Origin of the sequence: Ureibacillus xyleni (assembly GCF_900217795.1) — a bacterium.
Classification (GTDB): domain Bacteria; phylum Bacillota; class Bacilli; order Bacillales_A; family Planococcaceae; genus Ureibacillus; species Ureibacillus xyleni.
In genome coordinates this window covers 1-115,343 of sequence record NZ_OBMQ01000013.1, presented here as the reverse complement: position 1 = coordinate 115,343, position 115,343 = coordinate 1, and the positions used below count along the sequence as shown (strand labels likewise).

Sequence of the window (115,343 nt, the reverse complement as noted above, 5' to 3'; positions counted from 1 at the left end):
TGATTCTACGAGTTGTAACCATAAAGCAGCATGTTCAGCATCATGCATCTCAATTGTTTCTTTACGAAGTTCAGCAGTTCCTCGTAATTCACCTTTATTATCAACAATTTCTGATATATATGTACCGTCATCTTGTGCCATAAATTTCTTCCCTTGTGAAAGTGTATTTCGCATGAACATAAAATCGGAGTTCATCGTTGTAAAAATACGTTCACTTTCGACGGCTTCTTCCACTATGTCAAAAGATAATTGTTCATTTTCAATTAAAGTGGGAGCAGTGGTCGAGTTTGCTTCTAGTTCTTCTTTTTGAAGATATGGTTCAACCTCGTATACGATTGAATCAATATAGTCCACAAATGCTTCACGTAGAAGAGCTTTTGTTGCTGGTCTACCTTGTAGCAACGTGTCATATACGCACTGATACAAGGCTTGGAAACTATCACTAGGTATATAGCTTAAGTCATTTGCCATCCTTTCAGCTTCCTGCTCCCATTTACTCGCAGCATCATATTGTGCAAACGTTGGTATAGCCTCTTGATAAAGTGCAATAGGTAACAATTCTTTCTTAATTACCATACGATTTGGTAGACGTTCGAGGCTCAAAATGTCCACCTCCTATACATGATTTTATTTTTATTATAACAAAACGGTTCGAAAAGTCATTATAAACGAACCGTTTCGGTAGTATTTGGTTTTGCGATCCACTTTATTAGAGATACTGTGGATTTTTCGCATGATTATGGCTGAGAAAGAGCTTTAATAGACCATTGTGGTTCGTTTTCGGTATAATTCCGTCCGGTAGCTATACAAAGTGGTTCGTTTATGTCGATATTTGTAACATTATGGATATGTGTGGTTTAACAATGGTTTAATTCCGTCCAACAGCTATACAAAGTGGTCGAGTTTCTTAATAAGAACGTCTATAGTCCATACAATTTGAAATTTTGGTGGTTCGTTTTTCCGTCCAATAGCTATACAAAAAAAATTTTCCCGTCCAATAGCCATACAATAAATGTTGATATTACGCGATTTTTTAAAAAAGGTATGATGATTGGACGTAAAATTGGTCTGTTTTGAGGTTATTTTCCGTCCAGTAGTTATACAAAAAAACGATAATTTTGTATTTCCCCCCGTCCAGTAGTTTTACTAATGGATTACTTTAGAACATTAATAAAGCTTGTAATATCAAGGTTCCACATGATTATATGAATAGTTTAAGGGTGGTTCGTTTTCGTGAAAAGTGGTTCGTTTTCTCGTCCAACGTTCATAGTATTTAAATTTTGGTAATTTCCCCAATCCCTTGTGGTTCTAAGGCTGAGAGTGGTTCGAAAAGTGGTTCGTTTTTCTCTTAGAGAAGCCCATTTTTGCCAAATTGCGTTTTGTATACTTGTTCTTAATAGAAATGGGTAGAGCAAGAGGTGAAATACGATGCAGCAATCAGTCTTTGTGAAGAATAATATAAACATAGATTTAGAGAACGTATACGATGTATTACTACATAATGGTTTGACAAAGTACAAAACAAAAAATTCAAAGACTTCATTACCAGCACAAGTTGAGGCAGCAAAACAAGACAAGCTCTCTAAAAAAGGGGCTATTTTTGTGGTGCGCTCTAAAAGTGATTTCTTAGCAACAGGTGTGAAAGGGTATATTATCACATCAAAAGAGACGCTTTTAGAAGATGCAGCTGGATTAACACATTTCACACCAAATATTTATCGAAAATTCGGCTACTCGGATGAAAACCGTCGTATGATTCGAGGGTTTGAAGAGAAAAATCTACTACAAATCAATACATTTGTCGTAGATATTGATACAAAGGCCTATTCAGTTCAAGAGATTTTAATGGCGTGTATGGATGATTCTATTGGTCTACCAACAATGCTCGTAGCTTCAGATCGTGGGTACCAAGTGTATTTTGTATTGGAGAACCCATTATTCATTTCAAATAGACGTGAATTTCGTGGGTTAACAGTAGCTAAACGCATATCCGATAATCTAAAAAGAAGTTTAAAAGCTGTTGAAGCAGATCCGTTCTGCAATGATTTTGGCTTTTTCCGTCTTCCTAAAGCAGATAATATTGTTTGGATGCAACTAGAGAATACATACGATATGGCGACATTGATTAATTGGTCTACTCGATTTGATGATGATTTAGAGCGGCCTTTATTTGTTGTGCCATCAAAATTAAAAGCAACTTCAGTTATGGATTCAGAGTGGTTCCAGGCTTTAATTCATGCAGTTGATATAAAAGGAGAAAAGGGGCAAATTGGGCGTAATAACACGATGTTTACGCTTGCTTTAGTGTGCTTTAGTGAAGGTTGGGATAAAGCTCGTACATTTGATTTCATTGATGAATATAATACTCGTTTACGATATTCATTAAAAGGAGCTGATTTACGAAGCATTGTTGAATCAGCTTATTCTGGTAAGTATAAAGGGGCATGTAAAGAATATATCGAAGCATTATTAGCCATCCATGTACATAAAGGTCAGTCTATTAAAGTAAACTTTGGAAAACATGTGTGGTACAAATTTAAGAAAGAGCGTGAGGACCGTACAAGAAGCCATTATGAAGAATGGGAACAAGATCTCATTCAATATATCACGGCAGAAAATAACCTTTCTGAACCGTTTATTTGGCGTACACAAAAAGAAATCTGTGAAGCAATTGGTATTCCTCAAAGTACATTGAATCAAATAATTAAAGTATCTAAAAAAATAGTAAAAACGGTAACAGGAAAAGGGCGTAATGCAAAAACAGGATGGTCGACAGTCAGCCTGTTTATTCAGCATGCACTGAATCTATTAAAAGATAAAAAAGCTAGATATAGAGAGCAACTAATTCAGGTTGTTAAAGAATGGACAGATATATTAGAGCCAGTAGCAGGGTACGATCAATTGATGACATACTTAAATCAATTAATTTTTAATCCAGATCGACAAGAGCATTTGAATCTATCATTTAATAAGTTTGGTTAATAGAATACTCCACTCTGCCATTACATATTTCTATTTACGTTTTCTTTCTGCTAGCTTTTTAGAATTATAAAGTACTTTATGAGATGTTTTGATGGGGGAATCTATGTAGTTGTAGAGTGATGAGTTTAAGTATTTATTATATGGTAATTTAATTGACTTATAGATTTAGGGAATTATAGACTAATATTTTTTTAGAAATATAAAAAATAGTGAAAGCTATGGGGGGCCTTCACTATTTAAAGTGCTTAGGATTAAAAGTTTATAAAAAAATAAATGCTGCTTATTTGGTCTTTTTAGTTGGTTCTTTAATAATTTCTTTGAAGAGTGGATGATCGTAGAATTCACCAAGCTCTAAACCAAGTGCAGATGATAATTTATAGATGGATAAAACAGAAGGATTTTTAACGCGTCCTTTTACTATTTCATTAACGGTTGATTGTGTAACATTGGCTTTTTCAGCTAGTTGTGAGATTGTTAGATTTTGTTCTGACATTAAGTCTGTAATTCTTTGACGTATTGCTTCTTGCATTGTAATCATGCAATGTCCCTCCAAGGTTTTTAAGTGTTCTAAAGAGAACGAATAGATTTTTAGTCATTGATTATAGGTTTTTAGATATAGTGTTCAGTAGGGGTTTATTACTGGGGGTTATCTATATCTTTGAAATATCATTTTAACGGAATATCGTTATTAGATTCAAGTGGGTGGAAGTGTATATTTGTGATAGGAAAATGAAAAAAGGAATGGTAGCTTTTAATCTACACATTCCTTTTTGCTAAAAACATCATTGAAAACGAGTAATACAAATGGTTGTATTATGGTGTTCAAATCAATCTACTCTACTGAAGAAAATCATAACATACTTCCTTTTTAGAAACAACTATGCTAGAATGTGCTTGCAGTATATTAACGATAAATCGTTATATTTTTTAATTATAATTAACGATATTACGTTAAATGGAGGGCGTGGCATGGCACAAACGAATAACCCAATTATTATTGGAGGAAATGATCCATTCACACATTTTCTTATTACAGGTCCAACACGCTGTGGTAAAACATCAACAATTTTGTTACCAATGATTTTTCAATTGTTAGAACAAAAAAAGCGTGGTAAGAATTTAGGTCTTTCACTTGTTGAGCCTAAAGGTGACTTGATTTGGGAAGTAGAAGAGTTTTGTAAGGAGATGGAGATTCCATATGTTTTATTAGATCCATCTAATCCGAATACAGACTTTTTTAATGTAATGGAGGGTGATATTGATGTTGTGATAGAGGCAACCGTCGCTGTACTTCAATCTTTATTTGGGAAGCAGGAGGCATTCTTCCAAACACTTGCTGAGCTTTCTACTCGGAATGTGACGAAGCTTTTAAAATTGCTTAAGGGTGATGATTTAACACTTTTAGATTTATTAGCGACTTTGCGAGATGAAAAGTTATTACGCCAATATGTTGAAGATTTAAGGGATAAAATTGGTGCTTCAGATTTACTTTCATTTTTTGATAATGAAATGTTTGGTTCGTTATCAGATCAATATCGTAAGTTAATCATTGGTTTACGGGCGCAATTAGAGAATATGACAGGGAATGAAAAACTGCGTCATATAATTTCAAATAAAAGCAGTATTAATTTAGATGAACATTTGGATAAGGGTGGTGTACTGCTTGTAAATACGGATTTGGGGCGTTTAAAGAAGGCAGGGGATGCGTTTGGAATGTTTGTGACGATGCATATTCAATCAGCTGCGTTACGTCGTCCAGGAACTGAAAAAACGCGAACACCACATTTCATGATTGTTGATGAGTATGCTCGTTATATCAATCCTGATGTTGAGTTGTTTTTATCCGTAGCAGCAAGTTCACGAGTAGCTGGTATTTTTGCCATTCAATCACTTGGCCAATTAGAAATTGAATCAGGTCGTATTGGGGCAAAGGCAATGAAACAGGCAATTTTAACGAATTGCAGAAACAAAATTGCTTTCTGTGGTTTATCTTCAGCAGATGCGAATGAATTTGCTGAGGAATTTGGGAAAGATGTTGTCATTATGCGACAGTCTACATATAAAAATAAGATTCTCTTGCCTAAATTTTTCCCAGAGAGCTATCGAGATACAGAAACAGAAGAATATCGCTACCGTCCAACGTATTTACAAGACCAAATGAAGCGATTCCATTTTATTTGTAAGATTTTAAATGATGGTACACCTCAGAAGCCAATAGAAGGCGTAGGAGCGTTTGTACCTCGAAATTGGAGAGAAATGAGGAGTTGGGAGCACTTGTCGGGAAAACCTGCTGAAAAGGGTTCTAGAGGCTTTCTAGAGCGATGTTTTAAACATGCAGGTATTCAACTCCAAACATCAACTAAGGCACCGAAAATCAGTGCTATTTTTGCTGTAAATCCTGATGAGGAAGGCAGCAAGGAGTTTGTCGAGGAAAATGCGATTTTGCTTGGGAAGTTGCAGTCCAAACAAGTTGAGCCAGAAGACGAACTATTAAAAGCTCCTTCAAATGATGAACAGGAAATTGTTAAGACTGATCGAGAAGAACAAGTTATACAACAACCAGTTGAGCAGTCAATGGAACGTGAGAAAGTCGTGACAGTCCCTGTTCAATCTACACAGGAAACGCCATTACAAGTTGATGATGCTCCTGTACAAAAGCCTACGCATTTTGTTGTATCAGAAGACGAGGCTTACGAGAATGGTGACACATTCTTTTAACTTAAAATCCCCCCATAGAATGAATTTAGTCAGATGTTTTTGGTACATTTGACAGTTATTAAAAATGAAAGAGGTTTTTACAATATGAGTGGTCTAAATGATATTTTAATCGAAGGGTATAATCCTGATAAAGTTGCAGAGCTAGAACGTGAACGTCAATATGATGTATGGAATGATATAGCGAAGGCACAGCAAACTGAGCGTATTGTTGGCGAACAGCTTATAGGGTTTGAAACACATCGTATTAACGACCGGAAAACATTATGCGGTGTTGTACGGATTGGTAAAGTAAAGGGTCTTATTCCAATTGATGAATCAGGAATCAATCCAAATGATCCGTATGCATTAAATAAGTTTCGAGCTTTAGCTAACATGCAAATTCAATTCATCATTTTACGTTACAGTATGGAAGCCGATATGTTTGTTGCTTCTCGTAAAAAAGCACGTGATTTAACAGCACAAATTACATTAAGCAAAATTAAAGAAGGCTACAATATTTACTGTGTTGTTCGTGAAGTAGAAAAAGGACATTTAATCGGTGATATTGGTGGTATTGATGTACATGTGCCAGCTTTTGAACTTTCATATGGCTGGGTTGATGATTTACGTGCAATGTATAAGCATGGTGACCATATTCGAGTTCAAGTAACGGAAATTACAGATGAAAAGATTAAAGTATCAAGAAAGCCATTGATGGAGAATCCATTTCCAGAATGCTTATCTCGATACGTCCCGAATGGAGAATATGTTGGTACTGTTTCAGGTGTGCAAGCTTATGGTATTTTCGTGGCTCTTGAAGAAGGAGTAGACTGCCTTGCTCAACATTTAAAGTTCCAGAGCGTAGAGAAGGGGAGTAAGGTACTTGTACGTATTTTGCGTGTTGAAACAAAAGGTGGTAATAAAATTCATGCGAAAATTGTACGTGTGATGGTGTAGAAAAAAGGATAAGTAAAATAATACTTTTATAGAAAAATATTATTAGAGAAAAAGGGAAATTTATATTTTTATTTTTTCACTTGGAGGACTTCAAGGGTTTGGTCTATTATAATAGTGATGACGATAGGATTTACTTGATTTTACATCACTCCTTTTACAATGGATAAAAAAGGGGGATAATATATAAATCCCTTTTTAGATATTTAGAAATATAGAATTTTCTATTTTTCTAATAAGAGAGCATATTTACCCCTATTAATTCGAATGTAATCATTAAATGTTTCAGCATGGTGATTAGGAGCGTTTATACAACACTTTGAAGTAATGTGAGTTCGAATAGTTGATTCTTTAAAATGGGAGCCATGTTGATTTAAATAATCCAAAACTTCTACGATAGTGAATTCATTTTTACCTTTTGCATGGATAATTACTTTAGTGGCAGATAATAGTTGTTCACGACAAGTTTGCGAATGGAAAGACATGAAATACCTCCTTAGTTTTTGTTGAAATTACTATAACAAAATCAAAAGCTTACTGGATAGTAACTGGGAATTGTGATGAGGGGTTGTGATTAAAGGAGGAATAAGGGGAAATATAAATTTCTAAAAATAGAAAAATATATTTAGATATAAATAGAAAAAATAAAATTAGAAAGGGGCTGACGAAATGGAGAAAAAGCCATTTATCAGTCCTTTTTCTCTGCGTCGACATGAATGGAAGGTCGAGTGGCGTGTGCAAAGCGAACGTCCAGTGAACCGAGAAATGCAACGATTTACAGGGAAAGAGGAACGTGTCATGCAGGATCTTGCTGTACTGCAAATCATCACACATAAACATTTAAAGAAACATTATAAAATGCATGAAAAGCAGATTCAAAATATGTTAGCTAAACGATTATTGGTGCAGCATAGACTGATTAAAAATAAAGAAACATGGTTTATTTATACACGCGAAGCAATAGAGGGTTATAAAAAAACATTTGTAGTAAAGAATTACTGGCTTGGATACGGGAAAGAGGAGATTTTACAGAGATTAGTGTTAGTGGATTTCTATTTTGAATTACAACGTAAAATGAACACTGATATTACATTAAAAGCAGTTGCAATACCATTTCAAGCAATCTTTATTATGAATGATAAAGCGTACGAAGTTTACATTAATAGGGGTGACCCTCATGATTTATTAGTTGCTTTAAACCAATCTATCACTAAGGAACGTCGTTTATTTATCGTAACTGAGCAACTAATTCATCTAAATGTACTAGCCACCGTACTTGAAAGACCTAAAATACTTTATCGAGTAATTACTGACGAAGATATTTACAGGAAAGATAAACATGAGTTTTTTCACACCTTACCTTCATAATTAAATAATAAATAAAGCTAAATTCCTGTAGTTAATTGGATTTAGCTTTATTATTTAAGGAGACTACTTTGGAAGGCGAAATTTAAGCTCCCGCAAGTTAATTTATTTCCTTGATATATTTTGTAACGTTTCCTAAACAACAGCTCCCTTGAGGATTGTTTACCTCACAGCCACATCGGTTTTCTTTTATGTTTTCGCGAATATGTTCTAATGGATGTGGAAGAAGTCCTTGTTCGAAATAGCTTTTTATCTTTTCTTTAGTCCAATGAAAGCAATAACAAATAGGTGTAGTATCTAAAATATCTTTCTGATGGACTGCTACTTTTATGTCCGTTACAAGGTACTTTTTATTATTGGTATCAAAGTAAACAATTTCACAGTCCTTGGTTGAACAAAAATAATGATTTTCATTAGCATTTATTATTTCTAATGCAGATGGTTTAAGGAGTGACTTTAAAGTGATTAGCTTTACGATTTTAGCTTTATTATTACAAGAAGGGCAAGTCCCATTTTTTACCTCTATTTTCAGACTATTATTACAACAATCCCCCATTATTCTTCCTCCTTTACGTATCATTTCCGACTACTAAAGTTTCAATAATTGGACATTCATACATAAACTTTTCATTTGGACATTTCTCTTTTAGATTAATGAGCATTTGTTCAATCCTCTTTAAATCTCTAATTTTCAATTGTACTTCTTCAACTTTATTAACAACAAAATTATACATATCTTCACATCGTTGATTGTCTTTATCAACGATTCCAAGTAACTTGGAAATTTCAGCTAAAGTAAATCCTAAATCTTGCATCCTCTTAATAAACTTTATTCGCTTGACACTATCTTCTGAAAACATTCTATAACCAGAATCCGTTCGTGTAGGTGGTCGGAGTAAACCTACTTTTTCATAATATCTAATGGTTTCTTTATTAACATTACATTTATTTGCCAGTTCACTAATAAGATACTTCAAAAAATTCACCTCATATAAATTATAAACCCTGTACCACAGTACAGGGTAAAGGTATTTTGAAATCTTTATTATGCTCCATATCATAAAAAAAAGTTAATGCCTAGATCGGTACAATTTTCTGTCATTTAACGTCAAGGAATAATAATAGTTGTCATTTTAACGACATATCGTTAAAATGGAATCATACCTTTTTTTATTCATTACTACATCCACATTATCCATAGAGATAATTCCATCTTTTAGATGTTAACGTGTAGCTAATGGCTAGATCTAATGTTTTTCATTATGAATGTATCTAGCGTAAAACCCTTTGTTTCGCCATTTAGAAAGCTCTTTTGGAGTAGAGTGGTAGGCAACTTTGTTTGCAAAAATTCTTTATTAAATCGATATGCTTATTTGAGTATGTCTTTTTATATATTGCGTAAAACAGCGACTTTATCATGTGTAGATACATGAAGAGTCGTTTTTTTATTGCTAAAAAATCATTTTAAAGGAGAGTGTCTTATGACTACAAATCAATCTTTACCTACTACTACTGCACCAACGACGCTTTTACGGAAATTAGTAGAAGTTCGCAAAGCGGTGCCTTACTTGAAGAAATCTTCAACAGGTCATCAGTATAATTTCGTTGGCTCATCTAATGTATTAGCAGCAGTACGTGACAAACTTGATGAAACGGGCTTAGTTCTTTTTCCGAAAGTTATGTCACGAGAGGTAACGCAGACAGTTACTGAAAACAAAGACAAGTACGGTAACTTGAAAAAAACAGTGACGTATTTTACGGAGTTATTCCTAGAATTCACATGGTTCGATTCCGAAACAGGCGAATCTTACGTTGTACCGTTTTACGCTCAAGGTATTGATACGAGTAATGAGAAAGGGGTAGGGAAGGCGCTCACATATGCAGAGAAATATTTTCTTCTAAAGAGCTTTAATATTCCTACAGATCAAGATGATCCTGATACATTTCAGCAAAAAGCTGGTCAATTGTCAATTAGTTATATTGCTGAAAATCAGGTAAGCGAGCTTGAAGCGTTATTAAATCAATTAGCAAATGTGTGCCAGACTGATTTTTCAGCAGTTTTTGAGCGATTTGCTCTTGAATTCAATGTGAAGGCGCTTGATAAGGTAACAACAGAGCATTTTGGTATGGCAAAGCGTGCAATAAAGGATTGGCTAAAAAAAGCCACAGCCTCACAGCAACCACAGCCAAAACAAGCTTCTAATCAACAACAAAATGTGCAACCGGTGCAGGTAGCTTCACAAGTTATTCAGCAACCACAATACGAGCAGGTGAAAGAAGCTTATAAAGTACTTTCAACAACATCTCGTTTAGCTGCTGATAACTCAAGCTATATGGAAATGCAGGTTCAAAATACAGTGGGTCAAACATTGACGGTATTAGCACGAGGGGAAAGTTACAAAAAAGCCTGTGATTTAGTCATCGGTTCAAATTACAATCTTGCAATTATTGAAGAAAACAATATGTTCTTCTTAGCGTAAGGAAAGGTGATATGAATGAGTAGAGCGAAACCTATCGCTACTTTTGTGACACGAAACAATGAATTAGTGGGTGTCTATCCAGGCTTTTTGGGTGGCAATACGTTAATTAAAGCTAAGTCCATTGGTAATGGTGCGATAGAGCTCACTCATAAATGTATGTGCTGTAATGTGTACTATCATCAGTGTCCAATTATTCAATCGATTATTTGGTATTATTCAGTTTATTTAAAACAAGGAATATCAGGATTTAACTGGGTTCAAAAGAAAGTTGTTTTAAATTTGGAGTGGGAGCAAATACCGATACCAGCACTAGATGAAGGGGCTGTGTAAATGAGTATTCTCCCAAATATTGTTGAAATAGCTCAGAGTTATAACGTGGAAATTGATTCACGTACATTAGGAAAAAGAGAGATTTTATGCAAATGTCCATTTTGTAACAACGGTCAAAACAAGCGTAGTCGCCGGCATTACCTGTCATTAAATGAAAGCAAAAACCTTTTTCAATGTTGGTGGTGCAAGGAAAGAGGTGGCGTGATCCGGTTCATTTCCTTGTTATCAGGGGAATCAGAGAGCGACATTTTAGAACGTATTCGTCGAGAGAAAAGTCATTCTTCTTATCAAAAACATCCTGCAGAAAAGCTTTCAACGCATCAGTTACAGCTTTTAGGCTACGGACGTATTAATTGGGTGGCGAATCGACATTTCGATTATGATGAATATTTAGCGTTTCGAGAGAAAGTTTGGTCTGAATGGCAGGATTATATAAATGAACAAGTAAAGAGAGCCTATCAAATGGTTTGGCTATACATGCTAAAAGGTGAAATCACGATGGGTTATCAGCTTGTTTCAAAGATAGAAAACGACATTGGCTTTCCCTTAATGGAGAAGGTTTTACGGTATTTTTCATCAGAAGGGCATGAATGTGCAGAGGATCGATGGTCTTCAGAAGAATTAGTCTGTGAAATTTTGCAGATTCGTCATCCAGTGGAATCATTAACGTATTTACAGAAAGAAGAACTTTAAAATCATATAGAAAGTAGGAAAGAGAAATGAATCATTCAATTTTAACAGGTCGCTTAGTAAAGGAAGTGGAACTGAGCTATTTACCAGATGGAAAGCCAAAAGCAACATTTACGATTGCTGTAAATCGTCCATTTGTAAATACTCAGGGAGAACGAGAAGCTGATTTTATCCGTTGTGTAGCATGGTCAAAAACAGCAGAAAACTTAGCAAACTTTACGACAAAGGGCTCGAAAATTGGTATTCAAGGACGCATTCAAACAGGGTCATATCAAAATCAACAAGGTCAAAAAGTATTTACGACTGATATTGTTGTCAATGAGATAGAGTTTTTAGATCCTAAAAATGCCAACGTTCAAAATGGGCAGCAGTCGGTGAAAGTACAGCAGGGGCATCAGCAATCTGTTCAGCAAAATCAGCAAGGAGTTTACCAACAACATGCTCCTATGCAACAAGGGTATCAACAACAGCAAGGTCCAATGGCTCAATCATCTGCTAATGTGCAGTATGCAGTGGATCAGAACTTGCCGTTTTAGTTGAATAAAAATCACTGAGAAGTACAGCTAGCCTTAAGCTATGTTGTGCTTCTTTTGCATTAAGAGAGGTGAGAAAGGTGGATACTTTTTCATTCAGTCGGTTGTCACTTTATGATGACTGTCCGAGGCGTTTCTATTATCGATATATTTTAGCATTGGAAGAAAAAGAAGGCGTTCCGTTATGGCTAGGTCGAGCAATTCATAAAGCAATCGAACGTAAAATTGTAGGCGATTCCTTTGATTCGGCACTTATTCAAGGGATGGCAGCAATTAATTTTAATCAGACAGTGCCGTTTAATGATTTGAAATTCCTTTTGAATAACCTACCAGCCAATGTGCAGGGGAATACCGAGCAATATTTTAAACTTGCGTTAAATGAGGAAGGAACACTCTTTTTACAGGGTTATATCGATTTACAAAACGGCCCTGAAATTACTGATTGGAAGTCGAATCGCAAAATATATAGCGTGAATGATACTGCTCAAATCGGATTGTACTCTTGGGCAATTCATCAGCTTTATGGCTATGAACAAGTAAAGGGTCGGTTATATTTTCTTCGGTTTCGTAAAGAAAGTGCTTTTGTTTATGACCGTTCTACAATGGAATTAGCAAGACAATGGGCGTTGCAGCTAGCACAAGAAATTCTGATAAAACTACAACAAGTACAGTCAGGAGGTAATTGGTGTGGGCTTTTTCCCTCAGTCCGTTCCTCCAAATGTTCACATTGTCCGTTTGCCATAGCATGTTATCGAAGTCAATCGAACCCTATTATAAAAACATTTTTAGAAAGCGAGTAATGAAGATGACTATTGAAAATCTAGAACAAGCGCAACAAGTAGCAAATGAAATTGCTCAACTTGAAGCAACAATCAAACTAATGAAAGACAGCTTAAAGTCATTTGTCGACGTATATGGTGTCGTACAAGCAGGTGGTGTGGAATGGGGCTATAAAGAATCAGTGTCATGGAAAATTGAGCCTGATCACATGAAGGAATTCATGCAATGGGTCGCGCTAGAGGGATTGAATCCATTTGAAATGATGACCGTTTCAGCAACGTCATTAAAAAAACTTGCATGGCCTGAAGATACATTAACTCGCATTGCAAGTAAGAAAGCGACAAAAAGCTTCCGTAGCACAAAAATTTAACATCAAGGAGAAGACAGATGACGAAAGTAAACACAATATTAGCGAAAGAAACAAGTTTTGTAGCCATGTCCTATGTGCCACAGTTAAATATGGTGCATGTAGAGGTTTTACCCGAAGAAAGTGCCATGAATAAGGTGGCTAAAGGTATGCCTTTATATAAGGTTTTTGCTGAACTAATCCAAGCAGATACGATTGACATTATCGATTTAACTGATGATTTATGTGTAATTGTAGATGATGAGGGGCTGTTAAAGTCAGGCAATCTCGTATATGAGCTTGAATTACAAGGTACAAAGGTGCAAATTGCAGGTCGATTTGCATTTGGTCGCAATTACTTTTGTGAAAATCATGGCCTGAAGACCATTCCGTTAACGCCTTTTGATTATGTGATATTAAAAGATTTAGATGTCGAAATCATTGGCCAAGTTCGTTAAAACCATTGAAGAGCTTTTGTAGCACTGCTACAAGGCTCTTTTTACTTTAGATAGAGGAGTCGTGATAATGAGTCACTTATTAAAAACGAATATTCGTGAGTTAGCAAAACGTCAATACAAAGTCTATATGGGGGAGTTTGTAATCTTCTCATCCGCAATGGAGCTATTAATCTGGTTATCTTCAGAAATGACACATTTTGAACTTGAAAATTTAGCATATCAGCTAGGGAATACAACAGCAGAAGAATTAGTGAAATCTGGCTGTGATACACCAGCTGAAGCATATGTTTTCGAGCATGATTATGTATTTGTCTTACAGGATCAACAGGGAAAACTCTTTGTGTATTCATGCGATTTTGTAGATATGGATGAAGAATTTTCGCCGATTGGAGAACAACCATGCGAATAACAGGACTTAAAACAATTTTAGATGTAGCAATTCAGGAACAAATTGCCTCAGCTAATTGCCAGTTAGTGCAACGTAACTATGCCAAGTGTAGCTGTACAGAAGAAGGTAAGGTCAATGTAACAACAATTGATATTGTAAAAGTTGATGTCTATTATTTTGTTTCAATTATGACCTATGAAAAACTATTGGACTTTTCTGTTTCATGTGAGAGGAATTTAAAAATAATCGAAGCTCGTGAAGGATTTGAATTTGGTCGTATCTATTGCCAAGCAGCAAGTCTTACGCAAGCAAAACAAATCGTAAATGAATTATGCCAATCGACAGCGACAATTCAAGATATAAAACAATACTTCTACTTCATTTATCGTATTGCCAATGGAGATATTTCACTGATCCAACGAGTAACGGATGTTACAAAAAAGAAGAAAGAGCAAGCTTATGAAAACATTTGAAGTCGTTATAACAGAAACATTAATGGCTATTCGTACTGTCCAAGCGCATTCTGAGGAAGAAGCGATTGCAATGGTGAAAGCCAGTTATGAAAACTGTGAGGTTGAACTAGATTTCCATGATTTTTTTAAAGCAGACTAAGAGATTCGAGATTAATAAAAACATTATCAGAAAGATAGTAATGAGGAGAGAAAAATGAATACTCCACAAGCAATGAAAACCACATCAGATTTCGATATTTACGCTATGCAAGAATTCCAATCAGAAGTGGATCACAGTTTATATCTCTACACATTTTCTATAGAACCCTTACGTGATAAGGCATTTCTGCGTATCTATGATTGGAATAATGACCTTTATTTTACCACTAGTGTGGAAGGGAAGGTATTACGAAAAACAGCTTTAGGGCAAGCACGATTTGTGCGAAAAGAATTTAGTAAAATCATTCAAAGTTTACGAGATGCGTTCAGGCATGAAGTAGACGAGGAAGCCATATTTACAAGGGATACATCTCGCCTGTTAGAACATAGTGATGAAGCATTTTATGATGAAAATTCATGCTATTGGTTCGATGATTGGAAAGAGATGGTTCGTGTCTTAATGAAGGAGCATGGTTGGGAGAAATCTGAATTACGCTATGCAATGGATATATATAACGATATAGATTGTACTATATATTTTACGGAGTTTTATCCGGTATAAAGAGCTTTGAAAGGATTAAGTAGATGGAAAAACATAAAGAAATTACAGCTCGCAAGCGTATTTTTCAAAAAGGTGAGCGAGTCATTATTATTACAACAATTCAAGATTCATTTACGCCATTACCAAAAGGCTTGCAAGGAACAGTTTCTCATGTTGATGATATTGGCACAGTGCATGTACATTGGGATAATGGTTCAAACTTAGGAGCACTACTTGAAGATCAGATAGCGTTAATTTAAAATCAAATCTAGAGGAACCTCTTAGATAAATTCTAAGGGGTTTTTCTTTTTATCTAATTTTATATTTATATAAAAAGGGAAAATTATTACTTATAAATTGATTAATCCCAAATTATGTCGCAGAGTGATATAATGATAAATGTACTTTGTTATCCTTTGTAAAGAGCACAAGAAGAATAACAATCGGAGCAGCTGTAGAATCTAGCTGCTCTTTTTTATATTAACTAAAGACCAGTTATATACATAAGGGCTTTATTCAATCGGGCCATTTAATGGAGCAACACTTTTAAATGGACTCGGATATTAAAGTGTTGAAGAAAATAATATATAAAGATATTCAATAAACTCCCTTTAATAACCATTTGCTTTATTTTCTGAATAATATATAATATTGCTAATTAATTTAATTTAATTTAAATTCTATGAAGAGAAAGAGTACGTTATTGTTTCTGTTCCAAAGAGAGCTGGTGTTTTGCTGAAAACCAGTGTCCAGATAATAACCGAAAATCATCTCTGAGGAGTAAAGCTGAATGTTTAGTAAGCTTTATCGGATTCCTACGTTACAAGGGACAACGTATGATTGTACGTTTGTAAAGGGGAGTAAAGTGTTATTTAGACATTTTATTAAACAAGAGTGGTATCGCGAGTTTCAATCTCGTCTCTTACTGAGACGGGATTTTTTGTTTTTTAAGATGTTTTTACAATAAAAATTTAAGAAAAGCAGGTGAAGGCGTAATGAAGACGCTACTATTTGTAACAGATTTATATTATGAAGCAAAAGGAAGAAACTATTATGAAGAGGATTTATTTCTAACTTCTAAACTTAGAGAAGCCTTTAATTTGGTCATTTGTCATCCTGAAGATATTGAAGCATTCGAAGATAATTCTGATTTAATTGTTTTCCGAAATGCAGGTCCAGTGGCAAATTTTAAAGACAAATATGAAGCATTCCGTAACCGAATTGTTTCTAAACATTTAAACACATATAATTCGTTTAATGGAAAGGCTGATATGAACGGAAAAGAATATTTAATTGAACTAACAAATGCTCATTTCCCTGTTATTCCAACGATTGATACCCTTGATTCCCTAAATAAACTCCCTAATGTAGACACATATATCGTAAAGCCGAAAGATGGAGCAGATTCTATCGGGATGGAATTTGTTACAAAAGATGAATTGAGTGAAAAAGTTGATTCAGAATCGAAAAATACATTGGTACAACCATTTATCAATTTTGAATATGAAGTCTCATTTTATTTTATCGACAAAGAATTTCAGTATGCTCTTTATGCACCTGATAAAGATAAAAGATGGGAATTGAAAGAGTATGTACCTACGGAAGAAGATCTAGCTTTTGCTGAAAGTTTCATCGACTGGAATAATCTTGACTGGGGGATTCAACGAGTTGATGCTTGTCGAAGCGAACAAGGGGAGCTTTTATTAGTCGAATTAGAAGATTTAAATCCCTACCTTTCCTTATTAGAATTATCTGAAGAGACACGTCAGAGCTTTGTTGAAGCCATGAAAAAATCATTAGAAAAAGCTCTTCAGGTTTAAGTTTTTTCTGTTTTTATAGAACTATGCAGGCTAATTAAGCATCTTAGTTATGCCATTATAGGGCGCGATTGTAGAGCAACCTAGGTAGAAAATGATCACTCCTTTTTATATACGTTAAATGCTGGTGTGAAGTATTAATCAACCGTGTCTTTTATTTTTAGGCTTTTTGCTGAAAATATTTCTAATAAATGGTTATAATAAATATATGATTCAACAAAACATCCGCACATTTTAAAAATATGCGGATGTTTTATTAAGTGAGGTGAGATGTTTGCAGCCAGTTCGTGCCCGACTATATGAAATATTCGAACAAGAAAATGGTATAACCCATACAAAGACACTTAAGCAGGCGGGGATTTCACAATATTATATAAAGCAATTTGAGGAATCTGGTTTGATTGAACGCATAAAAAGAGGGATTTATCGTTATTTAGGAGAAGAGATTCCAATAGTAGATGAATTAGTAGAGGTTATGTCGATTGTTCCAAAAGGGGTAATTTGCTTACTATCAGCAGCATCGTTTCATGAACTATCAACGATTAACCCCTATACGTATCATGTAGCCATAGAACGCAATCAGATGAAGCCTGTTTTGCCAGATTACCCTCCAATTACCATCTACTACTTCAAGGCATCCTTTTATGAAGAAGGAGTAGATGAAGTGATAATAAATAATTCAAAGGTGAATGTGTATAACATGGAGAAAACCATTTGTGATTTGGTCCGTTACCGAAAAAAAATCGGAAATGATATTATGCTTGAGTGCATCAAAAATTACATGGCACGTTCGGACCGTAATATTAACAAGCTTATGCAATGTGCAGAAAAACTTAAGGTACAAAAACTAGTGAAACAGTATATTGAGGTATTAGTATAATGACAAACCAAAGAAATGTACCAGCTTCAATTGCGGCAAGGCTAAAAAATGTAGCCATCCAAAATAAAAAGAATTACGATTCAATTTTCCTGCTTTACTGTCAAGAACGCTTACTCTACCGTCTATCGATTTCAGATTACAAAAGTAAATTCCTTTTAAAAGGCGGATTGTTTTTATTTTCCTTAACTAAGTTTTCTGCCCGTCCTACCTTAGATATTGATTTTTTAGCGAACTATATTTCGAATGAAATCGAAAATATTCAAAAAGCGTTTATTGATATTTGTTCAATTGAAGTGCCAGAAGACGGTTTAGTATTTGATATAGACGACATTACCGCAACACGTATTAAAGAAGATGCTGATTATGAGGGAGTCCGAATTAAAATACCTGTTAGCTTAGGACGCTCACGCAAACAGCTTCAATTGGATATAGGCTTTGGAGATATTATTGTGCCAAAACCAGCGGAGATTGAATTTCCCATTTTATTAGATATGAAAAATCCAAAAATTTTGGCGTATTCGATTGAATCGGTGATTGCAGAGAAATTTGAAGCCATGGTTAGCCTTTCAACAGTGAATAGTAGGATGAAAGATTTCTATGATATTTATATTTTGTCCGAAACGCGTAACTTTGATGGGCGCGTGTTGCAAGAAGCAATTTTTGAAACATTTACAAGAAGAGGAACGAGTTTTGAAAAGCATCACCCTGTTTTTACTAAAGATTTTTATACAGATACAGAGCGAAACCAACAATGGCAGGCGTTTTTAAAACGGCTAGGAATTGAAAAAAGCATTTCGTTTGAAAGTGTCATGTTACGTTTGAATACGTTGCTAATCCCTATTTATGAGATCAATGCAAATGAAAATGAATTTTTTAAACAATGGAATAGTCAGTCGAAACAGTGGCGTTAGTATTACCATAATTAAATTGGTCCTATCAGAATGGAAAGGTTTCAAGATTTCCTGAAAACCCTGTAAGAGAAGAATAGAATAATTAAATAAAGAAAAAACGTGCTACAAGGATTTAGATCATTGTTCCGTGTGGCACTTTATTATTTTTTAGGCTGCATTCTATTCAATCCTATATTAAACTTTTCTATTCTTTCTTATTTTTCCTTATTTTATAGAATTATACGGACTTCAAATCTATTCTTTGGTAGTCCTATGGTTTATTAATAATTAGATATTGTGAGATTGAAGTGATTGAAATTGTTGCAATTGATCGTAGAGAAGATGAAAAAATATTCAAGACTACTGAAAAACGTTGGCAGAAAAGAATGCAAGCGTGCTAAAAGGAATTGGAGTAGATCCATTTCTTGTAGCACGTTTTTATTATTTGTCTTTAGGTTGTCTAGCTGCTTTTAATTTTGCCTTATAACTAGCACAAATACGTTCATTTTCAGCATGAAGTTCAGCTAGTTTGTCGTTGTATTTATCGATTTGTGCTTGGAATTTTGCTTGGTATTCACGTCTACCTCTACTAAAACCTTTTCACGTTCAAGTTCTTTACGCTCTTGCATGATTTTAAGTTCGCGTTCATAATTTGATTTTGCATTTTCAAGTGCTGTCTCAAGCTGCTGGACTTGTTCATTAGCTTGTTGTAGCAAATTGGACTTTTCTTGTTCAAAACAGCTTTTTAATTCTTCATTCCCCTCAGCGTACCCTTTATACTGTGTTAAAAGATCGTTTAGCGTATCATTTTCTTCATTGTATTCATTTATAAGTAGATTTCCGTTATCAATATTAGATTAGCAGGATTTCATATAATTTAGATATTATTCTCCATAGTATCGTTCAAGCTCTGACTGTAAGCTGTTATATAAATGTTCCTGTATATAAGTTGACACAAATTGTTCTTTTTCCATTTCTATTTGCGAAGAACGAAAAAATTTTGCGAAGAATCCTGATTTTTTTTCGTTTTCAAATTGCTCAAATGCCTCTTTACGTAATGTATTGATTACCTTATTTTCGATTTGACGTTCTCTAATTTTTTGAACAATATCTGTTTTGGATCGTTCTTGTATAACCTCTAATTGTTTTTTTAATGTTTGGTTTTCTTCTTGAATCTTTTCTGTACTTTTCTGTATTTCTGTAAGCTGTTCCGTTGTTTCGGAAGTTAATGTTTTTATATTTTGCGAGAGAATGTCTTGATTCAGAGTGATTTGAGTAGATCCGCTTTCAATATTTTCTTGTAACTCAAATAATCCAGTTTGTAAGATTTGCTGCATCACATTACTTAATACATCTACTTTATTTGCTAATTCGTCTGGTTTATCTATTTCTGTTGAAACTTTTCGTTGTTTGACAACATAACCATTTTCATCGATGTCGAGTAATCGTTTTAGTCCTTTTACTCTGTACTCGTCTTTTAACAATAAAATCATTCGAAGTCTTAAAATTGCTGGGAAGTTCAATCGAATAACGGTTGGAGTAGTTGGGTTATCTGCTTCATCATCAAAAATATAACTTTCAAATGGTTTAATATAATAGCGTAGTTGAGCATCGGTAATCTCAAACCAACTTGCTACTTCGGGTGTGGAATAGTACTTTTTATCAATGATATCTGTTAAATACACATCATTATAAAGCACTTCTTCTAATGGGGTTTCACGTATAACGGAAAATAAGGGGTCATCTTGAATAAGTTCTAATATTTTAGCTTTAACTACATTTGTATCTACCATAGTTTTCACACTCCGTCCTATTCATTTCTACTCTAAACTTTTCTATTCTTTTATATGCATCTCTATTTTATTTGTATTCTATTCTATGGAGTTCTATGCTAATTTTTTAGATTTTATGCAAGATATTTTGGAGTTTTGATGGAATGCGAAGTATAGAGTATGTATTTTTCCCTTTTTCCCAATTTATGAGGTTTTCTATTCTAAAAATTTGAGCAAGGACAGTACTATAGTTGGCTGATACTCTTATGTCATAAATAACGATATAATTTCCGAAATATAAAACATAAATTTATAACTTTTGAGTAACGAAATTAATAGAAGAAAAAAATGAATAGCTACGTAAAAAGTAGCCATTCATCTTTAGTGTAGGTATTGATATTAACAATATTTGAGGGTTAGTCCAAATACATTTGTTTATATAGCATTTACCACTATTTCAAATAATTCACAACGTTTAGATTTTATAATAACATTTTCAAGTATTTTTCGAAGTTAACTCCTTCTATGTCAGGAATTAGTTCAATGTAGGTATCATGAATGGATGCTGTTAGAAATGCCTCTGCAAGCTCTATGGTTTTTTCCAAGTTATCTCCACGCATCATGCCCCCCATGATCACAGATGCAAATAAATCACCCGTACCTGAATAGCTTTTACCGTTATACGCCATTGCACTATAATAAGCTTTACTTCCATCTAAATACATATTACCAATTAACCTTCTATTTAGATCTCTTGATGGCGGGTTTACTCCAGTGATAATAACCTGAGCATGCGTTTCTTGTTGCAATGTATTTCCGGCTTCTTCTACAGCTTTTATAAAATCTTTTTCATTTGTATAGCTATGTAACTTCTCATAGGATAATCCGGTTAACAAACAGCACTCTGTAACATTGGGTGTTATCACATTTGCACACTTTACAAGTTCTTTCATTCGTACTAGCAATTCATCGGTAAAAAGTTTATAGACTTCTCCCGTGTCCCCCATTACAGGATCAACAAGTAAAAGTGTTTCCTTTGTAAGAAATTTATCTAAAAAAAGAAAAATGTTATGAATTTGCTCTTGGCCAGTAACAAAGCCAGTATAGATTCCGTCAAAATTTCTATTAAGCTTGCTCCATTCCTCTATGAAGTAGTTCATTTTAGATGTGAAATCCTCACAAAAGAAACTTGGATAACCAGTTTGTGCAGTTAATATAGCAGTTGGTAAAGGACATGCCTGCACGCCCATCACTGAAAGAACCGGAATCGCAGCTGTTAACGAACATTTTCCAAAAGAGGATAAATCCTGTATTACAGCGACTTTTTTCATAATAACCTCCAATAAATCTATCTACCTCATACTTTACCACAAATAAAATATGGGGAAAATCACCGATAGTTGAGGTAGGTTATGTGAGTGCGCTTTTAAAATCATTTAGAAAACATATGAGAGATTATTGTAAATTTATAGAACACGTTTTTGCAGTTTTCAAAGCTCCTTTTTAAGACTTGTATTTTCTATATTAAATACCAACTGACACCTAAGTTTTTTAAGAAATTGGCACTTTTATAGATATCACTAATTTGCTAAAGTAATCGGTAAATTCTAATAATTAGAAAGGGTTAAAAATATGCAAAATACACAAAGTTATTCTGAGTCACGTCAAAAGACCTTTGAATTGATTATTACGGCAATGTTAGTTGCACTTGTTTTCGTTTCTACAGTCTTTTTGAATATCAAATTACCAATAACTGCAAATGGAGGTTTGGTTCATTTAGGGACAGCCATGCTTTTTATTGCATCAATTTTATTTGGTCCTAAAAAAGGGGCTCTTGCAGGTGCGTTAGGGATGGGGTTATTTGATGTAGTCGGAGGTTGGATGTTGTGGGCACCTATCACCATTGTAGCACGTGGTTTACAAGGATACATAGTTGGTAAAATAGCTTGGTCAAATGATCGCAAAGGTAATAGCATTGCTTTAAACGTAACTGCAACAATTATATCTATTCCATTTATGGTAGCTGTTTATTACATTGGTGAAGGGATTCTATATGGTAATTGGATTGCACCTTTAGCTTCTATTCCTGGAGACCTCGTTCAAAATGTTTTAGGTATTATTATTGCCATACCAGTTTGTATTGTCTTGAAAAAAGTATCCTATTTTAAGTAGTAGCTATAAGCAAAAAATATATTTCTACGATAATCTATTCTATTCTTTTCTAGGTTAAAGTTTTCTATTCTATAATTCTCCGTCCTGTAAGAATAAGTATAGGGGAATTTTTCAATCAGCAATAAAGTATCAAGTCATGAATACGAGAAAAGAGGTTGGATTTTTAGCGATGTAATTATTTTCAATGACAATGTGAAAAAGGTATAAAAAAATAAATCAAAAATAACACCGATTTTTCTCTATAGAAAAGTCGGTGTTATTTTATTTTCATCCGTGTGTAAACATGCTTTTAAGTTAAAAGTATCTTTCAAAGAGTTCTAAGTGTCTGCATATTTTCTCCACATTTATTGTTTATACTAACTTCGTATAACTATCTATTTTTTACGATAGTCACTAGTACAAAACAATGAGCAAGTTGTAGAAAGGATTAGTGAAATTATTTGTTTGAACAATTAAATTTCTTTCTTGCATTTGGAGCGGGGTTCTTGTCTTTTATATCACCGTGTTCACTACCGCTTTACCCAGCGTTTCTTTCTTATGTAACTGGAATATCCTTTAGCGAACTGAAAGAAGAAAAAGGAATATTTAATCGAAAAGCGTTAGTTCATACATTACTGTTCTTATTTGGATTTTCTATAATCTTTATGGCTTTAGGATTTTCAACTTCATTTATTGGTACACTTTTTATTCAGTATCAAGATTTACTTAGACAAGTCGGTGCAATTATTATTGTCATTTTTGGCTTAGTCATTTTAGGCTTCTTAAAATTTGATTTTCTACAATCAGAAAAGAGATTTCAGTTTAAGAGAAGACCAAAGGGATATCTTGGTTCTGTCATTATTGGTATGGGATTTGCTGCAGGTTGGACCCCTTGTACAGGACCAATTCTAGCTGGAGTTATTGCTTTAGGTATTTCGGACCCAAGTAGAGGCATGTGGTATATGCTATTTTATGTACTTGGTTTCTCTATACCATTTTTAATTATGTCCTTATTTATAGGGAAAATGAAGTTTCTTCAAAAACGAAGTGGTTTTTTTATGAAAATAGGTGGCGTTATTATGATCGTGATGGGAATCCTATTGTATTTTGATATGATGACAAAAATTATTGCATTTTTAACTCTACTTTTTGGGGGTTTCACAGGATTTTAAGGGGAAATGAGGCAGAGATACTACAGAATATATATATGTTCTTCATAAGACTTCTTTTGATGTGAGAGGAGCAATAGGAAAATGAATAAAATCTCTACAAAATTAGCAATATGCTTTTTTATAGTGGTACTAATAATGGAATCCTCTCTTATGTATTACCTTCATCAAAGTATCATCCATACTAGAGCGGAGGAAGAGTTTTCTTTGTTACTAGCAAATGGTGCGAATCACCGAGATGTGTTAATCGAAAATTATTCAGATTCGACGATAAAACATATCATTCTAATGGAGAAAAATGAAAACCGAGAAGTGATGATTACAAACTCGACAGGTGACATTATTAGTAGCTCGGATAAATCTTATATGTTGCAAGAAGAGTATCAACTTTTAATAAGCGACCTTAATAATGAAAAGGATAAAATATTAGTTTCAGATTGGAGAAATTCATCGTATATTGTGAGCGCTCACCCATACAAAGCAAATGATCAATCTGGCTATGTCCTTATGTTTCAAAGTACAACCTCAATAAATCAAATGGTTAATAACATGAATAAGCATTTTATTATATCGGGCATTGCAAGTTTTATTGTTTTATTTATTGTGTATGCGTTACTTTCAAAAATTCTTACAAGACCTTTAATCCGTATGAAAGAAGCAACTGAGAAATTAAGCAAGGGTGATTTTAACGTAAGTTTACCTTATTTAGGAAAAGATGAATTAGGTGATTTGTCAGGTTCCATTTATAAATTAGCGAATGATTTAGAACGCTTAAAGGATGAGAGAAATGAATTTCTAGCATCCATTGCTCATGAGTTAAGTACCCCATTAACTTATTTGATTGGTTATTCAAAAATTGCTATGAGAAAAGGGTTGAGTGAAGAGGAACGTGAACATTATCTTGAAATTATTGGTGAAGAGTCGGATCGAATGAAAGATCTAGTAAAAAATTTATTAGATTTGGCTAGGATGGATGAAACCTCATTTACCGTTTCGAAGGAATACTTTTGGGCCAATTCATTTTTAGAAAATATCTGTAAATTGGTTGTTCCTTCATATGAAGTAAAAAAAATAAGACTCAACCTTGTTTGTGAAAGTGACTTCCAAATATATGCGGATTCTATCCGGTTAGAACAAATCATCCTAAATCTACTAGATAATTCTTTAAAATATTCAAATGAAAATTCGGAAGTTACCTTAAAAGCCTATAAAAAAGATGAAAAAACAATTATTTCAGTAATTGATACGGGAATTGGGATTCCAGCAGATGAAATTGAGTTTATTTTTGAGAAGTTATATCGAGTAGAGAAATCACGTTCACGAGCATACGGTGGTTCAGGAATTGGACTTGCTGTTGTGAAAGAATTAGTCGAGGCACATGGGGGTACAATCGAGGTTAAAAGTAAACTAGGAGAAGGTAGTACTTTTAAGATTACAATATAAGAGGAGGTTTAATGGTTAAATGCAAACAGTTCTTTTAGTAGATGACGAACCAAGGATGTTAGATTTAGTTGAATTATTTCTCATGCCACAAGGGATTAAGTGCATTAAGGAAACAAGTGGAAAAAGGGCAATAGAAATTCTTAAGAGAGAGAAAATAAATCTTGTTCTTTTAGATGTAATGATGCCTGAAATAGATGGATGGGAAGTATGTAAAGAGATACGTGAATTTTCAAAGGTTCCAATTATTATGCTTACCGCAAGATCAGATAAATTAGATTTGGTAAAGGGGTTAAACATTGGGGCTGATGATTATATTGCTAAGCCTTTTGATGAAAGGGAATTGATTGCACGAGTAAGTGCCCTATTACGTCGTTTTTCGGAAGTTGAAAAAGACAATAATCTAAATATAAGTCACAATGAATATCTATTAGATACAGAAAATTATTCCTTACAGTATCGGGATTTAACGACCCAACTCACGTTAAAGGAATTTTATATATTGAAAGCGTTAATTTCCCGACCATCTAAAACTTATACGCGTGAAGAATTGCTGAATGCTGCTTGGGAATATGAAACAGATACAGATATAAGAACAGTAGATTCTCATATTCGAAATTTGAGGGATAAACTTAAAAGAGCTGGTTTTCCAACAAACGAATTTTTAAAGACTGCCTGGGGAATAGGATATAAGTGGAACTAACTTTTAAATGAAAAAGAGGCGAAACAAAATGAAAGCTAAAGTCAAAGTATTTGCAATTACTTTATTTGGAATAATTTTTTTAGTAGCTTGTAATGGAGAAAATGAAAAAAGAGAAAATACTGCGGAAAAAGTTGAAACAGAAGATATTAAGGAATTAGTCTATGATTATAGCGTACGTAATGTTACAGCTAAGTCTGCTTCTATTACTTCGGAACAACTGCTTGTAACAGATAATGATGGAAATGAAAAAGCTTATGAATTACCAGAAGACGAGTTTTTTGTCTCAATTGCCCCTTACGTTAATGAAACACATCCTTGTGAAAACCATAGTCTAACAGGTTGCCAAGGTGAATTAGTAAATGAACAATTTCATGTGTACATTGAAGATACAGAAGGAAATGTCATAGTTGATAAAACATTGGAATCACAAGCAAACGGATTTATTAACTTGTGGTTACCACGTGAACAAACATATCAAATTAAAATTGAGCAAGGCGGGAAAATTGTAGAGTCGGAATTTAGTACATTTGACAATGACGGAACTTGTATTACAACGATGCAATTGATTTAGAACAAAATCAATAAGTACATTCTTAATTATGGAGCATACTCATTAAATCTAAAGATAGGGTGTAAAAAACTCATATAAGTTAAAGGAGAAAAGTTGTGAAAAAATTTAAACTTTTGGTTGGTATACTATCTGCGGTTGTGGTTTTATCAGCTTGTAATTCAAAAGAAGAATATTCGTTCGAAGCAGTAAAAAATAATCAAATAGATCATGCACATGGCTTAGGATACATAAATGGAGAAAATGAATTTATTGTTGCTACCCATTATGGTTTATATCAATATGGTGAAGAAGGTTGGAAAGAGTCCAATAGTCAAAAACATGATTATATGGGGTTCTCAGCCGTAAAAGAGGGATTCTTTTCAAGTGGACATCCTGAAGAAGGCTCGGACCTTAAAAATCCTTTAGGACTTGTTAAAAGTACGGATAGAGGAGCAAGTTTTGAACAGCTAGCTTTTTATGGTGAAATTGATTTCCATTACTTAACTGCAGGATACGATTCAAATGCCGTATATGTACTCAATGAAACACCTACTGAAAATCTTAAGAGTGGATTAAATTATTCAACGGATGAGGGAAAGACTTGGACTGAAGCAACAATGAAAGGTTTTAATTCAAGCTACATTTCAAACTTAGCTGCACATCCTTCAAAAGAAGAGCAACTTATAATTGGAACTAAAGATGGGATTTTTAATTCAGAGGATTATGGGCAAAACTTTTCAATGTTAAACCCAGCTCAAATGGTTACATACGTAACATTAACTGAAACTGGTGGTTATTATGCAAATTTTGACTCAAATCAAGTATATTTAAAGTCTTTCACACTAGATAGCAGTGTAGAGGACAATATTGAATTACCAAAAGACGTAATGAAAGATCCAATTATCTACATCGCAGTAAATCCGAATAATCAAAAAGAGATTGCCATAGTTACGAATGATTTAAATATTTTCCAAACTAAAGATCAGGGACAATCTTGGGACAAGCTTGCTTCTAAAGGAAAATTAACTTCGAATTAATAAGTATAGAAGGTGACAATAAATGTATAGTTTTTTGTCTCAAATAAGTCAAATAATAAGCGAGCCAGTGTCTGTTTTTTTAAATTCATATAGTCATTCTCCAATTATTATAGCGCTTTTACTGGGATTAATCGGGGCTGCCGCACCATGCCAGCTAACTGGAAATATCAGTGCTATTACTCTATATGGAAACCGAACAATTCAAATGAATAACAATTGGGGGGCAATTGCCTCTTTTATTACTGGAAAAGTAGTAGTTTATAGTGTGATTGGTTTGTTAGCATGGTTTTTCGGACAATCGTTTGAATCAAAAATTACAGAATACTTTCCAATATTTCGTAAGGCAATCGGTCCATTATTAATTATTACAGGATTTGTACTGCTAGGATTTTTAAAATTTAAATTTTTAGACCGTTTAACTATTCATATACCAATGAGTTTAAAAAAGGGAAAATTAGGCTCATTTCTTTTAGGAGCCAGTTTTGCCATTGCATTCTGTCCAACAATGTTTGTACTTTTCTTTGTTTGGTTAATGCCTACAGTCGTATCAACTTCCTATGGGTTAGTACTGCCTGCAATATTCGGTGTGGCGACATCTATTCCACTTATCATTATCTTAGGACTTATTTGGTACTTTGATGTAAAAGGTTTAATTATGAAAAAGAGTATGAAGGTTGGAAGCGTAATACAAAGGGTTGCTGGAGTTATGCTGATTATCATTGGTATTTTGGATACTATTACTTATTGGGGAATATAACGGGTTCGGTTTTGAGGTGCAAAATGCAATTTAACAAAACACAATTAGTAAGAAATTAATCGAGTAGGAGAGAGTGATTAACTCCCTGCCCCCTCCCATCACAGTACGTACAGATCCGTCTATGGAGATTCAATTAAGATGAATAACGCAAAGTTTCATAACGAACTTGCAGACTTTTCAGCCCTTGGCTTTCCCAATACGGATTGCCGAGGGTTCTGTGTAATATGGGGATTTTAGAAATGCGCTAGTACCCTTTCCAGGTATTCCCTACTCGTATGTTTTTCCATAATAACCTTTAAGTGGGTAAAGTTTCTGACTCTTGTTCGAGATTTCTTCCATAGGCACATTCTCAATCTTCTTTTAATCCAACTATCTAACAACTTGAAGATACTAGGTGTATCTGCTAGCGCAAAATAACCACACATCCAATAAGATATTGGTTTATTTTCTCGATCTTATATGTTCACTTTTCACGTAAATGTTGCAGTCATCTGCGTAACGAACGAATTAACAAACCATCTTGTATACTCTCTAAGAAATAGAATTATTGAAGGATAATATGGAGATACTTTAAGAAAGTTAGGTGAAATTTGTTATTAAATATCCCAAGGGGCATTTGATAACAGATTTTAGTATAACTACATTCTATTTCAAGGAGTGAATGGAAGATGAATCAAGACAGTCTACAGGAGCAGAATAATGAACATATGCAACATGGAGGGAGCCATAATAGCCAGCATGGGAAAAGTGTTACTGAAAAAGTAAATGTAGATTGGAAAGTAAACCCCTTGGTGATATCGCAGGGTGAAGAAGTAGAAATTGTAATAACAGTAAAAAATAAAAACGGAGCTCCGACTACAGCCTTTGCTATAGTCCATGAAAAACAAATGCATTTATTGGCAATCAGTAAAGACCTAAGTAGTTTTCAACACCTTCACCCGGAATATAAAAGAGAGGGAGAATTTAAAGTTTCAACGCATTTTCCCCATTCAGATACCTATAAGTTATTTGCAGATTTTATGCCTGAGGGTGGTGCACAACAGCTGAAGTCATTTGAAATCCAAGTTGGAAATGAAAAATCTATTTCACAAATTAAGCTAGATGAAGATTTGAACAAAACGATAAAGGACCTTGCCTTTGAATTAAAGTTCGATAGCTTGGTAGCAAATCATGATATTAATATGACTTTCACTATAACAAAAAAAGACGGTAAAGAACCAATTACACAACTTGAACCTTATCTTGGATCCGCAGGTCATGTGGTTATAGTAAGTGAAGATTTAAAAAAATTCCTGCATGTCCATCCAACTGATGAGAAGATAACTGGGCCTATTGTATCCTATATGACTTCCTTCCCTGAACCAGGTATATATAAAATTTGGGGACAATTCAAATACAAAGGAGCAGTGTATACGGTTCCCTTTGTTATTCAGGTACCAAGTAACTAATAAAGTACTCTTTTCCATTTACTTTTCGTCATAGAACGCCAAGCTTAAAGGAGAGGTAATATGTGAAGGAACATCAAGAGGCTAACAATGGTATAGCACCAAATACTAACAAAGCCAGATTAAAGCTTATTATAATTCTTGCTATACCAGCAGTTATAGAAAATTTCTTTCAGACTGTACTGGGTTTTGTAGATACTTATTTTGTTTCGAAAATAAGCTTGTCTGCTGTTTCAGCAGTTGGAGTAACGAATGCAATTTTAGCAATTTATTTTGCTTTGTTCATGGCTATAGGGGTAGCCTCAAATGTAAGGATTGCTAATTTCCTTGGGGCCAATCTTCCGGAAAAAGCTCGGCATATATCTCAGCAATCTATTGTAATAGCTATTCTCTTTGGGCTCTTTACAGGTGTTCTAACACTTATCTTTGCAGAGCCTTTACTCAAATTGATGGGAATTAAAAGTGACGTTTTGGAACTAGGAGCATTATATTTTAGAATCGTTGGTATCCCCTCGATTTTTATGTCACTGATGTTCGTTTTAAGCGCAATTTTAAGAGGAGCTGGGGATACAAAGTCTCCAATGTATGTCAGCATCATCATTAATATCCTAAATGCCATTCTAGATTATGTACTAATTTTTGGATTATTGTTTATTCCTGAAATGGGTATTATTGGTGTTGGATTAGCAACCGTAATTTCAAGGTTGATTGGAAGTTTGTTACTTCTTTATTTTATAAATAAATCAAAGGTTCTTGCTTTTAGAAGAGATTATTGGAAACCGGATAAGGTCCACTTATTAGAATTAACTACACTCGGAGCACCAGCAGCTGGTGAAAGGCTCCTAATGCGAGCAGGACAAATTGTTTACTTTGGGTTTATTGTCGCTCTAGGAACCAATGCTTTCGCTGCACACCAAATTGCAAGTAATGTGGAGGTCTTTTCCTATATGACTGGATACGGTTTTGCCACAGCTGCAACTATTCTTGTAGGACAACAGATTGGTGCTGGTAGATATGATGAGGCAAAACGCTATGCAAAGCTATCTACTTTTCTTGGCTTGGGCTTAATGACTTTACTTGGTGTAATGCTTTTCTTTCTGGGAGATTGGGCAGGAAGTTTCTTTACTCAGGATGATGCTGTTATCAAAGATATTGGTACTGCATTAAAAATTTCAGGAGTATTCCAACCCTTCCTAGCGATTCTTTTAATTCTTACAGGAGCATTTCAAGGAGCAAATAATACGAAATTCCCTATGTACCTAACAGCTATCGGTATGTGGGCAATCCGTACAGTTCTGGTTTATGTACTTGCTATCACACTAGAATGGGGGCTAGCAGGTGTTTGGATTGCCATAGGTATTGACATAGTTTTTAGATCTATTGTCTTAGTAGTTAGATTTCAAAGAAATAAATGGATGGCACTTGAAAAGGGGCCAGAACCAGAAGCCTACTGTCATCCACAGACTACTAAAGAAAATATGTCAGCATGTGCAAATAACTACTAATAAATATTTTCCGAAGATTCTAGCATTACTGTGACTGTGAACGAGTTAGAAACTTCAGATATTAAATTGGCGAATCGTTTGGCAACCCAGATTGATTTATATTATGAAAAAAGAAGAATGCGATAATATAAAAGACTCGGATAAAAAATAGGGATTATCGATCTGCATATATCTAATATCTCAGTATTTTTTAACCTAAATTGTGAATAACCCATAGTAGAAAAGTAAATAATGAACCTGATTCCATAATTGAAAGGAGGAGTTCTTGTTATGGGTATTTTATCAATGTCGCCATCTAATATGGACCACTGCATTGAGTTATGTATTAAGTGTGCAAGAGCTTGCGAAGAATGTACTACAGCTTGCTTACAAGAGCCGGATGTACAAGCTAGAATCCATTGTATTCAAATGCTGAATGATTGTGCAGAAATTTGTTTTCAAGCAGTAGCTTTAATGTCACGAAATAGCGCTATGTCTAAGCAATTCTGTAAACTATGTGCAGAAATTTGTGAATCATGTGCTTCTCATTGTGAAAAATTTCAAGATGCTCATTGCCAAGAATGCGCAAAAATCTGCCGTGAGTGTGCAGAAGCTTGTAGAAGTATGGCATAATTTAAAATCCCTCATCTTTAGAGGGATTTTTTGTTTGAATTAAAAGTCTAGATATGAAAATGATTATGAACCAATTAATGTTAGTGTACCACTTGTATTAACTTTTTGAGGGGAAGTAAAAAATAGGACATCATTAACCTAGTTGAGATGTCCTATTTTATGTTTTATTTAGTTAAACGATCTAAGAAGACATTTAAATGTTTTAATGTTACCTTGTCGTTTACACCAAATGTTCCGTCTCCTTTACCATTAGTAATCTTATTTGAAGATAAAATTGAAATATAATCCTTAGCCCAATGAGATGTTGAAACATCAGAGAAAACTTCTGCATTCCCTTGTTGTTTTAGATCGAAAGCTTCAACTAATACTTTTGAAAGCTGTCCACGTGTAATTGGTGAACTTGGATTAAATTTACCGTTTCCATCTCCATTAAATATATCAAGCTTTTCCAATGCGGTAGCTGCACCTGCATATTGAGAAGTTGGTTTTACATCTCCAAATGGTGAGTTCGTATCTGAAGTATCCAATCCTAATGCTTCTGCAAGTTTAAGTGCTACTTCTCCGCGAGAAGCATAGTAAGAAAAGTCAATTGCGGAACTTTTAACTTCTCCTCTAACATCTTCTTTAGCTACCACCTTAACATCTTCCTTAGTATCTGTTGTAAATTGAGCTACACGTTTAGCACCAACATAACGTGAGCCCCAATAATATGGATCATTGATTTTATCTATTCTTACTCCAGAGCTTGGAGTTGCTGATATAAAATTACCACTTCCTATGTATATTCCAACATGAGAAATACCTGAACCTGAAGTATTAAAGAATACCAAGTCACCCGCCTCTAATTCATTTTTTGAAACAGAAGTTCCTTGTTGATATTGTGCTCTTGAAGTTCGATCCAAAGAGATATCTAATTTTGAAAATACGAATTGTGTATATGCTGAACAATCAACACCCGTACTAATATTTGTTCCTCCAAATTTATAGGGGGCGCCGATATAATCTTTAGCTGTATTTGTTAAGTCAGCTACTGTTGCTGCTTCTGCATTATTTGCACCTACACCCGTGAAAAGCATAAAGGATGCAAATACTGGTAGTAACCATCTTTTCTTCATCTATTATCTTACTCCTTTCATAAACTATTGCTTTATATGAATAAAGTAAGATTAGCATAGAGAAGTAGTATTTAATTTTTCGTTTTTGTAACAAAATTATGCAGAATAAGACAATATATAGTTTAAGTTCCTTTAATTTCGCTATAAATCTTGTAGTTGTTTAGTTTCTTGTTGTAATAATAAGAATCTTTAATTAAATCAAAAGCTCATACATACCATATAAGGGTATGAAATTACAAAAAGTTAGAAAGGTTGGATTGATGGGATTTTATCAAATATTCATTTTAGCCTCACTGATAGTACTAACAATTTTGGTATTGCTAATATCTAGAAATGCAAAAAATCAAATTAATTCGATGCAATGTATGATGATAACAATGTTTTTTAGTATGAACACTGGTTTAACAGTAGGGATACTCTTCGGTGCTTCATTGCAAGGTGACTTATTTTTTTCAACAATATTAGCTTGCATAATAGGTTCTGTTGCAGGGGTATTAATTGGTAGTAACTTTGGTGTGTTATCTGCATTAGAGGGTGTAATGACTGGATTAATGAGTGGTATGATGGGTGCGATGTTAGGAGAAATGATAAATGAAAATCAATCAATTACCTTAGTAAGAATTTTCTTGTTCTTATCAATTTCAACAATCTTTTTATTTGCTATTCTTCCTAGAAAAAATGGGAAAGAGAACTTACAAAGCAAATGGGCAACTTTAAAGCCTTTATTATTAGGATTATTTATTGCATCTTATTTTTTGGGGGGAGTAACATTTGCAGAGAAACAGGTCAAAATCAAAGAGCCATCAATACATAACAACCATTCACATCCCATAGCAGAGGACAAGCAGGCTATAGATTCGAAAGATATTACAATTCAGACTATTAATATGAAATATACACCAAAGGAAATTGTTTTAAAAAAGGATCAACAAGTAAATCTAACATTAAACAATCAGGATAATATGGAACATGATATTGAAGTAATAATACCTAATCTTAATGAGGGCACTCAATCAGAGCATGAACATAGTTCGAAAGAAAATATGATTCATTTACACGCAAAATCTAAGGAAACACAAAGTATAAAGTTTACACCAACAACCACTGGTTCATTTGAATTTGTTTGTACAGTTCCAGGACATAAGGAATTGGGTATGGTTGGAAGTATAATTGTTAGGTAAGAATGGGTAACCCCCATTCCTTTTTTATGAGATTGTATCATGTATGTAAAATGGATTTAAATCTCGATAAATTTTGCATATTTTTCAGGTACACTATACTTTGGTAAGTATTACTACTAGAGGAATTTATTGTAGGTTAACAAACTTAAATTCATATACCTATATATGGTATGTTGCAGTGTTGTAAATACTAAGTAGTGTAAAGCAAAATTTAACTGTTAAACTTTCAAATTATTAATTGAAAAGGAGTAAGGGCGATGGAATCAAAAGGAAAATATGGTAATAACCATAATCAAAAGCATTCCGAACATCATTCTCAGCATAAACATGGGGAACATGAACATCATGGTCAAAATGTAAATGCAAGGCACAATCATCATGAGAAAGAGCATAGAAATCACATTCAACCTGAACATAATCATCATTCGCATAATGAATCTGAGCATCGTAGCCATAACCATCATGATCACCATGAAGGAGGGCACGATAAACATCATGGTCACTCGATTGGTGATTTCAAAAAGCGGTTTTGGGTATCGTTAGTTCTAACAATTCCAATATCATATTTATCGATGATGATTCAAATGTTATTTGGGTATCATGTGGATTTTCCAGGTGATACATTCCTATTATTCTTATTATCTACAATTGTTTTCTTCTATGGGGGAAAAACGTTCCTACTTGGTGCATGGAGTGAAATAAAAGAAAAAGCACCGGGTATGATGTTATTAATTACGTTAGCAATTGTTACTGCTTATGTTTATAGTACATTGACAGCCTTCTTTATTGAAGGAAGTGACTTCTATTTCGAATTAGCTACTTTAATCGTTATTATGCTTTTAGGTCACTGGATTGAAATGAAGTCTATCATGGGCGCTTCAAAAGCATTAGAAGAGTTAATTAAATTAATGCCAAAAGAAGCTCATAAAATCGATGCATCTGGAAATATTCTAGATGTTTCAGTTGAAGATTTAAAACCGGGTGATCATATTTTAGTAAAGCCAGGTGAAAAAATCCCCTTAGATGGAATTATTTTTGAAGGACATTCTACAGTAGACGAATCGATGTTAACGGGAGAATCCGTTCCTGTAGAAAAAATAACGGGAATGAATGCAATTGGTGGGGCCATTAATGGGGAAGGTATCCTTAAAATAAAAGTTAGTAAAACGGGTAGCGATACTTATCTTGCTCAAGTTATCCAATTAGTCAGTGATGCAGAAAAAACGAAATCAAAAGCTCAAGGATTTGCAGATACCGCTGCGAAATGGTTATTTTATGTTGCTATAGTTGCAGGTATTATTACACTAGCGTATTGGTGGGTTACAGGTGATTTTGACTTTGCATTAGAGAGAATGGTTACTGTATTAATTATTGCTTGTCCACATGCACTAGGTTTAGCTACGCCACTTGTTACATCCAGATCGACTTCGATTGCAGCAAAAAATGGCTTATTAATACGTAACCGTACTTCATTTGAAAGTGCTTTTCGAATTAATCGAATAGTTTTTGATAAAACTGGTACTTTAACAGAAGGAAATTTCGGTGTAACAGATATTCATCCGAATGATGGTGTTAGTGAGGAAGAATTATTAAAACTTGCATATTCTGTGGAAACACAGTCAGAACACCCAATAGCTAAGGGAATTGTTAAAGAAGGCAAGAAACGAAATTTAGATATTTATGAAGTTACAGACTATCAAAATTTAACTGGTAAAGGACTTGTAGCAAAAGTAAGCGGTTCTGAAATTGCAATCGTTAGTCCAGGTGTGTTACGAGAAAATAATATTTCATTTGATGAAAAAACGTATGAAAAACTCGCGCAAGAAGGTAAAACGGTTATCTTTGTATTAAAAGATAATTTATTACAAGGAATGATTGCATTAGCTGATATTATTCGGGAGTCTTCTTATAAAGTTATAAAAGAATTAAATAATTTAGGAATTGAAACTGTCATGATGACAGGTGATAACAAGCGAGTAGCAAATTATGTTGGTAAAAAGCTTGGAATGACACAAGTGATTGCCGAGGTACTACCACATGAAAAATCAAATAATGTAAGAGCTTTAAAAGAAGGTGGAAAGAAAGTAGCAATGGTTGGGGATGGTGTGAATGATGCACCAGCGTTAGCTGAAGCAGACTTAGGTATTGCCATTGGTGCTGGGACAGACGTTGCAATTGAAACTGCAGATGTTGTCTTGGTTAATAGTAATCCAGTTGATATCTTAAGTACATTAAAACTTTCCAAAGCCAGTCACCGAAAAATGGTTCAAAACTTAGGCTGGGCTGCAGGCTATAATATCCTTGCAATTCCACTTGCAGCAGGTGTTCTCTATGGGGCTGGTATTGTCATAACACCCGCAATTGGAGCGGCAGTAATGTCATTGAGTACAATTATATGTGCAATTAACGCTCAACTTTTGAAGATTAATAATAAGTAAGTATAATAAAAATTGCCCGATGTTTTTTGGGGCGATTTTTTTATTTATGTATAATTTCCTTGTTTACATGTATTAATGGAGGAATTTTAAAGGAGGAAGAATAAAATATAATGTTAATGTTTTTCTAATTAAATATAAAGAGAGTTGAGAAAAATGTGTATTTCTAGTAATTTTATTGAACTACAGGCTTATAAAATATGTGAAGAAATAAGAAAACAATCTGTATATAAATTGGTTAGGTTAGAGGCTTCAGAAGGTCGTATTATTGAACTACAAAATATTCAAAATTACTGGGATGGTAAAGCATTAATAACGAAAGCAGTTTTAGAAGATATAAATGGAAAATTATATCTAGTAAATCCAGATGATAATGGTTTAAAGTTTGCAAAAGGAGAAATAACTTATAAAGAATACAGAAGGATAGATAAAAGTGAAAACCTAAAGGCAATAATTTTTTTCTCATTGTTAATTGGATTAACAATGGCTACGATGTTCATGTTAGCAAAGTTTTTAACTTAAATTTGGATAGATAATCAAAAATAAAATTTAATAGGTTGAATAGGGTACTGGGGTATGCTATATTAAGTGTAAGGAGTGATTGGTATGGAACCTGAATTAAAAGAAAATAGCTACACAGACGAAACATGTTGCTCTGGTGAGCGAAAAAGTCATCATTCTGAGAAATCTAAAAAAAACCTAGTTTCTCGGTTAAATCGAATTGAAGGTCAAGTTCGAGGAATTAAAGGTTTAATTGAAAGAGATACTTATTGTGATGATGTGATTACTCAAATTTCTGCAACCCAAGCAGCATTAAATAGTGTTGCCAGAATCCTCCTTGAAGCTCATATGAAAGAGTGTGTAGTTGATCGTATTCAAGAAGGCGATTTAGAAGTTCTTGATGAAGTACTTGTGACAATTCAAAAATTAATGAAAAAGTAAAGGAGAGATTAACTATGGAAAACGTAACATTAAATGTAAAAGGTATGTCCTGCGGTCATTGTGTAAAATCGGTTGAAGGTGCTGTAGGTGCTTTAGAAGGTGTAGACCAAGTAAAAGTAAACTTAGAAGCTGGTCAAGTAAACGTAGCCTTCAATAATGAAACAGTAACTTTAGATAAAATTAAAGAAGCAATTGACGATCAAGGATACGATGTTGAATAAGAAGGGAAGGAGTGCTATGAACAGCACTCCCTTTCTTACAAAAAAATATACCCTATTAAGGTATGGTATATCGAGGTGATAGCAATATGAGTACTGAAAATAAAGAAATTAGTCTTCAAATCACAGGGATGACTTGTGCAGCCTGTGCCACAAGGATAGAAAAAGGGTTAAACAAAATAGATGGAGTAGAAGAAGCAAATGTTAATTTAGCTCTTGAAAAGTCGATTATTAAATTTGATCCTAAAAAAGTAGGGGAACAGGATTTTGAAAAGAAAATTCAGGATCTTGGGTATGGTGTAGCAAAAGAAAAAAAGGAATTCACTATAACTGGAATGACCTGTGCTGCTTGCGCAACAAGAATTGAAAAGGGATTAAATAAAATCGAAGGCGTATCGATAGCTAATGTAAACCTAGCACTAGAAAATGCAACTGTAGAATTTAATCCTTCTCAAGTTTCAGTTTTGGATATTATAGGTCGTGTAGAGAAACTAGGATATGGAGCACATCTCAAGGAAAACGAAAAAGATTCTGTAGATTATCGTGAACAAGCAATCCAAAAACAAAAAAGAAAATTCATTATCGCTGCAATTCTATCGTTACCACTTCTATGGACAATGATTGGTCACTTTTCGTTTACCTCCTTTATCTACATGCCAGACTTTTTGATGAATCCTTGGGTTCAAATGGCATTAGCAACACCCGTGCAATTTATTATTGGATGGCAGTTTTATGTTAGTGCTTATAAAGCTTTACGAAATAAGAGTGCCAATATGGATGTGCTAGTTGTACTTGGAACATCCGCTGCTTATTTTTATAGTGTTTACCAAGCCATCATAACGATTGGTGCACATCATAATGCACAATTATATTTTGAAACGAGCTCCGTGCTTATTACTTTAATTATTTTAGGAAAGTTATTTGAAGCAAGAGCAAAAGGACGTTCTTCAGAAGCTATTAAAAAACTAATGGGATTACAAGCGAAAACGGCATTAGTTGTTCGAGATGGTGTTGAAAAAGTAATCTCATTAGAAGAAGTAGTCATTGGGGATTTAATTTTAGTGAAACCAGGAGAAAAAATTCCTGTTGATGGTGAGGTAATCGAAGGCGATACAGCTGTTGATGAATCTATGTTAACAGGGGAAAGTATCCCCGTTGATAAAAAGATTGGAGACTCCTTATTCGGTTCTACAATTAACAAAAATGGTTTTATAAAAATGAAAGCAACGAAAATTGGTCGTGATACCGCATTATCTCAAATTATTAAAGTGGTAGAAGATGCACAAGGATCGAAAGCTCCAATACAACGACAAGCAGATCGAATTTCCGGTATCTTTGTTCCAATTGTTATTGTAATAGCGATTATTACGTTTATTATTTGGTTTGCACTTGTAACACCTGGGGAATTCGTTCCCGCTTTAGAAGCTTTAATTGCAGTACTTGTTATTGCATGTCCTTGTGCACTCGGACTTGCAACACCAACCTCAATTATGGCTGGTTCTGGTCGTGCTGCTGAATTTGGTATTCTGTTTAAAGGTGGTGAACACCTTGAACAAACACACCATATCAATACAGTTGTTGTTGATAAGACAGGTACTGTAACACATGGTAAACCTGTATTAACGGATGTTTATGTAGCAAATGATCAAGATGAAGAGGGATTCCTATCATTGATTGGAGCTGCTGAAAAACAATCAGAACACCCATTAGCAGAAGCAATCGTTCAAGGTATTCTAGATAAAGGAATCGAACTTGGGAATGTCCAATTCTTTGAGGCAATTCCAGGTTATGGTGTGCAGGCAACGGTTTCCGGTCAAAGTGTTGTTATTGGTACACGTAAATTGATGCAACAATACAGTATCGATATCCAATCAGTCCTTCCAACGATGGAGAAACTAGAAAGTGATGGAAAAACAGCTATGTTAGCTGCAATTAATGGACAATATGCAGGTCTAGTAGCCGTGGCAGATACAGTTAAAGAAACATCCAAAGATGCTGTACGTCGTCTACAAGACATGGGCATTAAAGTCATTATGATGACAGGCGATAACAAGCGTACTGCACAAGCAATTGGTAAAGAAGTAGGCGTTGACGCCGTTATTGCGGAAGTACTTCCTGAAGGTAAAGCAGAAGAAGTAAAAAAATTACAAGCTGCTGGCAAAAAGGTGGCAATGGTTGGGGATGGTATTAATGATGCCCCTGCACTTGCAGTAGCAGATATCGGAATGGCTATTGGTACTGGTACAGATGTAGCAATGGAAGCAGCCGATATCACATTAATTCGTGGTGATTTAAATAGTATTGCGGATGCAATCATCATGAGCCATAAAACAATGAGAAATATTAAACAAAATCTCTTCTGGGCATTCGCCTATAATACTTTAGGTATTCCAATTGCAGCAGCAGGTTTCCTTGCTCCGTGGGTAGCAGGGGCTGCAATGGCATTCAGCTCGGTATCAGTAGTTTTAAACGCATTACGATTACAGAGAGTCAAATTGGAAAAATAGTATTAAAATGACCTACTTTGCTAGGTCATTTTTTATGGAATTGAAAAATGTATATTTAACGAAATTTAATAAATTCTATTTAGTAATAAAAATGTTTTCTGCATAAATTTTGCATAATTATTATTTATAATTTAACGGTTGCAATATCAATTAATTCAAATTAAAGGAAGTTATGGGGGGATTAAAATGATGAATAAACTAATGATCGGGATTATTTCAGTTACAGCGGCTCTAACTCTTTCTGCCTGTTCAGGGGATAATAATGAAGAAGCAAAACAAAATGAAACGAATGTATCAGAAGAACAAACAAATGATATGGCAGGACATGACATGGGAAACATGGATGATACTGAAAATATGGAAGTTATGGATCATTCTAACATGAACCACTCCGGTTCAGGTGAAGTTCCAGAAGGCTTGCATGAAGCTCAAAATCCTAAATTTTCAGTGGGAGACACAGCAATCATTCAGGCTAACCATATGGCAGGAATGAATGGTGTTGAAGCTACAATTGTAGGTGCTTATGATACAACAGTTTATACAGTATCGTACACTCCTACGAACGGGGGAGACCCTGTAACAAACCATAAATGGGTGATTCACGAAGAGTTAGAAGGTGCTAGTGACCAACCTTTAGAGCCAGGTGCAGAAGCAAAAATTAGTGCAGAGCACATGGAAGGTATGGAAGGTGCAACGGCAACAATTGATACTGCAGAGGAAACTACAGTTTATATGGTAGATTACACTTCGACTACGGGTGAAAAAGTAACGAATCATAAATGGGTAACTGAAAGTGAATTAGCTGCAAAGTAATTGTAATAATGCGATGTCCAATCGTCACTTTGACATGGACATCTTTTTTGTTTTAGCCGCAAAAATATAATGTTAATCCATAACTTTTTCATATTTATTTGTTAAATTTTAATTGTGAATTAAAAGGAGGAGTATATAAAATAAAAAAATACGTACTTTTTTGTGTAATTGTGATACTAATTCTCCTTTTAGGTGCATGTTCATTTGAAAAAGGATTAGGTGTAGAGGATACTAATAAACTTACTGTACTGACAGTTGAATATTCAAGTGGTGCACCATTGAGTGAATTGTACGTGGTGTTACTTAATGATGATGAACGAATTATTGATGAAACAATGAGCGATACGGATGGTAAAGCTACTTTTTATAACTTGCAAGTAAATAAAACTTATAAGGTACAAGTGGGTAAATATGAAAACTTCCAAACGAAAAGTTTTATAACAGAAAAGGAATTTAACTTTAAGCCTTCTAACCCCAATTTACTAGTACAGACCTATGCTGCTGATCATAATCAGGGATTAGCCATTCCAGTGCATTTACAGGAACCGGAATTACCAAATGGATGTGAGATAACTGCACTTACTGCAGTCCTAAACTACTATGGAGCTAAAACAGATAAATTAGAAATGACTCAAAAATATTTACCTAAAAAGCCGTTTGAATATCGAGGAAATCAAAATTATGGACCTGATCCAAATATAGAATATGGAGGTAACCCAACTGAATTAACAGGTACCTATGTTTTTGCTGAGCCAATAGTAAAAGCTGCTAATAGCTTTATAAGTGAGGAAAAGCTAGATATACAAGCAAAGAATATTAGTGGGAGCACAATTGAAGAAATAACAGAGTATGTGAGACAAGGGATTCCAGTTATTACTTGGGTAACATTAGATCTTTCAAAACCAAGGATAAAAGGTGGTTGGCGTATTACAGGATCGGGAGAGTACCACCAAATGTTTCAAAACTTACATACAATGGTGTTAGTTGCAGTTAGAAATGATACAGTAGAAGTGATGGATCCATTAAAAGGAATTAAAAATTTAGATAAATCCACTTTTTTCAAAAGTTATAAAGAATCAGGCGAACAAGCAGTTATAGTCTATTAATGTAGATTTATAGTTAAAACTAATTAAAAGAATGAGTTGAACTATGACAAATACTTTTCTTCAGTTATTTGAACATGCAGGTATACTTGCAATATTAATTAGTGTATTTCTTAATATATTTATAAGTATTATGGGTGTATTACCTAGTGTATTTATTACAGCAGCTAATCTTTTATTTTTTGGTCTATATAACGGGTTAATAGTTTCAATCATTGGTGAGGGCCTTGGTGCAATATTTAGTTTTGTTTTATATCGGAAAGGATTAAAGAAATGGCAATTTAAAGATTTTCAACATCCAGTAATATTAAAACTAAAAAATCTCGAAGGATACAAAGCGTTTTGGAGTATTCTTAGTTTAAGAATACTTCCATTTGTTCCATCAGGTGTAATAACGTTAGGGAGTGCGTTTTCCAAAGTCTCTCTAAGTTTGTTTGTAATCGGAAGTACTTTAGGGAAAATTCCTTCACTAATTATGGAAGCTGGTACAGTTTACGGATTTTTACAGGTGGAGCTAAAGTGGAAAATTTTAATTATCATATCTATGGTTCTTTTTCTAATATGGAGGATAAAAAAATAAAAGAATTCACAAAGTCGATAATTTTGCAAGAATAATGAGTAAGGATGAAAGTGTACCTTTATTTACAGGGATACACTTTTTTCCACTTAATGGAATAATATTGTGATTAATTCAAGTTTGTCACTAGATAAGAATTTTTAAGAAAAGATTATTGCAAAACAACTGAAATAGCTTTAGAAAGTACTGATATTGTACGATTAATCTCATCTTGCGTATTTTCAATTCCCCCAAGTTCAATTAATACCATGTTTTTAGATAAATCTTGATTATAAATACTGTCTACATGATCGCCCTTTTTTCCAATAACACCACGGGATATTCCAGGTATCAATTCGTTCAATTTAGTTGAGATATTATTAGCCAAAGTTTTATTTGAGGAATAATTTGGATTATCTTCTCCTACTACAAAATAGAGTTTACCATATGTTTCATTATTGTATTTAAGTGTGGATATATCTCTTTTTGCAGAATCTCGGTGTAAATCAATTACTAAATCATAGTTATTATTTTTAAGTTGACTAATGAGATATGGACGAATGGAGTTAAGTTCAAAATAATTTTTAATACTATTTTCAAATTCCATAATGTTTGAACTTGAATGATAAACTGGTGTTTTACCACTACCATTATTAACCATAGGAATAAAAGTTTCGTGTGAGTGAGTTCGCTACAATCATAGGTAGTACAAATAATAATAGAATATAGCCCAAGAGAATTTGTATTCTATATTTCATGTTTTTTCACCTCGAATAACTATATGCTAGAGGTAAATCTATAATTAAAATTTTTAAAATAGAGTCCATAACTCCATAATTTCTCCATATTTTTTTGTTACAGTTTAATTGGAATGAGACATAAGGAGGAAACATAATGAAATCTAAATTATTAATTACTACCCTACTAGTTGGTACTGTTATTATTGGTGGTTGTAGTGCAAGTAGTTCAGAATCCGATAAAAATGAAACCATGGATCATTCGAACATGACAGATGAAGAAATGGCAAATATGGAGGGAATGGACCATTCCAACATGACGGAAGAAGAAATGGCAAATATGGATAACGGGCATGCAAGCCATACAAATCCATTACCTTTAAATAATTCAACTGGAGAAAACGAACTTGCACTTCCACCCTTACTTGAACCAAAAGATGGAATAGTTGATATTATAGCTCAACAAGGTTCTACTGAAATTTTCAAAGGTATTCAAACTAAAACATACGGATATAACGGATCATTCTTAGGACCAGTTATAAAAATAACTGAAGGTGAAAAAGTAACATTTAGAACAAAAAATGATTTATCCGAACCAACAACATTTCATTGGCACGGCGTAGAGATTCCAGGTGAAGGTGATGGTGGTCCACATCAAATACTAAAACCAGGTGAATCAGAAGATGTGAAGTTTACAGTAAGTCAAGGTGCGTCTACATTATGGTTCCATCCACATCCAGTAGGTGCTACAGCTGAACAAGTATATAAAGGCTTAGCTGGTTTTATTTATGTGGAAGATGAAAATTCTAAAAAACTGGGATTACCTAGTCAATATGGTGAAAATGATTTTCCTATAGTATTCCAAGATAGACAATTTACTGAGGAAAAGCAATTTGATTATCAAGCAGCTCTAAATGAAGATGGTACAATTGGAGATACCTTATTAGTTAATGGAACTTTAAATCCGAAACTTACAGTGGGAAAAGAAAAAGTAAGACTTCGTTTATTAAACGGAGCGAATGCACGTAATTATACATTTAAATTAAATAAGGGAGATACGTTTCAACAAATTGCTACGGATGGTGGATTCTTAAATAAACCAACTACTTTGAGGGAAATTACATTAACACCAGGTGAAAGAGCAGAAATTATCGTTGATTTTTCAAAATTTGATTCAAAAAGTAATATCGCATTAGTAAATGAAGTGGATACAATTTTATTACCATTTGAAATTGATGAGCAAAAAGCAAATTCAACTAAAATTTCAAAAAGTTTAAATGATTTTGCTGTTACTGATGAAGAGAGAAACTTACCTGTAACGAAAAAATTGGAACTCTTTGGAATGGGAAAAATTGTAACAATAAATGGTAAACAATTTGATATGAACCGAATTGATTTCACCCAAAAACAAGGTGAGACTGAAATTTGGGAAATTTACAACAAACCAGATATGATGGGTGGTATGACACATCCATTCCATATTCATGGAACACAATTTAAAGTCGTTTCAATTGATGGTGAAGAACCACCTGCAAGTTTACAGGGCTGGAAGGATACAGTATCCATTGAACCAGATCAAACTGTAAAATTAGCTGTAAAATTTCCGAATAAAGGAATTTACATGTTCCACTGTCACATCCTTGAACACGAAGAAAATGGCATGATGGGACAAGTAGAGGCTATTTAAATTAATAGCACTTCTTAATAACAATCATACTTTTAATAAAGGCCTTCCACTCAATTTCGGAAGGCCTTTAAAAATGATATATCGTTTTGTAATCATGTTAAGCTGGCATTTCTGTTGGTGTTGGTGGAGCATAACCATCTTTGTATTTTGTATCAATTGTTTCACGTATTTCTTTTACAGTTTTTCCATCTTGATGTAGCTGAACCGACTCGATTGCAATTTCTAGGCAAACACCACAACGTGTACCGTGGTCATCCCAAACAATTGAACCATCTTCATGAGTTTCAGCAATAAAACAGTTTAAGTTGCTACGGTGTCCTGCTGACTCGCCACAACCACAATAACAAGGGATCCACTGTAATATATCGCTTGCTTGTCCTGCTGCTGCATAAACAAGACGAATTTCTTCAGATTGCGAATCTAAAAATTTTGGTGGTTCATTGGCAGAAGTAGTCAATTCCTGAAGGTCTCCAGATAGAGGATTTTGTGATATGTTTTTTAATCCCTCAGTTCCTTGATTTTGAACTTGTTCCCCACGTCCTTGTGAATCTTCTGTTGCACTACAAGCTGTTAGTGTGAGCAAAATAGCACCTAAAAGGGGTAATAATAATTTTTTCATTTTAAACCTCCATATATTGTAATGTTATATTCGAAGTTATTATAGAAAAGAGTTATGGAGAAAATATGCAGAAATATATTAATTCATTTTTTATTAAACTTGTAAAACGTAATCTTTTAATTCTCCATAAAAATTGCATATTTTAAGTTTATACTTATTTCGGTTAAAACCTTAGTAAAGCTATTTAAAGAAAGTAGAAAGGCAAATACTTCTTCTTTAAAAAATCTGTATAACGCCATATTAATTAGGCTACTCAGCCCAAAAGAAATTTGATGCCAAGTAGCCAAGCTAATCCTCGTTTGAAACGTATGTAGAAATTGGGGAATTCGACTCAGAATTATTTATCTAATCTCTCTTTAATCAATGTCTTCATGTCAATTGCAATTGTCTCGTAAGGAACTTCCTGAGTATCTTGTGATAAACCAGAGTAGTTTTTTACGGCAATCCCTTTTTCATCTACTAAGTAGAAAGAAGTACCATGCATGACTTGATCGCCTTCCTGAGGCTTTTTAACAAGTGCCTTAAAATTATTTAATGCAAATTGCTCAATATAAGATTGATCATAGCCTGTTACTAAATTCCATTTTGTTTCATCTGGGATTTCAAAAAAACTTAAGTATTCAGATAGTTTTTCTGGTGTATCAATTGCAGGATCAACTGAAAATGCCACTATATTATAGTCTTCTACGTCTCGTTCAATTAGTTCCTTTTGAATTTCAGACATATTGAATGTCATGGGCTGACAAACTGTCGTACAACTAGTAAAAATGAACATCGCTAGCCAAGGTTTGCCTTTTAAACTTTCAAGTGTAACTGTCTCACCACGGTGACTAATCGTTTCAAAATCCTCAATTTCATATTCCGTTGTTGCTTCGAATTTATAATTGCTACAAGCACCAAGAATAGTTGCGACAACCAGAATAGTCACAAGGCCAATAAGCTTTCTCTTCAACCGTATCAACTCCTTATAGTTCTGCAAATTATCTTACTGAAATAAGCATAATTGCACAATAAAAGTCACAATATTGTCAATCTTATATTCAAATAAGTGTTTGATTGATTTATTTAATTTGTTACAATTTCGATTAAAATGAAAGGAGTGTGCAAAAAATCACCTTTATATATTAAATAACCCTCTTAAACACTTAATACAATTTACATGAAATAAACAAAAAGGAGTTTTTTGTTTTGAAAAATTCAACTATGAAATTTACAGTAATTCTTACGTTAGCTGCAGTTGTCTTACTTGCGGCCATTGTAATAATTAGTAATAACCAAGCACCAGAAGAATCAGAAGTTGTTAGAGAAGAAGTAGATTTAACAGGACAACCAATACTAGGTGACGAGAGTGCTCCAGTAACGGTTGTAGAATTTGGTGATTTTAAATGTCCGTCATGTAAGGCGTGGGGAGAGACAATTTATCCTCAACTTGTAGAAGAGTATGTTTTATCAGGTGATGTTAAATTTTCTTATGTAAACGTTTTATTCCATGGTAATGAGTCTGTTGTGGCTGCATTAGGAGCAGAATCCGTGTACAAACAAGATCCAAACGTTTATTGGGATTTTCAGAAAAAAGTATTTGCGGCTCAACCAGAAGTAACTAGTCATGATGATGTATGGGTGACTTCAGATAAATTACTTGAGCTTGCAAGTGAATTTCCTTCTATTAGCCAAGAACAATTAAAACAAGATGTTGAACAAGAATTAACAATGGATCTAGTAAATATTGATAAAGATTTATTTACGAAACATAATGTTTCTCAAACACCTACCATTAAAATCAATGGAGTTACAATGGAGGACCCATTTGATTATGAGGCAATAAAGGAAGTAATCGAAAGTGAATTAGAGGCTGATAATAATGGGTGAAACTCGTACTCAACGTACTCAAAGTGATAAAAAGGTATGGATATTATATTTTGCTTGGTTTGTATCTCTTGTCGCTACTTCAGGAAGTCTTTATTTTAGCGAAATAAAAGGATTTATTCCCTGTGATTTATGTTGGATTCAACGAATTTTTATGTACCCATTGGTTTTGATTTTAGGTATTGGAACTTTCCAGAGTGATCTATCTGTTAAAAAATTTGTTTTACCTCTATCAGTTATTGGTGGAGTTATTTCATTTTTCCATTATCTTGAGCAGAAAGTACCGGGCTTTGGAGGAATTAAACCATGTGTAAGTGGAGTTCCATGTAGTGCCCAATACATCAATTGGTTTGGTTTTATAACAATCCCTTTTTTAGCCTTAGTAGCCTTTACTTTAATAAGCATCTGCATGTTTTTGTTATTCAAGAAATCGAAGTAATTGAACCTAAATTGCAGATATGGTTGTAAGAAAGGAGAAGTGAAATGATTTGTTAGAACTAAGTTTATTCCTAGCGTTCGGGGCCGGCTTACTGTCGTTTATTTCACCATGTTCATTACCGTTATACCCAGCGTTTCTTTCTTATGTAACGGGGATCTCTTTAAATGAGCTAAAAGAGGATAAGGGAGTATTCAATCGAAAAGCATTGGTACATACTTTACTGTTTTTACTTGGGTTCTCTATTATTTTTATGGCCTTAGGATTCTCTACTTCATTTATTGGTACCCTATTTATTCAAAATCAGGATTTATTAAGACAAATTGGAGCAATTATTATGGTCTTTTTTGGTTTAGTAATACTAGGTGTTTTTAAGTTTGACTTTTTACTTTCTGAAAAAAGGGTTCAGTTTAAGAAAAGACCTGAAGGTGCCATAGGATCTGTGGTTATCGGTATGGGCTTTGCTGCAGGTTGGACTCCTTGTACAGGTCCAATATTAGCTAGTGTTATTGCTTTAGGTATGTCTGATCCCGGTAAAGGCATATTTTATATGTTATTTTACGTACTAGGGTTCGCTATTCCATTCCTAATCATGTCGTTATTTATTGGAAAAATGAAGTTCCTTCAAAAGAGAAGTAGTTTGTTTATGAAATTTGGTGGGGGATTAATGATAATAATGGGGATCTTATTGTACTTCGATATGATGACAAAAATTATTGCATTTTTAACACCACTTTTCGGAGGATTTACAGGATTTTAGAACAAAATTTTCACTTAGATGTAAGAGAGGGTATGTTCTACTATGGATAAAAAAAGAAGAAGATTATTTATGCGCCTAATTATTTTGATCATAATGTGTGGAGCAATAGTCTTTACTATTTACAATAGTCTTACGAAAGAAAAAAGAGAAGTAATACAAGTTGGAGATACTGCTCCAGATTTTGAACTTGTTGATATGAATGGGAAAACCCACAAATTATCAGAATACAAAGGACAAGGAGTCTTTTTGAATTTTTGGGGAACTTGGTGTAAACCCTGTGAAAGGGAATTTCCAATAATTGATAAATATTATCAAGAATATCAAGATGAGGGGATTCAAGTATTAGCAGTAAATATTGCAGAAACTGATTTTACAGTAAATAATTATGTAGAACGGAAAGGGTTGACTTTTCCAGTTTTAATAGATAAGTCTAAAAGCGTGATGAGTGCTTATAATATTAAACCCCTACCAACAACTGTTTTAGTAAACCCAGAAGGAAAAATAGAAAAAATAATCACCGGCGAAATGACAGACGAAAGTATTTTGAATTATATGAAGCAGATAATGCCAGAATAATTTCTTTAAGTTAATATATTTTCGTTTGCCTCGAGTTTAAGTTAGTACAAAATAAAAATGGTAGTGTAAGTGGAGTTGGATAATGGAAAATAAAACTACAAAGTTATATGAATTTCGAGTGATGGTGGAAGAAGATCTTGCAGCACAATTACCATATCAAGTATACGTAAATTTTTTAGGTGAATCTGAATTTTACGAACGACTTGTTGCTGTCGCAAAAAGGGATCGAGTTTTGTTAACGGGTCGCCCTGCACCATTTATGATGAAATTGTTATTTAAAACAAAGTATTTGTTTTATTTAGAGCAACAAACGAATCAAAAGTTGAAATTCCTTCATTGGAGTTTAGAAGGCATTTTAGGAAAGAAGAAAGATATGTTACTTTTTAAAGACAGAGAATTTGTTATTGAATTTCGAGAGGCTCTTTTAATATATTTAAATCAATTTGCTAAAGAAGTAGAACAAGGTAAACTCTAAGGTTCTGAAATAAATTACGTATTGAGAAAAGAAGTTGAAGCGTTGAAATTCTAACAACACACAAACATGTTGTATTAGATGAGAAGGTGAAATAATGTTAAGGTCTAAATGGTTTTGGTTTGTAATTTTATTTGGATTTATTATTGCTTGGAGTATGTTCGATTTGTTTGTTATTGTTCCAAATCTAGATTCATAGTAAATGCTCAAAAAGGCAATCTCCAAATGTAGTATAACTTCTAACAAACTTGTTGTGTGATGTACATTCATATCAAGTGTTAGAAGTTTTTTCATGACAAAAGGAATATTGTTTCGATAAAAATATTTGATAAACCTGTTTTGTTTGAAATTATTTTATGTAGTTTTTGTAAAAGTGAGTTAGAGAATCTTATTGCGTATGATGCGTAGTTAAGGAGAAATAAAATTGGATTATTTTATTGATTTTCTATTATTAGCACTGATATATAATATTTTCTTTTACAAAAAGTGGAAGAGAGAATTAAAATGGGCATTAACAATCAAAACATTAATGTATCTTTATGTTGTATTGGTTTTATTTGTAACGCTTATGCCGTTTACTATGCCATTTAGCGGAATGAACAAAGGATTTATGGAGACGGCTAATTTTATCCCATTCAGAGATTTAAGATTAAAATATGATGGCGCAATTCGAGAAATTGTATTAAACATCCTCATGATGGTGCCTTTTGGTTTCTTATATCCGAGTATTACGAAAAAAGGCATGCTAAAAACAGTTGTTACAACTTTATTTTTTAGTTTAGCCATTGAAAGTTATCAGTTACTTAGTGTGTGGTGGAATGGTATAGAAACTAGAATTTTTGATGTTACGGACTTGATCACAAACACATCGGGAGGTTTAATTGGATATCTTACATTTGTTATACTAAGAGCAGTAGTTATCAAATAACAAGGCGTAATAAAGTTTCCATATTCATAAATTCCTTTGAATAACCATACCACTAATTATACTCATTGAAAGGTGATAATGTGGAATGTGGTTATTGGGTTTTTTATGTACTTCTTCAGGTATATTAATAGGTGGAACGATTGCCTGGCTTTTTAAGGGATTACAACAGAAGGTAGATATCATTTATGGACTCTGTGCAGGTATAATCCTAGGCTTAATTAGTTTTGAAATTTTCCCTGAAGCAATCGAATTAGGCGGTTGGTTAAGTACCTTTGTTGGATTTACTATAGGGATGATCCTATTCGAAGTTTTACATAATGGGTTGCACTATTACCAAGGTATAAAAAGTACTTCAAAGAAAAAATTGTATATTCGTACAGGCTTAATATTAATGTTTAGTTTCTCAGTTCACAATGTACCTATGGGAATCACTTTAGGAGCAAGTCAAGAATCTGATTTTACAATGACATTATTGCAAACACTCTTATTCCATAGTATCCCCGAAGGAATTATTTTGTTTACTCCTTTAATTTTAGCGGGTATAAATATCTTTATTGGATTTTTAATTACCTTTATTGTATCGATTCCAATTCCTTTAGGTGTCTTTATTGGTGGTTTTTTAGGATTTGATCACCCGACAACAAACACAACCTTAATTAGTTTTACTATAGGAATAATCTTTATGGTTACAGTATCAGAAATTTTATACCCAGCATTACTCAAATCTTCAACATTTAAGGTTTTAATTTTTACTCTAATAGGACTAGCAATAATAGGAGCCTATCTGAAATTGTTATAATTAAATGCCTGTTCTGTTAGGATTGACATTTTTTTGTTCAATCCTTTTTTGTGTGAAAAAGTGCATAACTTCTCCTTAATTTTGAAATCAAACTGTAAAATTAGCTATTAATTTAGAATGGTATAATGAAATTTGTTGAAACAGGTAGATAAAGAGTATATACAATAGCTATTTGTCAGTTTAAATCGGTTTATAGCATTAGGAGGATTTATTAATTGAAAAGGAAATTAAGTAGCTATGCTTTGACCGGAACTTCTGTGTTGTTAATTTCAACGCTTTTATTCGGTTCACCAGCCACTGCAAATAATTTAAATAATTTAAAAGGTAAGCAATCTGAAATTGAACAAAAAAAGACAGAATTAAATAGTGAAATTAAAGAAAAAGAAAATGATATCCAAGCAAATCAGACCGAACAAAAAAAGTTATTAGAACAAATATTGAAGCTTAATAAGGAAATTACTACAACGGAGGATAGTATCACTAAATTAGAAACGGATATTAACCTAACAAATGTAGAAATTGGAGATTTGCAAAGCGAAATAAAAGAGTTAGAAGAAAAAATTGCTAATCGAGATGAACTATTAAAAGAACGTGTACGTGCAGTGCAGGTAAATGGAGGTTCAATTAGCTATATAGATGTATTGCTAGGGGCAAATAGTTTTATTGACTTTATTGATCGACTCTCTGCAGTTAATACGTTAATGGAAGCAGATCGCAGTATCATGGCTGAGCAAGCAAATGATAAAGAAGCGTTAGAGAAAAAGAAAATAGAATTAGAAGACAAGCTTGCATCACTAGAAAAGAGCCACGGCGAATTAATAACTCTAAAAGCAACGTTAGATAGCCAAAAAGCAGACAAAACAACTTTAATTGATCAGTTAGAAGCAGAACAAGAAAAACTTAAAGATTCAAAGGAACTTTTGGAAGCAGAATACCAGGAAGTTCATGAAATCAGTAAAGATTTAGAAGCTAAAATTATTGCTGAACAACAACGTATGGCCGAGTTGGCACGTCAGGCAGAACAAAAACGAAACGCTGCTGCACAGAGTAATGGGAGTAGCAGTACAGGTTCAACAAATTTACCTGCAACATCAAGTGGTACTTGGACAACCCCTGCAAATGGTACATTCACATCTGGTTATGGTTGGAGAAATTTCCGTGGGAAAGAGTTCCATTATGGTGTAGATGTTGCGAATTCAATAGGCACACCTATAGTTGCTGCAGCTGATGGAGTTGTTTCATATGCAGCACCACTGAGCACATACGGAAATGTTGTAATAATTACACATTCAATTAATGGTGAAATTTTTACATCCGTGAATGCTCATATGAATTCAATTGGTGTTATAGCTGGTCAAACCATTTCAAAAGGACAAGAGATTGGAAAGATGGGTATGACTGGTCGTGTAACTGGTCCACATTTACATTTTGAATTACATACTGGTACTTGGGCTGGACAAAAAGTCGGTCATGTTAATCCCTTACGATATGTTCCTTTTTAGTTATTAATAGGATATAAAAGTTTAAAAATCCTCAAATTAGTTTGGTAAATAGCCAGAACTAATTTGAGGATTTTTTGAATTTAAAGTTGAATTTTACAAGTGGCAATTATAGTGAAGTAATTTACAATTAATGTTAATATAATTAAAATATAACCATACATGAACATATGTGCATATATCAGTATTGTTGTTGTTTATAATGTTTAGTACTAATTATAGAGTGAGGGGGTATCGTATGTCAGAAGAATATGAAGAGGCTTTAGGAAAAAATGAAAATGATTTAGACGAAGAAACATTATTTATCGTATCTCAAACATTCAAAGCATTAGGGGATCCTACAAGAATTCGAATTCTTAATTTGCTTTTTAATAACGAGTATTCCGTAAATGATATTGCAGATATTTTAGATCTTAGACAATCTACAGTTTCTCATCAATTAAGTTTTTTAAAGAATTTACGCTTAGTTAAACATCGCAGAGAAGGAACATTTTTATATTACTCACACGATGATGAACACGTAATGAACATGTTAAAACAGACAATTGAACATGCTAATCACAGTTAGTATACCGATGATGTTAACAAGTGAAATTTAGGAGGAAATATGAATGGGACACGACCATGACCATACACACGGAGGAAATAAAAAAACTCTTCTAATTGCATTTATTATTATTACAGGTTATATGATTGTTGAGGCTATAGGTGGGATTATAACAAATAGTCTAGCCCTTTTATCTGATGCAGGCCATATGCTCAGTGATTCAATCTCATTATTAATAGCATTAATAGCTTTTGCTTTAGGTGAGAAGGTAGCCAATAATAAAAAGACTTTTGGCTATAAACGTTTTGAAGTACTGGCGGCAGCTTTGAATGGTGTCACATTAATACTTATTGCACTATTTATTTTTTATGAGGCAATTCAGCGTTTCATGTATCCACCTCAAGTAGTCTCTAATGGGATGTTAATGATAGCAGTTGTTGGGTTAATAATAAATATTCTTGTTGCATGGATAATGATGCGTGGTGGGGATACGAAAGAAAACTTGAACTTAAGAGCTGCTTTCCTACATGTAATCAGTGATATGCTTGGTTCGGTTGCAGCGATTGTAGCAGCATTATTAATTATGTTTTTCAATTGGGGTTGGGCTGATCCAGTTGCAAGTGTCATTGTTGCAATCCTTGTTCTTATAAGCGGGTTGCGAGTTACAAATTCTGCAATTCATATTTTAATGGAAGGTACCCCATCCAATGTGGATCTAAGTGAAATTATTAAAGTGATAGAGAATGTACAAGGAATAAAAAGTATCCATGATCTACATGTATGGACAATAACTAGTGGGCAAAATGCGCTCTCGTGTCATGCAGTAGTAGACGGTACATTATCCATAAAGGATTCTGAAAAAGTTTTACTACTCATTGAACATGAATTGGAACATAAAGGAATTGGACATATGACAATTCAAATGGAAAGTGAAGAAAACCCACATAATGATTCGATTCTTTGCAAAACTGAATATGACACTCATTCCCATAATCATGAACATTAGGAGTGAAAAAATGAATAATCCATGGAATAAATTTATATATAAAATTGGTTCACCTATTTATAAATTGGAGGAGAATGAGTTTATTTAAAAAGTTCCGAATTCTGTCAACTAATGCACTTCTGTAATTAGTAAACCTTGTTATTATTAAAATGACACTGTTTTGATTATATATTTAAATGATCAATAATTAAGGAAGTGATATACATGGAGAAACGACGTTTGAAATTTGTAATTCCAACAATGGTTATTGTAGCTATAGTAGGAATTTATATGTTAAATAATTATTATCAAGATGTTCCAACTGATCATAGACCGTTGATTATTATTAGTACTACTTTATTATCTGGAATCCTTGCTTATAAATTGTTTCCACATGATGATGAAAGTCCAATAGACCCGAAGCCAGCTATTATGAATCGGAAAACATCTAAATAACTTGCCACGATTAGCCCTTTTATTTAAAGAGGGCTTTTTTCTTTATTTTTATTGTCTAATCAAAAATTGCAAATACTATAAAGGCTTTTTTATATAGTGGAATTTCAATTTTTTTATTCATACAATACATAAATTTAAATCAAATGTACATTTGACTATTTGAATGATGAAGCATAAAATAATATATAAACAGTCAAACGTTTATTTGAATATTGAGAGGTGGAAAATTTGATGAAAGAAAAAGATGTATGTGAAATCACTTGTATAAACGAAGGAAATGTAACATCAATTCAAAATAAACTATCTAAGGAAAATCCATTTGAAGTAGCTAAAATTTTTAAAGCATTGTCAGATGATACAAGGATTAAAATTGCTTATGCGTTATCACAAGAAGAGCTATGCGTATGTGATGTTGCAAATATTGTTGGAGCAACAACTGCTACGGCATCTCATCATTTAAGATTGTTAAAAAACTTAGGAATAGCTAAATATCGTAAAGAAGGAAAATTAGTCTACTATTCGTTAGATGATGATCATGTTAAGCAACTTATTGAAGTTGCTTTTGCTCACCAAAGAGAAGGTGTTCGAGTTGAGTAATGCAGCAGAAGAGCTAAAGGACAAAAAGGTCTTTAGAGTTGAGGGTTTCTCTTGTGCAAACTGTGCAGGGAAATTTGAAAGAAATGTAAAAGAAATACCTGGAGTCCAAGATGCTAAAGTAAACTTTGGTGCTTCTAAAATCAGCGTATATGGTGACGCATCCGTAGAAGAATTAGAAAAGGCTGGTGCCTTTGAAAATTTAAAAGTTACACCAGAAAAGCCAAAACGACAAGCAACCCCTCAACCAGTTGCACCTCAAGCATTTGAGGAAGCAAAAAGTGTCTTTCGAGTAGAAGGCTTCTCCTGTGCCAACTGTGCAGGAAAGTTTGAGCGAAACGTAAAAGAAATCCCAGGAGTACAAGATGCAAAAGTAAATTTTGGAGCTTCTAAAATTAGTGTTGTAGGAGAAGCTACTATTGAAGAATTAGAAAAAGCAGGTGCATTCGAGAATCTTAAGGTGCTACCCGATAAACCAGTTCGACAAAGTGGGGAAATAAAGCAAGAGAATAATGAGGTTAAAGAAGCAAAAGTACCGTTTTACAAAAAGCACAGTACTTTACTATACGCTGGTTTATTCATTGTCTTCGGTTATCTCTCACAATTCGTAAATGGGGAAGAAAACCTTATTACTTCGTTACTGTTTATCGCATCGATTGTAATTGGGGGATTCTCTCTCTTTAAAGTCGGTTTACAAAATCTGCGACGACTTGATTTTGACATGAAAACACTTATGACAGTGGCAGTAATAGGTGCAGCGTTCATTGGAGAATGGGCAGAAGCATCAGTCGTAGTCATTCTATTTGCAATTAGTGAAGCACTTGAACGATTCTCAATGGATCGAGCAAGACAATCCATTCGTTCGTTAATGGATATTGCACCAAAAGAAGCACTCGTTCGACGAAACGGTCAGGAATTATTGATCCATGTAGATGAGATTGCAGTTGGTGACATCATGATTGTAAAACCTGGTCAGAAAATCGCGATGGATGGTGTTGTTGTTAAAGGTTATTCCTCTGTAAACCAAGCAGCAATCACAGGTGAGTCCGTTCCAGTTAGCAAAACTGTAGATGAAGAAGTGTTTGCAGGGACGTTAAATGAAGAGGGCCTGCTTGAAGTGAAAATAACAAAATTAGTTGAAGATACAACAATTTCAAAAATTATTGAACTTGTAGAAGAAGCACAAGCTGAACGAGCACCATCTCAGGCGTTTGTTGATAAATTTGCGAAGTACTATACACCAATTATTATGGTGATTGCTGGATTAGTAGCGGTGGTGCCACCTCTATTCTTTGATGGCAGTTGGGGAACTTGGGTTTACCAAGGATTATCCGTCCTAGTTGTTGGTTGTCCTTGTGCACTCGTAATTTCCACACCGATTTCTATTGTTTCGGCAATCGGAAATGCAGCGAAAAAAGGTATCCTTATCAAAGGTGGAGTTTATTTAGAAGAAATGGGTGCTTTAAAAGCAATTGCATTTGATAAAACAGGTACTTTAACAAAAGGTGTTCCAGTTGTAACGGATTATAAAGTGTTTGGAGAAAACGTAAACGAAAAAGACTTACTTGCAGTGATTACGGCTTTAGAAACTCGTTCACAACATCCACTCGCTACAGCAATTATTAAAAAAGCAGAAAATAATTCTATCTCCTATTCTGATGTCGTAGTAGAAGACTTCACTTCCATCACAGGTAAGGGAATAATGGGTACTGTTGGAGGAACAACTTATTATATTGGAAGTCCGAAACTATTTAAGGATATGGCATCTACAAACTTTAATAATAATATTGAAAGAGATGTAGCGGAACTTCAAAATCAAGGTAAAACTGCAATGGTCATTGGAACCGAGCATGAAATATTAGGTGTTATTGCGGTAGCTGATGAAGTCCGTGAATCAAGTAAAGAAGTAATTAATAAGTTGCACCAACTTGGCATTCAAAAAACAATTATGCTAACGGGTGATAACAAAGGTACTGCGAAAGCGATCGGTAGCCATGTTGGGGTAACAGAAATACGAGCAGAATTAATGCCCGAGGATAAATTAAGTTTTATTAAACAATTAAGATCTCAATATGGAAACGTAGCAATGGTAGGAGACGGTGTAAATGATGCTCCAGCATTAGCCGCTTCTACAGTGGGTATTGCAATGGGTGGCGCTGGTACAGATACTGCGTTAGAAACTGCAGACGTTGCGTTAATGGGAGATGATTTAAGGAAACTTCCATTCACTGTGAAATTGAGCCGTAAAGCCTTAAATATAATCAAAGTTAATATTGCCTTTGCAATCGGTATTAAATTGCTTGCTTTACTTTTAGTTATCCCAGGTTGGTTAACGCTTTGGATTGCTATTCTTTCAGATATGGGGGCAACACTTTTAGTATCATTAAATAGCTTAAGACTTATGCGAGTAAAGGAATAAAGAAAAAGGGCTTTCAAAAATTTTGAAAGCCCTTTTTAATGGATTTATTTGTAAGGGTAATATGGAGTCTTAATATTGTTGTTCTCTTTTTTTCGCTTGAAATTCTTTTAGTGCATTTTCAGTTATTTGTTCTTCATTCACATGTTCATCTCGCCACCATTGGCGGAACACAATGACTAATAAAGTTCCTAAGATAATTTCCTGCATAATCTTCATCAATACCCCACCCATTTGTTGATCACTAATCGGTGATAAATTTGTAAATAATTCAGGTCCAGATATAGTAATGGAAATGTTTGATAAAGTGCTAACTGGAACACAAAGTGCCATCGCCTTTAACCACATTTCACCATCAGTATATGTAGAATACAAAGGTTCTTTTGAGAAAACTATGATTGCACATGCAGGTGTAATAGCTATAGCAGTTGCAATGATGTATCCAATTTTATAAAGCCCTTTCATTTGAGGTTGCCCAGGAACGGTATTAACTAATGGCCAATACATAAAGAACGCTGAGAGGAACAGCACTAATGTGACTAAACCATGGAATGTTGAATCGGTTTTAATCGTATCAAACACAGATGGTATATGATATATAGAAAACGTAAAAGTGAACACTAAAACAGAAACTACTGGCAAGGTACAGTATTTAAAAATCTTTCCTACAACAGGTGCTTCTATAATTAATTTCCAAATCCACCATGGTATACCCATAATAATGAAAATTGGCAATACGAATAGTAGAAATACCATTTGAACCATGTGCATTGTAAACAAGATTAGTGAAGTTACATCCACTGGAGATCCCTTAATGATATAAAAAGTAATCATACCGATTAGAAAATAGATAACCTCACTCTTTTTTAGAGATTCACTAACTTTGAAGTGTTTCCTCCAAACAACAGTAACCAAAAAATAAACGATAATTAAACAAACAATAATTCCTATTAAATACGGACTCCATAATGCCTGAAAACCGAATATACTTAACGGCATAACCTCACTCCCTTTAACTCCTAAATATAATCTTTACTATTATAAGTAATGAACTATTATATAAAATCCTACTGTGTAATAAAGAAATCTTGGTGCTCATTGTCCTTTTTTAGTAGTAAATTTTCTAATTAGTATAATCGAAAAATATGCAATAATTATGAAGAATAGGAAATTTTAACTCCATAGAGGTCAAAAGAATAAATTTCTGCATAAAAAATTCATATTTAATTGCTATAATAAATGCTGAATTTGAATAGGGAAATGGTAGGGTAAACGCTATAATAGGATTTATTTTATAAATTACACCTTTTACACTTTCAGGACGTTCAATTCAAGAAGAAGCAACTATGAAAAAAAGTGTAGACAAAATCAAAAATCGGAGGTAATACAGAGGGAGGACTACTCGAAAATGAAATATTAGGAACAAATCAAGTTCCTATATATTCATAGTAATTTTAATTCATTACCCTAATTAAAAAACAGCAGTATTATCTTTTTATATGTTTAATTATGATAGCTAGTTGAGAGAGGAAAATAATTTTGAGATTAAAGAAATGGATTTGTTTATCAGCAGCCTCTATGTTACTCGCTGCTTCGTTTACAGCAACACCCATCGCAAATGCAGAAGAAACAAAAACAATTGCAGATGAAAGTATATATGATTTATTAGTAGACCGTTATTTCAATGCTACAGGTGAAAATGATTACAATATAGATCCAACAGAATCCTCGCAATTTGCGGGTGGTGACTTTAAAGGAATTACTGATAAAATTTCAGTAATTTCAGATATGGGTTTTACAATCGTTTCACTTGGCTCTATCTTTAAAACCGAGGAATATGACGGTTCAATGGTAACAAGTTATACAGAATTTGAACCTCGATTTGGAACAACAGAGGAATTTACACAATTAATTGATAAGTTTAACGATTATAAGATTTCTGTAATGGTAGACTTTCCACTTACGAATGTTAGTGAAAAACACGAATGGGCACAAGATTCATCTAAAGAACAATGGGTATTGGGAACTTCAAATAGTAAAGTTCGTTGGGATTTAAATAATCGGGAAGTACAAAAAGCATTGATTGATGAGGTTGTGCAATTTGTTTCTACATATAAAGTAAGAGGTATTCGTTTAACGAACCTAGATATTGCATCAAATGCTTTTTTAAACGATATAATTAAGGCTATTAAAGCTGTTGACGAAAACATTTACGTAATTTCAAATGAAGAAAGCGATGCTAACTTTGATGCAAAATATTATAATGATACAAATGAAATTTTCCGTAACATTTATAAAAATGTAGATATAGATTCATCAGAACAAATGAAATATATTGCTCCTGGCTTGAATAACGGAGATGTCCCTGTACAATTAATGATTGATAGCGTTAATACAAATCGATTTGTATATGATGTAGAATTGTTCCCACCAACGAGAATTAAATTAGCGATGGCATCAACATTGCTTTTACCGGGTGTTCCAGTTATGCAATATGGAACAGAAATTGCGATGAACGGTGAAGTTGGACCAGAGTCACATCAAGTATATAATTTCCGTACGGATGAAGAATTAATTAAATTCATTGGGAATATTCAAACCCTGCGAAATGAATCTGATACACTTAGAGCAGGAGAATTTAAATTAATAAAAAATGAAAATGGTTTATTAGCTTTTCAACGGTCTTCTGATACTGAAAAATGGATTGTAGTCATTAACAATACAGGAAAAACGACAAGAGTAGATATAAGTGAGGAAGATATTGGGTCAGGTAAAGAAATTATGGGGATGATAGAAACCAATGTTATCCGTGCGAATGATGATGGGGTTTATCCAATTGTAATAGACCGCGAAGTAGTAGAAATCTATCAAGTGATTGAAAAACGTGGAATAAATATAGGTTACCTAATTCTACTAGTATTGGCCTATACTTTTTTCATCGGATTTATTCTTGTCTTAAGAAGACGGACAAAACGAGCAGAAGAAAAATAAATAGAAATAAATGTCGACAAAATCGGGGGATTCGGTTTTGTCTTTTTTGAAAAATAAAATAAAGTGAAATAAAATGCTGATAAAATAAAAAGTTTCTCCAGCATTTTATTCTTCTAAATACTTATAAAGTAATTCCTATATAATGACCAATAATAAGTCTTTTAATTCCCTCCTTTTTATTCTAAAAACTTTCCATATATTAAAGTAATTAAAATAATTAACATACAATCAAATATTCAAATGAATGTTTGAATTTAGATGTGTTTTGGGTTATTATATAATTGTAACTTTATGGAAGTAAGAGTTAAACTGGATTATTCATAAATATAGGGGGATGAAGGGTTTGTATGACACGATTGTAATAGGTGCAGGACAGGCAGGGCTAGCTGCTGGATATTATTTGAAACAATTTAATCAAAACTTTTTGATTTTAGATAAAGGGCGAGAAGTAGCAGAGAGTTGGATAAACCGATATGATTCGTTAGTTTTATTTACACCTAGAATGTATGATGCTTTACCTGGTTTGCAATTTGAAGGGGAATCACATGGGTTTCCAACAAAAAATGAAATGGTCCGTTACTTAAAGCAATATGCTGATAAATTTAATCTTCCTATCAAGTTTCAAACAGAAGTGGTAAATGTACAGAATAGGAAAAAAACATTTTACATAGAAACAAATCAAGGAGTTTTTGAGTCAAAAAACCTTGTTATTGCGACTGGAGCATTCCAAACACCTAGAGTACCCTCATTTTCGAAAAAAATGTTAAAAGATATTAATCAGCTTCATTCCTCTGAATATAAAAATCCAAGTCAGCTAATAGAAGGAAATGTGCTTATCGTTGGTGGTGGTAACAGTGGGGCTCAAATAGCAGTTGAATTATCAAAGGAAAAAGAAACTTATTTGGCGATAAGTCAAAAATTATCGTATTTACCTTTAGTTTTAAATAGGAAAAGTATCTTTTGGTGGTTCGATAAGTTAGGAATATTGAAAGCAAGTTCCAATTCTCTTATTGGTAAAGCCATTCAAAAAAAGGGAGACCCTATATTTGGATATGAATTGAAAGAAGCAGTTAAGAGAATGGAAGTTTCATTAAAACCTAAAGTAATTGATGGCAAGCAAAATGAAATAACTTTTAAAGATTTAACCACATTAAAGGTTGATAATATTATTTGGGCTACGGGTTTTCATTCTGTATATCCTTGGCTTGAGATAAAAGAAGTATTTAATACAGAAGGGAAACTAGTTCATCATCGAGGTACTACAAGTGTAAAGGGGCTCTATTTTATTGGATTGCCTTGGCAGTATCGCAGAGGATCTGCGCTATTGCAGGGAGTAGGATTCGATGCGAGATATATTGTTGAACATCTAAAAAGTCTTTCTAATTAGCGAATGCTTTTTAAGAATTTTTTCAACTAAAGAAGGGCGAATGCTTAGTCAAGCAGTTGCTCTTTTTAATATGTCTGGTTAGTGGTTAGTTTAATGATAAGTGGGGTTAAATGTGGAGCATTTTAATAGTAAATATCGTCAAATATCTTAGAACATTTAATTGGATGATGAATGAATAGTAGTATTATGAATATTAATTAGCATCAGCGCAAAGAGGAGGAACATTGAACGGGTGTTTAGGAAGTTTTTAATTTTAACTATCTCTGTCTTTTTTATTTTATCTGGTTGTGAGATATTAACCAAAGATTCTTATGATTTCTATGATGAAGTTAATACTACTGACTTAAGTAATGAGAGCATAAATAATATTAAAATTGGTTCATCTAAAAATGAGATAATAAAAGTATTAGGAACACCAGAACAAGTAGAGCAATCCGACGACATATATAAAAATATTGTCTATGAAAAACAAGGTCTGAATTTTTTATTAGAAAATAATAAACTGGTAGAGTACAGAGTTAGCGTAAAAAAATATCCCTCTAGCAAGCAAGTAAAAGTTGGAGATAAAAAACAGGATGTTATTGATAAGTATGGAGAGGATTACTATATAAAGAAAGATGGGGACGGTACTGTTGCATCAATTGGATATTTTGATAAAACAAACTATTTACACATGGAGTTTGGTTTATTAGATGATAAGGTAATATTTATTATTGTTGTTGATATAAGTTAAGTGACATGAAAAACAATGTGAAATATTACACTAAAGTAAAAGAAGGCTTATGTTGAAGAAGAAAGGACATTACTCATCTATGATCTTAAAAAATTTGTAATGTCTTTTTATTTATGCAATTTTGGCCTTATCACGGTAATAATGGGTTAATCTAAAAAGCTGGTATATCAACAGTTAACCGGTTAACTTTTTGAATATCACTAATAATCTTTTTGGTAATTCTAATAATCGAAGTCGTTTAGATAATGGAATTCTTTACGCAAACAAACATCATGATGGGTGAGAGTTTACCTTTTAAAGCGAATCGATATTTCAGCATCTGCCATAACCTGTATGTTTAACGTACAGCCCCAAAGGTTATAAGCTCGCATCTCTAAAGACTTTAGTAATTCTTTGATGCGAGTAGGTAGTAAAGTATGCACTTTAATCAACGTTCAAACATTCATTTACCACGAGTTTCTTCTATTATATAGTGTTATTATTGATAGCACGAAAAGATGTCCGCCCCTGTTAAATATGTTCTCTAATAATTCCTGTTTATCCACTCAATCCTTTTTGCAACAAACTTTTCCGACAGTTGTTCTGCAAAGTCGTTTGGTAATTTATGAATCGGTTTAACCATTATACCACCTAATTTTACTGTTGCTTTATCTTACTTTGTAGAACGTCAAAAAATACTTTGGAAATGGTCATTTGACGTTGCTTGGATAGTTTCACTTTTCTAGGTGAAGACATCATAAAAATCCCATTTCTTAGATATGTATTTTAATTACAAAATTATAATAGAAATTAGAAATTTATTTTTAAATAAAATAATAGGATATTTAAATTTAGAAATTGGAATTATTGTAGAAATGGTTCGTCCTTCAAAGACGAAATATAATCCTTTTCAGATTGTGGATATTTATTTCATCAACCTAAAAAAACCTTGCTTGTTTAAGGTTGAGAATGCTAGAATAAAAGAAACGTTTGTTCTTATACGGAAAGTTGTTTATTTGAAAATTCAGATAATAATTTTTTGTTGGAAAAGATAAAAAGTTCAGAAAAGAAGGGAATAGAAAAAATGAAAAAGCTTTTCTATTTTTATAAACTGGTCTAACTTGGAAGTGGTAGAAAAGGGAGTGTGTAGAAGTGGAAAATAATGTGTACTCAATCCAACGATTTAAAATAAGTTCTGAAACTGAGTATTCCATTCGAAAAGTGAAAAATCGAAAAGGGAAAATGTATGAACCTGATTTTAAATTGTTTGCAAAGTTTTGCGAAGAAAATCAATTGCCCATCGATTTTGATTCGATGGAATACTATTTGCACCAGTCGATCACAGTCCATCAAGTCCGACTTTCTACATTTAACCGAAGAGCTGCAGGTGTAAAATATTGGTTGGCGAATAAACTTCAATTAAGTCAAACATCTGAACAAGAAGAAAGAATTCGTATTTTACGTCAAATGTATAATGAGGAAGAGTATCTTCGCTTGAAACCGATGCGTGGTATTCGAGCTGAAAGCCAAAGAGACGTTTTACGATTAATTGAGAAGTACGATACAAATAAGAAATCCGATATACGAAAAAGAGCGATTTGTCTAGTCAATTTAATTACTGCTAATCGTCCATCCGAAATGGTTCGTTTAAAAATAAGTGATTTTGATTTACCCAATCGTTCTGTTTGGGTCATGTTAAAAAAACAAGGGGATATGAAAGAAAAACGATTGACACTCGAATGTATACAAGCGATTCAAAAATATATAACTGTATGTGGATTGCAGCAAGATGATTATTTTGTGGGTGCAGCTGATAAGTGGGGGAACTACACTAGCCGGCAGATTTCAGAAGTGAGTTATAATCAATCAATCCACGCTTGGTTAGGTTTTGCACCGTATACTTTCCGTAAAACACAAATCACAACGATGTATAATAATGGTGCAGATATTCCTACCATTGCAAAACAGTCTGGTCATAAATCACACCAGACGATTATGGAACATTACATCAATTTGAAAACAAGTGATGTTGATGAATTTTTATAATTTTAAATATAAAAACAGTCCTGCAAAGTAAAGTATTTATACTTTACTTTGAGGCAAAAAAATCCTTTTGTCAAGTATAAAGTAGTTGGAAAAGGGAAAAATATTTAAAAATAGGCATTTCTCAATATGATAGGGACCTTATCCTCTTGACAAACAATCTAATTTTGTGTAATAAAGTATATATACTTTATTACAAGAATGGAGAATTGAAAAAATGGGCAGGCCAAACAAATTTCAAATTATGGAGTTATTTAAGTCTGACATTGTAGAAATGCTCCAGAGTACAGAAAAGACGATATTCACTGAAGGGGATTTAGCTGATATTTTAGCTGATAATCGAAGTGATTGGAAATTGCCGTTTTCAGCTTCTGTTGAAGATTTCATTTATTTTCTTACAAATGCAACGCTTCTGGATTTAGTTGAATTGGATTTTCCAACAATAGTAATTAAACGATATATTTTTGGAAAGAATGAGCCATCTGTATATGAAATAGCTTGTTCTTTCCATGAAAAAGTATATCTTTCCCATTATACAGCAGCATTTTATCATGGCTTGACAGATAATATTGTAAAGGCTGTTTATATTAATCAAGAGCAGTCGCCCAAGAATGATAATGATTGGGTACCGACTCAGGAAGCTATTCATACTGCTTTTTCAAAACCAATGCGTACTACAAATCGAAAAACTATCTATAAAGGGCAAAAAATACACTGGCTAACAGGAAAAAATACAGGGCAATTAGGTGTAATAGAAGAAGAACGTATTCGATTAACAAATATTGAACGGACCTTAATTGATATAGCTGTCCGACCAGAGTATGGTGGGGGGGTTCATGAAATATTGACGATGTATCAAAATGCAAAGGATCAAGTTTCGGTTAATAAAATATACTCCTATTTAAAAAAGTTAAACCACGTCTATCCATACCATCAAAGTATTGGCTTTTATTTAGAAAAGGCTGGATATAAAGAAAGTTCATTGCGTCTGTTAGAACGTTTTCCGATTGAAATGGACTTTTACCTTGATTATGAGCTAAAAGATAAACATTATTCGGAACGTTGGAAACTTTATTATCCAGCCTATCTAGATTAACTAAATTTTATCGTAAAGTGGAGAAACTAAATTAACAACATATTCATAGTAAAAGGCAAAGGGCTGTAATGCTTCTTTGTCTTTTACTGTGTCTTCAACTGTTGAAAAAGCTGAAGCATGGAAATCTTCCACAGTCGGATCCTGAATTTTTTTGATTAATTCAAAAGGAACTTTTTTTATTTCAAAGAAGTTACGAAGCATTTCAATATTGTCTTCAGAAGATATATGTATTCCTGAATCGAGTTGAGTAATAATCATATAAATATCATAGAAGTCTCTCGGACGGGGACTACTACTGGAATGCATAATTTTTTTATACTCAGGCATTTGCTGACAAATGGCTCTAATTTTTTCGAATACAATCATACGCGGTGTATAGACTTTAATCACATAATCTTCAAACTCTGTTTCTTCACTTGGTTCGACAAATTCGTATTTGCTAATATCTACTTTTAAGGTTTTTTTCGTTCCAGCGACTGCAATAGATGTCTTCCTCATCTTTTCAAGGTCCATATCCAATTCTTTTGCTTTTGCTAATGAAATAACCTTGAATTCTACTGCGTATCCTCCCCAACGCTCATCAATGTCCTGTAATCTTTGATTTGGACGATGACTCATTTTAAAATCAAATACATGGTATTTTTCGTCCTTAAATGTACGGGTCATACTTTCTTGAATTTTGGTAGCAACTTCTTCAACTGACCAGCCCAACTTCTCAAAATCTTGAGCTAAAGATACATCAATATCCATTGATGCGCGTGAATGTAGTTTATAGGCTAATTCCAGAGCGTTCCCGCCTTTTAAAACGAATATATTCATTAAATCATCATCAGCGAATAGACCTATGATTGTGAGTTTACGTAATTTTTCTAATTCCTCATTTAATTGACTCATTATTTTCATCCTTTACTGTCCAATCTATATTTTATTATCCCATATAATAGTATGAAATCCTATAAAAGTAAGTTCCGTCTTAACTAAACACAGCATAAGGATACTTATATTAATGAGAATTTCATATTATTAATTTTTGCAAAAGTACTTTTATAAATGTTTAAGGTTTTTGTGGATGAGTAACACTTATTTAGACAATTTTTATAGAGGGTAAGGAGCAGTTCCAAGACCCTTCAACGAAGAAGAGCTTTATATGGAGCAATGGGCATGATAGCCTTGTTTGGCTAAGCCAGCCTTCTTTAGCTGGCTTCTTGGCGCAACGAATCATGCCTATAGAGGCTCCATGTTAAGCAACTTGTATGCCTCTTATGCTTTAAGAGAGCCACCTAACCATCTTAAAAAAGTTATCCAAATCTGTTGCCATTCCAGTTTTGACAAAATAAATTGTAGTAGATAAATCTTAAGAATAAGCAAAGAGAATCGGACTCGTTCGGTTCTCTTTAATTTTAGTTCTTTATTTGTAGCGTTATTGTAGAATTCTAGTTAGTAAATCCTATTCAATTGCGGTTTGATAAGAAATTAAATAAATACCACAGAATGAAGGGAAATTAAATTGACGGGTGAATAAATTAAATAACAGCAGGACGTGATTATCATAATGAATAGTATAAGTTGTTCTACATACAATAAGGTAAATTCGATTGTAGACGTCTACAAAAATGTTATAATATATGTAGACATAAGGAGTGGTAATTATGAAGACAAATGAAATTGTCATTGGTAAGGTCAAAGATTGGTTACAACAGGAAAATAAATCTTATCAATGGTTAGCGGATCAACTTGGGATTAGTAAAGCACTTGTCGGCTTTATGCTATCAGGTGAACGTACTCTTCTTCCTAAACGTATTGAACAAATTGCAGATGTTATGGGTATTTCGACAAAAGACTTACTGCATTATGAGGAACTAAAACAAGGTCCATTAACTGTGCAACTAAGAGGAAATGCGTCAAATCGTCGCTCAAAAAGAGAGTTAGAAGCATTACTTTTTGCAATTGAAGATTATGTTGGTTTAAATGAGCAGGTGAAATAATGGATCGTAGGCAACAAGCAGAAACAATAGCAGAAGCATTCGCATCGAGTTTTTTAGAGGATGAAATTGGCCATGATTTATTTATAGGTCCACATATTGAACGTCTCTTAGCTGATAAAGTTCATATTATCTATCAATTTGTTGAAGATGAAGCCTATTTTGGAGCAGCTATTACACATCAAAATGGGGAACAGTTTGTTGCTTTAAATACATTTCATTCATTGCGCATGCGCTATTTTACAGCGGCGCATGAATTATGGCATTTATCAGAAGGAAGTCAAATTCAAGAGACTGAATTTGACCATGAACGTGCAGCTGACCGTTTTGCAGCGGCGATTATGCTTCCTAAATCATTGACAAGAGAGCTATGGGAAAAGTTTAAAAAACGTTATGGTGAGGAAGAAGCTGTGTTTTATATCGCGGATCTTGCAGCTGTACCGTATGTAGCAGTTGTTAGAAGATTGAATGAGTTAGGTGAAAAAGTACCTGGTTTAAAGAGCCAAGAAATTGATTGGTTAAACAAACGTAGTGATTTGGGTTTGACAGATTCTATTTTAGATCAGGCGAATCCAGATATACGATTTACTGCTTATAAAAATGTAGTGAAGGCAAACGTTGAACATAACGGATTAGATAGACTAAAAGCTGCAAATAAATTGGCGAAATTTGCACCAAAACAAGCAGAAAAATATCAGCAAGATGCGCTTGTCATGAAGGAGCCTAAAGATGAAGCGTAAGGGAAAGGTATTTATCGATGCGAATGTACTCATTCATGCTACAAGCTATCGATCTGCTGATATTTTTCAGTGGATCGATTTATTATACGAAGAAGTTTACATCCACCAGATGGTATTAGAGGAATTAAAAATAACTGATGTTCGAAAAAAAGTAGAGGATTATATTCAGCAAGGAAAATGGCACTTATTTGATCCTGATGATGAGAAAACATTATCAGATAATTTATTCGATATTTACGAAGGGTATGTGCGTGATATTCGTTATGCTTTTGCTGATTTGAATCAGAAAAAGATAAATGAAGGTCGCCCATTAAAAAATGCAAGTGATTTGGGTGAAATGCATAGTCTTGCTGCAACGATGTTACTTGGCGCTTCGATTATTTGTAGTAACGATTACGACATTCGTGAAGTAATAGAAGACACGCCCATTCTTGTAACTTTGGATGAAGAGAAGGAAAGTGTATTAGTAGAGCAAGATACACTTGTTGATTTCTGTTTCTTTGTGATTACATACGATATTGCAAATCAAAGTGTGGCACGTAAATTTTTAAAGGCGATTCAGCCTAATAAAATTATTGAATTAGACAATCGTTTATCATCCAATGATTAATCATCTAAAATACACCTAATAAAAGTAAGGATTTCTACTTTTGTTAGGTGTATTTTTATTAAAATAATAGTTTTATATTTTTTCTATTCAAAACTTTCCTTTTCTACACAATTGTATTCTTTTAATTGGAATTATACCTTTAGGGAAAAAGGGAAATATCTATAAATATACTTATCTAATAAAAGAATTTTATATAAAGTGAAATGGACTGTGAAAGTAGGGAAGAGAATTGGAAAAAACAATATGTTTTATTCTTAAACTTATTATATACAAAAGTAAGAAAGTGTTAATTGCCTGTTTCGGCTTAAGCTTTGCTCTGTAATAGACAGTCACTTGTACACGGTATGGCACTAGTAGACGACAACAATTTCTTTATTCCCAAAATGGATTAATTTCAGCTTCTAAAAAAATGTATAATAAAGCTACAATAGGAGGTCAATCATGTCTAAATTAACACTTCAACAATTAGAGTCTCATTTATGGAAATCTGCGGATATTCTTCGTGGATCTGTTAGTTCCGTTTCATATAAAAACTATATTTTCGGCTTACTTTTCTTAAAGCGCACAAGTGATGTGTTTGAAGAACAACGCCAAGAAGTTTTCTCAAGTTATGGAGATGAGGTGGGGGCACAGCTTGCTGAAATGCCCTCACAATATCAGTTTTATGTACCAGAAGTAGCACGTTGGGAGAATGTCCGTAAACATGCAACGGATATTGGAGCAGCGATTAACATTGCCTTTGAAGCACTTGAAAATGAAAATGCGACATTACTTAACGTATTAACGCCAATCGATTTTAATAATAAAGAAGTTTTAACAGACGAAACATTGCAACGTTTATTACAGCACTTTTCGGAGCTTGATCTACGTAACGAAAACTTAAGTGAACCAGATATGCTTGGTCGTGCATACGAGTATTTAATTAAAATGTTCGCCGATGATGCAGGACAAAAGGGAGGAGAGTTCTACACCCCTTCAAAAGTGGTTGAACTGATTGTAAAACTGATTAAGCCAGAAGAAGGTATGCGCGTATACGACCCAACGTGTGGATCAGGCGGGATGTTGATTCAATCCGTGGACTATGTAAAAGAAAAAGGCGGCAATCCTCAATCGCTTTCCCTATTTGGCCAAGAACGTAATTTAGAAACATGGGCAATCGCGAAGATGAACCTACTTCTACACGGTTTACCAGATCACCAAATTGTAAAAGGCGATACATTACGCAAACCTGGACTAATTGAAGATGGCGAATTAATGCTATTTGACCGTGTAATTGCCAACCCGCCATTTTCCTTAAAAGAATGGGGACGTGAAGAAGCGCAAGCCGATGAATACGGTCGCTTCCAGTACGGTATTCCCCCGAAATCATACGGAGATTATGCCTTTGTACAGCACATGATTTCTTCTTTAAATAGCAAGGGGGTTGCAGGTGTGGTTATGCCACATGGTGTACTATTTCGTGGTTCTGCAGAAGGGAAGATTCGCCAAGCATTGTTAGAACAAGATTTAGTAGAAGCAATTATTGGCCTACCATCAAACTTGTTCTATGGCACAGGTATTCCAGCTTGTATTATGGTATTCAATCGTCAAAAGCCGGAAGAACGTAAAGGAAAAGTATTAATCATTGCCGCAGAAGATGAGTACCAAGAAGGCAAAAATCAAAACAGCTTACGTGATCAAGACATCACTAAAATCGTATCAGCTTTTGATAGCTATGAAGATATAGAAAAATACGCACGTCTCGTGAGTTCAGATGAAATTAAAGCCAATGACTATAACTTAAATATCACTCGCTATATTGATAAGTCCGAAGAAGAAGAATTAGTGGATATAGCCACTGTACTAAAGGATATTGCAATGATTCAAAAAGAACGTGAAGTGAATACAGCAAAATTGAATGGATATTTACAAGAGCTAGGGTTAGGTGAGAATCATGGCTGAAGTAAGAGACGGGTATAAAATTACAGAGCTTGGGGAAATCCCTTTGGAATGGGATGTAGTTCAACAAGGTGATATTTCTGTTTTTTACAATGGACGAGCATATAAGCAGACCGAGTTTAAAAATAGTGGTACACCTATAATACGCATACAAAATTTAACAGGGATAAAAGAGCCTGTATATTCTGATTTGATTTTAGAGGAGCAAAAGTATGCTAATCCTGGCGATTTACTTTATGCATGGTCAGCAACTTTTGGACCATATATTTGGAATGGACCAAGGAGTATTTTCCATTATCATATTTGGCGGATTGAAATTAATGAAAAGATATTAGATAAACTGTTTTATTATTATAGATTAGACTTTGTTTCAAGAGAGTTACAAGGGAAGAAAAATGGATTTTCATTTGTACACATAACTAAGAGTTTAATGGAAAGCCATAAAATTGCATTGCCTCCTTTAAAAGAACAACAAAAGATCGCTGAAATCCTTTCCTCTGTCGATACACAAATCGAGCAAACAGAGCAATTAATTGAAAAGACAAAGGAATTGAAAAAAGGCTTAATGCAGCAATTGTTGACGAAAGGTATTGGACATACAGAATTTAAACAAAGTGAACTTGGAGAAATACCTGTAACTTGGGGTGTAGCCTCTTTCGAAGAATTAGGAGTGTTTTTTAAAGGAAAAGGAATAGCTAAGAAAGATTTATCAGAACTGGGAGAACCATGTATCTTATATGGGCAACTTTATACTACATATAAAGAGGTTATTAAAGAAATTGTTTATCGAACTGATATTAAAGTAAAAAACCCTGTAATAGGTTATGCAAATGATTTACTTATTCCTTCATCAGGAGAAACAGCTATTGATATTGCAACTAGTGCGGCCTTAATGGTAGATTGTGTTTTAATTGGCGGTGATATCAATTTATTTAGACCGAATCAATCCATAGATAGTCGATTTGTTAGTTTTCAATTGAATTCCACACGTAAAGAGGATTTAGCGAAATTAGCACAAGGATCATCGGTGTATCATTTATACGCACCTAGTTTATCAGGATTTAAAATTCTTATAGCACCTCTCGAAGAACAACAAAAAATCGCCTCCATCCTATCCACAGTCGACGCCGAAATCGCCTCCTACGAGCAGGAAAAAGCGAAGTATGAGGAACTGAAAAAAGGCTTAATGCAACAACTTCTAACAGGTAAGATCCGAGTAAAAGTGGATGCTTAATAATAAGGGCTGCTTAGGCAGTCCTTTTCTATAAATTGGAAATGATATATGATAGAACTATACATACATAAAGAGAAACGAGGTGGCATGATGTCACAGTATGAATATGAAAAAGTAGAACTGCCTTTTATTGAACAATTACAAGAATATGGCTATAAGCATTATACAGGGAAGATGTTAGAGGCGGAACGGGACAGTCAATCATCCATTATCCTGGAAGATCGCTTTCGTGCAGCATTAAAACGTCTAAATCCTTGGATGAGTGAAGGCAATCTCGATAAACTTGTACGCCAATTTGTAGCACCGACAGGGGATGGGCTTTGGTCAATTAATAACAAAGTCTATAACTGGCTATTTGGCGATGGTGTAACCGTTGAACAAGACCTTGGTTCGGGGAAAAAGGGGCAAACGGTAAAGTTCTTTGATATAGATAATCCAACAAGCGAGCTAAATGAATACTTAGTGGTGAATCAATTATCCATTACAAATCCAAATGGTACGATTCGACCGGATATTCTACTGTACATTAATGGCTTGCCACTTGTCATCATTGAATGCAAAAGCCCGAAACTTCAACCTGAAAAACAATTACCTGAATGTGTCCATCAAATGGAGCGCTACGTTGAAACGAACGAAAAGCTTTTCTATTATAACCAACTAATGATTGCGACAAGTCGGGATCGTGCAAAAGTGGGGACGTTATACGCAAAAGCACAACATTATGGCTTATGGATTGACCCTTATCCAATGCATCCGGATGCTGTAGGGTCAACATTGCCTCAAGATATTTTAATTGCAGGGATTTTACGCAAAGAAGTCCTGCTAAATTTACTAAATAACTATATCGTTTACGATGGTCCTGTGAAGAAATTTGCACGCTACCAACAATACCGTGCCGTTGAAAAGGCAATCGAACGTATTTTAAATAATGACCGTCCAGCACTTCGAGGAGGGGTCGTATGGCATACTCAAGGGTCAGGTAAATCGTTAACGATGGTGTATTTAGGGAAGAAACTGCGTCGCATAAAAGATCTTGAAAACCCGATGATTGTCATTGTTACAGACCGAGAAGATTTAGATAACCAAATTACAGAAACCTTTACAGCATGTGGGTTCCCAAATCCAACACAAGCAACTTCCGTGAAGGACTTGAAACAACAGTTATCTAAAGGACCAGGCGCAACGGTAATGACGCTCATACATAAATTCCAAGCAAAAGAAGACGAGGATTTTCCAATCATTTCAGAAGCAGAAAATATAATCGTTATGACAGATGAATCTCATCGCTCTCAATATAAAGGGCTTGCGATGAATATGCGACGCGCATTACCTAATGCAACGTTTATTGGCTTCACTGGTACACCAATTGATAAAGAAAAACGCTCAACGACGGGCAAATTTGGTTCTTACATTGATAAGTACACAATTGATCAGGCCGTTGCAGACGGGGCCACTGTTCCAATCTTCTATGAATCACGCTTACCACATCTTCAAATGAAAGGTGAAACGTTAGATGAACTTTTTGCACGTAGTTTTAGCGAGTTTGATGATGATGCAAAGGAACGGATTAAAGCTAAATTCGTGAATAAAGAACTTATTTTAACCGCACCCGATCGAATGCGTGATATTGCACTTGATATTGTAAAGCATTTTGAGGAAAAGATTTTAGTAAATGGCTACAAAGCACAAGTAGTTGCCGTTTCTCGTCGTGCAGCTGCTCAATATAAGGAACTTATCGACAAGTTTGCAAATGGCAAGTTTGAAACAGCGGTTATTTTCTCTGAAGGACAAAATGATACAGATGAGTTGTTAAAAAAGTATAAGACATCTAAAGACGATGAAAAAACCTTTATCAAACGCTTTAAGAAACCATTTCATGAAGATAAACTGGCAATGCTCATCGTTTGTGACAAGTTGTTAACGGGCTTTGATGCGCCAATTGAACAGGTCATGTATTTGGATAAACCGTTAAAGGAACATAACCTATTACAGGCAATAGCGCGTACAAATCGTCGTTACGATGGACATAAAACGTATGGATTAATAGTGGATTACTTCGGTGTTTCACGATTCTTAGATGAAGCATTGGATATCTTTAGTGCTAATGATGTAAAGGGTGCATTGCAGTCAATTGATAATGAATTGCCTCGCTTAGAACAACGTCATCGTGCAGCTATGCGATTCTTTGATGGGTTAAAACATAGCCAAGAAGAGCAAGCAGTACTGCGTTTAAAGCCGGAAGACCTGCGTGCAAAATTCGATATCGCATACAAACGTTTTGCCGAAAGTATGGACCGGGTGTTACCAGATCCAAAAGCACAACGATTCTTGAAGGATTTTAAATGGGTGAGTTTAATCCGCCAGCGAGTACGTTCAACTTATGCGATACATGATGGTATGGATATAGATGGATGCGGTGAAAAAGTACGTCAAATTGTCCATGACTATATTAGTTCACAAGGGATTGAAGTCCGTAAACCGATTCCGATTCTAGATGAGAAGTTCAAAGAAGAAATCGACAATCAAGTCTTACCAGAATCAAAAGCTGCACAAATTGAACATGCCGTAAAACGTGAAATTTCAGTCAGTATGGAAAAAGATGAAGTGTTCTACCAATCACTAAAGGAGAAGGTAGAAAGCTTAATCCAACAATTACGTGATGAACAGTTAACAATATTTGAATACATCGATGAGATGATGAAAGTTCGAGAGGATTTAGTTAAAAAGGCATCGGGCGAAACAACGAGTGGCCTAACTGCTTATCAAGAGCCTTTTTACAATAAGCTTGTTGAGGTATGCGAGTCAAAAGAGGACTACGAGTTAAAAGAGATCGCAGTAACGATTCAACAATATATTGAAGAAACAGTTACTCCGATTCCAGACTGGAAGAAGAAAACGGACTTTAAACGAAACTTGAATGGTCAATTAATTCGTCACCTACTCGATCAAAAGCTATCCGTAGCTGAGGCAGGAATGCTCACAGGTTATTTTGTGGCGTTGGCGGAGAAGCAGTATTAATAACGTAAAAAACAGCAACCGTATTGTGATGGTTGCTGTTTTTATATATATAGCTTTCGTCCATTCAAACGCAGCCACTCTTTACTTACCTGATATTCCGGATAAACCATCGCTAGCGTCTCCCAAAAAGCATTCGAATGATCCATTACTTTTAAATGAGCCAATTCATGAGCAATTACATAGTCGATTGCAGACATCGGGGCTAAAAAGATGTGCCAGTTGAGGAGTACTTGTTCATTAGCGGTACAACTCCCCCATCGTTGCTGCTGGTCTTTAATAATTACTTTCTTTGGAGAGTAGGGATAGAATTGTTGAAATCGTTTGATACGTTCCGCAGCTATCAAACTGCCTCGTTGAATGATCCATTCCTTATAAAGTGGATATAATGTGTTTCTATATTCATCTTCTGGTAAATGATTTGGTACATACGCAATAAAACGTCCTTGACGGTATATGAATGATGCCTTTTCAATGGCTTCTTGATGTACTTTTAAACGGTATTGTCGCCCTAGATAAGGTAATTTTTCTCCAGATAAGAATTTACGTGGGTTTTCATAATGTTCTATTTCGCTAAAGTAGGCTTGTTGTTTTAAAATCCATATGACTTTTTGTTTTAAAATTGATTGTATTTCCTCTTCAGATGCCGTCTTTGGTGCAATGACCGTAACTCCATTTTCATCGACTTGGATGGATAGGTTCTTCCGTTTAGCGCTATAGTTAATTTGATAAGAAATGACATCAGTTCCGAATTGTATAGAAGGCATGGGTGTCATCTCCAAATAGTTAATTTATATATATAGTTTAACAAAATTAAGCTTATTTTAATAATTTTATTATTAGAGTAGGTTTAAAAATAATACAAAAGAATAGCGTAGAATAGAGCAGTGGAGAGTAGATTTCTTATTTATGGAATAATTAAAATGGAAAAGGTAGATGGAGAATAATAGAAAATTATAAAAAGGGAAAAATCCCTAAATATAAAATTCTTAATATAGATTTATAGAAATATCCCACTTTTAAACAACTTTCCTTTATAATAATACTAGAACGGTATTTCAAAGGAGGCTATACATGTTATGGCAATCAAAATGGTGTTCGGTAACCAAAAGGGCGGTGTAGGAAAAAGCACATGCTCGTATCTCTTTACTCTACTACTCTCTTTAAGAGGTTATAAGGTTCTGCTTATTGATATGGACAAGCAGGCTAACAGTACACATTGGCTGATTAATACATTTAATAAACTTCATTTGTTAAACGAGAATACGCCAACAATTCAAGATGCAATTGTGAACGAGGATTTCCGTTCAGCAATTATGCCATTAAGTGAAAATGTAGATATTATTCCAAATGGTAAAGACTTAGATGGTATTGATATTTTCCTATTTAAAAAATTAGGTGACGAAAATCATCCTGCATTTAACTTCTACTTACGAAAATTAGTAAGTGAGGTAGAAGGGGATTATGACTTCATTATTTGGGATACACCACCTACGCAAAATACGTATACGAAGAATGCATTAGCAGCTTCTGATTATGCAATTGGTGTTGTGAAATGTGAAACGTCTTCATTAAATGGCGCAAAGGACTTCCAAGATACTACAGTAACATTAGGTAAAATTATGGAGGCCATTAAACTTAAGCCAGTTCAATTTGCAGGTGTCATAATTTATCTATTTTCAAGTCAAGGTACGCTCCGTAAAGAGGTTGTAGAAGACATTCGTGCAGAATTTGGCGAGCTTGCATATGAAAATATTATTAAAGCCCGTGACCGTATCGAGCGTTATACAAAAACGCCTTTAGATTTAGAAAGCAAACTAGATCATCACGATAAAAATGCGTTAAAAATGTATGAAGAATTACTAGATGAAATACTTGAAAGGATGGGTATTCATAATGAGAACAGAGAATCCAAATCCTACTCCATTTTCTAAGGGAGATCCGCAATTAACAGGATTAGCTCAAAAAGTAGGGGCTGTTGAAAAAGGGGAAGCAGATGTTTTAAATTCGTTATTCGGGGCAGTACCAACTGCTGAGCCTGAAAAAGAAAAAGCATATATGAAACGGGGTTCATTAAAAGCGGACGATAATGACTACCAATTTATTAAGAAGTTGAGCTCTTTACGGGGAGTAAAGCAGTATGAATTAATAAATGATATGGTAAAAATGTATGCCTCAACGTTAACAGAGACAGAGAGAGCTGTTTTGAAGGATTTTATTAGTAAGTAAATATTCAAGAAAGGATTACTAGTATGAAAAGCTAGTAATCCTTTTTTAAAAGGGAAGGTGTATGAGTTTAGTTTTTTTAAAAGCTTAATAACAGCTTTTAGTAGAGGGTTTACTTTTTCGGAAATAAATAAACTAAATTGGCAAGAAGTATCATTTTTAATATTAACTTTAGCATTGCATTTGTTCTTGTTTGAACTATACCCTTTTTACTTTTTTATGTATGAAGGTATAATAATTCCACTTTTATTAACTATTATGGATAATTTTGTATGAACTTTAGGGACGTAATCGAAACAGTGGCATATGCTAATTTTGTGTATGTATAACTGAAGAAGGGATTGAGAAAATGTACTATCCGTATATGTATCCATGTCATCCCCCTCATTATGGTCATGTCCCAATGTACAACTATGGTAACCCAATCAATTACTGGAATATGAATCCAATTATGAACTCTATTAATCACAACAGAATGATGTTACGAGATTATGGATTGCAGCCATTTGTCATTGATATAAATACTGCGACAAAACAAAATACTAGCTTCCGTACAGCTTTATGGACGGGAACACAATTTCAAGTGACTTTAATGAGTATTGGTGTTGGGGAAGATATTGGGTTAGAAATGCATCCGGATGTGGATCAATTCCTGCGTATTGAACAGGGTCAAGGGATTGTCCAAATGGGGAATAGCAGAGACAATCTAACTTTTAGAAGACCTGTTCAAGATGATTCCGCCATTGTAATACCAGCTGGAACATGGCACAACCTAATCAATACAGGAAACATACCACTAAAACTCTATTCCATTTATGCGCCACCAAACCATCCATTTGGTACGACACATCCAACAAAAGCAGATGCCATCGCAGCAGAAGCTGAGCATCATTAATATGGAGTAAAACGACTGGACTGTAATCTATGGTTCGTCGTTTTTTTATTGAAATTAAAACAATGCTTAGGATTAAATAGTAAAATTGATGTTAAAAGTAATTTTATCGAAAGGGTGGTTGCCGATGAATTTTTGGAATACTCGTTTTCAAATGGAGAACTATGTATATGGGGAAAAACCGAATGTTTTCTTAGAAGAGACGCAACGGAAACTCCAGATAACAGGGCAAGCTTTGGCGATTGCCGAAGGTGAAGGGCGTAATGCAGTTTTCTTAGCAGAGCAAGGACTGGATGTGACAGCATGGGATTATGCGGAATCAGGTTTAGAAAAAACGGAAAAGCTCGCAAAAGAACGTAGTGTAAATGTTAACACGATGCTGATTGACTTAAATGAAGCTACATGGGAAAAAAATAAGTGGGATGAAATTGTATGTATATTTGGGCATTTCCCAGAGGAATTACGTACAAAAACACTTCTAGGGGTAAAAAAAGCCGTAAAGCCAGGTGGGTATTATATCACTGAAGTTTATTCACATAAACAAATTCCCTACAATAGTGGAGGACCACAAGAAATGAATCTTTTATATAAACCTGAAGAATTTCTAAAAATTTTTGCCGATTGGCGTACTATTCATTTTTTTATGGGTGAAGTTGAACGTTACGAGGGTGAACTACATAATGGTCTATCCCATGTCATTCAATTTGTAGGACAAAAACCAATGGATTTATAATGCAAGTTTTCTTGTAGCCATTCTCTTTGAAACTAGCACTTAAAGAGAAATCTTAGGCTGATTTAGTAGAAAATATTTTTGGTTGACAACATACCTATAGGGGTATATTATGTGGATATCAATAATGAATTAAAAAGGAGACCACATAGTTGAATTCATATGATGATAAAGTGAAAAATCGAATGAAACGAATGGAAGGTCAACTTCGTGGCGTATTGAAAATGATGGAAGAGGGTAAGGCTGGTAAAGCCGTCATTACGCAACTTTCGGCAGTTCGTTCTGGAGTGGATCGTGCGATAGGGTTAATTGTTAGCCAAAACTTACTTGAATGTATTCAAGAAGCAGAGGGAGACGAAAAAGCCTTAAATGAATCCATTCAAGAAGCAGTGAACCTATTTGTAAAGAGTCGATAACGTTTTCGACTTTTTATTTATAAAAAATAATACCCCGTACGGTATTTGGAGACGAATTAAAATTTGGAGGGGAAAAGTTATGACAAAAAAAGTGATTATCGTTGGTGGAGTTGCAGGGGGAGCCACAGCTGCGGCCCGTTTAAGAAGAATTAGTGAAGAAATTGACATTATCCTTGTAGAACGTGGTGAATATATTTCCTTTGCTAACTGTGGTTTACCTTATTATGTTGGCGAAACAATCAAGGATCGAAATAAATTGTTAGTACAAACCGTGGAGGGTATGTCAGAACGCTTCAATCTGGATATCCGAAATTTAAGTGAAGTGGAGAATATTGATCCAGAAGAAAAGACTGTAACTATTAAAAACTTGCAAACAGGAGAAGTTTATAAAGAAACATACGATAAATTACTGTTATCACCTGGCGCTAGACCGATTGTACCGCCAATTCCAGGGTTAGATGAGAACCAAGCGTTGTTTACTTTAAGAAATGTTCCGGATACGGATCGCATTAAAAACTACGTTGATACGCAAAAACCTGAAAAAGCCGTTGTGATCGGTGGCGGGTTTATCGGAATTGAAATGGCTGAAAATCTTGTTGACCGTGGCATCGAAGTGACGATTATCCAAATGGCTAATCAAATTATGGCTCCAATTGATTTTGAAATGGCAAGTATCTTACACAAGCATTTAAAAGAAAAAGGTGTCAATTTAATTTTAGAAAATAGTGTGCAAGCATTTGCTGATCAAGGAAAGCAAGTAATTTTATTAGATGGAACTGAAATTCAAACGGATATGACGATTCTTTCAATCGGGGTTAGACCGGAAAATGAATTAGCAAAAACAGCTGGATTAGAGTTAGGCGAACGTGGTGGAATTATTGTGAACGACTATCTACAAACGTCAAATCAGGATATCTACGCTGTAGGTGACGCTGTTGAGGTTGTCGATTATATCAACGGTAAAAAAGCGATGATCCCACTTGCAGGACCGGCTAATCGTCAAGGTCGTATTGCGGCCAATAATATTATGGGGAAAAACGAGAAGTATCAAGGTACTTTAGGTACTTCCATTGCAAAAGTATTTGATTTAACTGTTGCGGCTACTGGGAATAACGAAAAAACATTAAAGCGTTTAGGAGTAGCATATGAAGTTGTGCATATTCACCCAAGCTCCCATGCAGGATATTACCCAGGGGCAGCACCAATCGCGTTAAAATTAATTTTTGATAAAGAAACAGGAAAAATCTTTGGCGCACAAGCTGTTGGGGCAGATGGTGTTGATAAACGAATGGATGTGATCGCCACTGCGATTAAAGGGAATCTAACAGTAGAAGATTTAACAAACTTAGAATTGTCATATGCACCACCGTATTCATCTGCAAAAGATCCTGTCAATATGGCAGGCTACGTGGCAACGAATATTATGCTAGGCGACTTAGAACAAATTCAATGGCATGAAGTGGATCAAGTTGTAGCAGATGGTGGGCTTTTAATTGATGTACGTGAACCAAAGGAAAGAGAAAATGGCTATATTCCAGGGTCAATCAACATCTCCCTCAATGACTTGAGAGAAAATTTAGATGAAATCCCAAAAGATCAAACCGTTTATGTTAGCTGCCAAGTCGGATTAAGAGGCTATTTAGCAAGCCGAATTCTAAAAAACAATGGATTCGATGTGAAAAATGTTGATGGTGGTTGGAAGACTTATTCAAGTGTGTATGGCGTCAATTAAAAATAACAAGCAATAAGTAGTATATCAAAATTGAAGTAAATATTTATCTAGGGATGAGTCAATTGGTGAAGAAGCGTCTTCATCTTTTGGTTTCATCCCTTTTATTTAAAGGCTTTTGATTTGTTTAGAAAAGATTATTTCTTTAAGTAATTTTTTTGTTTCATTTTAACGAAATTTTCACAATTCTACTCCATAATTCAAAGAACAAGAGTAAAAATTGAGACGCTATTAGGAGGAGACGCTTTCGTGATTAAAAAATTGTTACCTTTCATACTTATCGGATTTTTAGCGGGTTATGCCTTTTATGATTCTCTAATGAAGGAAAAGGCAAGTGATTCCACAATAGAGAATGCGAACCAAACGGAAGATGTAGCGAGTGGAATAGGACAGCCTCTAGAGCCGGCTAAAAATACAAACGATAATTCGAAAAAGACCGGGATCATCGAGTCAAGTCATTCATCACTAGACGTTGAATTTGCTCCGGATTTTACTTTGTCGGATATGAATGGGACCCATATTAATCTTTCCGACCTTAGAGGTAAAATCGTCATTCTAAATTTCTGGGCTACTTGGTGTCCACCATGTCGAGCAGAAATGCCCCATATGCAAAATTTTTATGAAAAAAATAAAGATAATGGCGTTGAAATTATTGCCGTAAACTTAACGGCTCTGGATGAAGGAAAACAAGCAGTGGAAAAGTTCATCAATGAGTATGGATTAACATTTCCAGTTGTATTAGATGAAAGTGGATCTGTTGGAAAGCTCTATGAAATACTTACCATTCCAACAAGTTATATTATCGATGCAAAAGGACGGATCTTTCAAAAGTTCGTCGGCTCGATGGATGAACAAATCATGGAGGATATGATCAAGTCTATTCAAATGTACGATGGGGAACAAGAAGGCTAGTACTACCGAAATGAGTCATTTTTAAATATTTACAATTTAGAGGAGGTGTGAAATGGCTATTACTGCAAAAATTTTTTCATTAGCTACTATTTTTTTTAGCATTGTCGCAGGTTTATTACTTTTTTATTGGATGAATCCATCTAGTAAAGAACAGAAGAGAAAACAGTTAGAAGAAGTTACTGATTTTTTCATCAATTTCGTGATATTTATGTGGATTGGGAAAGTTCTTTTAAATCTCTCAATTTTTGTAAAAGATCCACTTGCTATCTTAGCATATCCCGTTGATTCAACTTCTTTTTATGTTGCCATTATTGGTAGTATTTTACGATTAATTTATAAACAGAGAAAAAATAAACTTCCAATAATAAGTTTATTGATTCCCATTATATTGACGGCATCATTCATGTTTGAATTTATTCAATTTGTACAAGATCAAAATGTTTATTCTTTAACCAATTTGATTTTCTATGGGATTCTAGTGACTATTTTTTATTATTTAAAAGAAAAGCTTTCAACGGTCACTTTATATTCCATTCTCTTGATTAGTTGGTTAGTTGGGACACTATTGATGTTTTTTACACAACCTTTTGTATCAGTGTTTGGGTATCTATTATCATGGCCGTTTATTTTATTATTCTTTTTATTTATGACCATTGTTCTTATTTCTATTAAATTGAAGAGGTGATCAAATGATTATAGAGACAGATACGGTCTTATTAGTTGGAATGCTTTTAGCTTTTGGAGCGGGTGCTATTTCTTTTTTATCTCCGTGTGTTCTACCACTATTTCCTGCCTATTTATCCTATATTACAGGCATCAGTGTAATGGAAATTCAAGCAGAACAAACTACTAGACTTCGCAAAAGAATATTCAGTCATTCCATTATCTTTTTACTTGGAATAGGTGTTGTCTTTATTAGTTTAGGTGCTAGTGCTTCTTTTCTAGGGCAGTGGTTGCAACAATTATTAATAGGGAATACCGCATTATTGATCCAACGACTAGCTGGAATCTTTATTGTCTTTATGGGATTTTTGGTAGCTGGTTGGTTAACGATTCCTTTATTTATGAAGGAAAAACGATTTCACTATACGAAGAAATCGACGAGCTTTTTAGGTACATTTTTTGTTGGATTAGGTTTTGCAGCAGGGTGGACTCCTTGTATTGGTCCAATTTTTGCATCAATCTTGTTGTTAGCTGCAACCAATCCAAGTCAAGGTCTTCTCTATACATTGATGTATGTCATTGGTTTTGCGGTTCCGTTTATTATTCTCACGTTTTTCGTCGGATCTTCTAAATGGATTTTAAGGAAAACTGGCATCATTATGAAAATGGGAGGCGTTCTGATGATTCTAATGGGGATCCTCCTATTTTTTGGACAAATGCCTCGATTAAGTGCGTTTTTATTAAAATTAATTGATGGGACATGGTTATCCAATTTAGGATAGAAGGAGGTAAATAGCAGTGAGAAAAGTGATATTTGGTGTACTGTTAATTGCGATGATTAGTTATGCGTTATTCCAATATATTTCCACACAGTCTGATCAATCAGAAACAGGGAATCCAGTAGTTTCTTCAAATACTGACATTGACATTAAAGAGACAAATGTAGTGGGCGTTCAACGTGGAAATGTCGCACCTAACTTTTCGTTGGAAACATTAGATGGGGAGGTTCTTTCCCTTTCCGATTTTAAAGGAAAAAAGGTGTTCCTTAATTTTTGGGCTACTTGGTGTCCACCTTGTCGAGCAGAGATGCCCGATATACAGAAATTTTCTGAAGATGAGGATGTCGTCGTGTTGGCTATTAACTTAACGCAGACAGAAAATTCATTGACAACTGTTGAGAACTTTATTCAAGATAGAGCGTTCACGTTTCCCGTTTTAATTGATCAAAATGGAGATGTGGCCGAATTGTATCGTGTGCAAGCTTATCCAACGTCTTATATGATTGATTCAAAAGGGAGAATTCAATATGTCGCATTAGGTGCGATGAATTACGATTTAATGATCAGAGAGTTTGAGAAATTAGAGTAATCACTAAAATGGGGTGTCATTTTGAAACAAAAGATCTTAATTGTTGAAGATGACCAAATGATTCGAAACTTAATTAAGATTTATTTACAAAAGGAAGGCTATGAAGTGGTAGAAGCAGCAGATGGAGAAAACGCAAAAGATGTATTTCTGAATGAGCATCCCTGTTTAATTATCTTGGATTTAATGCTTCCGAAAATCAGTGGTGAAGAATTGTGTGAATGGATAAAAGAGCAAGAAAGAAATGAAGTATCCATTATTATGTTAAGTGCAAAAGTACAAACAGCGGATAAAATACATGGGCTTCGATTAGGTGCTGATGATTATATGACAAAACCGTTTGATCCAGAAGAATTACTTGCGCATGTAGAAGCTGTTTTAAGAAGGACAGGTCAATTTTGTCAAAAAATTTCATACGGAGGGTTATGTATAAAACCGAGAAAAGGAGAAGTGCTTTTATATGATCAAGAAATTCACCTGACGAAACATGAATTTCAATTATTGTATCACTTCATGGAAAACCCCAACCTCGTATTACCCCGTGAAAATTTATTACAGCATTTGTATCCATATCTTGAAAAAGAAGTAATGGTTAGAACAATCGATGCACATATTAAAAAACTTCGTGAAAAGATTGAAGAAAATCCAAGTAAGCCAAAAAGGATTCAAACAGTTCGGGGAATGGGGTATAAGTTTGTTACAGGATAAACTTACATCGTTGTTACCGAAAAAGTTTTTGTGGCGCTTAACCATAGCCAATAGTTTCATCATTGTTGCATTCATATTACTTTCTGGATGGTCGATTTATGAAGCAGCTTGTCAAATATTTGATGAAATGGTGAGTAATCAACAAACAAAATTATTTAAAGCGGTCTTATTGCAATATTTATGGATCCTAGTTGGGGTATTTATTGTTCTCGCCATAGTCATCCAGTATTACTTTACACGTAAATTAATGAAACCTTTAACCGTATTAATAGAGTCGATGAAAAGCTTAAAACAAGGTCATAAAGTACAGAATATCCAATTTCAATCTGATGGTGAAATGGAAGAGTTAATCTATCATTTTAATGAGCTAGTGGATCAACTGGAGTGCAATAAAATTCAAAGGCACAAACAATTGTCTGATTTTTCTCATGAATTTCGCACACCTTTAACCAATTTAAACGGATATTTAAAGGCGTTACAAAGCGGAATCATAACTGGTGATAAAGAGTTATTTCATGCGCTTCAACAAGAATCCAATCGCTTGATTACTATGTTAGAACAACTAAAGGCAATTGAAGAATTTGAATACGTGCAACATCAAAAATTTGTTCAAAAACAAGTAATACAAATTTCTGAAATCATCAATCAAGTAGTTCACATGTTTAGTTGGTCCATGAAAGGAAAAAATATCGATATTAGAACGGACATTGATCAACAATTGATTCGCATTGATCCGAATGGGATAACTCAGGTTATGAGTAATTTGATTGATAATGCCATACGTTACTACACGGGGTATAAGCCAATCGTGATAACAGGGAAAAAAGTCAATGAATCTTATTGCATTTCTGTAAGTGGAGAAGGTCAATTTATTTCAAAGGAAGAAAGAGAAAGTATATTTGAACGATTTTATCGGACAGAATCTACGAATAATACGATTGGTAAAGGGTTAGGCCTAGCCATATCAAAAGAAATCCTTGCACAACATAAAGGCAAGATCCAATTAACTTCAGATGGATACCATCATACGTTTATTGTTACCATCCCCAATGCATCTATATAAAGAAGTGTATCGTTCTTCAATTTTTGGAGAATCTAAAAACAAAAGAAATTTTTATTATATCTGTTGACACTATACCTATAGGGGTATAATATATGTATATCAGTAAGAGAAAATAACATAAGGGAGGCGGCACAATTGAATTCGGACGACGTTAAAATAAAAAATCGTATCAAACGTATTGAAGGTCAACTTCGAGGGATATTGAAAATGATGGATGAAGAAAAAGATTGTAAAGCCGTCGTCACTCAACTATCTGCTGTCCGTTCAGGTGTTGATCATACTATAGGTGTAATCGTTAGCCAAAACCTAAAAGAATGTATCTTGGAGGCAAAGCATAACGACGATACTGCGAATGACTCAATACAAGAAGCAATGGATTTGTTAGTTAAAAGTCGTTAAAAAAATCGACTTTTCTTTTTCAATAAAAGTATACCCATATAGGTATGGAGGAGTACATTCATGGAAATTTGGATCATAATTGCGGTGGCAATTGTTTTTATCCTTTGGCGTATGAGACCGGTTAAAGGAACAAAAACTATAACGACTGAAACACTAAAAGGAATATTAAATGACAAGGATAAAGTATTCGTCGATGTACGCACACAAGGTGAATATAAATCTCGAAATATTCATCAGTTTAAAAATATGCCATTAGGTTCAGATCTCTCAAAGCTCCCAAAGGACAAAGAGATTGTAGTCATTTGTCAAAGTGGAATGCGTAGCGCCCAAGCATGTAAACAACTAAAAAAATTGGGCTATGAAAACATCACAAATGTTCGTGGTGGCATGAGTTCTTGGAGAGGTTAATTATTAATTTAGGAGGAAAATAAAATGAAAGAAATTAGTGCAAAAGAAGTTCAACAACGTATAGAAAATGGGGAACAGCTAAATCTAATTGATGTTCGCGAAGTGGATGAGGTGCAAGCAGGTCACATCCCTGGCATTACGCATATTCCATTAGGATTGCTGGAGTTTCGTTCACACGAACTGGATAAAAACAAACCTTATATTATGGTATGCCGTTCAGGTGGGCGCAGTGGTCAGGCAACGCACTATCTACAAAGTCAAGGGTTTGATGTAACAAACATGACTGGTGGAATGATGAGTTGGGAAGGTAAAGTCGAGTAATTTTTTTGCGAAAAACAATACCCTTGTAGGTATGTGGAGGTTTTGAAATGTCAATTAAAGCAGATGTAAATTTAGATTGTAAAGGTCTTGCATGTCCAATGCCCATTGTTAAAACGAAAAAGGCAATGAATGATGTAGAAGATGGTCAAATACTAGAAGTGCAAGCTACCGATAAAGGCTCGATTGCGGACCTAAAAGCATGGTCTGAAAGTGTCGGGCATCAGTATCTTGGGACGAAAGAAGAGGATGGTGTATTACTGCATTACATCCGTAAAAGTGGCGATGACCTTGATTCGGAAAAGAAGTTTGAAAATACGATTACCAATGAAGAAATAATCGACCGTGCTACAAATGGCGGTATTATTCTAGATGTTCGTGAAGAAGCAGAATATGCTTTTGGTCATATTGAAGGCTCTAAATCAATCCCAATGGGTGAATTAGAAGGCCGCTTAGATGAACTGGATAAAGACCAAGAGATTTATGTGATTTGTCGTACAGGGACACGTAGCGATTTAGCCGCACAGAAATTAGCGGAAAAAGGTTTTACGAAAGTTGTAAACGTGCTACCAGGAATGAGTTCTTGGAATGGCGATTTAGCAAAAAAAATATAAAAACTTAAATTAACTGGAGGAATTTATTATGTCTAACAAAGTAGCAATTATTGCAAGTAATGGTGGGTTATTTGACGCGTATAAAGTATTTAACATTGCAACGGCAGCCGCCGCAACAGAGAAAGAGGTAGCGATCTTCTTTACATTTGAGGGACTTAACTTAATCCATAAGCAAGCAATGCAACAATTACCGATGCCAGCAGGAAAAGAGCATTTTGCGGAAGGATTCGCAAAAGCAAACGTACCAGGCATTCCACAATTAGTTGAAATGGCACAAGAAATGGGCGTAAAATTTATCGGGTGTCAAATGACAATGGATGTAATGGGCTTAACGAAAGAAGACTTTATTGATGGGATTGAAGTTGGCGGAGCTGTTACATTCCTTGAATTTGCAAAAGATGCAGCACCAACTTTAACATTCTAATGCCAAAGTAGTTAAATTTTGAAATACTTAATATCAGATCATTCGGGAAAACTAGTGGAAGGGAAAGCTCTTCCACTTAAAAAACTAAAAAATAATACCTATGGGGGTAATTTTATATGACAATTATTAAAATGACAGCAGCGCAAGTAGCTCGTAAACTAATTGAAAAACAACCATTATTTATTTTAGATGTACGTAATACGGATGCTTATGACGATTGGAAAATTGAAGGACACAACTTTGAGTATTTAAATATTCCTTATTTCGATTTACTAGATGGTGTAGAGGAAATCATTCCAAAACTTCCGACAGATAAAGATGTATTAGTTGTATGTGCAAAAGAAGGTTCTTCGGTTATGGTGGCGGAGATGGTGGCAGAAGCTGGTCGCGATGTGTTCTACCTTGAAGGTGGTATGAAATCTTGGAGTTCGTACCTTGAACCAATTAAAGTGGGCGATTTAACGGGTGGTGGCGAACTGTACCAATTTGTTCGTCTAGGTAAAGGCTGTCTTTCTTACATGGTGATTTCTGAAGGAGAAGCAGCGATTATCGATGCTGTTCGATTCACAGAAGTATTCACAAACTTTGCGAAAGAAAAAAATGTTGAAATTAAACATGTATTTGATACGCACTTACATGCCGATCACATCTCAGGTGGTCGTCATATCGCAGAAGCAACAGGAGCTACGTATTACTTACCACCAAAAGATGCAGAAGAAGTCGTATTCGATTACACACCTCTTGAAGATGGTTTAACAGTGAAAGTAGGTGCCTCTCAAATTGAAGTAGGCGCACTATACTCACCTGGTCACACGATTGGTTCAACATCATTCGTCGTTGATAACAAGTATTTATTAACAGGAGATATTTTATTCATCGATTCAATCGGTCGTCCGGATTTAGCAGGTCTTGCAGAGGACTGGGTAGGTGATCTTCGTGAAACATTATATCGTCGTTATCGTGAATTAGCAGAAGATTTAATTGTGTTACCTGCTCACTTTATGATTATTGAAGAGTTAAACGAAGATGGAACTGTAGCGAAACGTTTAGGCAATTTATTTGCGGAGAATCACGGTTTAAACATTGAAAGTGAAGAAGAATTCCGTCGTACAGTAACAGATAACTTACCACCACAACCAAATGCATATCAACAAATTCGTCAAGTGAATATGGGGAAAATCACACCTGACAACGAGGAACAAACAGAGATGGAAATCGGTCCAAACCGTTGTGCAGTGCGTTAATAAAGTACATGAAATAGGAAATAAAAGGAGACAATAGATATGGAAGTAACGCAAGTGTTAGATGCAAAAGGATTAGCGTGTCCGATGCCAATTGTACGAACAAAAAAGGCAATGGATGCACTACAATCAGGTCAAGTTTTAGAAGTGCAAGTAACAGATAAAGGCGCATTATCAGATATTCCGGCATGGGCTACATCAGGTGGACATCAAATTTTAGATCAATCAACAGAAGCAGATGTAATTAAGTTCTTTATTAAAAAAGGATAACTTGAACAATTTAATTAGAGGTGGCATACGAGCGTATGTCGCCTCTTCTAGAAAGAAGGAATGAAAATGGATATAGCATGGATTATTACCATTTTTGCAATTGGATTTGTTGGATCCTTTATCTCAGGGATGGTTGGAATTGGTGGATCGATTATTAAATATCCAATGCTTTTATATATCCCTCCATTATTAGGTTTTGCAGCATTTACTGCCCATGAAGTATCCGGCATTAGTGCAGTACAAGTATTTTTCGCTTCTCTTGCCGGTGTGTGGGCATATAGAAAAGGGGGCTATTTAAACAAATCCCTCATTATATATATGGGTAGTGCTGTTTTAATAGGTAGTATAATCGGAAGTTTCGGATCATCGAATTTATCTGAACAGGCTGTCAACATTGTATACGGTGTATTAGCATTAATTGCTGGATTGATGATGTTTATACCGAAAAAACAAATTGACGATATCCCTTTAGATCAGGTTAAATTCAATAAACTGCTTGCTACAATTTTATCTCTTATCGTCGGTGTTGGTTCAGGGATTGTTGGAGCCGCAGGTGGGTTTCTACTTGTACCAATCATGCTCGTAGTATTAAATATTCCAACACGTATGACGATTGCCACTAGCTTAGCCATTACGTTTATTTCATCTATTGGAAGTACAATTGGTAAATTATCAACAGGACAAGTAGATTATTTACCAGCTATTATTATGATTTTTGCAAGTATTATCGCCTCTCCATTAGGAGCGAAAGCTGGTAAAAAATTAAACACATCTGTTTTGAAGTGGATATTAGCGGTTTTAATTTTAGGGACAGCAATCAAAATATGGATAGATATCTTATAAAAAATAAATGCTTATATTTTTTAGGTATCTGTACATGACTACTTCTTAAAGGAGAAAAATACTAGGAGGATTTTATGGATTTTCATTATACGGTTCACACAAATAAAACAATTGAAGAAGCGATTGAATCCATTGAACAAAATCTAAAGATAAATAAATTTGGGGTTCTTTGGCAACTGAACTTGACAGAAACCTTGCAGAAAAAAGGTGTCGACAGTTATCGAAAGCCTTACCGAATTCTTGAAGTATGTAATCCGGTAGAAGCAGCACGTGTACTGGAGCATAATCCATTAGTAGGTTATTTCTTACCTTGTAAAATCACCGTGTATGAAGACGAAGGGAAAACGAAAATCGGCCTTCCTAAACCAACTGCAATGATTAGCCTAATTAATGATGCTGAATTAGTGTCTATAGCTGAAAGTATTGAAAAAATCCTTATAGATGTGTTAGAAAAAAGTAAATAAAGAATAATCGAACAGGGATGCAAGGAAAAGAGGCATGCCTGTTTTTTATGGAAATGGGTAAATTGTCGAGGAATATACTTAGATTAATCTAGCTGATAGAAGCTCTTCTGTTATTCAAATAGGGAGGAGAAATAGTGAAAGGACATTATTATTATCTTGAAACCGAGTCTTCTGTTAAAGGACGCAATTGTAAAGCAACCTAGGTAGAAAATGAACAATATTTCTTATAAAAACCAATCCTAAATCTGCTATAAAGAATCTATTTTAATCAATCTTTTTTTAAAATGGATTCTTTATATATATCGTAAAATGCAGATCCATTCGTTAATCAAAACCAACATATTTGAGGTATTTTTTCTATAATTCTATAAAGGGAAATTTATTTTTTTCTATTATAATTAAAAATAGCACGTTTTTTTATTGAAGGTAGAAGATAAGTAATTTAAATTGCAATTTTAACGATTTATCGTTAAAATTGAATAGTATTTTACTTTACTCTTTGCAAAACCACATCATTATCCCACTTTTGCAATGGCAATCGGCACTTGTTAGAGGTAACAATTTTGAATAACGATTGCATAAGATCCCTTTTGTTTCCTGCATTTAAAATCTCTTTAGGAGTATTGCAGCTGTGAAGAAATTTCACGAAAATCTCATATGCTTATTTAAGTATGTTAATTTTTAACTAAATACCCGATGTGTCCGTGCTTTTGCATGTTCATATATATCAAGAAGTCGATTTGGCGTAGTAGCTAAATTGACTTTTTTGCATTTAAAACAACTTTAGGAGAGTGATCAACGTGCATGTACGAAATCAATTAACAAACGGACAGTTTGTTGCAAAAATAGAAGGACAGGGAAATGTCGGGCATCTTTTCTGGTATTCGATTCAAAACGTGAAAATTACACGTGAGGAATTAGAACAGAAAATGATAGTTTCTCAAGTCGACACAGTCCATTTACCAAACCCAATCAGACCGTCAGACGCTTTTCGTAGAGCCACACAAGAGCTAAAGCGTACGAAGGTGCCAACATTTGAAGGCAATGTGTATTTGAATTATTTAACTCGAGAGGTCACAACGGATACTCAGCTTATTCAGCGTAATGTAGTCATTGAACGGGTGGATCGAGCTGGGAAGAAGTTAGCCTATGATACGGAAGTAGTGAAAATTCTTCTGAATAAATCAAATAACACCGTCACCTATGAAAGCACTTCTACAGACCTTCTAGCAAAACATTTAGCTGAAGAAGCAAAGGAACGCTATGAGCAGTATAAAGAATTGTACGATTCGCAAAACATTCGTCAATTTGTCGGCAAAGTCCTTGATACGATGGCAACCACAAGTGTGCGAGCAAGTGGTGGGGTTTACTTTGTGCCTTGTACATATGATGGGCAGCTAATGAATTTAGCTTCACTCATTAATGACTTAGCTGACAGTACTGCAACGTGTATTCCACTGTTTAATATCAAATCTTCCCATGAGATGGTAAATCGTCAAATTGCTGAAGATATGAAGAAAGCGATATATACTTGCGAAACGATTGTGTCAAAGCCAGGTGTGACGAAAGCGGCATTAAAAGAGGCGATGGCAAATGCAAAGAAAATTGCTCAAACGTATAACGAGTACAAAGCGATTTTAGACCTTCAAACAGAAGTGCTTGATAGCAAAGTAAATGATTTACGTTTAAATGTCGTTGGTATTATCGACAAACTTGCAAGCCTTAAAAGTAAATAAAAACATCATCAGAAAGCCAGTAAATACTCTACTGTAAATCATTAAGAAGGAGTTCTTCAAATGAACATACAATTTAAACAAATCCAAGATAGCTTAAACGCTACATTTTTTGACCGTAATCATGAAGTGGAGGCATTATTGACAGCTGTACTTGCTCGTCAACACGTTTTATTCATTGGTCCAGCTGGTACAGGTAAATCAGCTCTATCTTCAATGCTGGGGCAAATCGTGACAGGCTCAACGTACTTCCAACAACTTTTAACACCGTATTCAACGCCCGAGGAATTATTTGGTGTTCTTTCTCTAAAAGATTTAGAGCAAGGGCGATATGTACGTAATGTGGAAGGAATGTTGCCACTGAGTCACTTTGCGTTTATCGATGAAATCTTTAAAGCCAATTCAGCGATTTTAAATTCGCTTTTAACATTGATTAATGAGCGATTATATTACAACAATGGAGTGCCGATTCAATCGCCTTTAATGACGATTGTCGGTTCATCGAATGAATATATCGAAGAAGGAGAAGGATTAGAGGCTTTATTTGACCGTTTCCTTCTACGATATGAAGTAGATTACATTAAAGAGAATTCGAGCTTCATTCAAATGATGAAGTCCCACACAAAACCTCAAGTGCCAACGATGAATCTAGGGGAATTAAAACAACATCAGCAAGCTGTAGATCAAGTGAATATTTCAGATGCTATTTATGATTTGCTTGCACAAATTCGTCAAGCATTAGTCGATGAAGGGATTCGCCCAAGTGATCGTCGCTTTAAACAGTCCTTGTCGTTATTACAAGCAAAGGCTTATTTGCAGGGTCGTCAAGATGTGTCACCATCAGATCTTCAAATTCTCTCCAATACCTTGTGGGAAACGACAGATCAAAAGACGAAAACAAAAGAGATTGTTAAAGAGCATTCCCAAGATGTTGTCATGACATTTATTGAACGCATGAATGATGAGTTTAATGAAATCCTTCAATTATCGAATCAAGCATTAAATGGTGAACACTCACAAGACCAAATTAGCGAGCTATTATTAAAAGGAAAGACGTTATCGGGGCAAGTGCAAGACTTCCAAGCTAAGCACCCAGCCCGTTTAGAGCTTGTTGATTTGCGTAATCGCATGCAACAAGAGCTATTAAAACTCACATCTGCCGTTATCGGTTTTTAAAATCAATCAAAAAATTGAAGTCAAAAGCGCTTTTAAGTGGTGCTTTTGGCTTTTTTACTATCAGGAGGAAAGCACAATGGAATTAAAACAAAAGGATTTAGTACACACACAAGAGCTTGCGACCGTAAATGCTGATAAATTCGATGTACGTCGCTTTAATGAATTATATAAAATGGCGAGTGGCTTACGAAATGTTTGCCATGCAAATGCGAAGACACCGCATTTTACGAATTTGGTTGGGGATGTATGGAGTGGATTTTACAAATCAGCACCACAATTGAAAGAAGTACAGGAAGAATTAGCAGTGAATCATGCACTCATGGAAAAGCTATTAGCAGATGAAGATTATCAGCGACAACATGAAATGACAAAACTAGATGATTTACTTTCAACTGTTACTTCTATTAATATGTCGAAAGAGCTTTTGAATTGGGTGAATAATAATCAGGAGTTACAAGAGCAGTCAAAGCAGTTTAACAATATTAAGCAACGTGAAAAGCGTGCCACACAGGATATTGAAAAGGCTGCTCAACAATTAGCGAATCCTGCTTTAAATGAAGAATTAAAGAAAGAGATGGAGGGACTGTTAAAACGGGCAGGCAAGCGTTTAGAAAATGCACAGCAAGCCGAGAAACAGCTTCAACAGGAGATAGTGCAAGCAGTTAAAGCACTTTCAAATGATGAACTTCAGCAAATGATACAGGGTGCTTGTCAACAAACCACCGATACGAGGGAAAATATCAATCAATTTGTAGGAGATCTTGCAGGGAGTGGTAATGCCGATTATAGTCGCCTACCAATTCGTGAACAATTTCTCTTAGCTGAGCTTTTCCAGTCCAATCCTAAAATGCGTGAGATTGCTGAATTAGCAGGACGTTTTAAGCAAATTGCAAAGGATAAGCATAAATCCCTTCATAAGCAGTCCATTGCTCGTAAAGGCGTGACAATTGGTAATGAAGTAGAACGCTTATTACCTAGCGAACTTGCAAATTATCTTTTACCACAAGCAAAATTTGATTTTATGAAACGCTTTGGTGAAGGGCAATCATTGATGTTTGACAAAAGAGGAAAGTCTAAGTTAGGACGAGGACCAATTATTTGTTGTATTGATGAAAGTGGCTCTATGCGAAAGCTCGATACACAAAGTAAAGCATTTTTAATCGCCTTAATGGGCATTGCTCGTAATCAGAGACGAGATTTTGCGGTCATTCCGTTTTCTAGCACAGTTGGTAATATTGAAGTTTTTCCAAAAGGGAGAGTATCTGTTCCTCAATTAGTCGATGTCTGCTCGCAGTTTATGGGAGGCGGTACAGTCTTTGAGGAGCCATTATATGCTGCTATCCAATTGATTGAAAAGGATCGCTTTAAACAAGCTGATATTCTATTTATAACAGACGGTGAAAGCCGTGTTTCTGAAACAATGCTTCAAGAATATCAACGAATTAAAGAAAAGAAAGGATTTGAATGTACAGCAGTTGTAATCGGCAATTCTGTAAGAAAGCAAGTTGTCGCAGCTTTTGCAGATAAGGTAGTAAGTGCTACAGATTTATTTGCAGCAGCGGATGTATTTTCTTTTTAAATATTAAATTTTTAGATAAGTCTGCAAATGTTTTGTAGGCTTATTTTTTGTTAAAAAAATATGATTTTTAATAAAAATAAAACAAAAGTCCCCCTTTGTAACAATCGTAATTGCCTGAAAATATTTGTCATACAAAGATTTTTATAAAGTAGAATATTATCGTATTAACGAGTTTATTTTATTGTTAAAATCTTAATTTCGAAGCGTTTTAAAGGTGTATGTTACATACATTTTTAGTATTGTTAGGTCTCAATGACTATTGGAAAAATTTGAACGTAAATTATATTGAAATAATGTTGTTTTAATTAATAAAATCAATGTAAACTTCCAACATATGCTTTTGGAGAAAATCTAACTGCTGATTACAGAATCATAATGCAAAGTAGTCGCCTATGTGCCCTATTTTAAGGATCAACTCAGTTTGATTGAAATAGTGACTTTAACTGCAATCGAGCAAAGTTGTAAAAGGTAGGAATGAAATGATTATTAAAACCAAGACTGAAGTGATAAAGCTAGGAGATTTTATTAAGATGAAACGTCTTGATATGGGATTCACCATTGAAGAGCTTTGTAAAAATGCACAAGTTGAACTAGAAGTATATTGTGCTATTGAAAATAACTTGACACTTAATCCGGGAATCGAAGATTTATTTTACTTGTTTAAAGGATTAGGACTCACATTTGCAGACTTTGATTTTAAAGGTTATGTAAGTAATTTAGAATTATAGAAAAAGAGAAAAATATATAAATAGAATATTCCCTTTTTGGAAAATGGTATTGAGGCTAGTCGTAATGTCGGCTAGCTATTTTTTATGTTAAGAGTTATTTATACAATTAATTTTTATATAGTTTAGTATTCTTTTCTAATTTTCTGTAATCATTTCTATTCTTTTTATTGCAAAATGTTTACGAGAAAAATAATTGTTTTTACTTTTAAAGTTTTTGAAAATCATTGATATATCAACATTTCTCTTTTGAATAACGATATATCGTTGACTTTTCCCACTTACTCCGTTATTATCTTTTACAGAGAAATGTTTACATTCTCGACGAATGTTTATACAGTATTCTTTAATGTGTGCTGTTCCAAAGTGATTGCTTTGGATAAAATTTTTTAGTTTGAATTAACGAATAATCGTTAAAGACTCGTTTGAAAAATCTAAAATGATTTTAAAACGAGTTATTAAATGAATAAAATTAACGATATATCGTTAAAAATGGATTTTACATAATTAATTTTAAAAGCAGTTTAAAAAGGATGGAGTAGATGGAATGACCAATAAGTTTATTGAGGGTATCCCATGCAAGTGAATCAACAGCAAATTTATGCTATGAGGATGCACTTTTACTACGAGGAACTTATTTCAGAGAAAGAGCATTTAATCGCTATTTTAGAAAAGCTTATGGCAAATCTTTGTATTTCCATTGAAGAATTACAGACGATAAATCGTTACTTTTCAGAGTTATTAGTAGATTGTGATAGATGTTATCCAATTGACTTTGAACAGCAATGTCTCGTATTGGAAAGGCAACTCGCTGATAGTCGGAAGGAAATGAAAACAAATTTAGAGAGAGAAGGCATTCAGTTGCCGTAAAGATTGGGGATTTATAGATGGAGTATGTATCAGTTGATATTGGCTATGGCTTTGTAAAAGCAATTAGTTCAAACGGAAACCGAGTAATTTTCCCAGCTGTCGTTGGTTCTGGGAGAGAGGGAACAAGTTTAGGGCTAACAGATGACTCACTAAGCCAGGATTTTAAGCTAGATGAACTACATATCAAAATAAACAATAAGCATTACTATGTTGGGGAAATGGCACAGCGTAATTCTACCGATTCTTCTCGTGTGTTTGAACGAGTACGCTTTCACCATGAATATACCATGATTCTTCTTAATACGGCCATCCAATTGGTGACAAGTCCAAGTGAAACGGAAGTAGTTTTATTTACAGGGTTGCCACTCGATTATTACAAGTCACAGGTTAAGGATTTTGAAGCAAAGCTAAAAGAGCCTTTACCTATGATTCAGTGGTTAGGGGGACATTCACAAGCTGGACAATGCGTGATTTCGATTAAAGCAGCAAAAATATTTCCACAAGCATTATCTGCAATTTGGGCAACATTGATTAATGCAGATGGTCGTGTAGTACTTCCTGAACTAATGGTTGAGGGCAATCAAATTGCGGTGATTGACGTTGGTTTCCGTACAACTGATGTGTGTGTAGTTGAAATGAAAAAAGGGGGAGGCTTTAGACCACTTCTTGCTTTATGTGACACGATTGACATTGGAGTTGTAAATTTACACGACAACATTAAAACAGCTTACAAGGATAAGACAGGTGGCTCTAATTTAAGTGAAAGCAAAGTAGAACGCATTCTCAACACAAAAGAAATGAAATATCGAGGGAAAGCAGTAGATTTTACTACTGATGTTGAAAAAGCCCATCGTTCCGTAGTAAATGCCATCGAAGATCGGATTTCTAAACTATGGAAGGAAGAAGCAGATACATTCGATGAAATCTTCTTACTTGGTGGAGGGGGTAGTACCTTTAAACCTTATTTTACGAATGATTACCGAGGTATTGTTGATGGTCAATTTGCCAATGCAATCGGTTATTACCGACTAGGAAAAATGTTGATGGGCGAACGCTTAGGGCAGTAGCTTGTGAGGTGAATTGATTTGACGGTAAAAGCAGTGTATTCCATTCGGATTAATCGTAAAGATGAGGATTTACGTAATTACTTAGATCGAATAGATGTAAAGAAACAAAATATCGTAATTAAGAAGCTCCTTCATATTGGTTTAGCTAAGGTACAAGCTGATTATGAAAACGGTGACGAAGTGTATTCTGTTCGCTTAACAGAGGAAGATAGCGAAATAATCGAATATCTCGCTCATTTTGAGCAGCAATATCGCAATGCACATTTAAAACGACTTTTAAAAATTGGTTTTGCAGTTGATCAGGTGCAACATCAATTTACAAAAATCCAACAATCCAATGATTCGAAGCTAGACGAAATGATGGAACTTATTAAGCAACTTTCCCCACAAATAGCAGAAGTGAAGGATAGTAATAGTCCTTCACATGCTCAGTCGGATGTATTTGACCCAGAGACTTTCGCTCAAAGTCTAAAAGAAGGGCTCTCCCTTTTTGAGATGGGCGATGATAATTGGTGAAGTAAATGCAGATAACAATTAACTTAAAAACCATTTTAGAGAAGCTCCGATACATTTTACTTGGAATAATCCTACTAATAACTTTTATTTTTCGTAGCAGCACACCCGTAACACCTATAAATGATTCTAAAAATGAAGAAGAACAGCTTGTTCAAGAGGAAACGGAAATTGATTTAACTAATGAAAGTCTTATAGAGACTCCCCCCTCTTCTGAATCTACCGACACAGCCCCTCTACTCGATCCTTCCAGTGAAGAAATTGAGAAAGAGAAAGCGGTCGTTCTAAGCGTGATTGATGGCGATACCGTTAAATTACAGTTTAGTGGTGAACGGATTGAAACGGTGCACATGCTATTAATTGATACGCCTGAATCTGTTAAGGAAGGTGTACCCGTACAACCTTTCGCCTTAGAAGCTAGTCAACGAGCAAAAGAACTTATGATTAAGGACACCGTTGTGGAAGTAGAAGTTGGTGAGAAACAATACGATGGGAATGGTCGCCTGCTCGCACATATATGGGTTGATGAACTAAATATTAATCTCCAACTTGTTGCAGAAGGATTTGCGAGGGTGGCTTATGTTAATCCTCCCAATACAAAGTATGTTGAAACATTTTACGAAGCCCAAGAAGTAGCAAAAAATAAGAAATTAAATATCTGGCAAGAGGAGAGCTATGTGCAAGAGGATGGCTTTCACGCTAATTAAATAGAACAGGAGTTGTAATGTGTGTTTAAAAATATATTAACGATTGTCGCCATGATTTTAGTAATTACAGTAGTAGGAAGTGTCTTATTAGATCAATTCCCAACATTGCAACCAATATGGAATGAATTCAAGGAAGTTGTAGGCTCATTCTATGAATCAAGCAAAGTAAAGTATGGCGTATTAACTACGGTTATTTTCATAGTTGGTATCGGCATTTTATTCGCTAGTAGCACAATTAAATAAGTAAGCGAGGTGTTAAGGGCTGTGGCGAAAGAAAGTAAGACAAAAGTTCTTTTTAAAGGCTTGAAACGATTGTCTGATGACGAAAAGGAGAAAGCCGAGCAAAAGAAGTTAGAGCGTAAAAATAAAAAGCTAAATGATTTTACGCCAAAGGGCTACCGAGCAAAACGAATGGGAGTTTATACATTTTGGACTCTATTTATCGGGATGTTTCTATTTGTAGGCTTACTCGTTGTGGCAAATGCAACGAGTAATGCCGAGGAGGTAGAAAAAGTTGAAATAAACAAGGTTACTTCACAAGAGGCGGTTGTGTTTGCACAAAATTTCGTAGAAGCATATTTCACATGGAGTGCTACGGATGAAGGTATTGTTGCTCGTCAAAACGAGCTGAAAAGGTATTTAGCAACAGGATTAGATAGTAATGCAGGGCTTGTTGTAGATGGTTTAATATGGAGCTCTTCCTATGTTAATTCAGAGGTTCGAGATGTGCAAGCACTCGATGAAGAGGTTGGACAGATTACATTTTATGTTAAGTCAAAGCTAACGAAGGGAGAACAAGAACAAGTAAGTGAAAAGTACTTTGTTGTTCCTGTTGCTTATGATGGTAAGACATTTGGTGTTTATGAGTTGCCAAAATATACGCATTTTGAAGAACATACAACAATTAAGTCTGTATCAAATAAACGCTTGAAATCGGTATCTTCTGAGGAAACTACTACCTTGAATTCTTTTATAGAAACGTTCTTTAAAACGTATGCGGATGGTGAAAGAGAACAACTAAATTACTTATTAAGTAAAAGTGGCTCAATCGAAGGATTAAACGGCACGTTTTCCATTAAAGAGTTAAATCAGGTTGAAGTTTTTAAAGACGAAGACAACGACACCTATATTGCTTTTGTTGAAGTGACGTTAGTTGATCCAAAGACAGAGATTAGTACAAAGTCAAATTATCAATTAACCATGACGAAAAGTAATGATAAGTACATTGTGAAAGCAATGGATGATTTAACAGGAAAAGAAATTAAATCGAAAACAGCAGAGGAAATTTCAAAAGAGCTTTTAATTGAAACTCAAGCGATTGAGGAAGCAGATGCAAAAGCCGCTGCTACACCTGTATCAGCAAAGTCTGAACAATAATTTTCGTTCATTCGAGCTTTAAAAGGAGAATTTAAAATGGATTTATCAGGATTGTTTGATTGGATCAAAGAACAAGCAATGTATATTTTATTTATTGGTGTCATTATCGGGGCATTAGTTTTAGGATTCAAACGAGCTTGGATTCAATTAGTTGGCTTAATTATAGGGTTTGGAATTATTGGAATTTTCATCGCAAACCCCAATGTGATTACAGATATAGCTGAATGGCTTGGGGATTTAACGAACATTGGTGGTTGATGAAAGTGAGTGATGACCATGCAAGAGCAACAAGATAATCATGTAGCACTGCATGTATTAAATGATTATCTCAAATTTGAAAAGAAGATTTATCAAGTATTTGGTGTTCCACTCGGTAGACCAATTGCTTTTAAAGCAGTCGGCTATTTCCTTGTTATTTTCATCATAGAAATGGCAATTTACTTTACACCGATTATTGGCAAAGTATTGCATGTATTTCCTTTCGTGATACTTATCGCTATCCCTATTGGACTCGCTTATCTTTTAGCAGACGTACAGACGGAGGGACGTTCCTCGGTGGCATTCTTTCGGTCCCTTATAAGTTACGCCAGGAGGAAGCAAAAGGGAGTAACTTATATCCGAGATCGAGAGCTACCAAAGCCTAGTACACATCAATTTAAAGGATATAGCGTTGTTACAACAACACAATCTGTTAAGGAAAAACAGCGTGTGAAAGCTATTCAAATTAGACAAAAAAAGCTCGCGCGCCAAAAGAAAAAATAGTAGAAGAAAAAAATATAATGGGATAAATAGATATTTATTTTTATAGAAAAAGGGAAATTGATATAAATATTATTTTCTATAAATAGAATACCTTTAAATGATGTTGAAGGTATTCTCCTTTTTCTAATAGTGATAAGGAATGACTGAAGGAGGTAGAAAAGGTGTCAGTACTAAATTTTCCCGTTCGTCATGTAGATAATAACCTAGTATTTGCAATTGACGGTACGGTAACAGCTTATTTCAAAGTAGCTGGTTTTAACTATGACTTTTTATCTGAAGATGACAAATTTGGTCCATTCAATGCACAAAGAGCCATGCTTTATAACAATAAATACGATTTACATTATGTTTCTGAGCCATTCCCAACAGACATTGAAAAAATTATTGAATCAACAATGGACGATATGAAGGCAAAAGATTACGAGTTAAAAGAGTATGGTCTCATGTATATGGAGGCATTGCGTGAAGCGTTGGCAATGCAACGAGCCAATACAGAGGCAAGTGACTATCATCAATATTTTGGTGTTCAATTAAATGCCGAAAAAAAGCGGTTTAAGGAAACGAATGTAGGGCTAAATGCTATCCAGTCCATTCGTGAATTTATTAATGGTATTACCCAACAAACGCGTCGAGCAATGGGTTTACATGCAACAGACGTATTGGAATCTGAAATTCAGATGTGGCAAATGCAATCAGATACGTTGCTTGAATCCCTTCGAATAGCATTCCGTTGTCGAGTAGAACCTGTATCAACAGAAGAAACGATTTATCTTTTAGAAAAAGAGTTTTCGGTTATGCAGAACAATGCTGACGTGATGTATCGACAAGATTTTAAAGCTGCAGAACGTGTAGAGGCGATAACAGAAGAAGGCGACATTCAAGTGGGTTATCGTCCACATCGAAAGAGCTTTTTAGAGCTTCGTGAAACTAATATTGAGGAATATGGACCAACGACTTTGAAATTTAGTCGGATGGTCAATGATGAAGAGAAACATTTATATATACGCTATTTAGTTGTGCATTCAATGGAATCTGTTAATTACTTTCCGAATTTTGAATGGCTTTATACCTTGCAGACACGTCTTTCATTTCCAATTTCAACGAGTGTTCGTGCGTATCATCAGTCTAATGATCGTATTGTGAAACGCTTATCCAATAAACGCTTGGAGTACCGAGATCAGAAGGAAGAAGCAATGAAAGCTGATTCTAGCACAGATTTAGCCTTGAACCAATCGGAAGCTGGCACAATTCAAGCAGAGGCATATTTCCAAAAGTCTGGTCAACCTGCATATGCTTGTTCCATTGTGTTTAAAGTAACAGCTGAAAATATAAAAGATTTAGATGTTCGTTCAAGTGAGTTGAAACAACTTTTAATGAACTATGGAATTCAAGCAGTTGCTCCGTATGGGGAACAGCTTACGTTGATGATGGAGAAAATACTTGGTTCTAAGCAATTTACCAATGACTATCAAATTGAAATGGATTCAGGTGTTTTAGCAGGCATGATGTTCGGAGCAAGTTCGAATATCGGGGATAATCGAGGTTTCTTTATTGGCTATACCCACAATTTAAATAAACCTGTATTTATTCAACCTGATTTGGCTGCTAAAGCGTATGAAGGGATTGGCAACTTAGAGGATTCCATTTCAGCCCTTGTTGCGGGTGCAACAGGTAAAGGAAAGTCCTTTTATATGAACTTATATATGTATTTATCGGTACTAACAGGATCTAGAGCACTTGTAATTGATCCAAAAGGTGACAGAAAAGGGTGGAAAAGCTTGCCACTCATTCCTGAAGAATTCATTTCAAAATGGACACTCGGTAGCGAGGAAGAGGATGCAGGCAGTTTAGATCCGTTTCGTACCAGTCCAAGTATTGATGAAGCAAAGACAATTGCCATTGATATTTTATCCTTCTTATCAAATGTAGATATTGATGACTTTCGATATGCGATTTTAAGCAGTGCTGTTGAGTTCGTAGCAAGTGAAGAAGACCCATGTTTAGGTGCAGTTATTGAACGTATCGATAAGGAATTTAAAACCGCTAATATTGAACAGATTTCAGAGCAACGATATAAAGCATTAGAGCAATTAAGTGAAGGGTTAGCTTCTTTCCAAAAGGTGCATTTAGCCAAACTTTTAGTCGGTCAACGTCATCAAAAATACAAGGTGTTGGAGATTAATAAACCTATTCAGATTCTTATGGTAGAAAATCTTGAGCTACCAGATATTAATGCAAACAGAACTACAAAGCTACTACCTAAAGAAAAGATTTCAGAAGCAATTTTAATATCTATAACAGCATTTACAAAGCAATACATGTTCAAACAAGACCGAAGTATCCATAAAATCGTACTGCAAGATGAAGCAAGCTCAATTGATCGGAATGCCACAGGCCGTAAATTAATGGACTTTATTGTGCGCAAAGGACGTTACTACAATACAACACTTTTAAAAGGCTCACAAAATGCGACTGACCATAAAGAAGATGTTGCCAACATGGGGATGAAGTTTTCATTTGGTCTGCGTACAAGAGATGAAGCCCTTGAAATGCTTGAATTTTTAAATCTACCGCAAACAAAAGCAAATGTAGACCGTATTCGAGAGTTGAGCCGAGGTAATTGTATTTTCCAAGATATTTATGGTCGTTCCGCTGTGATTAAGGTCGATCCAGTATTCCCTGACTTATATAGTGCTTTTGATAGCTCTACTTCCAGTGAAGCAGAGCGAGAGCGTGAACGGAATAAAAAATACGGTGCACCAACAGTTAGAGAAAACAATCGGGCAGTTGTATAGGGGGAAAATACAATGAAAAAACCATTAATAGCAGCAACTCTGGGCTTTAGTTTATTGTTAGGTGCTTGTAACGGAGATTCCACGGCAAATAATTCTGAGGAAGTTATAGAAGAAGTGAAAACGAATTACGCCGAATTAGATGGTCGTATGTTGGACTTTATTATGGCAAGTGAAACAAGGCAATTTGAGACAATGTACGAACTTGTAAGTGAGCAAGATAAGGCTTTAATAGAAACAGACAAGGCTAGTATTGAATACCTGATATCACAGTATTCAACGAATCCTATGGTAGCAAAGCAAGTACTACAAGCTAATTTTGAAGACAATGCATACGAAATAACACGTTTTACACTTTTCGAGGATAACGGCATCATATTGTATGAGTTCGAATTTACACATGCTTTAACAGGGATAACCTTTGTTGATGATTATGTTAGTGAGCTGGTGAAAGGTAAATGGGAAATCCGTTATTTAGGAAGTGCTGACCATGAATCGCCCTACTATGAGCCATATGTAGAGAGTGACAAACTAACGGGTGGAGGGTTAAGTAGAATCATCAAAGATTACCCAAGTTTTGCAGAAGTTTTGGTTTCAAAAGAACAAAGCAAAATGGAATATTTAGAAGCCAATCAACAAGTAAAAGACTTAGCAGATGAACTGATTCAAAAGGAGTGGTGATAAATGAAAGTCCTTTTGAAAATTACGAGTTGCATGCTGTTACTATTACTTAGCTTTTTAACTTATCCAACCCCTGAAGCCTTTGCAGAAGATGAAATGTTTGAAGCTGAGTATGGGGAGTATAAAGAGGAAGGTGTTCACTACCAAATCGACATCATTACTGATAAAGAACTAGAAAAAGATAAAGGATTTTTTGGTTCCGTATTTAATGTTTCGAATATTGGTGAAGGTGTAATGTCAGCTATTTACTTCGTATTTTTTAAAATTCTAGAACTATCCTTCTCTTTCAATCTATTTATGACAAATCTAATGATTAGCATATTAGATTTCTCCTATGACGTGAATATCATCAATGAGCTGATCGATAGTATGTCGAGCACAGTTGTTAATATGACAGGTCTTTCTGGTGGAACATTTAGTGCAAGCGGATTATTTGGGGCATTCAGTGGGTTAATAGCTCTTTGTGTTGCTTTATATACCCTTTATCAGTTCGTTGTTAATAGAGCATCGATTAAAGCTTTTAGTGGATTATTAAAATCAGTAGTTGCATTTACGGTTGCTTTAGGATTTTTTGCAAATTATTCCACGTTTTTAAAGGGAGCACATACGATTTCAAATGAGTTCTCTACCTTTATTATCTCGGGTAGTGCAGGGGACATGCTAATTGATGAGTCAGGGAACGTCCAGTCAATCAGCGTGCAGGAAAAAATGTATGATAATTTGTTTAACACTTTTGTACATAAACCTTATTTGTTATTGCAATATGGACAAACGACTGGCATTGAGCAAGAACGTATTAAAAAGTTATTAGAACTTGATCCACAACTAGATGCAGAGAAAAGAAGTTTAGTTGTGAAGGAAGAAGTGGTTGAACTAGGAAATGATACTTTCACCTACGAGTCAATTTGGAAGCGATATAACTATGCAGGGGTCATGGTACTTGGAAACGCCATTTCTTCTATACCTGTGTATTTACTAGCTTTATCATTATTACTATTCCAATTCTGGTTTTTAATTATAGCGATGGTTGCACCATTTGCGTTACTTTGGTCAGCGTTACCAGGGCAATTCGGTGTGTTAAAACGCTATTTATTTGAACTTGCCTTACCGCTAGTCTTGAAATCGATTGTGAGCATCGGAGCTTTATTGATTTTCGGCTTAACAGAAGTGATTTATAGCCTCAGTGCGCTTGCAGGTGGGGGCTCGAAAGGATTAGTGTTATCCATCGTATTACAAACAATTTTAATGATGGCCATGTTCTTACTACGAAAACGGATTGGTGGGATTTTCACTAAAGGTTCAACTCAACTTGGTTTAATGCGAGAGCAAATAAACGGAGCCTTTATTAATCCAACGAAAAAGGCGATTCAAATGGGAACTGCTGTTACTGCTGGTACTGTAGCTGCGATAGCAACAGGTGGTGCATTAGCTCCAACATTATTTGCAGCAAATGTAGGAAAAGATGTCGGTAAATTAGCGACAGGAGATGCAGGTCTAGGGGAAACCGGTATGAAATTAGCAACAGCAGCTGCAGGATATAAATTACTTTCTAATAAACAGTCTGCCAAAAAGCTAGATAAACTTTCACAAGCGAGTATTCAAGAATTTGCTAACGCTAATCAGTTATCAGATATAGAGTCACAGGCATTAGCTCAATCTCTTCATTCAAAAGGACTTTCTAATGTGTCAGTGGATGAAATCGATGAGGCAAAAGCTAATTTTATTGAAGATTATGAGGCTGGCAATACGAATGACGAAAGTATAAATGAATATATTGCGAATGGCATTGCGAGGAAACGTAATGCAGAAACTTCTAGTAATCTAGTAAATCACAATAATCAAGTAGCTACATTAGGAAGTCGTGCAGAGCAGATGGACCGTATCCATGCAAAACAATTATTAAAGAACGAAATAGGAGCTTCTCAAACTGAAGACCTTTATCAAGAATTAAATAATCGACATTATAACAACATGGGTTCAACTGAGGTAGAGAAATATTTACATGAGTACCGTTTAGAAGCTAATGAAAGTATGACGAGTGGTCAAATACCTCGTTCATTCAAAGAATATGTTGTTGAACGAGTTCAATATAAACAGATTTCTGAGAGATTTGAATCGACATTAAACGATAATTCAGGTTACTTGAAGAAAGAACATATAGAAATGAAAACAATTGAAAAAGTAGAGCAATTGGTTCGAAATTCTTCAAGGTTTGATGAACAGCGAGGCGTTCTTGAAGTGAAAGTAACAAAGAAACATTTAAAGGATATTCTCCATAAATATGATGATTATTTAAATGGTTTTAGTCAATCTTCAATAAATGCTCGTTCATCTACATTAACAATGGATCAATACGTTCTTCAAGAGGTACAAACGATTACAGAGAATAAGTCATCTCCCGTTGTGGAAATTAAAACAGATATGCCTTAACAGTAGGCAGTGCCATCAACTTTTATCTTACAGTTAGAATTAGATAATTAGCGATTTAGCTTACCATTCATTTTAGATAGTAGGAGAAATGATATGAACAAAAGAAAAATCGTAACAAATGGCATGATAGCTCTCGCTGTCATGCTTTTTGTTGCTATGTACTATACAGGAAAAAATATTGAAAAAGAGCAAGATTCACAAGAAGCGGTTAAGCAAGAAAGTAGCTTTACTTTTTCTAAAGAAGAAGCACTTTCTAAAGGGGCTAAAAAAAGTGAAGAGCAAGAGCATATGCACACGTATGATTCTTTATCAGACAGTGAAGTTGAGCAGAATATCCGACACTTAGAAGAAGCCCCTGAAAATGAACGCACGTATTCAGCTACTGACTTTTACTCAGAAGAAGAGGTCGCACAGGCGGAACAAGTGGCACAAACTTTTGCAAGTGAGTATTACGCTTTTAATGGAGATGACATGACAGCTCATGTCAAAAGAGTTGAATCAGTTACGTCTCCTGAATTGTATCGTTATTTACTTGGAAGAACGGGTCGTGCCACGAATAGTGCATTTAAAGCGCATTTAAAAAAACTTGAAGTCAAAGAAACTTATGATCAAGTGAAAGATTACATAGTATTTGAAGCTCATATTACAGGAGAGGTATATGGCAATGATGGTTCTTTTTTTGAAGAGCAAAAATACGTGTATTACATGAAAGTACAAAGGGCTGTAAATGAATTTAAAGTAGTTGATTTACAGCAAGCAAAGGTAAAGTAACATGAAAAAAGTTATTGTGTTTGGTTCATTATCGATTGCAATTGTTCCTTCACTTCTCATCATCGCTATTCTGATGACGATTCTGACGATTGCCATTATTGCTGGAGGAAATGAAGAAAACGAATTTGAAAATAGTTCTTTTTCAACCAATATGTCATTACTAGCTGAAAATGAAATCCCTGCTGATTTTATTCCTTATTATCAAGAGGCAGGTGAAAAGTACGGTATTAATTGGCTTATTCTTGCAGCAGTGCATCGGCAAGAAACGAATTTTTCTCAAAATGTAGCAGTTTCCTCAGCTGGCGCAATTGGTTCACTTCAATTTATGGATTGTACTTTTCTAGGTTGGTCCTATCCTACCTGTAGTGGACTTGGGAATGGGGAAATACCCAAAAACATTTTGAAGTCACCTTCTGAAATTATGAAGTATGGCGGATACGGTGTTGATGCTAATAGTGATGGTGTAGCCGACCCTTGGAATGACGAAGATGCGATTCATTCAGCAGCCAATTACCTGTCAGCTAATTATAAAGGCACAACAGAGGTAGATAAGATTCAAGCGGCTTTATTTGCTTATAACCATTCAGATATTTATGTAACGGAAGTCTATGAACGCTTTTTAACCTATACAGATGGTTGGTCGTCGGTAGATGGGAATGTAGCCACTACTGTACTTAACGGAAAAGCTTGGCCAGTTCCATTTACGAAAAATATAACTTCTTCTTATGGACAACGGTGGGGCAGATTACATGCAGGGATAGATATAGCTGCTGCAAATATTTCTGGTCAACCGATTGTAGCTTTAGCAGATGGGGTTGTAACGAGATCAGAATATAATCTCATCTTAAATAAAGATGGCTCGGAAGGTGGTTGGGGTTGGTATGTCCGTATCAATCATGGAAATGGCTTAGAAACGATTTATGCTCATATGAATAAGCAAGGAATTAAAGTCGGTACTCAGGTAAAGCTTGGTCAAGTGATTGGCTACGTTGGAAATACAGGAGGTTCAACAGGTCCACATTTACATTTAGAAACACGTGTAAATGGTGTTGCACTAGACCCAATGAAATACATACAAGATTTAATTAATTAAAAAGTGTAAACAGTTGGTACATCAATGTTTAGACGGACTTTTTAAGGAGAAATGTTTACAAAATTTTAATGGAAAGCTGTATGAAATGTATACAGCTGGATTTTGTAAACATTCTTAAAAAAATAGGACCTAGAAAAGCAGTATATATCAATGGTTAAGCCATGTTTACATTTTATAAAAGTGATAGGGGGAAACGAAATGACTGCCTTATGTACATATTCATCGAAAAATCATGAAAGTGTACCATTTTATCAGTTTCATTATGAAGGATTTGAGAACAAATATTTAAAAATACGGGCAAAATCGCTTCGTGATGGGCAACTTCGCACCGCAAAGTCACCAAAAATTTCAAATTACCGTGAATGGTTCATCAATGAAACACATAAACAGCTAGATACTTCACAAGATTACTATCGTTTTGAGAAAGCAATTTGCATTATTGTACACGGTTTTTCATCGTTTCAAGCATCAGATTTAGATAATTACGATTACAAATATGTAGTAGATGGCATTAAATCCCTTCAAATTATTATAGATGATAGTTATAAAGAGCTTTCTTTGATGTGTATTGGTCAGAAAAGCGAGTTGGATCGCATTACTTGCTATGTTGTTCCAGAGGCTTATTTTATTGACTTTTTAGCACATGGCTTCGTGCCATTAGATGTGCCAGCCCTTTCCTCATACAAGTTGATTAATCCACGAATTTTAGAGGAAGAACGCTTTCAACTACTTGAAGAAAGTAAGTTTTTTTAGGTTAAGATACAGGGTTAAAATCCTACCTAAATTACAAAAGCAATTTTAACCTATTTTTTCAACCTTATAAAATGACGGAGAAATACCGATATATCAAGCTTTATTGATACTTTAATCATTTACTTTGCTAAGCGGAGTTTAGAACGAGGATAGGGATAATCAGACAGAGCCGAGAGAGAAACAAACCAGATTGGAAAGGGGAGTTCCTTATTGCAACAAACGATTTTTAAACAGTTATCAGATAAAAAAATTAGTATAATGCTAGACCTTTGTAAATTTCGTGTACTGACAACTGAGCAATTGATGCACCGTCACAGCTCAAATTCTGTAGCATATTTGAACAAAGTATTAACCCAGTTAAGAAAGGCTTCATTAATTCGTTCTGCTACTCAAACAGGTTCAAGAGGTAAGAAGAAAGGACATTCTTTCCATGCGATTACAATGCGTGGAATCGGTGCACTTCATCATAACGGTCACTTTGTAGATGAAAGTTTTGCTGATAATTATTTAAGTGAACAACTTCGCTATTATGTGCTTAGTGCAAATGATATTTTAATGAGTGCCAATGATTCATGGCAGGTTCTTGATAGTCGAGCAACAAAGAAAGTTTTTAATTTAGGAAGTCGTACACAAATTCAAGGAGCTTTAACAGATGGAAATAAGGAAAGTTACGGCATGTATGTACTAAGTGAAGCACCTGTCACACAAACCATTGGCAAAATTCAAAGTGAAATAATGGAACGTGCAGGCACCATAAAAAATTATGTTGTATTCGGGAAGGGGAAAAAAGGGTTAGAAAGTTTTATGGAAATAGCCATGACGAAAACAACCACTCGTGATTTCCTTTATACAGGTTATGCGTTAAAAGTGTTGCCGTTTAAATTAGGGCAAGAGCTTGTGAAAACCTTTGATTCGTTTTCTGCATGGGAGCAAGCCTTATTAGAACACTTAGCGAAGGAAAAAGGATTTAAAATCATCCAAAGTGAGTGGAGTGTTCGGAAAGACGGGGAGCGATTAGCGGACGGATTGACGGATACGACACGAGCAACCGTACCAGAGCATCCTCTATTTAAAACAATTGTTGAATACGATGGGCAACACTATTTCTATGTAAATTTAATTGATTTAGATCTGAAAAAAATACGTGCTATTCAAACGTATAGTGAAGCCGATACACGTCGCTATGGCGTGAACATGTTAGTTGGTACCTCTATGAAGTTGCAAGAGCAATTTCTAACGATTAAAAAGAACTTTATTACCCATATTCGAATCAGTCCAAGTTCGATTTTAGATGTCATGCAACAGGCACACAATAAAAGAGCTTTAGTAAAGGAGAGTCTTCATGAATGAACTAACGAAGAATCAGTTAATACGGCAAGTTTTGTATGATGTTTGTTTTGCGACTGGATATGGCTTTTTAATTAGTAGTGTCATCGGATGGTTTGTTCCACCGGCTTTTGTGTCATTCCTAATGATTTTACTAGCAGCGAGTTTATTTGTGATACATACACGAATAGATGAAAACAATCAGAAAAAAGAAATGGTCATGCTATTCGTTGTAGGGACTCACTTTATTTTATTTTTCTCAGGGTTAATGAAGTCAACATGGCAATCCGAATTTGTTCCTGTACAAGATATGGTGCTTTTAACTGTTGTTCTGCTTGCAATGATTGTATTCTATGGGATATTTGCATACTTCCGAGCAAAGTCAAATTACAAAAAGGTACGAGGTAATCAAAAGCATAGTGCTAAATGGCGAATAACACCAAAGGAAAGAGCAGAAATGGAGTTAGATGAACGAAACGTCCTTTTTTCGTTAGGATTTGAATATGAGAAGGAAGGGGAAGTTTAGAAAAGTATTATATTCTAAATTTCTAAAAATGGAATTATTTTTTAAGAAAAACTAGCGTATTCTGTATTTACCTATTACACGATATCAAAACCATTTTCCTCAAAAATATGACTAGGGAGTTTTCCATTTTCACTCTCTGAAATAAATAATCTCTTAATTTCGTCTGTATAGGTAATTACTTTTTTACTTCAGACTTTACATTAGGATTAACCATGAGATTATTCATTTCTTTTTCTGTAAAATACTTTTTAGTCATTTTAATTCCCCAATCCCATTTTTCTATTAATTTAAGTATACAAAAAAACACCCTACAGAGTAGTCCTTTTTACAAAGTGTCTACTCTATAGGGTACATTTTAATCGGCCCTGGTCTCTTCGATCTTTAATCAGGCGTATTCATATTCAATAATTTTTTTGCTACTCTTGGGTAATTCACCAAATTCTATATTAATATCCTTAATACCGCCAAGAGCATTAAAAATTTTATTATATGTGTCTGAGCCAATAGTTTTGTCTCCACATTCTACTTTAGATATTGTAGCTTGTGTTATCTTTTCTCCTTCTGAATTAACAATCGCTACAACTTGTGCTTGAGTTAGACCTGCCTCTAATCTCCTTTTAAGTATTGCTTCCCCCATATTAACTTCAAAGCTCGCCATATGTTCCTTCACACCAGGAACCTCGTCTAACAACGCCATCAACTCTTCGTGTTGTTTATTGAATTTTTTCATATTAATCATCCTCTCCTAAATATAATTCGGGATTTTCATGGAATCTTTCGTATAAGGCTAAACTCTCTTTAATTGCTTGTTGGAGTTCAGGAGGGTTAGGATCTCCCTGTTTCAATACAGATTTAGCGAAAATAAGAAGTTGCTCCTCTTCATATTTATATTCAAAAAATATCGCTCTAAAAGCTCCTGGCGTAGTTCTGTTAATGCGGAACTCAAATAAAGGATATGGAATATGTTTAAGCTCTTTTAAAAGATGAAATGTTCTTTTATCCCCGTCTACCTCTTCACTTACCATCATAAGCCGTTTATCAGAAGGTACTCCGAACTTACCTAATAGTTGAAGCCCTTGGCGTATGTACTTAGCTAACTCTTTAGCATCTTGATCACCGCTTATTCCCAAACGTGCGATATCTGCTATTTGTTTTAAAACCTGACGTTCTCCGTTATCTTCTAAATAAATTATGGTTGTCATTAATTATATTGCCCAGAATATAAATTTTCAAACATTTTATACTCTACACAATATATTCACCTCCTATAATAAAAATTATACATAAACCAACTCTTAATTTGTTATTTTTGCAAAAATAAAAAAATCCTTCCAAATTTAAAAAATCAAATGGGTTTGTGGTAAAAAGATCCATTTCTTTGATGCTTTTTTGTGTGTACCAGGCATGGTAACTATCTAGATGGTGAAAGTCCACTGTGGGGGTACACATTGGCCAATAACTAAGGAAGCGTAATGTACTTATCGTAAGGGAAGGGCCGGAGGAAGCGTGGAATAAAATCTCGGCTCGACGAACAGAAATCTGATACCAAGGCTCTACAAAGGGATAAGGCTCCACAACAAGTCAAAGTCCAAAAGATGTGCGTAGCTTTGTAGGTAATTAGGCGAGTAAAAGAGGAATGACAGTTGTCTTACCCTGGGAGGTCTTGTGGATGTACAGAAAGTACAGTCTTTGGTAATACTAGTCCAGTTTAATATCTGTCAAAATAAAAATAAAGATATAAATTAAGAAAAAGGGAAATTTATATTATTCTAAAAATAGATATATAGAAAAAAGACAAGGAATGAATAGCATAATTCTTTCCTTGTCTTTTTTGATTTTACGCAGTATAAGATTCGTACCAAGCTGTCATTTTAGCCATGCTTGCTTTATTATAGCGTTTCATTTCATTTTTTAAATAGCGTAATAGGGTACTATGGGATACCCCAATTTCTGCTGCTGCACCTCGAATACTTAATTTTTCACGATCAATAATTTCAGCTAAGGTTTCTGGTGATAAGGATTGTTTTGTTTTTGGTTTAACTTGTGACTTAGAAGTTCCAGAAGCTTCATCTGATACATCAGAATGATTATTCTCTAAAAAACGTTGTTGTGCTTCCTGCTTTTGAGCAAGTAATGCCATTTGACCAATCTTCTTTTTATTTTCCTCAATTGTTTCTTGTGGCGGTAAAATAATTAGATTTAATTCACCCCAGTATTTCTTCACCCAGTCGCGTTTACCAACCTTGGATTCGTCAATAGGTTCCGTATAATACCATTCAGCAACAATCCCGTCCTTTTGTAACTCATCTAATACCTGTTCTAGTTTTTCACGTATAACAACCCCATTGTAGCTAGGAGGAAAGTCGAGTGTTTCAATAATTGTTCTTACTTTAAATGGTTGTTTTAGGTTGCGGCTAAGTGTACGTACTTTCCATTGATAGCTTAAATATCGTCCTAGCCTTTTTAACTCTCTTTGCGTGTGATAGCTGTATTTAATAACCTTCAAATCAAGCGATACAAAAGTTTGTAAGGAGCTATCAAAATAACGACGTAGAACAGGAGCTGGCTTTATCTTAAGAGCATAAATCCCTTTTGGTTCGCCAGTTTTTTTGTCATAAGCTACTTTGACACTATTAATATCGAACATCCGATGAAAAGTCGTGAAATCATATTCGTCTTCGTCAGATATTTTTTCTTTGTTGACGACCTTTACACTGTTTTCACGCATTGATATCCAAATAGATGAAAGTGCAGCAACTCGTTTCATAATTTTAAAGCGATCACGTTCACGAATGATAAGTGGTTTGCTATCAGGACTATCGTGACGTAGCTTTAATACTTCATCACTATGAAACTCAATATATCCATCCTCATCTTTCCCTTGTAGTACCCACATATG

The 115,343-nt window shown here is 34.6% G+C and carries 121 protein-coding genes, 3 pseudogenes and 1 other annotated feature (1 of these 125 running past the window's edge); of the genes and pseudogenes, 104 read left to right on the top strand and 20 right to left on the bottom strand.

Going from position 1 to position 115,343, the window contains the following annotated elements; genetic code table 11:
• On the bottom strand, nucleotides 1–603 hold part of the coding region annotated (locus tag CRO00_RS16345) for a hypothetical protein (RefSeq protein ID WP_141396979.1) (this coding region is incomplete at its 3' end). The annotated region extends 146 nt beyond the left edge of the window; 603 of 749 annotated nt are visible.
• 825 nt (nucleotides 604–1,428) lie between these two features.
• On the opposite strand from CRO00_RS16345, the gene CRO00_RS16340 reads away from it, so the two are divergent.
• A complete protein-coding gene (locus CRO00_RS16340; RefSeq protein WP_097074739.1) occupies nucleotides 1,429–2,982 on the top strand; it encodes a primase C-terminal domain-containing protein in 1,554 nt (517 codons plus the stop codon).
• Between the two features lie 280 nt (nucleotides 2,983–3,262).
• Here the strand turns inward: CRO00_RS16340 and CRO00_RS16335 are convergent, their stop codons facing one another.
• A complete protein-coding gene (locus CRO00_RS16335; protein WP_097074738.1) occupies nucleotides 3,263–3,520 on the bottom strand; it encodes a helix-turn-helix domain-containing protein in 258 nt (85 codons plus the stop codon).
• Nucleotides 3,521–3,951: 431 nt separating this feature from the next.
• On the opposite strand from CRO00_RS16335, the gene CRO00_RS16330 reads away from it, so the two are divergent.
• Together CRO00_RS16330 and CRO00_RS16325 are read left to right on the top strand one after the other, a co-directional pair.
• Nucleotides 3,952–5,700 (top strand): type IV secretory system conjugative DNA transfer family protein, encoded by a 1,749-nt coding sequence (locus tag CRO00_RS16330; RefSeq protein WP_097074737.1) that lies wholly within the window; start codon nucleotides 3,952–3,954, stop codon nucleotides 5,698–5,700.
• Nucleotides 5,701–5,748: 48 nt separating this feature from the next.
• Nucleotides 5,749–6,636, top strand: a complete 888-nt coding sequence (locus CRO00_RS16325) for a hypothetical protein (protein WP_161946714.1) — start codon at nucleotides 5,749–5,751, stop codon at nucleotides 6,634–6,636.
• A 221-nt stretch (nucleotides 6,637–6,857) separates the two neighbouring features.
• On the opposite strand, the gene CRO00_RS16320 is transcribed toward CRO00_RS16325, so the two are convergent.
• Nucleotides 6,858–7,118 carry a DUF7669 domain-containing protein gene (locus tag CRO00_RS16320; RefSeq protein ID WP_097074735.1) on the bottom strand — a complete coding sequence of 87 codons (261 nt, stop codon included), beginning with the start codon at nucleotides 7,116–7,118 and terminating at the stop codon, nucleotides 6,858–6,860.
• 184 nt (nucleotides 7,119–7,302) lie between these two features.
• Here CRO00_RS16320 and CRO00_RS16315 point away from each other — a divergent pair, with 184 nt between their 5' ends.
• Nucleotides 7,303–8,001: a hypothetical protein gene (locus CRO00_RS16315; RefSeq protein ID WP_097074734.1), complete on the top strand. Its 699-nt coding sequence runs from the start codon at nucleotides 7,303–7,305 to the stop codon at nucleotides 7,999–8,001.
• 97 nt (nucleotides 8,002–8,098) lie between these two features.
• Here CRO00_RS16315 and CRO00_RS16310 read toward each other — a convergent pair whose 3' ends face one another.
• Together CRO00_RS16310 and merR are read right to left on the bottom strand one after the other, a co-directional pair.
• Nucleotides 8,099–8,554 (bottom strand): putative iron-sulfur cluster-binding metallochaperone, encoded by a 456-nt coding sequence (locus tag CRO00_RS16310; RefSeq protein WP_097074733.1) that lies wholly within the window; start codon nucleotides 8,552–8,554, stop codon nucleotides 8,099–8,101.
• 13 nt (nucleotides 8,555–8,567) lie between these two features.
• Nucleotides 8,568–8,975 (bottom strand): Hg(II)-responsive transcriptional regulator, encoded by a 408-nt coding sequence (merR, locus tag CRO00_RS16305; protein WP_097074732.1) that lies wholly within the window; start codon nucleotides 8,973–8,975, stop codon nucleotides 8,568–8,570.
• Between the two features lie 504 nt (nucleotides 8,976–9,479).
• Between merR and CRO00_RS16300 the strand changes: the two genes are divergently transcribed.
• The 15 genes from CRO00_RS16300 to CRO00_RS16230 all read left to right on the top strand — a co-directional run bounded on the left by CRO00_RS16300 (nucleotide 9,480) and on the right by CRO00_RS16230 (nucleotide 18,763).
• Nucleotides 9,480–10,478 carry an ERF family protein gene (locus CRO00_RS16300; RefSeq protein ID WP_097074731.1) on the top strand — a complete coding sequence of 333 codons (999 nt, stop codon included), beginning with the start codon at nucleotides 9,480–9,482 and terminating at the stop codon, nucleotides 10,476–10,478.
• Nucleotides 10,479–10,493: 15 nt separating this feature from the next.
• On the top strand, nucleotides 10,494–10,808 hold the full coding sequence (locus CRO00_RS16295; protein ID WP_097074730.1) for a hypothetical protein: 315 nt from the start codon (nucleotides 10,494–10,496) through the stop codon (nucleotides 10,806–10,808).
• Entirely contained in the window at nucleotides 10,809–11,501 is a 693-nt protein-coding gene (locus CRO00_RS16290; RefSeq protein ID WP_097074729.1) for a hypothetical protein, read from the top strand.
• Nucleotides 11,502–11,527: 26 nt separating this feature from the next.
• A complete protein-coding gene (locus tag CRO00_RS16285; protein ID WP_097074728.1) occupies nucleotides 11,528–12,034 on the top strand; it encodes a single-stranded DNA-binding protein in 507 nt (168 codons plus the stop codon).
• 77 nt (nucleotides 12,035–12,111) lie between these two features.
• Nucleotides 12,112–12,831 carry a PD-(D/E)XK nuclease family protein gene (locus tag CRO00_RS16280; protein WP_161946713.1) on the top strand — a complete coding sequence of 240 codons (720 nt, stop codon included), beginning with the start codon at nucleotides 12,112–12,114 and terminating at the stop codon, nucleotides 12,829–12,831.
• Between the two features lie 5 nt (nucleotides 12,832–12,836).
• A complete protein-coding gene (locus tag CRO00_RS16275) occupies nucleotides 12,837–13,181 on the top strand; it encodes a hypothetical protein (RefSeq protein ID WP_141396978.1) in 345 nt (114 codons plus the stop codon).
• Between the two features lie 17 nt (nucleotides 13,182–13,198).
• Nucleotides 13,199–13,615, top strand: a complete 417-nt coding sequence (locus tag CRO00_RS16270) for a hypothetical protein (RefSeq protein ID WP_097074725.1) — start codon at nucleotides 13,199–13,201, stop codon at nucleotides 13,613–13,615.
• Between the two features lie 67 nt (nucleotides 13,616–13,682).
• Nucleotides 13,683–14,024, top strand: coding sequence for a hypothetical protein (locus CRO00_RS16265; protein WP_097074724.1), 342 nt, complete (start codon nucleotides 13,683–13,685; stop codon nucleotides 14,022–14,024).
• Nucleotides 14,015–14,476 carry a hypothetical protein gene (locus CRO00_RS16260; RefSeq protein WP_097074723.1) on the top strand — a complete coding sequence of 154 codons (462 nt, stop codon included), beginning with the start codon at nucleotides 14,015–14,017 and terminating at the stop codon, nucleotides 14,474–14,476. Before CRO00_RS16265 ends, CRO00_RS16260 begins: the two co-directional genes overlap by 10 nt.
• A complete protein-coding gene (locus CRO00_RS16255; RefSeq protein WP_161946712.1) occupies nucleotides 14,463–14,615 on the top strand; it encodes a DpnD/PcfM family protein in 153 nt (50 codons plus the stop codon). Before CRO00_RS16260 ends, CRO00_RS16255 begins: the two co-directional genes overlap by 14 nt.
• Before the next feature lie 54 nt (nucleotides 14,616–14,669).
• Complete coding sequence (locus CRO00_RS16250; RefSeq protein ID WP_097074721.1) at nucleotides 14,670–15,176, top strand: hypothetical protein; 507 nt, start codon at nucleotides 14,670–14,672, stop codon at nucleotides 15,174–15,176.
• A gap of 23 nt (nucleotides 15,177–15,199) precedes the next feature.
• Nucleotides 15,200–15,415, top strand: coding sequence for a DUF4314 domain-containing protein (locus CRO00_RS16245; protein WP_097074720.1), 216 nt, complete (start codon nucleotides 15,200–15,202; stop codon nucleotides 15,413–15,415).
• A 413-nt stretch (nucleotides 15,416–15,828) separates the two neighbouring features.
• Nucleotides 15,829–16,081 (top strand) — a binding site (T-box leader).
• A 69-nt stretch (nucleotides 16,082–16,150) separates the two neighbouring features.
• The gene (locus CRO00_RS16240; RefSeq protein WP_097074719.1) at nucleotides 16,151–16,975 is read left to right on the top strand and encodes an ATP-grasp domain-containing protein; all 825 of its coding nucleotides are present in this window, start codon (nucleotides 16,151–16,153) and stop codon (nucleotides 16,973–16,975) included.
• Between the two features lie 271 nt (nucleotides 16,976–17,246).
• A complete protein-coding gene (locus CRO00_RS16235; RefSeq protein ID WP_097074718.1) occupies nucleotides 17,247–17,852 on the top strand; it encodes a type IV toxin-antitoxin system AbiEi family antitoxin domain-containing protein in 606 nt (201 codons plus the stop codon).
• Nucleotides 17,852–18,763, top strand: coding sequence for a nucleotidyl transferase AbiEii/AbiGii toxin family protein (locus tag CRO00_RS16230; protein WP_097074717.1), 912 nt, complete (start codon nucleotides 17,852–17,854; stop codon nucleotides 18,761–18,763). Before CRO00_RS16235 ends, CRO00_RS16230 begins: the two co-directional genes overlap by 1 nt.
• A 503-nt stretch (nucleotides 18,764–19,266) precedes the next feature.
• On the opposite strand, the gene CRO00_RS16225 is transcribed toward CRO00_RS16230, so the two are convergent.
• The 3 genes from CRO00_RS16225 to CRO00_RS16215 form a co-directional block, all read right to left on the bottom strand.
• Entirely contained in the window at nucleotides 19,267–19,458 is a 192-nt protein-coding gene (locus CRO00_RS16225; protein ID WP_097074716.1) for a hypothetical protein, read from the bottom strand.
• A 168-nt stretch (nucleotides 19,459–19,626) separates the two neighbouring features.
• Nucleotides 19,627–20,535, bottom strand: coding sequence for a hypothetical protein (locus CRO00_RS16220; protein ID WP_097074715.1), 909 nt, complete (start codon nucleotides 20,533–20,535; stop codon nucleotides 19,627–19,629).
• Between the two features lie 461 nt (nucleotides 20,536–20,996).
• A complete protein-coding gene (locus CRO00_RS16215) occupies nucleotides 20,997–21,845 on the bottom strand; it encodes a pyridoxamine kinase (RefSeq protein ID WP_097074714.1) in 849 nt (282 codons plus the stop codon).
• Between the two features lie 301 nt (nucleotides 21,846–22,146).
• Between CRO00_RS16215 and CRO00_RS16210 the strand changes: the two genes are divergently transcribed.
• From CRO00_RS16210 to CRO00_RS16180, 7 genes are all read left to right on the top strand, one after another.
• Nucleotides 22,147–22,686 carry an ECF transporter S component gene (locus tag CRO00_RS16210; protein ID WP_097074713.1) on the top strand — a complete coding sequence of 180 codons (540 nt, stop codon included), beginning with the start codon at nucleotides 22,147–22,149 and terminating at the stop codon, nucleotides 22,684–22,686.
• A 440-nt stretch (nucleotides 22,687–23,126) separates the two neighbouring features.
• A complete protein-coding gene (locus CRO00_RS16205) occupies nucleotides 23,127–23,837 on the top strand; it encodes a cytochrome c biogenesis CcdA family protein (protein WP_097074712.1) in 711 nt (236 codons plus the stop codon).
• 150 nt (nucleotides 23,838–23,987) lie between these two features.
• Complete coding sequence (locus tag CRO00_RS16200; RefSeq protein WP_237658452.1) at nucleotides 23,988–25,277, top strand: sensor histidine kinase; 1,290 nt, start codon at nucleotides 23,988–23,990, stop codon at nucleotides 25,275–25,277.
• Nucleotides 25,278–25,296: 19 nt separating this feature from the next.
• Nucleotides 25,297–25,977 (top strand): response regulator transcription factor, encoded by a 681-nt coding sequence (locus CRO00_RS16195; protein WP_097074710.1) that lies wholly within the window; start codon nucleotides 25,297–25,299, stop codon nucleotides 25,975–25,977.
• Between the two features lie 28 nt (nucleotides 25,978–26,005).
• Nucleotides 26,006–26,548 (top strand): CueP family metal-binding protein, encoded by a 543-nt coding sequence (locus CRO00_RS16190; protein ID WP_202615695.1) that lies wholly within the window; start codon nucleotides 26,006–26,008, stop codon nucleotides 26,546–26,548.
• Nucleotides 26,549–26,643: 95 nt separating this feature from the next.
• Nucleotides 26,644–27,564 carry a F510_1955 family glycosylhydrolase gene (locus tag CRO00_RS16185; RefSeq protein WP_097074708.1) on the top strand — a complete coding sequence of 307 codons (921 nt, stop codon included), beginning with the start codon at nucleotides 26,644–26,646 and terminating at the stop codon, nucleotides 27,562–27,564.
• Nucleotides 27,565–27,586: 22 nt separating this feature from the next.
• Nucleotides 27,587–28,321: an urease accessory protein UreH domain-containing protein gene (locus tag CRO00_RS16180; protein WP_097074707.1), complete on the top strand. Its 735-nt coding sequence runs from the start codon at nucleotides 27,587–27,589 to the stop codon at nucleotides 28,319–28,321.
• A gap of 133 nt (nucleotides 28,322–28,454) precedes the next feature.
• Here CRO00_RS16180 and CRO00_RS16175 read toward each other — a convergent pair.
• A pseudogene (locus tag CRO00_RS16175) lies at nucleotides 28,455–28,778 on the bottom strand (group II intron maturase-specific domain-containing protein); the annotation flags it as partial.
• Between the two features lie 211 nt (nucleotides 28,779–28,989).
• Here CRO00_RS16175 and CRO00_RS16170 point away from each other — a divergent pair.
• The 3 genes from CRO00_RS16170 (at nucleotide 28,990) to CRO00_RS16160 (ending at nucleotide 31,883) form a co-directional block, all read left to right on the top strand.
• The gene (locus tag CRO00_RS16170; RefSeq protein ID WP_097074706.1) at nucleotides 28,990–29,769 is read left to right on the top strand and encodes a hypothetical protein; all 780 of its coding nucleotides are present in this window, start codon (nucleotides 28,990–28,992) and stop codon (nucleotides 29,767–29,769) included.
• A 62-nt stretch (nucleotides 29,770–29,831) separates the two neighbouring features.
• Complete coding sequence (locus CRO00_RS16165; protein WP_097074705.1) at nucleotides 29,832–31,271, top strand: MATE family efflux transporter; 1,440 nt, start codon at nucleotides 29,832–29,834, stop codon at nucleotides 31,269–31,271.
• Nucleotides 31,272–31,541: 270 nt separating this feature from the next.
• The gene (locus tag CRO00_RS16160) at nucleotides 31,542–31,883 is read left to right on the top strand and encodes a four-helix bundle copper-binding protein (protein ID WP_097074704.1); all 342 of its coding nucleotides are present in this window, start codon (nucleotides 31,542–31,544) and stop codon (nucleotides 31,881–31,883) included.
• A 164-nt stretch (nucleotides 31,884–32,047) separates the two neighbouring features.
• Here the strand turns inward: CRO00_RS16160 and CRO00_RS16155 are convergent, their stop codons facing one another.
• Entirely contained in the window at nucleotides 32,048–32,998 is a 951-nt protein-coding gene (locus CRO00_RS16155) for a C40 family peptidase (protein ID WP_097074703.1), read from the bottom strand.
• 227 nt (nucleotides 32,999–33,225) lie between these two features.
• Between CRO00_RS16155 and CRO00_RS16150 the strand changes: the two genes are divergently transcribed.
• From CRO00_RS16150 to CRO00_RS16110, 9 genes are all read left to right on the top strand, one after another.
• Entirely contained in the window at nucleotides 33,226–34,179 is a 954-nt protein-coding gene (locus CRO00_RS16150) for a plastocyanin/azurin family copper-binding protein (protein WP_097074702.1), read from the top strand.
• Nucleotides 34,180–34,436: 257 nt separating this feature from the next.
• Nucleotides 34,437–36,617 carry a copper-translocating P-type ATPase gene (locus CRO00_RS16145; protein ID WP_097074701.1) on the top strand — a complete coding sequence of 727 codons (2,181 nt, stop codon included), beginning with the start codon at nucleotides 34,437–34,439 and terminating at the stop codon, nucleotides 36,615–36,617.
• 153 nt (nucleotides 36,618–36,770) lie between these two features.
• A complete protein-coding gene (locus tag CRO00_RS16140; protein ID WP_097074700.1) occupies nucleotides 36,771–37,136 on the top strand; it encodes a hypothetical protein in 366 nt (121 codons plus the stop codon).
• A gap of 84 nt (nucleotides 37,137–37,220) precedes the next feature.
• Nucleotides 37,221–37,556, top strand: a complete 336-nt coding sequence (locus CRO00_RS16135) for a metal-sensitive transcriptional regulator (protein ID WP_097074699.1) — start codon at nucleotides 37,221–37,223, stop codon at nucleotides 37,554–37,556.
• 14 nt (nucleotides 37,557–37,570) lie between these two features.
• Nucleotides 37,571–37,777, top strand: coding sequence for a copper chaperone CopZ (gene copZ / locus CRO00_RS16130; RefSeq protein ID WP_097074698.1), 207 nt, complete (start codon nucleotides 37,571–37,573; stop codon nucleotides 37,775–37,777).
• Between the two features lie 86 nt (nucleotides 37,778–37,863).
• Complete coding sequence (locus CRO00_RS16125; protein WP_097074697.1) at nucleotides 37,864–40,281, top strand: heavy metal translocating P-type ATPase; 2,418 nt, start codon at nucleotides 37,864–37,866, stop codon at nucleotides 40,279–40,281.
• Nucleotides 40,282–40,467: 186 nt separating this feature from the next.
• Complete coding sequence (locus CRO00_RS16120) at nucleotides 40,468–41,094, top strand: DUF1541 domain-containing protein (RefSeq protein WP_097074696.1); 627 nt, start codon at nucleotides 40,468–40,470, stop codon at nucleotides 41,092–41,094.
• 170 nt (nucleotides 41,095–41,264) lie between these two features.
• Nucleotides 41,265–42,200, top strand: coding sequence for a C39 family peptidase (locus tag CRO00_RS16115; protein WP_097074695.1), 936 nt, complete (start codon nucleotides 41,265–41,267; stop codon nucleotides 42,198–42,200).
• Nucleotides 42,201–42,243: 43 nt separating this feature from the next.
• Nucleotides 42,244–42,777, top strand: coding sequence for a TVP38/TMEM64 family protein (locus CRO00_RS16110; RefSeq protein ID WP_097074694.1), 534 nt, complete (start codon nucleotides 42,244–42,246; stop codon nucleotides 42,775–42,777).
• Between the two features lie 148 nt (nucleotides 42,778–42,925).
• Here CRO00_RS16110 and CRO00_RS16105 read toward each other — a convergent pair whose 3' ends face one another.
• Entirely contained in the window at nucleotides 42,926–43,414 is a 489-nt protein-coding gene (locus CRO00_RS16105) for a stage II sporulation protein P (RefSeq protein WP_097074693.1), read from the bottom strand.
• A gap of 233 nt (nucleotides 43,415–43,647) precedes the next feature.
• Between CRO00_RS16105 and CRO00_RS16100 the strand changes: the two genes are divergently transcribed.
• On the top strand, nucleotides 43,648–45,177 hold the full coding sequence (locus tag CRO00_RS16100; RefSeq protein ID WP_097074692.1) for a multicopper oxidase family protein: 1,530 nt from the start codon (nucleotides 43,648–43,650) through the stop codon (nucleotides 45,175–45,177).
• Nucleotides 45,178–45,274: 97 nt separating this feature from the next.
• Here the strand turns inward: CRO00_RS16100 and CRO00_RS16095 are convergent, their stop codons facing one another.
• Together CRO00_RS16095 and CRO00_RS16090 are read right to left on the bottom strand one after the other, a co-directional pair.
• Complete coding sequence (locus CRO00_RS16095; RefSeq protein WP_097074691.1) at nucleotides 45,275–45,796, bottom strand: PCYCGC motif-containing (lipo)protein; 522 nt, start codon at nucleotides 45,794–45,796, stop codon at nucleotides 45,275–45,277.
• A gap of 337 nt (nucleotides 45,797–46,133) precedes the next feature.
• A complete protein-coding gene (locus tag CRO00_RS16090; protein WP_097074690.1) occupies nucleotides 46,134–46,748 on the bottom strand; it encodes an SCO family protein in 615 nt (204 codons plus the stop codon).
• Between the two features lie 236 nt (nucleotides 46,749–46,984).
• On the opposite strand from CRO00_RS16090, the gene CRO00_RS16085 reads away from it, so the two are divergent.
• The 13 genes from CRO00_RS16085 to CRO00_RS16025 all read left to right on the top strand — a co-directional run bounded on the left by CRO00_RS16085 (nucleotide 46,985) and on the right by CRO00_RS16025 (nucleotide 58,133).
• Nucleotides 46,985–47,665 (top strand): thioredoxin domain-containing protein, encoded by a 681-nt coding sequence (locus CRO00_RS16085; RefSeq protein ID WP_237658451.1) that lies wholly within the window; start codon nucleotides 46,985–46,987, stop codon nucleotides 47,663–47,665.
• The gene (locus CRO00_RS16080) at nucleotides 47,658–48,101 is read left to right on the top strand and encodes a disulfide oxidoreductase (RefSeq protein ID WP_097074689.1); all 444 of its coding nucleotides are present in this window, start codon (nucleotides 47,658–47,660) and stop codon (nucleotides 48,099–48,101) included. The genes CRO00_RS16085 and CRO00_RS16080 overlap by 8 nt, the downstream gene beginning before the upstream one ends.
• A 49-nt stretch (nucleotides 48,102–48,150) precedes the next feature.
• Nucleotides 48,151–48,858 carry a cytochrome c biogenesis CcdA family protein gene (locus CRO00_RS16075; RefSeq protein WP_097074688.1) on the top strand — a complete coding sequence of 236 codons (708 nt, stop codon included), beginning with the start codon at nucleotides 48,151–48,153 and terminating at the stop codon, nucleotides 48,856–48,858.
• 42 nt (nucleotides 48,859–48,900) lie between these two features.
• On the top strand, nucleotides 48,901–49,434 hold the full coding sequence (resA, locus tag CRO00_RS16070; protein WP_097074687.1) for a thiol-disulfide oxidoreductase ResA: 534 nt from the start codon (nucleotides 48,901–48,903) through the stop codon (nucleotides 49,432–49,434).
• A gap of 82 nt (nucleotides 49,435–49,516) precedes the next feature.
• Nucleotides 49,517–49,909: a hypothetical protein gene (locus CRO00_RS16065; protein WP_097074686.1), complete on the top strand. Its 393-nt coding sequence runs from the start codon at nucleotides 49,517–49,519 to the stop codon at nucleotides 49,907–49,909.
• Nucleotides 49,910–50,330: 421 nt separating this feature from the next.
• On the top strand, nucleotides 50,331–50,834 hold the full coding sequence (locus CRO00_RS16060; RefSeq protein ID WP_097074685.1) for a VanZ family protein: 504 nt from the start codon (nucleotides 50,331–50,333) through the stop codon (nucleotides 50,832–50,834).
• A gap of 85 nt (nucleotides 50,835–50,919) precedes the next feature.
• Nucleotides 50,920–51,633, top strand: a complete 714-nt coding sequence (locus tag CRO00_RS16055; protein ID WP_097074684.1) for a ZIP family metal transporter — start codon at nucleotides 50,920–50,922, stop codon at nucleotides 51,631–51,633.
• Between the two features lie 215 nt (nucleotides 51,634–51,848).
• Nucleotides 51,849–53,135 carry a murein hydrolase activator EnvC family protein gene (locus CRO00_RS20575; protein WP_097074683.1) on the top strand — a complete coding sequence of 429 codons (1,287 nt, stop codon included), beginning with the start codon at nucleotides 51,849–51,851 and terminating at the stop codon, nucleotides 53,133–53,135.
• 235 nt (nucleotides 53,136–53,370) lie between these two features.
• Nucleotides 53,371–53,700 (top strand): ArsR/SmtB family transcription factor, encoded by a 330-nt coding sequence (locus CRO00_RS16045; RefSeq protein WP_097074682.1) that lies wholly within the window; start codon nucleotides 53,371–53,373, stop codon nucleotides 53,698–53,700.
• A gap of 43 nt (nucleotides 53,701–53,743) precedes the next feature.
• Nucleotides 53,744–54,685, top strand: a complete 942-nt coding sequence (locus tag CRO00_RS16040; RefSeq protein WP_097074681.1) for a cation diffusion facilitator family transporter — start codon at nucleotides 53,744–53,746, stop codon at nucleotides 54,683–54,685.
• A gap of 204 nt (nucleotides 54,686–54,889) precedes the next feature.
• Nucleotides 54,890–55,120 carry a hypothetical protein gene (locus tag CRO00_RS16035; RefSeq protein WP_097074680.1) on the top strand — a complete coding sequence of 77 codons (231 nt, stop codon included), beginning with the start codon at nucleotides 54,890–54,892 and terminating at the stop codon, nucleotides 55,118–55,120.
• A 231-nt stretch (nucleotides 55,121–55,351) separates the two neighbouring features.
• Nucleotides 55,352–55,717, top strand: a complete 366-nt coding sequence (locus CRO00_RS16030) for an ArsR/SmtB family transcription factor (protein WP_097074679.1) — start codon at nucleotides 55,352–55,354, stop codon at nucleotides 55,715–55,717.
• Nucleotides 55,710–58,133, top strand: a complete 2,424-nt coding sequence (locus CRO00_RS16025) for a heavy metal translocating P-type ATPase (RefSeq protein WP_097074678.1) — start codon at nucleotides 55,710–55,712, stop codon at nucleotides 58,131–58,133. The genes CRO00_RS16030 and CRO00_RS16025 overlap by 8 nt, the downstream gene beginning before the upstream one ends.
• 69 nt (nucleotides 58,134–58,202) lie before the next feature.
• On the opposite strand, the gene ctaG is transcribed toward CRO00_RS16025, so the two are convergent.
• Nucleotides 58,203–59,129 carry a cytochrome c oxidase assembly factor CtaG gene (gene ctaG, locus CRO00_RS16020; protein WP_097074677.1) on the bottom strand — a complete coding sequence of 309 codons (927 nt, stop codon included), beginning with the start codon at nucleotides 59,127–59,129 and terminating at the stop codon, nucleotides 58,203–58,205.
• A 540-nt stretch (nucleotides 59,130–59,669) separates the two neighbouring features.
• On the opposite strand from ctaG, the gene CRO00_RS16015 reads away from it, so the two are divergent.
• From CRO00_RS16015 to CRO00_RS15990, 5 genes are all read left to right on the top strand, one after another.
• Complete coding sequence (locus CRO00_RS16015; RefSeq protein WP_237658450.1) at nucleotides 59,670–61,121, top strand: alpha-amylase family glycosyl hydrolase; 1,452 nt, start codon at nucleotides 59,670–59,672, stop codon at nucleotides 61,119–61,121.
• Between the two features lie 343 nt (nucleotides 61,122–61,464).
• The gene (locus tag CRO00_RS16010; RefSeq protein ID WP_097074676.1) at nucleotides 61,465–62,508 is read left to right on the top strand and encodes a flavin-containing monooxygenase; all 1,044 of its coding nucleotides are present in this window, start codon (nucleotides 61,465–61,467) and stop codon (nucleotides 62,506–62,508) included.
• A gap of 232 nt (nucleotides 62,509–62,740) precedes the next feature.
• Nucleotides 62,741–63,241: a hypothetical protein gene (locus CRO00_RS16005; protein ID WP_097074675.1), complete on the top strand. Its 501-nt coding sequence runs from the start codon at nucleotides 62,741–62,743 to the stop codon at nucleotides 63,239–63,241.
• A gap of 1,131 nt (nucleotides 63,242–64,372) precedes the next feature.
• Nucleotides 64,373–65,266 (top strand): tyrosine-type recombinase/integrase, encoded by an 894-nt coding sequence (locus CRO00_RS15995; protein WP_097074673.1) that lies wholly within the window; start codon nucleotides 64,373–64,375, stop codon nucleotides 65,264–65,266.
• A gap of 214 nt (nucleotides 65,267–65,480) precedes the next feature.
• Nucleotides 65,481–66,359 (top strand): type IV toxin-antitoxin system AbiEi family antitoxin domain-containing protein, encoded by an 879-nt coding sequence (locus CRO00_RS15990; protein WP_097074672.1) that lies wholly within the window; start codon nucleotides 65,481–65,483, stop codon nucleotides 66,357–66,359.
• Here the strand turns inward: CRO00_RS15990 and CRO00_RS15985 are convergent, their stop codons facing one another.
• Nucleotides 66,360–67,253: a nucleotidyl transferase AbiEii/AbiGii toxin family protein gene (locus CRO00_RS15985; protein WP_161946711.1), complete on the bottom strand. Its 894-nt coding sequence runs from the start codon at nucleotides 67,251–67,253 to the stop codon at nucleotides 66,360–66,362.
• A gap of 755 nt (nucleotides 67,254–68,008) precedes the next feature.
• Here CRO00_RS15985 and CRO00_RS15980 point away from each other — a divergent pair.
• The 6 genes from CRO00_RS15980 to CRO00_RS15955 all read left to right on the top strand — a co-directional run bounded on the left by CRO00_RS15980 (nucleotide 68,009) and on the right by CRO00_RS15955 (nucleotide 75,881).
• Nucleotides 68,009–68,344 carry a helix-turn-helix domain-containing protein gene (locus CRO00_RS15980; protein ID WP_097074670.1) on the top strand — a complete coding sequence of 112 codons (336 nt, stop codon included), beginning with the start codon at nucleotides 68,009–68,011 and terminating at the stop codon, nucleotides 68,342–68,344.
• Entirely contained in the window at nucleotides 68,344–69,081 is a 738-nt protein-coding gene (locus CRO00_RS15975; protein ID WP_097074669.1) for an ImmA/IrrE family metallo-endopeptidase, read from the top strand. The genes CRO00_RS15980 and CRO00_RS15975 overlap by 1 nt, the downstream gene beginning before the upstream one ends.
• Nucleotides 69,071–69,691 carry a PIN domain-containing protein gene (locus CRO00_RS15970; protein ID WP_097074668.1) on the top strand — a complete coding sequence of 207 codons (621 nt, stop codon included), beginning with the start codon at nucleotides 69,071–69,073 and terminating at the stop codon, nucleotides 69,689–69,691. The genes CRO00_RS15975 and CRO00_RS15970 overlap by 11 nt, the downstream gene beginning before the upstream one ends.
• Before the next feature lie 441 nt (nucleotides 69,692–70,132).
• On the top strand, nucleotides 70,133–71,632 hold the full coding sequence (locus tag CRO00_RS15965) for a type I restriction-modification system subunit M (protein ID WP_097074667.1): 1,500 nt from the start codon (nucleotides 70,133–70,135) through the stop codon (nucleotides 71,630–71,632).
• Complete coding sequence (locus tag CRO00_RS15960; protein ID WP_097074666.1) at nucleotides 71,625–72,863, top strand: restriction endonuclease subunit S; 1,239 nt, start codon at nucleotides 71,625–71,627, stop codon at nucleotides 72,861–72,863. The genes CRO00_RS15965 and CRO00_RS15960 overlap by 8 nt, the downstream gene beginning before the upstream one ends.
• Nucleotides 72,864–72,953: 90 nt before the next feature.
• The gene (locus CRO00_RS15955; protein ID WP_097074665.1) at nucleotides 72,954–75,881 is read left to right on the top strand and encodes a type I restriction endonuclease subunit R; all 2,928 of its coding nucleotides are present in this window, start codon (nucleotides 72,954–72,956) and stop codon (nucleotides 75,879–75,881) included.
• 41 nt (nucleotides 75,882–75,922) lie between these two features.
• On the opposite strand, the gene CRO00_RS15950 is transcribed toward CRO00_RS15955, so the two are convergent.
• Nucleotides 75,923–76,645, bottom strand: coding sequence for a M48 family metallopeptidase (locus CRO00_RS15950; protein WP_097074664.1), 723 nt, complete (start codon nucleotides 76,643–76,645; stop codon nucleotides 75,923–75,925).
• A gap of 312 nt (nucleotides 76,646–76,957) precedes the next feature.
• On the opposite strand from CRO00_RS15950, the gene CRO00_RS15945 reads away from it, so the two are divergent.
• The 41 genes from CRO00_RS15945 (at nucleotide 76,958) to CRO00_RS15745 (ending at nucleotide 112,444) form a co-directional block, all read left to right on the top strand.
• The gene (locus tag CRO00_RS15945) at nucleotides 76,958–77,812 is read left to right on the top strand and encodes a ParA family protein (protein ID WP_097074663.1); all 855 of its coding nucleotides are present in this window, start codon (nucleotides 76,958–76,960) and stop codon (nucleotides 77,810–77,812) included.
• Complete coding sequence (locus tag CRO00_RS15940) at nucleotides 77,775–78,107, top strand: hypothetical protein (RefSeq protein WP_097074662.1); 333 nt, start codon at nucleotides 77,775–77,777, stop codon at nucleotides 78,105–78,107. Before CRO00_RS15945 ends, CRO00_RS15940 begins: the two co-directional genes overlap by 38 nt.
• A gap of 346 nt (nucleotides 78,108–78,453) precedes the next feature.
• A complete protein-coding gene (locus CRO00_RS15935) occupies nucleotides 78,454–78,999 on the top strand; it encodes a cupin domain-containing protein (protein WP_097074661.1) in 546 nt (181 codons plus the stop codon).
• Between the two features lie 124 nt (nucleotides 79,000–79,123).
• Nucleotides 79,124–79,729, top strand: a complete 606-nt coding sequence (locus CRO00_RS15930) for a class I SAM-dependent methyltransferase (RefSeq protein ID WP_097074660.1) — start codon at nucleotides 79,124–79,126, stop codon at nucleotides 79,727–79,729.
• 149 nt (nucleotides 79,730–79,878) lie between these two features.
• Complete coding sequence (locus CRO00_RS15925) at nucleotides 79,879–80,142, top strand: metal-sensitive transcriptional regulator (RefSeq protein WP_097074659.1); 264 nt, start codon at nucleotides 79,879–79,881, stop codon at nucleotides 80,140–80,142.
• A gap of 79 nt (nucleotides 80,143–80,221) precedes the next feature.
• Complete coding sequence (locus CRO00_RS15920) at nucleotides 80,222–81,874, top strand: CoA-disulfide reductase (protein WP_097074658.1); 1,653 nt, start codon at nucleotides 80,222–80,224, stop codon at nucleotides 81,872–81,874.
• 246 nt (nucleotides 81,875–82,120) lie between these two features.
• Nucleotides 82,121–82,783 carry a peroxiredoxin family protein gene (locus tag CRO00_RS15915; RefSeq protein ID WP_237658449.1) on the top strand — a complete coding sequence of 221 codons (663 nt, stop codon included), beginning with the start codon at nucleotides 82,121–82,123 and terminating at the stop codon, nucleotides 82,781–82,783.
• Nucleotides 82,784–82,835: 52 nt separating this feature from the next.
• Nucleotides 82,836–83,468: a hypothetical protein gene (locus CRO00_RS15910; protein WP_097074657.1), complete on the top strand. Its 633-nt coding sequence runs from the start codon at nucleotides 82,836–82,838 to the stop codon at nucleotides 83,466–83,468.
• Nucleotides 83,469–83,472: 4 nt separating this feature from the next.
• Nucleotides 83,473–84,228 (top strand): cytochrome c biogenesis CcdA family protein, encoded by a 756-nt coding sequence (locus tag CRO00_RS15905; RefSeq protein ID WP_097074656.1) that lies wholly within the window; start codon nucleotides 83,473–83,475, stop codon nucleotides 84,226–84,228.
• 16 nt (nucleotides 84,229–84,244) lie between these two features.
• Nucleotides 84,245–84,814, top strand: a complete 570-nt coding sequence (locus CRO00_RS15900; protein ID WP_237658448.1) for a TlpA family protein disulfide reductase — start codon at nucleotides 84,245–84,247, stop codon at nucleotides 84,812–84,814.
• 21 nt (nucleotides 84,815–84,835) lie between these two features.
• Complete coding sequence (locus CRO00_RS15895) at nucleotides 84,836–85,519, top strand: response regulator transcription factor (RefSeq protein WP_097074655.1); 684 nt, start codon at nucleotides 84,836–84,838, stop codon at nucleotides 85,517–85,519.
• Between the two features lie 28 nt (nucleotides 85,520–85,547).
• The gene (locus tag CRO00_RS15890; protein WP_161946710.1) at nucleotides 85,548–86,582 is read left to right on the top strand and encodes a sensor histidine kinase; all 1,035 of its coding nucleotides are present in this window, start codon (nucleotides 85,548–85,550) and stop codon (nucleotides 86,580–86,582) included.
• 135 nt (nucleotides 86,583–86,717) lie between these two features.
• Nucleotides 86,718–86,981 carry a metal-sensitive transcriptional regulator gene (locus CRO00_RS15885; RefSeq protein WP_097074653.1) on the top strand — a complete coding sequence of 88 codons (264 nt, stop codon included), beginning with the start codon at nucleotides 86,718–86,720 and terminating at the stop codon, nucleotides 86,979–86,981.
• Between the two features lie 60 nt (nucleotides 86,982–87,041).
• Nucleotides 87,042–87,389 carry a rhodanese-like domain-containing protein gene (locus tag CRO00_RS15880; RefSeq protein ID WP_097074652.1) on the top strand — a complete coding sequence of 116 codons (348 nt, stop codon included), beginning with the start codon at nucleotides 87,042–87,044 and terminating at the stop codon, nucleotides 87,387–87,389.
• A gap of 24 nt (nucleotides 87,390–87,413) precedes the next feature.
• A complete protein-coding gene (locus CRO00_RS15875; RefSeq protein WP_097074651.1) occupies nucleotides 87,414–87,710 on the top strand; it encodes a rhodanese-like domain-containing protein in 297 nt (98 codons plus the stop codon).
• A 47-nt stretch (nucleotides 87,711–87,757) separates the two neighbouring features.
• A complete protein-coding gene (locus CRO00_RS15870; protein ID WP_097074650.1) occupies nucleotides 87,758–88,321 on the top strand; it encodes a sulfurtransferase TusA family protein in 564 nt (187 codons plus the stop codon).
• A 28-nt stretch (nucleotides 88,322–88,349) separates the two neighbouring features.
• Nucleotides 88,350–88,745 carry a DsrE/DsrF/DrsH-like family protein gene (locus CRO00_RS15865; RefSeq protein ID WP_097074649.1) on the top strand — a complete coding sequence of 132 codons (396 nt, stop codon included), beginning with the start codon at nucleotides 88,350–88,352 and terminating at the stop codon, nucleotides 88,743–88,745.
• A 116-nt stretch (nucleotides 88,746–88,861) separates the two neighbouring features.
• On the top strand, nucleotides 88,862–89,989 hold the full coding sequence (locus tag CRO00_RS15860) for an MBL fold metallo-hydrolase (protein ID WP_097074648.1): 1,128 nt from the start codon (nucleotides 88,862–88,864) through the stop codon (nucleotides 89,987–89,989).
• Between the two features lie 39 nt (nucleotides 89,990–90,028).
• Complete coding sequence (locus CRO00_RS15855) at nucleotides 90,029–90,256, top strand: sulfurtransferase TusA family protein (protein ID WP_097074647.1); 228 nt, start codon at nucleotides 90,029–90,031, stop codon at nucleotides 90,254–90,256.
• A gap of 66 nt (nucleotides 90,257–90,322) precedes the next feature.
• Nucleotides 90,323–91,099 carry a sulfite exporter TauE/SafE family protein gene (locus CRO00_RS15850; protein WP_097074646.1) on the top strand — a complete coding sequence of 259 codons (777 nt, stop codon included), beginning with the start codon at nucleotides 90,323–90,325 and terminating at the stop codon, nucleotides 91,097–91,099.
• Nucleotides 91,100–91,173: 74 nt separating this feature from the next.
• The gene (locus tag CRO00_RS15845) at nucleotides 91,174–91,563 is read left to right on the top strand and encodes a DUF302 domain-containing protein (protein WP_097074645.1); all 390 of its coding nucleotides are present in this window, start codon (nucleotides 91,174–91,176) and stop codon (nucleotides 91,561–91,563) included.
• 800 nt (nucleotides 91,564–92,363) lie between these two features.
• Nucleotides 92,364–93,299, top strand: a complete 936-nt coding sequence (locus CRO00_RS15840; RefSeq protein WP_097074644.1) for a DUF6744 family protein — start codon at nucleotides 92,364–92,366, stop codon at nucleotides 93,297–93,299.
• Between the two features lie 60 nt (nucleotides 93,300–93,359).
• Complete coding sequence (locus CRO00_RS15835) at nucleotides 93,360–94,472, top strand: AAA family ATPase (protein WP_097074643.1); 1,113 nt, start codon at nucleotides 93,360–93,362, stop codon at nucleotides 94,470–94,472.
• Nucleotides 94,473–94,548: 76 nt separating this feature from the next.
• Nucleotides 94,549–96,051 carry a vWA domain-containing protein gene (locus tag CRO00_RS15830; RefSeq protein ID WP_097074642.1) on the top strand — a complete coding sequence of 501 codons (1,503 nt, stop codon included), beginning with the start codon at nucleotides 94,549–94,551 and terminating at the stop codon, nucleotides 96,049–96,051.
• 530 nt (nucleotides 96,052–96,581) lie between these two features.
• Nucleotides 96,582–96,779: a helix-turn-helix domain-containing protein gene (locus CRO00_RS15825; RefSeq protein ID WP_141396976.1), complete on the top strand. Its 198-nt coding sequence runs from the start codon at nucleotides 96,582–96,584 to the stop codon at nucleotides 96,777–96,779.
• Nucleotides 96,780–97,352: 573 nt separating this feature from the next.
• Nucleotides 97,353–97,646: a hypothetical protein gene (locus CRO00_RS15820; protein ID WP_097074640.1), complete on the top strand. Its 294-nt coding sequence runs from the start codon at nucleotides 97,353–97,355 to the stop codon at nucleotides 97,644–97,646.
• Between the two features lie 17 nt (nucleotides 97,647–97,663).
• Nucleotides 97,664–98,713 (top strand): ParM/StbA family protein, encoded by a 1,050-nt coding sequence (locus tag CRO00_RS15815; RefSeq protein ID WP_097074639.1) that lies wholly within the window; start codon nucleotides 97,664–97,666, stop codon nucleotides 98,711–98,713.
• Nucleotides 98,714–98,731: 18 nt separating this feature from the next.
• Entirely contained in the window at nucleotides 98,732–99,229 is a 498-nt protein-coding gene (locus CRO00_RS15810) for a hypothetical protein (protein WP_097074638.1), read from the top strand.
• A 5-nt stretch (nucleotides 99,230–99,234) separates the two neighbouring features.
• A complete protein-coding gene (locus tag CRO00_RS15805) occupies nucleotides 99,235–99,933 on the top strand; it encodes a thermonuclease family protein (protein ID WP_097074637.1) in 699 nt (232 codons plus the stop codon).
• A gap of 21 nt (nucleotides 99,934–99,954) precedes the next feature.
• Nucleotides 99,955–100,176 (top strand): hypothetical protein, encoded by a 222-nt coding sequence (locus CRO00_RS15800; RefSeq protein ID WP_097074636.1) that lies wholly within the window; start codon nucleotides 99,955–99,957, stop codon nucleotides 100,174–100,176.
• A gap of 21 nt (nucleotides 100,177–100,197) precedes the next feature.
• On the top strand, nucleotides 100,198–101,310 hold the full coding sequence (locus CRO00_RS15795) for a conjugal transfer protein (RefSeq protein ID WP_097074635.1): 1,113 nt from the start codon (nucleotides 100,198–100,200) through the stop codon (nucleotides 101,308–101,310).
• Between the two features lie 36 nt (nucleotides 101,311–101,346).
• Entirely contained in the window at nucleotides 101,347–101,568 is a 222-nt protein-coding gene (locus CRO00_RS15790) for a hypothetical protein (RefSeq protein WP_097074634.1), read from the top strand.
• An 18-nt stretch (nucleotides 101,569–101,586) separates the two neighbouring features.
• Complete coding sequence (locus tag CRO00_RS15785) at nucleotides 101,587–102,072, top strand: TcpE family conjugal transfer membrane protein (protein WP_161946709.1); 486 nt, start codon at nucleotides 101,587–101,589, stop codon at nucleotides 102,070–102,072.
• Between the two features lie 161 nt (nucleotides 102,073–102,233).
• Nucleotides 102,234–104,867: an ATP-binding protein gene (locus CRO00_RS15780; RefSeq protein ID WP_097074632.1), complete on the top strand. Its 2,634-nt coding sequence runs from the start codon at nucleotides 102,234–102,236 to the stop codon at nucleotides 104,865–104,867.
• 12 nt (nucleotides 104,868–104,879) lie between these two features.
• Nucleotides 104,880–105,545, top strand: a complete 666-nt coding sequence (locus tag CRO00_RS15775) for a hypothetical protein (RefSeq protein WP_097074631.1) — start codon at nucleotides 104,880–104,882, stop codon at nucleotides 105,543–105,545.
• A 3-nt stretch (nucleotides 105,546–105,548) separates the two neighbouring features.
• Nucleotides 105,549–107,975 carry a CD3337/EF1877 family mobilome membrane protein gene (locus CRO00_RS15770; protein WP_097074630.1) on the top strand — a complete coding sequence of 809 codons (2,427 nt, stop codon included), beginning with the start codon at nucleotides 105,549–105,551 and terminating at the stop codon, nucleotides 107,973–107,975.
• A gap of 93 nt (nucleotides 107,976–108,068) precedes the next feature.
• Complete coding sequence (locus CRO00_RS15765) at nucleotides 108,069–108,746, top strand: hypothetical protein (RefSeq protein ID WP_097074629.1); 678 nt, start codon at nucleotides 108,069–108,071, stop codon at nucleotides 108,744–108,746.
• 1 nt (nucleotide 108,747) lies between these two features.
• On the top strand, nucleotides 108,748–109,839 hold the full coding sequence (locus CRO00_RS15760) for a peptidoglycan DD-metalloendopeptidase family protein (RefSeq protein ID WP_097074628.1): 1,092 nt from the start codon (nucleotides 108,748–108,750) through the stop codon (nucleotides 109,837–109,839).
• A gap of 198 nt (nucleotides 109,840–110,037) precedes the next feature.
• On the top strand, nucleotides 110,038–110,592 hold the full coding sequence (locus CRO00_RS15755; RefSeq protein WP_097074627.1) for a hypothetical protein: 555 nt from the start codon (nucleotides 110,038–110,040) through the stop codon (nucleotides 110,590–110,592).
• Nucleotides 110,593–110,802: 210 nt separating this feature from the next.
• On the top strand, nucleotides 110,803–111,942 hold the full coding sequence (locus CRO00_RS15750; RefSeq protein ID WP_097074626.1) for a helix-turn-helix domain-containing protein: 1,140 nt from the start codon (nucleotides 110,803–110,805) through the stop codon (nucleotides 111,940–111,942).
• A complete protein-coding gene (locus CRO00_RS15745; RefSeq protein ID WP_097074625.1) occupies nucleotides 111,935–112,444 on the top strand; it encodes a hypothetical protein in 510 nt (169 codons plus the stop codon). Before CRO00_RS15750 ends, CRO00_RS15745 begins: the two co-directional genes overlap by 8 nt.
• An 80-nt stretch (nucleotides 112,445–112,524) precedes the next feature.
• Here CRO00_RS15745 and CRO00_RS20645 read toward each other — a convergent pair.
• From CRO00_RS20645 to CRO00_RS20205, 4 genes and pseudogenes are all read right to left on the bottom strand, one after another.
• A pseudogene (locus CRO00_RS20645) lies at nucleotides 112,525–112,700 on the bottom strand (HTH domain-containing protein); the annotation flags it as partial.
• Between the two features lie 129 nt (nucleotides 112,701–112,829).
• Entirely contained in the window at nucleotides 112,830–113,174 is a 345-nt protein-coding gene (locus tag CRO00_RS15740; protein ID WP_097074624.1) for a helix-turn-helix domain-containing protein, read from the bottom strand.
• 1 nt (nucleotide 113,175) lies between these two features.
• A complete protein-coding gene (locus CRO00_RS15735; protein WP_097074623.1) occupies nucleotides 113,176–113,646 on the bottom strand; it encodes a hypothetical protein in 471 nt (156 codons plus the stop codon).
• A 635-nt stretch (nucleotides 113,647–114,281) separates the two neighbouring features.
• Nucleotides 114,282–115,343 (bottom strand): annotated as a pseudogene (locus CRO00_RS20205) (helix-turn-helix domain-containing protein); the annotation flags it as partial.

What these genes read in the sequence shown, in the direction of transcription:
- CRO00_RS16340 (WP_097074739.1), top strand. Translation starts at nt 1,429, where the DNA reads ATGCAGCAATCAGTCTTTGTGAAGAATAATATAAACATAGATTTAGAG.
- CRO00_RS16335 (WP_097074738.1), bottom strand. Translation starts at nt 3,520, where the DNA reads ATGATTACAATGCAAGAAGCAATACGTCAAAGAATTACAGACTTAATG.
- CRO00_RS16330 (WP_097074737.1), top strand. Translation starts at nt 3,952, where the DNA reads ATGGCACAAACGAATAACCCAATTATTATTGGAGGAAATGATCCATTC.
- CRO00_RS16320 (WP_097074735.1), bottom strand. Translation starts at nt 7,118, where the DNA reads ATGTCTTTCCATTCGCAAACTTGTCGTGAACAACTATTATCTGCCACT.
- CRO00_RS16315 (WP_097074734.1), top strand. Translation starts at nt 7,303, where the DNA reads ATGGAGAAAAAGCCATTTATCAGTCCTTTTTCTCTGCGTCGACATGAA.
- CRO00_RS16310 (WP_097074733.1), bottom strand. Translation starts at nt 8,554, where the DNA reads ATGGGGGATTGTTGTAATAATAGTCTGAAAATAGAGGTAAAAAATGGG.
- CRO00_RS16300 (WP_097074731.1), top strand. Translation starts at nt 9,480, where the DNA reads ATGACTACAAATCAATCTTTACCTACTACTACTGCACCAACGACGCTT.
- CRO00_RS16295 (WP_097074730.1), top strand. Translation starts at nt 10,494, where the DNA reads ATGAGTAGAGCGAAACCTATCGCTACTTTTGTGACACGAAACAATGAA.
- CRO00_RS16290 (WP_097074729.1), top strand. Translation starts at nt 10,809, where the DNA reads ATGAGTATTCTCCCAAATATTGTTGAAATAGCTCAGAGTTATAACGTG.
- CRO00_RS16285 (WP_097074728.1), top strand. Translation starts at nt 11,528, where the DNA reads ATGAATCATTCAATTTTAACAGGTCGCTTAGTAAAGGAAGTGGAACTG.
- CRO00_RS16275 (WP_141396978.1), top strand. Translation starts at nt 12,837, where the DNA reads ATGACTATTGAAAATCTAGAACAAGCGCAACAAGTAGCAAATGAAATT.
- CRO00_RS16270 (WP_097074725.1), top strand. Translation starts at nt 13,199, where the DNA reads ATGACGAAAGTAAACACAATATTAGCGAAAGAAACAAGTTTTGTAGCC.
- CRO00_RS16265 (WP_097074724.1), top strand. Translation starts at nt 13,683, where the DNA reads ATGAGTCACTTATTAAAAACGAATATTCGTGAGTTAGCAAAACGTCAA.
- CRO00_RS16260 (WP_097074723.1), top strand. Translation starts at nt 14,015, where the DNA reads ATGCGAATAACAGGACTTAAAACAATTTTAGATGTAGCAATTCAGGAA.
- CRO00_RS16255 (WP_161946712.1), top strand. Translation starts at nt 14,463, where the DNA reads ATGAAAACATTTGAAGTCGTTATAACAGAAACATTAATGGCTATTCGT.
- CRO00_RS16250 (WP_097074721.1), top strand. Translation starts at nt 14,670, where the DNA reads ATGAATACTCCACAAGCAATGAAAACCACATCAGATTTCGATATTTAC.
- CRO00_RS16245 (WP_097074720.1), top strand. Translation starts at nt 15,200, where the DNA reads ATGGAAAAACATAAAGAAATTACAGCTCGCAAGCGTATTTTTCAAAAA.
- CRO00_RS16240 (WP_097074719.1), top strand. Translation starts at nt 16,151, where the DNA reads ATGAAGACGCTACTATTTGTAACAGATTTATATTATGAAGCAAAAGGA.
- CRO00_RS16230 (WP_097074717.1), top strand. Translation starts at nt 17,852, where the DNA reads ATGACAAACCAAAGAAATGTACCAGCTTCAATTGCGGCAAGGCTAAAA.
- CRO00_RS16220 (WP_097074715.1), bottom strand. Translation starts at nt 20,535, where the DNA reads ATGGTAGATACAAATGTAGTTAAAGCTAAAATATTAGAACTTATTCAA.
- CRO00_RS16215 (WP_097074714.1), bottom strand. Translation starts at nt 21,845, where the DNA reads ATGAAAAAAGTCGCTGTAATACAGGATTTATCCTCTTTTGGAAAATGT.
- CRO00_RS16210 (WP_097074713.1), top strand. Translation starts at nt 22,147, where the DNA reads ATGCAAAATACACAAAGTTATTCTGAGTCACGTCAAAAGACCTTTGAA.
- CRO00_RS16200 (WP_237658452.1), top strand. Translation starts at nt 23,988, where the DNA reads ATGTATTACCTTCATCAAAGTATCATCCATACTAGAGCGGAGGAAGAG.
- CRO00_RS16195 (WP_097074710.1), top strand. Translation starts at nt 25,297, where the DNA reads ATGCAAACAGTTCTTTTAGTAGATGACGAACCAAGGATGTTAGATTTA.
- CRO00_RS16190 (WP_202615695.1), top strand. Translation starts at nt 26,006, where the DNA reads ATGAAAGCTAAAGTCAAAGTATTTGCAATTACTTTATTTGGAATAATT.
- CRO00_RS16180 (WP_097074707.1), top strand. Translation starts at nt 27,587, where the DNA reads ATGTATAGTTTTTTGTCTCAAATAAGTCAAATAATAAGCGAGCCAGTG.
- CRO00_RS16170 (WP_097074706.1), top strand. Translation starts at nt 28,990, where the DNA reads ATGAATCAAGACAGTCTACAGGAGCAGAATAATGAACATATGCAACAT.
- CRO00_RS16160 (WP_097074704.1), top strand. Translation starts at nt 31,542, where the DNA reads ATGGGTATTTTATCAATGTCGCCATCTAATATGGACCACTGCATTGAG.
- CRO00_RS16155 (WP_097074703.1), bottom strand. Translation starts at nt 32,998, where the DNA reads ATGAAGAAAAGATGGTTACTACCAGTATTTGCATCCTTTATGCTTTTC.
- CRO00_RS16150 (WP_097074702.1), top strand. Translation starts at nt 33,226, where the DNA reads ATGAAATTACAAAAAGTTAGAAAGGTTGGATTGATGGGATTTTATCAA.
- CRO00_RS16145 (WP_097074701.1), top strand. Translation starts at nt 34,437, where the DNA reads ATGGAATCAAAAGGAAAATATGGTAATAACCATAATCAAAAGCATTCC.
- CRO00_RS16140 (WP_097074700.1), top strand. Translation starts at nt 36,771, where the DNA reads ATGTGTATTTCTAGTAATTTTATTGAACTACAGGCTTATAAAATATGT.
- CRO00_RS16135 (WP_097074699.1), top strand. Translation starts at nt 37,221, where the DNA reads ATGGAACCTGAATTAAAAGAAAATAGCTACACAGACGAAACATGTTGC.
- copZ (WP_097074698.1), top strand. Translation starts at nt 37,571, where the DNA reads ATGGAAAACGTAACATTAAATGTAAAAGGTATGTCCTGCGGTCATTGT.
- CRO00_RS16125 (WP_097074697.1), top strand. Translation starts at nt 37,864, where the DNA reads ATGAGTACTGAAAATAAAGAAATTAGTCTTCAAATCACAGGGATGACT.
- CRO00_RS16120 (WP_097074696.1), top strand. Translation starts at nt 40,468, where the DNA reads ATGATGAATAAACTAATGATCGGGATTATTTCAGTTACAGCGGCTCTA.
- CRO00_RS16110 (WP_097074694.1), top strand. Translation starts at nt 42,244, where the DNA reads ATGACAAATACTTTTCTTCAGTTATTTGAACATGCAGGTATACTTGCA.
- CRO00_RS16105 (WP_097074693.1), bottom strand. Translation starts at nt 43,414, where the DNA reads ATGGTTAATAATGGTAGTGGTAAAACACCAGTTTATCATTCAAGTTCA.
- CRO00_RS16100 (WP_097074692.1), top strand. Translation starts at nt 43,648, where the DNA reads ATGAAATCTAAATTATTAATTACTACCCTACTAGTTGGTACTGTTATT.
- CRO00_RS16095 (WP_097074691.1), bottom strand. Translation starts at nt 45,796, where the DNA reads ATGAAAAAATTATTATTACCCCTTTTAGGTGCTATTTTGCTCACACTA.
- CRO00_RS16080 (WP_097074689.1), top strand. Translation starts at nt 47,658, where the DNA reads ATGGGTGAAACTCGTACTCAACGTACTCAAAGTGATAAAAAGGTATGG.
- resA (WP_097074687.1), top strand. Translation starts at nt 48,901, where the DNA reads ATGGATAAAAAAAGAAGAAGATTATTTATGCGCCTAATTATTTTGATC.
- CRO00_RS16065 (WP_097074686.1), top strand. Translation starts at nt 49,517, where the DNA reads ATGGAAAATAAAACTACAAAGTTATATGAATTTCGAGTGATGGTGGAA.
- CRO00_RS16055 (WP_097074684.1), top strand. Translation starts at nt 50,920, where the DNA reads ATGTGGTTATTGGGTTTTTTATGTACTTCTTCAGGTATATTAATAGGT.
- CRO00_RS16045 (WP_097074682.1), top strand. Translation starts at nt 53,371, where the DNA reads ATGTCAGAAGAATATGAAGAGGCTTTAGGAAAAAATGAAAATGATTTA.
- CRO00_RS16040 (WP_097074681.1), top strand. Translation starts at nt 53,744, where the DNA reads ATGGGACACGACCATGACCATACACACGGAGGAAATAAAAAAACTCTT.
- CRO00_RS16035 (WP_097074680.1), top strand. Translation starts at nt 54,890, where the DNA reads ATGGAGAAACGACGTTTGAAATTTGTAATTCCAACAATGGTTATTGTA.
- CRO00_RS16030 (WP_097074679.1), top strand. Translation starts at nt 55,352, where the DNA reads ATGAAAGAAAAAGATGTATGTGAAATCACTTGTATAAACGAAGGAAAT.
- ctaG (WP_097074677.1), bottom strand. Translation starts at nt 59,129, where the DNA reads ATGCCGTTAAGTATATTCGGTTTTCAGGCATTATGGAGTCCGTATTTA.
- CRO00_RS15990 (WP_097074672.1), top strand. Translation starts at nt 65,481, where the DNA reads ATGGGCAGGCCAAACAAATTTCAAATTATGGAGTTATTTAAGTCTGAC.
- CRO00_RS15985 (WP_161946711.1), bottom strand. Translation starts at nt 67,253, where the DNA reads ATGAGTCAATTAAATGAGGAATTAGAAAAATTACGTAAACTCACAATC.
- CRO00_RS15980 (WP_097074670.1), top strand. Translation starts at nt 68,009, where the DNA reads ATGAAGACAAATGAAATTGTCATTGGTAAGGTCAAAGATTGGTTACAA.
- CRO00_RS15975 (WP_097074669.1), top strand. Translation starts at nt 68,344, where the DNA reads ATGGATCGTAGGCAACAAGCAGAAACAATAGCAGAAGCATTCGCATCG.
- CRO00_RS15970 (WP_097074668.1), top strand. Translation starts at nt 69,071, where the DNA reads ATGAAGCGTAAGGGAAAGGTATTTATCGATGCGAATGTACTCATTCAT.
- CRO00_RS15965 (WP_097074667.1), top strand. Translation starts at nt 70,133, where the DNA reads ATGTCTAAATTAACACTTCAACAATTAGAGTCTCATTTATGGAAATCT.
- CRO00_RS15960 (WP_097074666.1), top strand. Translation starts at nt 71,625, where the DNA reads ATGGCTGAAGTAAGAGACGGGTATAAAATTACAGAGCTTGGGGAAATC.
- CRO00_RS15955 (WP_097074665.1), top strand. Translation starts at nt 72,954, where the DNA reads ATGTCACAGTATGAATATGAAAAAGTAGAACTGCCTTTTATTGAACAA.
- CRO00_RS15950 (WP_097074664.1), bottom strand. Translation starts at nt 76,645, where the DNA reads ATGCCTTCTATACAATTCGGAACTGATGTCATTTCTTATCAAATTAAC.
- CRO00_RS15945 (WP_097074663.1), top strand. Translation starts at nt 76,958, where the DNA reads ATGGCAATCAAAATGGTGTTCGGTAACCAAAAGGGCGGTGTAGGAAAA.
- CRO00_RS15940 (WP_097074662.1), top strand. Translation starts at nt 77,775, where the DNA reads ATGAGAACAGAGAATCCAAATCCTACTCCATTTTCTAAGGGAGATCCG.
- CRO00_RS15935 (WP_097074661.1), top strand. Translation starts at nt 78,454, where the DNA reads ATGTACTATCCGTATATGTATCCATGTCATCCCCCTCATTATGGTCAT.
- CRO00_RS15930 (WP_097074660.1), top strand. Translation starts at nt 79,124, where the DNA reads ATGAATTTTTGGAATACTCGTTTTCAAATGGAGAACTATGTATATGGG.
- CRO00_RS15920 (WP_097074658.1), top strand. Translation starts at nt 80,222, where the DNA reads ATGACAAAAAAAGTGATTATCGTTGGTGGAGTTGCAGGGGGAGCCACA.
- CRO00_RS15910 (WP_097074657.1), top strand. Translation starts at nt 82,836, where the DNA reads ATGGCTATTACTGCAAAAATTTTTTCATTAGCTACTATTTTTTTTAGC.
- CRO00_RS15905 (WP_097074656.1), top strand. Translation starts at nt 83,473, where the DNA reads ATGATTATAGAGACAGATACGGTCTTATTAGTTGGAATGCTTTTAGCT.
- CRO00_RS15880 (WP_097074652.1), top strand. Translation starts at nt 87,042, where the DNA reads ATGGAAATTTGGATCATAATTGCGGTGGCAATTGTTTTTATCCTTTGG.
- CRO00_RS15875 (WP_097074651.1), top strand. Translation starts at nt 87,414, where the DNA reads ATGAAAGAAATTAGTGCAAAAGAAGTTCAACAACGTATAGAAAATGGG.
- CRO00_RS15870 (WP_097074650.1), top strand. Translation starts at nt 87,758, where the DNA reads ATGTCAATTAAAGCAGATGTAAATTTAGATTGTAAAGGTCTTGCATGT.
- CRO00_RS15865 (WP_097074649.1), top strand. Translation starts at nt 88,350, where the DNA reads ATGTCTAACAAAGTAGCAATTATTGCAAGTAATGGTGGGTTATTTGAC.
- CRO00_RS15860 (WP_097074648.1), top strand. Translation starts at nt 88,862, where the DNA reads ATGACAATTATTAAAATGACAGCAGCGCAAGTAGCTCGTAAACTAATT.
- CRO00_RS15855 (WP_097074647.1), top strand. Translation starts at nt 90,029, where the DNA reads ATGGAAGTAACGCAAGTGTTAGATGCAAAAGGATTAGCGTGTCCGATG.
- CRO00_RS15850 (WP_097074646.1), top strand. Translation starts at nt 90,323, where the DNA reads ATGGATATAGCATGGATTATTACCATTTTTGCAATTGGATTTGTTGGA.
- CRO00_RS15845 (WP_097074645.1), top strand. Translation starts at nt 91,174, where the DNA reads ATGGATTTTCATTATACGGTTCACACAAATAAAACAATTGAAGAAGCG.
- CRO00_RS15835 (WP_097074643.1), top strand. Translation starts at nt 93,360, where the DNA reads ATGAACATACAATTTAAACAAATCCAAGATAGCTTAAACGCTACATTT.
- CRO00_RS15830 (WP_097074642.1), top strand. Translation starts at nt 94,549, where the DNA reads ATGGAATTAAAACAAAAGGATTTAGTACACACACAAGAGCTTGCGACC.
- CRO00_RS15825 (WP_141396976.1), top strand. Translation starts at nt 96,582, where the DNA reads ATGAAACGTCTTGATATGGGATTCACCATTGAAGAGCTTTGTAAAAAT.
- CRO00_RS15820 (WP_097074640.1), top strand. Translation starts at nt 97,353, where the DNA reads ATGCAAGTGAATCAACAGCAAATTTATGCTATGAGGATGCACTTTTAC.
- CRO00_RS15815 (WP_097074639.1), top strand. Translation starts at nt 97,664, where the DNA reads ATGGAGTATGTATCAGTTGATATTGGCTATGGCTTTGTAAAAGCAATT.
- CRO00_RS15805 (WP_097074637.1), top strand. Translation starts at nt 99,235, where the DNA reads ATGCAGATAACAATTAACTTAAAAACCATTTTAGAGAAGCTCCGATAC.
- CRO00_RS15790 (WP_097074634.1), top strand. Translation starts at nt 101,347, where the DNA reads ATGGATTTATCAGGATTGTTTGATTGGATCAAAGAACAAGCAATGTAT.
- CRO00_RS15785 (WP_161946709.1), top strand. Translation starts at nt 101,587, where the DNA reads ATGCAAGAGCAACAAGATAATCATGTAGCACTGCATGTATTAAATGAT.
- CRO00_RS15775 (WP_097074631.1), top strand. Translation starts at nt 104,880, where the DNA reads ATGAAAAAACCATTAATAGCAGCAACTCTGGGCTTTAGTTTATTGTTA.
- CRO00_RS15770 (WP_097074630.1), top strand. Translation starts at nt 105,549, where the DNA reads ATGAAAGTCCTTTTGAAAATTACGAGTTGCATGCTGTTACTATTACTT.
- CRO00_RS15765 (WP_097074629.1), top strand. Translation starts at nt 108,069, where the DNA reads ATGAACAAAAGAAAAATCGTAACAAATGGCATGATAGCTCTCGCTGTC.
- CRO00_RS15760 (WP_097074628.1), top strand. Translation starts at nt 108,748, where the DNA reads ATGAAAAAAGTTATTGTGTTTGGTTCATTATCGATTGCAATTGTTCCT.
- CRO00_RS15755 (WP_097074627.1), top strand. Translation starts at nt 110,038, where the DNA reads ATGACTGCCTTATGTACATATTCATCGAAAAATCATGAAAGTGTACCA.
- CRO00_RS15745 (WP_097074625.1), top strand. Translation starts at nt 111,935, where the DNA reads ATGAATGAACTAACGAAGAATCAGTTAATACGGCAAGTTTTGTATGAT.
- CRO00_RS15740 (WP_097074624.1), bottom strand. Translation starts at nt 113,174, where the DNA reads ATGAAAAAATTCAATAAACAACACGAAGAGTTGATGGCGTTGTTAGAC.
- CRO00_RS15735 (WP_097074623.1), bottom strand. Translation starts at nt 113,646, where the DNA reads ATGACAACCATAATTTATTTAGAAGATAACGGAGAACGTCAGGTTTTA.